90 protein-coding genes and 1 riboswitch (2 of these 91 cut by a window edge) are annotated in these 114,887 nt (G+C 73.4%); of the genes, 41 read left to right on the forward strand and 49 right to left on the reverse strand.

The annotated features are described in order from the left end of the window. The 6 genes from ACIHAA_RS08655 to ACIHAA_RS08680 form a co-directional block, all read right to left on the reverse strand. Positions 1-14,531, reverse strand: partial view of a non-ribosomal peptide synthase/polyketide synthase gene (locus tag ACIHAA_RS08655; RefSeq protein ID WP_399814606.1) — the 5' portion only. Its footprint begins 4,123 nt before the window's first position; 14,531 of the gene's 18,654 nt are visible here — the first part of the coding sequence; it begins with the start codon at positions 14,529-14,531; its stop codon lies beyond the left edge, outside the window. 147 nt (positions 14,532-14,678) lie between these two features. After that, on the reverse strand, positions 14,679-16,028 hold the full coding sequence (locus ACIHAA_RS08660) for a serine hydrolase domain-containing protein (protein WP_399814607.1): 1,350 nt from the start codon (positions 16,026-16,028) through the stop codon (positions 14,679-14,681). Positions 16,029-16,127: 99 nt separating this feature from the next. After that, complete coding sequence (locus ACIHAA_RS08665) at positions 16,128-17,336, reverse strand: cytochrome P450 (protein WP_399814608.1); 1,209 nt, start codon at positions 17,334-17,336, stop codon at positions 16,128-16,130. Between the two features lie 749 nt (positions 17,337-18,085). Continuing rightward, positions 18,086-18,850: a thioesterase II family protein gene (locus ACIHAA_RS08670; RefSeq protein WP_399814610.1), complete on the reverse strand. Its 765-nt coding sequence runs from the start codon at positions 18,848-18,850 to the stop codon at positions 18,086-18,088. Between the two features lie 198 nt (positions 18,851-19,048). Next, on the reverse strand, positions 19,049-19,903 hold the full coding sequence (locus ACIHAA_RS08675; RefSeq protein ID WP_399814612.1) for an alpha/beta fold hydrolase: 855 nt from the start codon (positions 19,901-19,903) through the stop codon (positions 19,049-19,051). A gap of 122 nt (positions 19,904-20,025) precedes the next feature. Then, positions 20,026-21,150, reverse strand: a complete 1,125-nt coding sequence (locus ACIHAA_RS08680; protein WP_399815419.1) for an MFS transporter — start codon at positions 21,148-21,150, stop codon at positions 20,026-20,028. 364 nt (positions 21,151-21,514) lie between these two features. On the opposite strand from ACIHAA_RS08680, the gene ACIHAA_RS08685 reads away from it, so the two are divergent. Next, complete coding sequence (locus ACIHAA_RS08685) at positions 21,515-22,324, forward strand: SGNH/GDSL hydrolase family protein (protein WP_399814613.1); 810 nt, start codon at positions 21,515-21,517, stop codon at positions 22,322-22,324. Between the two features lie 117 nt (positions 22,325-22,441). Next, positions 22,442-22,939 carry a lamin tail domain-containing protein gene (locus tag ACIHAA_RS08690; protein ID WP_399814615.1) on the forward strand — a complete coding sequence of 166 codons (498 nt, stop codon included), beginning with the start codon at positions 22,442-22,444 and terminating at the stop codon, positions 22,937-22,939. 70 nt (positions 22,940-23,009) lie between these two features. Here the strand turns inward: ACIHAA_RS08690 and ACIHAA_RS08695 are convergent, their stop codons facing one another. Next, the gene (locus tag ACIHAA_RS08695; protein WP_399814617.1) at positions 23,010-24,071 is read right to left on the reverse strand and encodes an NAD(+)/NADH kinase; all 1,062 of its coding nucleotides are present in this window, start codon (positions 24,069-24,071) and stop codon (positions 23,010-23,012) included. A 240-nt stretch (positions 24,072-24,311) separates the two neighbouring features. On the opposite strand from ACIHAA_RS08695, the gene ACIHAA_RS08700 reads away from it, so the two are divergent. The 3 genes from ACIHAA_RS08700 to ACIHAA_RS08710 all read left to right on the forward strand — a co-directional run bounded on the left by ACIHAA_RS08700 (position 24,312) and on the right by ACIHAA_RS08710 (position 25,526). Beyond that, positions 24,312-24,764, forward strand: coding sequence for a hypothetical protein (locus ACIHAA_RS08700; protein WP_399814619.1), 453 nt, complete (start codon positions 24,312-24,314; stop codon positions 24,762-24,764). Positions 24,765-24,926: 162 nt separating this feature from the next. Next, a complete protein-coding gene (locus ACIHAA_RS08705) occupies positions 24,927-25,283 on the forward strand; it encodes a PRC-barrel domain-containing protein (protein ID WP_399814620.1) in 357 nt (118 codons plus the stop codon). Between the two features lie 72 nt (positions 25,284-25,355). Then, positions 25,356-25,526, forward strand: coding sequence for a hypothetical protein (locus ACIHAA_RS08710; protein WP_399814622.1), 171 nt, complete (start codon positions 25,356-25,358; stop codon positions 25,524-25,526). Between the two features lie 127 nt (positions 25,527-25,653). Here ACIHAA_RS08710 and ACIHAA_RS08715 read toward each other — a convergent pair whose 3' ends face one another. The 4 genes from ACIHAA_RS08715 to rpmG all read right to left on the reverse strand — a co-directional run bounded on the left by ACIHAA_RS08715 (position 25,654) and on the right by rpmG (position 28,111). Then, on the reverse strand, positions 25,654-27,126 hold the full coding sequence (locus ACIHAA_RS08715) for a dihydrolipoyl dehydrogenase family protein (protein ID WP_399814624.1): 1,473 nt from the start codon (positions 27,124-27,126) through the stop codon (positions 25,654-25,656). A 324-nt stretch (positions 27,127-27,450) separates the two neighbouring features. Next, entirely contained in the window at positions 27,451-27,573 is a 123-nt protein-coding gene (gene ykgO, locus ACIHAA_RS08720; RefSeq protein WP_399814626.1) for a type B 50S ribosomal protein L36, read from the reverse strand. A gap of 47 nt (positions 27,574-27,620) precedes the next feature. After that, the gene (locus ACIHAA_RS08725; protein WP_399814627.1) at positions 27,621-27,881 is read right to left on the reverse strand and encodes a type B 50S ribosomal protein L31; all 261 of its coding nucleotides are present in this window, start codon (positions 27,879-27,881) and stop codon (positions 27,621-27,623) included. 65 nt (positions 27,882-27,946) lie between these two features. Further along, positions 27,947-28,111: a 50S ribosomal protein L33 gene (rpmG, locus tag ACIHAA_RS08730; RefSeq protein WP_399814628.1), complete on the reverse strand. Its 165-nt coding sequence runs from the start codon at positions 28,109-28,111 to the stop codon at positions 27,947-27,949. A gap of 183 nt (positions 28,112-28,294) precedes the next feature. Between rpmG and ACIHAA_RS08735 the strand changes: the two genes are divergently transcribed. Together ACIHAA_RS08735 and ACIHAA_RS08740 are read left to right on the forward strand one after the other, a co-directional pair. After that, complete coding sequence (locus tag ACIHAA_RS08735) at positions 28,295-29,131, forward strand: DUF1206 domain-containing protein (RefSeq protein WP_399814630.1); 837 nt, start codon at positions 28,295-28,297, stop codon at positions 29,129-29,131. A gap of 76 nt (positions 29,132-29,207) precedes the next feature. Further along, the gene (locus ACIHAA_RS08740; protein WP_399814632.1) at positions 29,208-29,918 is read left to right on the forward strand and encodes a DUF1275 family protein; all 711 of its coding nucleotides are present in this window, start codon (positions 29,208-29,210) and stop codon (positions 29,916-29,918) included. Between the two features lie 7 nt (positions 29,919-29,925). Here ACIHAA_RS08740 and ACIHAA_RS08745 read toward each other — a convergent pair whose 3' ends face one another. The 8 genes from ACIHAA_RS08745 to ACIHAA_RS08780 form a co-directional block, all read right to left on the reverse strand. Next, positions 29,926-30,747 (reverse strand): family 1 encapsulin nanocompartment shell protein, encoded by an 822-nt coding sequence (locus tag ACIHAA_RS08745; protein WP_399814633.1) that lies wholly within the window; start codon positions 30,745-30,747, stop codon positions 29,926-29,928. 20 nt (positions 30,748-30,767) lie between these two features. Further along, the gene (locus ACIHAA_RS08750) at positions 30,768-31,895 is read right to left on the reverse strand and encodes a Dyp-type peroxidase (RefSeq protein ID WP_399814634.1); all 1,128 of its coding nucleotides are present in this window, start codon (positions 31,893-31,895) and stop codon (positions 30,768-30,770) included. Positions 31,896-32,097: 202 nt separating this feature from the next. After that, positions 32,098-35,022, reverse strand: a complete 2,925-nt coding sequence (locus tag ACIHAA_RS08755) for an ATP-binding protein (RefSeq protein WP_399814636.1) — start codon at positions 35,020-35,022, stop codon at positions 32,098-32,100. A 220-nt stretch (positions 35,023-35,242) separates the two neighbouring features. Further along, on the reverse strand, positions 35,243-36,250 hold the full coding sequence (locus ACIHAA_RS08760; RefSeq protein ID WP_399814637.1) for a (-)-alpha-amorphene synthase: 1,008 nt from the start codon (positions 36,248-36,250) through the stop codon (positions 35,243-35,245). 339 nt (positions 36,251-36,589) lie between these two features. Beyond that, positions 36,590-37,924: a cytochrome P450 gene (locus ACIHAA_RS08765; protein WP_399814638.1), complete on the reverse strand. Its 1,335-nt coding sequence runs from the start codon at positions 37,922-37,924 to the stop codon at positions 36,590-36,592. 291 nt (positions 37,925-38,215) lie between these two features. Continuing rightward, the gene (locus ACIHAA_RS08770) at positions 38,216-39,367 is read right to left on the reverse strand and encodes a glutathione-independent formaldehyde dehydrogenase (RefSeq protein ID WP_399815421.1); all 1,152 of its coding nucleotides are present in this window, start codon (positions 39,365-39,367) and stop codon (positions 38,216-38,218) included. A gap of 317 nt (positions 39,368-39,684) precedes the next feature. Further along, positions 39,685-40,614, reverse strand: a complete 930-nt coding sequence (locus ACIHAA_RS08775; RefSeq protein ID WP_399814640.1) for a DMT family transporter — start codon at positions 40,612-40,614, stop codon at positions 39,685-39,687. 7 nt (positions 40,615-40,621) lie between these two features. After that, complete coding sequence (locus ACIHAA_RS08780) at positions 40,622-41,470, reverse strand: SDR family NAD(P)-dependent oxidoreductase (protein ID WP_399814642.1); 849 nt, start codon at positions 41,468-41,470, stop codon at positions 40,622-40,624. A gap of 250 nt (positions 41,471-41,720) precedes the next feature. Here ACIHAA_RS08780 and ACIHAA_RS08785 point away from each other — a divergent pair, with 250 nt between their 5' ends. Continuing rightward, on the forward strand, positions 41,721-42,824 hold the full coding sequence (locus tag ACIHAA_RS08785) for a galactosyldiacylglycerol synthase (protein WP_399814643.1): 1,104 nt from the start codon (positions 41,721-41,723) through the stop codon (positions 42,822-42,824). 261 nt (positions 42,825-43,085) lie between these two features. Here the strand turns inward: ACIHAA_RS08785 and ACIHAA_RS08790 are convergent, their stop codons facing one another. Together ACIHAA_RS08790 and ACIHAA_RS08795 are read right to left on the reverse strand one after the other, a co-directional pair. Further along, positions 43,086-43,538 (reverse strand): SPW repeat protein, encoded by a 453-nt coding sequence (locus ACIHAA_RS08790; protein WP_399814645.1) that lies wholly within the window; start codon positions 43,536-43,538, stop codon positions 43,086-43,088. A gap of 256 nt (positions 43,539-43,794) precedes the next feature. Continuing rightward, positions 43,795-44,352, reverse strand: coding sequence for a hypothetical protein (locus tag ACIHAA_RS08795; RefSeq protein ID WP_399814647.1), 558 nt, complete (start codon positions 44,350-44,352; stop codon positions 43,795-43,797). Positions 44,353-44,839: 487 nt separating this feature from the next. Between ACIHAA_RS08795 and ACIHAA_RS08800 the strand changes: the two genes are divergently transcribed. The 5 genes from ACIHAA_RS08800 to ACIHAA_RS08820 all read left to right on the forward strand — a co-directional run bounded on the left by ACIHAA_RS08800 (position 44,840) and on the right by ACIHAA_RS08820 (position 50,114). Continuing rightward, a complete protein-coding gene (locus ACIHAA_RS08800; RefSeq protein WP_399814648.1) occupies positions 44,840-45,535 on the forward strand; it encodes a hypothetical protein in 696 nt (231 codons plus the stop codon). 264 nt (positions 45,536-45,799) lie between these two features. Further along, a complete protein-coding gene (locus ACIHAA_RS08805; protein WP_399814650.1) occupies positions 45,800-46,045 on the forward strand; it encodes a ferredoxin in 246 nt (81 codons plus the stop codon). Then, positions 46,035-47,429, forward strand: coding sequence for an NAD(P)/FAD-dependent oxidoreductase (locus tag ACIHAA_RS08810; protein ID WP_399814652.1), 1,395 nt, complete (start codon positions 46,035-46,037; stop codon positions 47,427-47,429). Before ACIHAA_RS08805 ends, ACIHAA_RS08810 begins: the two co-directional genes overlap by 11 nt. Positions 47,430-47,537: 108 nt before the next feature. Further along, positions 47,538-48,770 carry a cytochrome P450 gene (locus tag ACIHAA_RS08815; protein ID WP_399814654.1) on the forward strand — a complete coding sequence of 411 codons (1,233 nt, stop codon included), beginning with the start codon at positions 47,538-47,540 and terminating at the stop codon, positions 48,768-48,770. 162 nt (positions 48,771-48,932) lie between these two features. Next, positions 48,933-50,114 (forward strand): PP2C family protein-serine/threonine phosphatase, encoded by a 1,182-nt coding sequence (locus tag ACIHAA_RS08820; protein ID WP_399814656.1) that lies wholly within the window; start codon positions 48,933-48,935, stop codon positions 50,112-50,114. Positions 50,115-50,187: 73 nt separating this feature from the next. Here ACIHAA_RS08820 and ACIHAA_RS08825 read toward each other — a convergent pair whose 3' ends face one another. Both ACIHAA_RS08825 and ACIHAA_RS08830 read right to left on the reverse strand, forming a co-directional pair. Beyond that, entirely contained in the window at positions 50,188-50,391 is a 204-nt protein-coding gene (locus ACIHAA_RS08825) for a hypothetical protein (RefSeq protein ID WP_399814657.1), read from the reverse strand. Between the two features lie 114 nt (positions 50,392-50,505). Then, positions 50,506-51,033: a hypothetical protein gene (locus ACIHAA_RS08830; RefSeq protein ID WP_399814659.1), complete on the reverse strand. Its 528-nt coding sequence runs from the start codon at positions 51,031-51,033 to the stop codon at positions 50,506-50,508. A gap of 285 nt (positions 51,034-51,318) precedes the next feature. Beyond that, positions 51,319-51,475: riboswitch (cyclic di-AMP (ydaO/yuaA leader) on the forward strand. A 7-nt stretch (positions 51,476-51,482) separates the two neighbouring features. On the opposite strand from ACIHAA_RS08830, the gene ACIHAA_RS08835 reads away from it, so the two are divergent. The 7 genes from ACIHAA_RS08835 (at position 51,483) to ACIHAA_RS08865 (ending at position 59,928) form a co-directional block, all read left to right on the forward strand. Beyond that, a complete protein-coding gene (locus tag ACIHAA_RS08835) occupies positions 51,483-53,234 on the forward strand; it encodes an NlpC/P60 family protein (protein ID WP_399814660.1) in 1,752 nt (583 codons plus the stop codon). A 169-nt stretch (positions 53,235-53,403) separates the two neighbouring features. After that, a complete protein-coding gene (locus ACIHAA_RS08840) occupies positions 53,404-54,501 on the forward strand; it encodes a PP2C family protein-serine/threonine phosphatase (protein WP_399814661.1) in 1,098 nt (365 codons plus the stop codon). Between the two features lie 114 nt (positions 54,502-54,615). Then, positions 54,616-55,062, forward strand: a complete 447-nt coding sequence (locus ACIHAA_RS08845; RefSeq protein WP_399814662.1) for a MarR family winged helix-turn-helix transcriptional regulator — start codon at positions 54,616-54,618, stop codon at positions 55,060-55,062. Next, positions 55,055-56,473, forward strand: a complete 1,419-nt coding sequence (locus tag ACIHAA_RS08850) for an MFS transporter (protein WP_399814664.1) — start codon at positions 55,055-55,057, stop codon at positions 56,471-56,473. Before ACIHAA_RS08845 ends, ACIHAA_RS08850 begins: the two co-directional genes overlap by 8 nt. Positions 56,474-56,600: 127 nt before the next feature. Next, a complete protein-coding gene (locus tag ACIHAA_RS08855; protein WP_399814665.1) occupies positions 56,601-57,965 on the forward strand; it encodes an FAD-dependent oxidoreductase in 1,365 nt (454 codons plus the stop codon). Positions 57,966-58,171: 206 nt separating this feature from the next. After that, complete coding sequence (locus ACIHAA_RS08860; RefSeq protein WP_399814666.1) at positions 58,172-59,116, forward strand: ABC transporter ATP-binding protein; 945 nt, start codon at positions 58,172-58,174, stop codon at positions 59,114-59,116. After that, on the forward strand, positions 59,113-59,928 hold the full coding sequence (locus ACIHAA_RS08865; protein WP_399814668.1) for an ABC transporter permease subunit: 816 nt from the start codon (positions 59,113-59,115) through the stop codon (positions 59,926-59,928). Before ACIHAA_RS08860 ends, ACIHAA_RS08865 begins: the two co-directional genes overlap by 4 nt. Positions 59,929-60,001: 73 nt before the next feature. Here ACIHAA_RS08865 and ACIHAA_RS08870 read toward each other — a convergent pair whose 3' ends face one another. Next, positions 60,002-61,516, reverse strand: coding sequence for an aminotransferase class V-fold PLP-dependent enzyme (locus tag ACIHAA_RS08870; RefSeq protein WP_399814670.1), 1,515 nt, complete (start codon positions 61,514-61,516; stop codon positions 60,002-60,004). 134 nt (positions 61,517-61,650) lie between these two features. Between ACIHAA_RS08870 and ACIHAA_RS08875 the strand changes: the two genes are divergently transcribed. The 5 genes from ACIHAA_RS08875 (at position 61,651) to ACIHAA_RS08895 (ending at position 69,359) form a co-directional block, all read left to right on the forward strand. Then, positions 61,651-62,682 (forward strand): LLM class flavin-dependent oxidoreductase, encoded by a 1,032-nt coding sequence (locus ACIHAA_RS08875; protein ID WP_399814671.1) that lies wholly within the window; start codon positions 61,651-61,653, stop codon positions 62,680-62,682. Between the two features lie 70 nt (positions 62,683-62,752). Further along, positions 62,753-63,709, forward strand: a complete 957-nt coding sequence (locus ACIHAA_RS08880) for a TauD/TfdA dioxygenase family protein (protein WP_399814673.1) — start codon at positions 62,753-62,755, stop codon at positions 63,707-63,709. 160 nt (positions 63,710-63,869) lie between these two features. Next, complete coding sequence (locus ACIHAA_RS08885) at positions 63,870-65,813, forward strand: AMP-dependent synthetase/ligase (RefSeq protein ID WP_399814674.1); 1,944 nt, start codon at positions 63,870-63,872, stop codon at positions 65,811-65,813. A 137-nt stretch (positions 65,814-65,950) separates the two neighbouring features. After that, positions 65,951-68,506, forward strand: a complete 2,556-nt coding sequence (locus ACIHAA_RS08890) for a SpoIIE family protein phosphatase (protein ID WP_399814676.1) — start codon at positions 65,951-65,953, stop codon at positions 68,504-68,506. 97 nt (positions 68,507-68,603) lie between these two features. Further along, positions 68,604-69,359, forward strand: coding sequence for a dienelactone hydrolase family protein (locus ACIHAA_RS08895; protein WP_399814678.1), 756 nt, complete (start codon positions 68,604-68,606; stop codon positions 69,357-69,359). Between the two features lie 48 nt (positions 69,360-69,407). On the opposite strand, the gene ACIHAA_RS08900 is transcribed toward ACIHAA_RS08895, so the two are convergent. Further along, on the reverse strand, positions 69,408-70,277 hold the full coding sequence (locus tag ACIHAA_RS08900) for a universal stress protein (protein ID WP_399814680.1): 870 nt from the start codon (positions 70,275-70,277) through the stop codon (positions 69,408-69,410). Positions 70,278-70,409: 132 nt separating this feature from the next. Here ACIHAA_RS08900 and ACIHAA_RS08905 point away from each other — a divergent pair, with 132 nt between their 5' ends. The 6 genes from ACIHAA_RS08905 to ACIHAA_RS08930 all read left to right on the forward strand — a co-directional run bounded on the left by ACIHAA_RS08905 (position 70,410) and on the right by ACIHAA_RS08930 (position 77,979). Next, positions 70,410-72,089, forward strand: coding sequence for an FAD-dependent oxidoreductase (locus ACIHAA_RS08905; protein WP_399814681.1), 1,680 nt, complete (start codon positions 70,410-70,412; stop codon positions 72,087-72,089). A 22-nt stretch (positions 72,090-72,111) separates the two neighbouring features. Further along, positions 72,112-73,611, forward strand: a complete 1,500-nt coding sequence (locus tag ACIHAA_RS08910; RefSeq protein ID WP_399814682.1) for an ATP-binding protein — start codon at positions 72,112-72,114, stop codon at positions 73,609-73,611. Beyond that, positions 73,608-73,958, forward strand: coding sequence for a UBP-type zinc finger domain-containing protein (locus ACIHAA_RS08915; protein ID WP_399814684.1), 351 nt, complete (start codon positions 73,608-73,610; stop codon positions 73,956-73,958). The genes ACIHAA_RS08910 and ACIHAA_RS08915 overlap by 4 nt, the downstream gene beginning before the upstream one ends. A gap of 62 nt (positions 73,959-74,020) precedes the next feature. Next, positions 74,021-74,827: a PP2C family protein-serine/threonine phosphatase gene (locus tag ACIHAA_RS08920; protein WP_399814686.1), complete on the forward strand. Its 807-nt coding sequence runs from the start codon at positions 74,021-74,023 to the stop codon at positions 74,825-74,827. Positions 74,828-74,918: 91 nt separating this feature from the next. Next, a complete protein-coding gene (locus ACIHAA_RS08925) occupies positions 74,919-76,148 on the forward strand; it encodes a 4-hydroxybenzoate 3-monooxygenase (RefSeq protein WP_399814688.1) in 1,230 nt (409 codons plus the stop codon). Positions 76,149-76,326: 178 nt separating this feature from the next. Further along, a complete protein-coding gene (locus ACIHAA_RS08930) occupies positions 76,327-77,979 on the forward strand; it encodes a serine/threonine protein kinase (protein WP_399814689.1) in 1,653 nt (550 codons plus the stop codon). Between the two features lie 80 nt (positions 77,980-78,059). On the opposite strand, the gene tgmB is transcribed toward ACIHAA_RS08930, so the two are convergent. Continuing rightward, positions 78,060-79,016 (reverse strand): ATP-grasp ribosomal peptide maturase, encoded by a 957-nt coding sequence (tgmB, locus tag ACIHAA_RS08935; protein ID WP_399814690.1) that lies wholly within the window; start codon positions 79,014-79,016, stop codon positions 78,060-78,062. Between the two features lie 14 nt (positions 79,017-79,030). Beyond that, a complete protein-coding gene (tgmA, locus tag ACIHAA_RS08940) occupies positions 79,031-79,222 on the reverse strand; it encodes a putative ATP-grasp-modified RiPP (protein ID WP_399814692.1) in 192 nt (63 codons plus the stop codon). Between the two features lie 249 nt (positions 79,223-79,471). On the opposite strand from tgmA, the gene ACIHAA_RS08945 reads away from it, so the two are divergent. Next, positions 79,472-79,810, forward strand: a complete 339-nt coding sequence (locus ACIHAA_RS08945) for a hypothetical protein (RefSeq protein WP_399814694.1) — start codon at positions 79,472-79,474, stop codon at positions 79,808-79,810. Between the two features lie 56 nt (positions 79,811-79,866). Here ACIHAA_RS08945 and ACIHAA_RS08950 read toward each other — a convergent pair whose 3' ends face one another. Together ACIHAA_RS08950 and ACIHAA_RS08955 are read right to left on the reverse strand one after the other, a co-directional pair. Continuing rightward, the gene (locus ACIHAA_RS08950) at positions 79,867-80,850 is read right to left on the reverse strand and encodes an aldo/keto reductase (RefSeq protein WP_399814695.1); all 984 of its coding nucleotides are present in this window, start codon (positions 80,848-80,850) and stop codon (positions 79,867-79,869) included. Between the two features lie 155 nt (positions 80,851-81,005). Then, positions 81,006-81,392 carry a hypothetical protein gene (locus ACIHAA_RS08955; RefSeq protein ID WP_399814697.1) on the reverse strand — a complete coding sequence of 129 codons (387 nt, stop codon included), beginning with the start codon at positions 81,390-81,392 and terminating at the stop codon, positions 81,006-81,008. Between the two features lie 200 nt (positions 81,393-81,592). Between ACIHAA_RS08955 and ACIHAA_RS08960 the strand changes: the two genes are divergently transcribed. From ACIHAA_RS08960 to ACIHAA_RS08970, 3 genes are all read left to right on the forward strand, one after another. After that, entirely contained in the window at positions 81,593-82,513 is a 921-nt protein-coding gene (locus ACIHAA_RS08960; protein ID WP_399814699.1) for a MurR/RpiR family transcriptional regulator, read from the forward strand. 303 nt (positions 82,514-82,816) lie between these two features. After that, positions 82,817-83,200, forward strand: coding sequence for a hypothetical protein (locus ACIHAA_RS08965; RefSeq protein WP_399814701.1), 384 nt, complete (start codon positions 82,817-82,819; stop codon positions 83,198-83,200). A 108-nt stretch (positions 83,201-83,308) separates the two neighbouring features. Further along, positions 83,309-83,614 (forward strand): DUF1232 domain-containing protein, encoded by a 306-nt coding sequence (locus ACIHAA_RS08970; RefSeq protein WP_399814702.1) that lies wholly within the window; start codon positions 83,309-83,311, stop codon positions 83,612-83,614. A 41-nt stretch (positions 83,615-83,655) separates the two neighbouring features. Here ACIHAA_RS08970 and ACIHAA_RS08975 read toward each other — a convergent pair whose 3' ends face one another. Together ACIHAA_RS08975 and ACIHAA_RS08980 are read right to left on the reverse strand one after the other, a co-directional pair. Next, positions 83,656-86,013: a glycoside hydrolase family 65 protein gene (locus tag ACIHAA_RS08975; RefSeq protein ID WP_399814704.1), complete on the reverse strand. Its 2,358-nt coding sequence runs from the start codon at positions 86,011-86,013 to the stop codon at positions 83,656-83,658. Further along, positions 86,010-86,750, reverse strand: coding sequence for a beta-phosphoglucomutase family hydrolase (locus ACIHAA_RS08980; protein ID WP_399814706.1), 741 nt, complete (start codon positions 86,748-86,750; stop codon positions 86,010-86,012). The genes ACIHAA_RS08975 and ACIHAA_RS08980 overlap by 4 nt, the downstream gene beginning before the upstream one ends. Positions 86,751-86,938: 188 nt before the next feature. On the opposite strand from ACIHAA_RS08980, the gene ACIHAA_RS08985 reads away from it, so the two are divergent. Continuing rightward, positions 86,939-87,613, forward strand: a complete 675-nt coding sequence (locus tag ACIHAA_RS08985; RefSeq protein WP_399815423.1) for a nucleoside/nucleotide kinase family protein — start codon at positions 86,939-86,941, stop codon at positions 87,611-87,613. Positions 87,614-87,657: 44 nt separating this feature from the next. Continuing rightward, on the forward strand, positions 87,658-88,839 hold the full coding sequence (locus ACIHAA_RS08990) for a permease (RefSeq protein ID WP_399814708.1): 1,182 nt from the start codon (positions 87,658-87,660) through the stop codon (positions 88,837-88,839). Between the two features lie 3 nt (positions 88,840-88,842). Here ACIHAA_RS08990 and ACIHAA_RS08995 read toward each other — a convergent pair whose 3' ends face one another. Both ACIHAA_RS08995 and ACIHAA_RS09000 read right to left on the reverse strand, forming a co-directional pair. Next, positions 88,843-89,247 (reverse strand): PPOX class F420-dependent oxidoreductase, encoded by a 405-nt coding sequence (locus ACIHAA_RS08995; RefSeq protein WP_399814710.1) that lies wholly within the window; start codon positions 89,245-89,247, stop codon positions 88,843-88,845. Between the two features lie 78 nt (positions 89,248-89,325). After that, positions 89,326-89,967 carry an HAD family acid phosphatase gene (locus ACIHAA_RS09000; RefSeq protein ID WP_399814712.1) on the reverse strand — a complete coding sequence of 214 codons (642 nt, stop codon included), beginning with the start codon at positions 89,965-89,967 and terminating at the stop codon, positions 89,326-89,328. A 286-nt stretch (positions 89,968-90,253) separates the two neighbouring features. On the opposite strand from ACIHAA_RS09000, the gene ACIHAA_RS09005 reads away from it, so the two are divergent. Next, positions 90,254-91,651, forward strand: coding sequence for a S1 family peptidase (locus tag ACIHAA_RS09005; RefSeq protein WP_399814714.1), 1,398 nt, complete (start codon positions 90,254-90,256; stop codon positions 91,649-91,651). Between the two features lie 173 nt (positions 91,652-91,824). On the opposite strand, the gene ACIHAA_RS09010 is transcribed toward ACIHAA_RS09005, so the two are convergent. The 10 genes from ACIHAA_RS09010 to ACIHAA_RS09055 form a co-directional block, all read right to left on the reverse strand. Then, positions 91,825-91,983 carry a hypothetical protein gene (locus ACIHAA_RS09010; RefSeq protein ID WP_399815469.1) on the reverse strand — a complete coding sequence of 53 codons (159 nt, stop codon included), beginning with the start codon at positions 91,981-91,983 and terminating at the stop codon, positions 91,825-91,827. A 183-nt stretch (positions 91,984-92,166) separates the two neighbouring features. Beyond that, the gene (locus tag ACIHAA_RS09015) at positions 92,167-92,862 is read right to left on the reverse strand and encodes a L,D-transpeptidase family protein (RefSeq protein ID WP_399814716.1); all 696 of its coding nucleotides are present in this window, start codon (positions 92,860-92,862) and stop codon (positions 92,167-92,169) included. A 222-nt stretch (positions 92,863-93,084) separates the two neighbouring features. Next, positions 93,085-94,461 carry an ATP-binding protein gene (locus tag ACIHAA_RS09020; protein ID WP_399814718.1) on the reverse strand — a complete coding sequence of 459 codons (1,377 nt, stop codon included), beginning with the start codon at positions 94,459-94,461 and terminating at the stop codon, positions 93,085-93,087. 4 nt (positions 94,462-94,465) lie between these two features. Beyond that, positions 94,466-95,143, reverse strand: a complete 678-nt coding sequence (locus tag ACIHAA_RS09025) for a response regulator transcription factor (protein ID WP_399815425.1) — start codon at positions 95,141-95,143, stop codon at positions 94,466-94,468. 109 nt (positions 95,144-95,252) lie between these two features. Then, a complete protein-coding gene (locus tag ACIHAA_RS09030; RefSeq protein ID WP_399814720.1) occupies positions 95,253-96,617 on the reverse strand; it encodes a GH1 family beta-glucosidase in 1,365 nt (454 codons plus the stop codon). Positions 96,618-96,646: 29 nt separating this feature from the next. Next, positions 96,647-97,486: a carbohydrate ABC transporter permease gene (locus ACIHAA_RS09035; protein WP_399815426.1), complete on the reverse strand. Its 840-nt coding sequence runs from the start codon at positions 97,484-97,486 to the stop codon at positions 96,647-96,649. 7 nt (positions 97,487-97,493) lie between these two features. Next, the gene (locus ACIHAA_RS09040) at positions 97,494-98,489 is read right to left on the reverse strand and encodes a carbohydrate ABC transporter permease (protein WP_399815427.1); all 996 of its coding nucleotides are present in this window, start codon (positions 98,487-98,489) and stop codon (positions 97,494-97,496) included. A 14-nt stretch (positions 98,490-98,503) separates the two neighbouring features. Next, a complete protein-coding gene (locus ACIHAA_RS09045) occupies positions 98,504-99,820 on the reverse strand; it encodes an ABC transporter substrate-binding protein (RefSeq protein ID WP_399814722.1) in 1,317 nt (438 codons plus the stop codon). Positions 99,821-100,051: 231 nt separating this feature from the next. Next, complete coding sequence (locus tag ACIHAA_RS09050) at positions 100,052-101,185, reverse strand: glycosyltransferase (protein ID WP_399814724.1); 1,134 nt, start codon at positions 101,183-101,185, stop codon at positions 100,052-100,054. Continuing rightward, a complete protein-coding gene (locus tag ACIHAA_RS09055; RefSeq protein WP_399814726.1) occupies positions 101,182-104,079 on the reverse strand; it encodes a CDP-glycerol glycerophosphotransferase family protein in 2,898 nt (965 codons plus the stop codon). Before ACIHAA_RS09055 ends, ACIHAA_RS09050 begins: the two co-directional genes overlap by 4 nt. Positions 104,080-104,570: 491 nt before the next feature. On the opposite strand from ACIHAA_RS09055, the gene ACIHAA_RS09060 reads away from it, so the two are divergent. Next, positions 104,571-106,712, forward strand: a complete 2,142-nt coding sequence (locus ACIHAA_RS09060) for a glycosyltransferase family 39 protein (protein WP_399814727.1) — start codon at positions 104,571-104,573, stop codon at positions 106,710-106,712. Between the two features lie 143 nt (positions 106,713-106,855). Here the strand turns inward: ACIHAA_RS09060 and ACIHAA_RS09065 are convergent, their stop codons facing one another. The 3 genes from ACIHAA_RS09065 to ACIHAA_RS09075 form a co-directional block, all read right to left on the reverse strand. Continuing rightward, complete coding sequence (locus ACIHAA_RS09065; protein ID WP_399814729.1) at positions 106,856-107,662, reverse strand: SDR family NAD(P)-dependent oxidoreductase; 807 nt, start codon at positions 107,660-107,662, stop codon at positions 106,856-106,858. Positions 107,663-107,975: 313 nt separating this feature from the next. Next, positions 107,976-108,725, reverse strand: a complete 750-nt coding sequence (locus ACIHAA_RS09070) for a DUF4232 domain-containing protein (protein WP_399814730.1) — start codon at positions 108,723-108,725, stop codon at positions 107,976-107,978. Between the two features lie 356 nt (positions 108,726-109,081). Then, positions 109,082-110,488 (reverse strand): serine/threonine-protein kinase, encoded by a 1,407-nt coding sequence (locus ACIHAA_RS09075; RefSeq protein WP_399814732.1) that lies wholly within the window; start codon positions 110,486-110,488, stop codon positions 109,082-109,084. Between the two features lie 45 nt (positions 110,489-110,533). Between ACIHAA_RS09075 and ACIHAA_RS09080 the strand changes: the two genes are divergently transcribed. After that, positions 110,534-111,085, forward strand: a complete 552-nt coding sequence (locus ACIHAA_RS09080) for an RNA polymerase sigma factor (RefSeq protein ID WP_399814734.1) — start codon at positions 110,534-110,536, stop codon at positions 111,083-111,085. Positions 111,086-111,190: 105 nt separating this feature from the next. Here ACIHAA_RS09080 and ACIHAA_RS09085 read toward each other — a convergent pair whose 3' ends face one another. From ACIHAA_RS09085 to ACIHAA_RS09095, 3 genes are all read right to left on the reverse strand, one after another. After that, positions 111,191-112,159 carry an aldo/keto reductase gene (locus ACIHAA_RS09085; RefSeq protein WP_399814735.1) on the reverse strand — a complete coding sequence of 323 codons (969 nt, stop codon included), beginning with the start codon at positions 112,157-112,159 and terminating at the stop codon, positions 111,191-111,193. Positions 112,160-112,375: 216 nt separating this feature from the next. Then, positions 112,376-113,005 carry an MBL fold metallo-hydrolase gene (locus tag ACIHAA_RS09090; protein ID WP_399814736.1) on the reverse strand — a complete coding sequence of 210 codons (630 nt, stop codon included), beginning with the start codon at positions 113,003-113,005 and terminating at the stop codon, positions 112,376-112,378. Next, on the reverse strand, positions 113,005-114,093 hold the full coding sequence (locus ACIHAA_RS09095) for an S-(hydroxymethyl)mycothiol dehydrogenase (protein WP_399814737.1): 1,089 nt from the start codon (positions 114,091-114,093) through the stop codon (positions 113,005-113,007). Before ACIHAA_RS09095 ends, ACIHAA_RS09090 begins: the two co-directional genes overlap by 1 nt. Positions 114,094-114,351: 258 nt before the next feature. On the opposite strand from ACIHAA_RS09095, the gene ACIHAA_RS09100 reads away from it, so the two are divergent. Next, positions 114,352-114,887: the beginning of an ABC transporter ATP-binding protein gene (locus ACIHAA_RS09100; RefSeq protein ID WP_399815430.1), read on the forward strand. It continues 1,252 nt past the right edge of the window; only the first 536 of its 1,788 coding nucleotides appear in the window; its start codon is at positions 114,352-114,354; its stop codon lies off the right edge, out of view.

Genomic DNA, 114,887 nt, shown 5'->3' on the forward strand with positions numbered 1-114,887 from the left:
ACCAGGTGGTGGGCGGCCAGCAGCAGCACCGGGCGCCGTCCGCCGCCCGGGCGGCCGAGGGCGGCCCGCAGCAGCGGCCCGGCGGCGAGGTCGAAGCCCGCGGAGAGCCGCTCCGCGAGCCGGTTCAGCTCCCGGTCGAGGTCCTCGGCGGTGTCGCCGGGCAGTTCGTGCACCTCCAGGTGCGGTGCCTCGCCGGGGGCGGCGCCGTGCTGGCTCCACCGGCCGCCTCCGGAGGGGGCGAAGCGCATCCGCAGGGCGTCGTGGTGGGCGAGGACCGCGGCCAGCGCGGACCGCAGCAGCGGCTCGTCGGTGTCGGCCGCCACATGGAAGGACACGGACTGGGTGAAGTCCGCCGGGTCACCGGTTACGGTGTCGAACAGCCAGTGCTGTACGGGGGTGAGCGGCGCCTCCCCCACGACCGGGCCCTGTTCGGCGCTGGTGACGGGGACCGGCAGGTCCCCGGCGGCCGCGGCCAGTTCGGCGACGGTCTGGTGCTCGAAGAGGTGCCGGGGGGTCAGGGAGAGACCGGCCCGGCGGGCCGCGGAGACGATCTGGATCCCGAGGATCGAGTCGCCGCCCAGCGCGAAGTAGTTGTCGTCGGCGCCCACTTCGGGCACGCCGAGCACCTCGGCCCAGATGGCCGCGAGGGTGCGCTCGGTGTCGGTGCGCGGTGCCCGGTTCCCGCGGGCGGTGGGGGCCGCCCACACCGGTTCGGGCAGGGCGCGCCGGTCCAGCTTGCCGGTGGCGCCGAGCGGCAGCCGCCCCAGCGGCATCACCAGGGAGGGCACCAGCGGGGCGGGGACGGTGCGCTCCAGGAAGGCGCGCAGTTCGGCGGGGTCCGGGGCGTCGGGCCCGGCGGGCACCGCGTAGGCGACGAGCCGCCGGTGCCCGTCGTGGTCCACCACGCGGGCGGCTGCCGCCGCCACCTTCGGGTGCCGGGCGAGGGCGGCCTCCACCTCGCCCAGTTCGATCCGGAAGCCGCGCACCTTGACCTGGTCGTCGATGCGGCCGAGGTGCACGAGGTCGCCCTCGGCCGTCAGCCGCACCAGGTCCCCGGTGCGGTACATGCGGGTGCCGGGCGGGCCGTAGGGGTCGGCGAGGAACCGGGCGGCGGTCAGACCGGGCCTGCCCAGATAGCCGCGGGCCACTCCGGTGCCCGCGAGGAACAGCTCGCCCGGGGCGCCCGGGGGCACCGGGCGCAGCCGGTGGTCCAGGACGTAGGCGCGGGCGCCGCCGAGGGGACGGCCGATGGGCGGGAGGCGGTCGGGGTCGGCCGGATCGCAGGTGAAGGCGGTGGCGTAGACGGTGGCCTCGGTGGGGCCGTAGATGTTCATCACCGTGCAGCCGGGGACGGCGGCGCGCACCTGGCGGACGGTCCGGGCCGGGAGGCCCTCGCCCGCCAGGACCACGGTGTCGGCGGTGACGCTGACGGTGTCCTCGGCGAGCAGCCTGCCGAGGGCGGACGGTACGGCGCTGAGGAGTCCGGCGCGCCACGGCTCGGGCCGCTCGGCGAGCGCCAGCAGGTCGCGGACCAGTTCCACGCGGCCGCCGCTGAGCAGCGGGGCGAAGATCTCGAACACCGAGACGTCGAAGTTGAGGGAGGTGGAGGCCACCACATGGGCGAGCCCCCGGTCCGCGAACGCAGCGGCGGCCCAGTCGGTCAGTGCCACCACCGACTGATGGGCGACCACCACGCCCTTGGGGCGGCCGGTCGAGCCGGAGGTGTGGATGACATAGGCGGGGTGGCCGGGCAGCAGCGTCCCGTGCCGTTCCTCCTCGCGGATGGCTTCGGCGGACTCGGCGGCCAGGCGTCCGGCGCACTCCGGGTCGTCCAGCAGGATCCGCCGGAAGGGTCCCTCGGGCAGCCGGGCGGCGCTCTGCGCGCAGGTCACCACCGCGTCGGGCCGTACGTCCTCGAAGAGGAAGGCGATGCGTTCGGCCGGGTGGCCGGGGTCGACGGGCAGATAGGCGGCACCGCTCTTGAGGACCGCAAGGAGCGCCACGATCAGGTCGGCGGTGCGGGGCAGCGCCAGGGCGACGAACCGCTCGGGTCCGGCGCCCGCCGCGATCAGCGTGCGGGCCAGCCGGTTGGCCCGCTCATCGAGTTGACGGTACGTCAGCTGCTCGGTCCCGGCGAGCACGGCGACGGCGTCGGGGGTGCGGGCCGCCTGGTCCGCGAAGGCCTCGGGCAGGGTCCGCCGCGGTGCGGTCACGACCGGTCCGCCGAAGCGTTCGAGGACACCGCGGCCGGTGGCCTCGTCGGTCAACGGCAGTTCGTCGAGCTGCCGTTCCGGGTCGGCGGCGATCTCCGTCAGCAGGGTCCGCAGGCTCGCGCCCAGCCCCTCGACCGTGCGGGCGTCGAAGGCCGCCGGGTCGTAGTCCAGGGCGACCGCCAGGGTGTCGCCGGGTGCGACCACCACGCTGAGCGGGTAATTGGTCGGCTCCAGGTCGCGTTCCGTCTCCATCGACAGTCCGTGCCGGGCCAGCGCGTCGCCGTCGAAGGGGTAGTTCTCGAAGACCACGATGCTGTCGAAGAGGTTGGTGCCGCCCGGGACCTCGCTCCAGGTCTGGAGCTGGGCCAGGGAGACGAAGTCGTGGCGCCGGGACTCGGACTGCGCGGCCTGGAGGTCGCGCAGCCAGTCCAGGACCGGGCGCCGCCCGTCGATCCGCGCCCGGGTCGGCAGGGTGTTGATGAACACGCCGACCATGGAGGTCACCCCGGGCAGTTCGGCCGGGCGCCCGGAGACGGTGGTGCCGAACACGACGTCCTCGCCGCCGCCGTAGCGGGACAGCAGCAGCGCCCAGGCGCCCTGGAGCACGGTGTTGACGGTCAGGCCCGCCCGCTGGGCGGTGTCCCGCAGCCGCGCCGAGACATCGGCGTCGAGCGTCATCCGGACGGTGCCCGAGGAGGAGGTGCGGTGCGCCTCGGCCTGCCGCCGGTCGCGGGGCAGTTCGGTGGGGACCCGGAAACCGGCCAGCGCCCCGCGCCAGTGGCGCTCGGCGCCCGCGGTGTCCTGCCGGGCCAGCCACCCGAGGTAGTCGGCGAACGGCGCGCGGTCGGGCACGTCCGGGCGGCGCCCGGCGGTCAGGGCCGCGTACCGCTCGCACACCTCGTCGAACACCTGGGCGGCGCTCCAGCCGTCGAGGAGGACGTGGTGGAACGTCCACACCATCCGCACCCGGTCCGGCGACAGCCGGATCAGGGTGAGCCGCATCAGCGGGGCCGCCGCCAGGTCGACACCGGCCCCCCGGTCCTCGGCGAGCAGCGCGGCGAGGTCGCGCTCGCACTGCTCGGCGGGGCGCCCGGACCAGTCCAGCCGGCGTACGGGCACGGTGGCCCGGTGCTGGACGAGCTGGAGGGGTTCGGCGGTCTCCTGCCACACCAGCCGGGTGCGCAGCATCGGGTTGGCGTCCGCGGTGCGCTGCCAGGCCTCGGCCAGGGCGTGCGGATCACGCACCCCGGTCAGCACCAGCTGCACCTGGTTGACATAGGTGCGGCCGTCGGGGTCCATCAGGCTGTGGAAGAGCATGCCCGCCTGCATCGGGGTGACCGGGTACAGGTCGGCGACCGACCGCCCGTCCCCCACCACCCGGTCGACGGCCGCCTGGTCCACGCGGGCCAGCGGGAAGTCGGACGGTGTACGGCCGCCCGCCCCGGGCCGGGAGCAGTGGGCGACGATGTCCTCCAGCGCCCGTAGCATGGTCCCGGCGAGCCCGGTGACCGTCTCCTCGTGGTGCATCCCGGCGCTGTAGTGCCAGGTGATCTCCAGCTGCCCGTCCTCGACCCGGGCGATCACGTCCAGCAGATGCGGGCGCGCCGACTCGGGGGCCTCGTCGCCGCCCAGTCCGCCGGGCACCCTGGACACCAGGGTGCCGCCGTCGGCGGACCAGTCGAAGCGGCCCAGGTAGTTGAAGCTGATGCCGGGCATCGGGGTGCCCGTCAGCCGTTCGTCCCCGGCGAGGTGGCGCAGGGCGCCGTAGCCGAGTCCGCGGTCGGGGACGGCCCGCAGCTGCTCCTTGACGGACTTCAGGGCGGCGCCCCAGTCCCCGTCGGGGAGGTCGAGGGCGACCGGGTACAGGCTGGTGAACCAGCCGACCGTGCGGGACAGGTCGATGTCGTCGAAGAGCTGGTCCTCCCGGCCGTGCCCCTCCAGGGCGACGGCGACGGTGCCGCGGCCGGTCCAGGCGGTGAGCACCCGGCCGAGCGCGGTCAGCAGGACGTCGTCGATGCGGGTGCGGTAGACGCCGGGCACGGTGCGCAGCAGGGCGTCGGTGCGCGGGCGGTCCAGCCGGACGGTCACGGATGTGAGGTCGGCGGCGGTGTTGGTGCCGTCGCGGTCGACGGGCAGCGGTACCGCGCAGTGCCGGGACACCGTCTCCCAGTGGTCGCGTTGGGCGGCGAAGCCGCCGTCGCGGGTGTGGGCGTCCAGCCGCCGCGCCCACTCCTGGAAGGAGGTGGTGCGGTCCGGCAGCCGTACCGGTTCCCCGGCGGCCGCCTGCCGGTAGGCGGTCTCCAGGTCCTCCAGCAGGATGCGCCAGGAGACTCCGTCGACCACCAGATGGTGCACGGCCAGCAGCAGCCGGGCGCAGGCGGCGCCGTCGGCCGTGAACAGCTGTGCGGTGAGCAGGGGTCCGGTGTCCAGGCGGAAGCCCTCGTGGGCCTCCCGGGTGGCCCGGGCCTCGGTCTCCTCGGCCGCCGCCGGGTCCAGTCCGGTCAGGTCGTGGACGGTCAGCAGCCGTGGCGGCGCCGAGTCCGCGGCAGCGCAGTCCTGGCGCCAGGTCCCGTCGTCCCGTCGTACGAAGCGGCTGCGCAGGGCGTCGTGGTGGGCCCACAGGGCGGTCAGGGCGCGGCGCAGGGCGTCCGGGTCGGGGGCCCCGGCCGTCTCCACGACGACTGCCTGGTCGAAGAACTCGGGGCGCCGGGGCCCCGGGTCGAGGAACCAGTGCTGGACGGGGGTGAGCACGACCTCGCCGGAGACCGGAGCGGTCCCGGCGACGGGTGCGGCGGTGCCGGTGGCGGCGGCCAGGGCGGCCACCGTGGGATGCCGGAAGAGGTCACGGGGGGTCAGCGCGAGCCCGGCGGTACGGGCGCGGGAGACGACCTGGATGCTGAGGATGGAGTCGCCGCCCAGCATGAAGAAGTTGTCGTCGGCGCCGACCCGTTCGACGCCGAGCAGTTCGGCCCAGATGGCGGCGAGGACGCGCTCGGCCTCGGTGCGCGGCTCCCGGTAGGCGGTGTCGCCGCCCGCCGCCGACCAGTCGGGGACGGGCAGCCGCCGCCGGTCCACCTTGCCGTTGCCGGTCAGCGGCAGCTCGGCGACCGTGAGGAACGCGGCAGGGAGCATGTAGTCGGGCAGGTCGGCCGAGAGATGGATGCGCAGTTCGGCCGCGGTGGGCACGGCGGCGTCGGGGGCCGGGACGAGGTGGGCGGCCAGGCGTTTGCGGCCGGAGTGCTCGTAGACCGAGACGACGGCCTCGGCGACGGCCGGGTGGGCCCTGAGCCGGGCCTCGATCTCGGCCGGTTCGATCCGGAAGCCGCGGATCTTGACCTGGTCGTCGGCGCGGCCCACGAAGTGCAGTTCGCCGTCGCCGCTCCAGCGGACGATGTCACCGGTGCGGTACATGCGGGTGCCGGGCGGCCCGTACGGGTCGGCGAGATAGCGGGCGGCGGTCGCTCCGGGCCGCCCGGCGTAACCGCGGGCCAGCCCGGCCCCGGCGATGTACAACTCGCCGGGGATGCCCGGGGGTTGGGGCTGGAGTGCGCCGTCGAGCACATAGACGCGGGTGTTGTCGAGGGGGCGCCCGATGGGCAGGACCGCGGGCAGCGGGTCTCCGGCGCGGAAGACGCGCCGGGTGGCGAAGGTGGTGGTCTCGGTGGGGCCGTAGCCGTCGACCACGCTCAGCCCGGGGCAGGCCTCCAGGACGCGGCGCACCACCGCTCCGGGCACGGCCTCGCCGCCGGTCCACACCTCCCGGGCGCCCTCCAGGCAGGTCGGGTCCTCCTGGGCCAGCAGCCGGAAGAGGCCCGCGGTCAGCCACAGGCAGCGCACGCCCTGCTCGGTGATCGCGTGCCGCACCGCGGCGGCGTCGAGGTCGGAGGGGGGCGCGAGGACGGCCGTGCCGCCGCGCAGCAGCGGCACCCACAGTTCGTAGGTGGCGGCGTCGAAGGCGTGCGGTGAGTGCACCAGGACCCGGTCGTGCCCGGCGAAGGCCCGGTCGAGGGCGAGCGCGGCGACGTCCCGCTGCCGCACCGCGACCCCCTTGGGGATGCCGGTGGAGCCGGAGGTGAACATCAGGTACTGGACGTTGTCGGGGTGCACGGGCGCCGTGTCCGGGGCCGCCCCGGCGGGCGCGGGGGCCTCCTCGTCGGCCCGCAGGACCCCTCCGTCGGGGAGCAGGTCCCGTGCGGTGTCCTCCCATACGGCGTCGGTGAGCAGCAGATCGGTGCCCGCCGCCGCGAGCATCCGCCGCAGCCGCTCCCCCGGCGCCCTGCCGTCCAGGGGGACGTACACACCGCCGGTGCGGACCAGGGCGAGCTGGGCGACGACGAGGGCGGCCGAGCGGTCCATCAGCACACCCACGGGGCGTTCCGCCGACACCCCGAGGGCGGTCAGGCGGGACGCCAGCTCCTGTGCCCGGTCGTCCAGTTCGCGGTAGGTGAGCCGCTCGTTCCCGGCCTCCAGGGCGGGGGCCCCGGGGGTGCGCCGCACCTGGGCGGCGAAGAGGTCCGCCACCGTGGCCTGCGGTGTGCCGGTGGCCGTGTCGTTCCACTCGTGCAGGACCTGGTCCCGGCGGGCGGCCGTCAGCAGCGGGATGCGGGCGGGCGGCCGTCCGGTGTCGGCGGCCATGCCGTCCAGGAGCGCGATGAGGTACTCGGCGGCACGGTCGACAGTGGCGGCGTCGAACAGCTCCGGGTCGTAGCCGAGGCGCAGGGTCAGCTCGGTGCCGGGGTAGGCGACCAGGCTCAGCGGGTAGTTGGTGGTCTCGATGCCGTCCAGGCCGCTCAGGGTGAGTCCGTGCGCGGCGGCGAGGGTGTCGTCGACCGGGTAGTTCTCGAAGACCACGATGCTGTCGAACAGCGCGGCCCGCTCGGGCAGACCGGTGTACGTCTTCAGGCGGGTGAGCGGCAGCTGGTCGTGGCGCCGGTCCTCGCTCTGGTCCTGCTGCACCCGGTCCAGCCAGGAGGTCAGGGTCCCGGTGGACGGCACGGTGACCCGGGTGGGCAGGGTCGTGATGAACAGGCCGGTCATGGCCTCGGCACCGGGCAGCTCGGGCGGCCGCCCGGACACGGTGGTGCCGAAGACCACGTCGTCGCGGCCCGTCTGACGGCTCAGCAGCAGCGCCCAGGCGCCCTGGACGACCGTGTTGAGGGTGAGTCCGGCGGCCCTGGCCATCTCTTCGAGGGCGCGGGTGGTGCCGGCGGAGACCGCGACCCGGACCGCGCCGGTGGACTCCGCGCGGTGGGTCTCGCGCGGTTCACGGTCGTAGGGCAGTGCGGTGGGCTCGGCGAGACCGGCGAGCCGCTCCCGCCAGTGCCGCTCGGCCTCCGCCGGGTCGCGGTCGCGCAGCCAGGCGACGTAGTCGCGGAAGGGCCGCCGGTCGGGCAGGGCGTCCCGGGCCGCTGAGCCCTCCCCCGCCGGGCCGCCGGAGAGTGCCGCATGGCAGGCGAAGACGTCGGACAGCACCTGGAACAGGCTCCAGCCGTCCAGGATCAGATGGTGGAAGGACCACACCACCCGCACCCCGCCCCCGGGCAGCCGGGCGAGCGCCAGCCGCTGGAGCGGTGCCTCGGCGAGGTCCATGCCGCGCTCCCGGTCGCGGTCGAGCAGCTCCCGCAGCTCGTCCTCCCGGGCGGTCTCGGACAGTTCCCGCCAGTCCAGGTGGGTGACCGGGACGGGCGCGTGACGCCGTACGACGAAGAGGGGTTCGGGCACGTCCTGCCATACGGCGTGCCCGCGCAGCACCGGGGTGCGGTCGGCGACCCGCTGCCAGGCCGCGGCCAGAGTGCCGGGGTCGGCCACACCGTCCAGGACGAAGGTCAGCTGCTGGAAGTAGACACCGCGGTCGTCCTGGGACAGGCCGTGGAAGAGCATGCCCGCCTGGGTGGAGGTGAGCGGGTGGATGTCCTCCACCGCGCCCGGGTCCGCCCCGGTGATCCGGTCCACCTCGGCCTGGCCGAGCCCGGCCAGCGGGAAGTCGGACGGGGTGCGTCCGGCGGCGCCCGGCCGTGCCGCGTGGCGGGCGAGGTCGGCCAGGGCGTCGAGGAACCGGTGGGCGACGGCGGCGACGGTGCTCTCCTCGAACACCTCGGCCGAGTGGAACCAGGTGAACTCCAGTGCGTCGCCGTCGAGCCGGCCCACCACTTCCAGGGCGTGCGGGCGTATGGCACCGGGGTCGGCGTCGAGTTCCAGCGGGCGGAACGGGCCGTGGCAGAGGCCGTCGCCCGGGCCGTCGGACAGCCCGAACCGCCCGAGGTAGTTGAAGCTGACCGACGCGCCCGGCGCGGGCAACGGCGCCCCGGCCGTGGTCAGATGGCGCAGTACGTCATGGCCCAGGCCGTGCCGGGGCACCTGGCGCAACTGCTCCTTGACCCCCTTGAGCACGGTGTCCCAGTCCGCGTCCGGCGGCACGGCGAGCGCCACCGGGTGGCGGGTGGTGAACCAGCCGACGGTCCGGCTGGTGTCGACGTCGGCGAACAGCTCCTCGCGGCCGTGCCCCTCGACGTCCACCACCACCCGCTCGTGCCCGCTCCAGGCGCACAGCGCCCGCCCGAGGGCGCTGAGCAGGACGTCGTTGGCCCGGGTGCGGTAGGTCTCGGGCAGGGTGCGCAGCAGGGCGGCGGTGTGCTCGGGGCTCAGCCGCACGGTCACCGAGCGGGCCGAGGCGTAGGTGTCGGTTCCACCGGCGTCGGCGGGCAGGGCCGCCGGGGCGCCCTCGGCCGCCCGGCGCCAGTACTCCCGCTCGCCGTCGAACCCGCCCTCGGCGGCATACGCGTTCAGCCGCTGCGCCCAGTGGCGCAGTGCCGAGGACTTGGGGGGCAGCGCGGCGGCTCCGTCGCGGCCCGCGCGGCGGGCGCGGTAGGCCCGGTCCAGGTCCTCCAGCAGGATCCGCCAGGAGACTCCGTCCACGACCAGGTGGTGGACGGCCAGATGCAGCACGGTGCGGCGGCCGGGGCCGCGGTCGTGCAGGACCGCGCGGAGCAGCGGACCGTGGCGCAGGTCGAAGGGGCCCCAGTGCGGGGTGTCGTCGTCCGGGCCGGTGTGACGGGCCAGTGGGAGGCGGGGCGCGTGGTCGTCGATGTGCCAGCGCACGCCCGGGCCGCCGTCCTCGGTGCGGAAGCGGGAGCGGAGCGCGTCGTGGTGGGCGACCAGGTCGTTGAGGGCGTCCTCCAGGGCGGCCGGGTCGACGTCCTCGGTCAGCTCCATCGAGAGGGTCTGGGCGAAGTGGCCCGCCCGGTCACCGGCGCTCTCGAACAGCCAGTGCTGGATGGGCGTCAGCTGCGCCGGGCCGGTGGCGGGGGTCGCGGGTGCGGCGGCCGCGGGACGGCTGCCCGCGGCGTCCGCGCACCGGGCCAGGGCGGCGACCGTCTGGTGCCGGTAGACATCACGGGAGGTCAGCGCGAGTCCCGCCTGCCGGGCCTGGGCCACCACCTGGATGCTGAGGATCGAGTCGCCGCCGAGCGCGAAGAAGTTGTCGTCCGCGCCGACCCGCTCCACCCGCAGGATGTCCGCCCAGATCGCGGCGAGGGTCCGCTCGGTGGCGGTGCGGGGGGCGACATGGCGGGCGCTGTGCGCGGCGGGCCCGGGGTCGGGGAGGCGGTCGCGGTCCAGCTTGCCGTTGGGGTTCAGCGGCAGCGCGGCGAGGACGACGACGGTCGAGGGCACCATGTAGTCGGGCAGGGTGCGGCCGAGCGTCCGGCGGATCGTCTCCGGTTCCAGCCGGGTGTCCGGGGCGGCCACCACATAGCCGACGAGACGGCGGTGGCCGTCGCTCTCGCGGGCGGTCGCGGCGGCCTCCGTGACGCCGTCGCAGCGCCGCAGCGCCTCCTCCACCTCGCCCAGTTCGATCCGGAAGCCGCGCACCTTGACCTGCTGGTCGGTGCGGCCCAGGTACTCCAGTTCACCGTCGGCGCTCCAGCGCACCAGGTCACCGGTGCGGTACATGCGGTCGCCCGGGGCGCCGTAGGGGTCGGCGACGAACCGGGTGGCGGTCAGGCCAGGGCGCCGCAGATAGCCGCGGGCCAGGCCGCCGCCCCCGAGGTAGAGCTCTCCCGTCACGCCCGGGGGCTGCGGGCGCAGCAGCCGGTCCAGGACATAGGCCCGGGTGCGGGCCAGCGGCCTGCCGATGGGCGGCGCCTGGTCGGGCAGGGCCGTGTCGTCGGCGAACCAGGCGGTGGCGTAGACGGTGGCCTCGGTCGGGCCGTAGATGTTGGCCATCGCGCAGGAGGGCAGCGCGTCCCGCAGATCGCGCACGGTCTGCGCGGGCAGTGCCTCACCGGCCAGGACGACGGTGTCGGGGGCGAGTTCGGTGCCCCCGGCGATGGTCCGGGAGACCACCGAGGGCACTCCGCTGACCAGACCGGCCCGCCGCGGTCCCGGCGCGTCGGCCAGGGACGGGAGGTCGGCGACCACCTCGACGGTGCCTCCGGCCAGCAGCGGGCAGAGCATCTCGAACACCGAGACGTCGAAGTTGAGGGAGGTGGAGGCCACCACATGGGCGAGTCCGCCGGTGCCGAAGTGCTCGGCCGCCCAGTCCGCCAGCGCCACCACACTGCGGTGGGTGACCACGACTCCCTTGGGCCGCCCGGTGGATCCCGAGGTGTAGATGACGTACGCGGGGTGGTCGGGGTGCAGGGGGCGGGGCCGGTCGGCGTCGGTGGGGTCGGTGTCGGCGCGCGCGTCGTCAGCGCGGTCCGTGTCCGGCGTGTCGCGGGGGTCCGCGGGCTCCCCCATGGGGAGGACGAGCGGGTCGCAGCCCTCGGGCAGGGCGTCCGCGGTCTCGCGGGTGGCGAGGACCAGGGCGGGAGCGGCGTCGTCGAGCATGAAGCGGATGCGGTCGGGCGGATAGCCGGGGTCGACCGGGAGGTAGCCCGCGCCCGTCTTGAGCACCGCCCACAGGGCGGGCAGCAGATCGGCCGAGCGGGGCAGGCAGAGCGCCACCAGTGTCTCGGGGCCCGCGCCGCGGGAGATCAGCCGCCGGGCCAGCCGGTTGGCGCGCCGGTTCACCTCGGCGTAGTCCAGCCGGACCGGGCCGCAGACCACGGCGGTCCGGGCGGGGGTGCGGGCCGCCTGCGCCTCGAACAGGGCGGGCAGTGTGGCGGCGGACTGGTCCGGTTCGCCGCCCGCGGGCGGGTTCCAGGAGTCCAGCAGGATGCGCAGCTCGTCCTTGGACAGCAGTTCGAGCTCGCCCAGGGTGCGGTGCGGTCCGTCGGCCATGCCCTCCAGCAGCCGGTGCAGATGCAGACCCATCCGGCGCACGGTGCGTTCCTGGAACAGCTCGGTGCTGTACTCGACCGTCAGCTCGTAGCCGCCGTCCCCGGCGGGGGTGAACTCCAGGACCAGGTCGAAGCGGGCGGCCGGGCGGGGCAGCGGATGGGTGTCGAGCCGCAGGCCACCGGCGGCCGGGGGATGGGCCGGGGCGGTCTGCTGGACCACGAGGACCTGGACCAGCGGGGTGCGGCTGGGGTCCCGGGGCGGGGCCAGTTCCTCGACCACGCGGTCGAAGGGCACCGTGTCATGGGCGAAGGCGTCCAGCACGGTGGCCCGCATGGAGTCCACGAACCGGTCGACGGTGACGGTGTCGTCCACCTCGCCGCGCAGCACCACGGTGTTGGCGAAGAAGCCGGTCACCTCCTCCAGGTCGCGGCGGCCGCGCCCGTTGGTGATGGTCCCGAGGGCCACGTCCCGCTGCCCGGAGTACCGGGAGAGCAGCAGGGCCGCCGCTCCCGCGAAGAGGGTGAAGACGGTGGTGCCGCGGCCGCCCGCCAGATGCCGCAGCCGGGCGACCAGGTCGGCCGGGAGGCGGCGGCGGTGCGCCGCGCCCGCGGTCGAGCGGACCGCGGGCCGGGGCCGGTCGGTCGGCAGGTCCAGCTGCTGCATCCCGGTCAGATGCCGCTTCCAGTAGGCGAGGTCCTCGGTGTACGCGCCGGTGGTGCGCCGCTCGTGCTCCCAGACGGCGAAGTCGGGGTACTGGAGGCCCGGCGGGGGCAGGTGCCGCGGCTCGCCGGACACCTCGGCCTCGTAGAGCGCGGCCAGTTCGCGGGTGAGGAGGCCGACCGACCAGCCGTCGGTGACGATGTGGTGCTGGGCGAGCAGCAGCAGATGGTCCTCGGGGGCGCTGCGCACCAGCAGGGCGCGGGTCAGCGGACCGGCCGCCAGGTCGAAGGGGCGCTGAAGTTCCTCGGTGAGCAGCCGCTCGGCGGCCTCGGCGCGCCGCTCTTCGGGCAGCTCCGCCAGGTCCTCGGTGTGCAGCGGGAGTTCGGCGTCGGCGCCGATGCGTTGCACGCCCTGGCCGTCGACGGTGGCGAAGGTGGTGCGCAGGGAGTCGTGGCGGGCGGCGAGCCGCCGCAGGGAACGCTCCAGGGCCGCGGGGTCCAGGGGCCCGCGGAGCCGCAGCGCCACACCGGTGTTGTACTCGGTGCCGCCCGCGGTGAGGTCGTCCAGGAACCACAGGCGCCGCTGTGCGCTGGAGAGCGGGAGCGGCAGATCGCGCGGGGCGGCCGGGATCGGCTCGGACGGGGCGGCGGCGGACGGTTCGTCGAGGAGCGGGGCGAGGGCGGCGACGGTCCGGGCGGTGAACACGTCCCGGACCGAGAGCCGGACGCCGTGCTCCTCCCGTATCCGGGACAGCACCTGGGCGGCCAGGATCGAGTCGCCGCCCAGGTCGAAGAAGTCGTCCTCGGCGCCGATGCCCTCGACGGCCAGCACCTGTGACCAGATGGCGGCCAGTGCCCGTTCGCCCGGGGTGCGGGGCGGGGTGTGGCCCGCGGCGGCCGCGGGTCCGGGGGCGGGCAGCGCCCTGCGGTCGATCTTGTGCTGTGCGGTGAGCGGCAGTTCGTCCAGGACGACCACGGCGGCGGGCACCAGGTGCGCGGGCAGCACGGCGGCGACCTCGGCGCGCACCTGGGCGGGCAGGAGCGGCCCGGTCCGGTCCGCGGGGGTGACATAGCCGACCAGCCGTCGCCGCCCGGGCTCGTCCTCGCGCACCACCACCACGGCCTCGCGCACCCCGGGGAGGCGGAGCAGGGCCGCCTCGATCTCGCCGGGTTCGATGCGGAAGCCGCGCACCTTCACCTGGCGGTCCAGCCTGCCGAGGTACTCCAGTTCCCCGTCGTCCCTGCGGCGGACCAGGTCGCCGGTGCGGTAGAGACGGCTCCCGGGCGGTCCAAAGGGGCTGGCGACGAAGCGGGCGGCGGTCAGCCCGGGACGGCTCAGATAGCCCCGGGCCACGCCGTCGCCACCCACGTACAACTCGCCGTCGGCGCCGGGCTCAACCGGCCGCATCGCCTGGTCGAGGACGTGCGCCGCGGTGCCGGGCAGGGCGGTGCCGATGGCGGGGGTTCCGGCGCCCGCGGTGAGCGGTCCGGTCCAGGTGGCGACGATGGTGGCCTCGGTCGGGCCATAGGAGTTGATCATGCGGCGGCCGGGTGCCCAGCGGTCGGCCAGCGCGGCCGGGCAGGCCTCGGCGCCCACGATCAGGGTGCGCAGATGGCGGCCGCAGCCGTCCGGGGCCGGGTCCGGCAGGGTGGCGAGGGCGGCGGGCGCGATGAGGGCGTGGGTGATGCGGTGCTCGTCCAGGACGGCGGCGAGTTCGTCGCCCAGCCAGGGGCCGTCCGGCGGCACGACCAGGGTGGCGCCGCACAGGACGGAGATGAGGAGTTCCAGGACGGAGGCGTCGAAGCTGGGGGACGCGAACTGGAGTACGCGGTCGCCGGGGCCGACGGCATAGCGTTCCGCGGCGGCCTCGGCGAAGCCGCCGACGCCCCGGTGGGTGACGGTGACGCCCTTGGGGGTGCCAGTGGAGCCTGAGGTGTAGATGACATAGGCCGCGTGGTCGGCGTCCACCGCCGGGCGCGGGTCCTCGGGCCGGGGGGCGGCGGTGTCGTCCAGCACGGCCCGGACGCGGGCCGGGTCGTCCAGGACCACGGCGGGCCGGGCGTCGGCGAGCATCAGGCCGCGGCGTTCGGCAGGGTAGTCGGGGTCGACGGGCAGGAAGGCGGCGCCCGCGAGGGCCACGGCCAGCTCCGCCGCGATCAGTTCCATGGACCGGGGCAGCACGAGCGCGACCGTGCTGTCCGGTCCTGCTCCGCGCCGCAGCAGATGAGCGGCCAGGCGCTCCGCCCGCACCAGCAGTTCCTGGTAGGACCAGGTGCGCCGACCGTCGGTCACCGCGGGGGCGTCCGGCGTCCGGGCGGCCGCCGCGGTGAACAGCTCGCCGAGCGGCCGGTGCGGCGCCGGGCGTTCCGGGGTCGCGGCGGTGTGTCCGGCGCGTGAAGGGGAGGACGTCGCCGGCGTGTCGTGCAGGTCCGTCATGGGAGGAGTCCTTCGGAGCGGGAACGGTGCGGGGCGCGCGGGCGCGGGCGCGTCCGGGCAGGGGGCGGGGGCCGGTCCTGCCCGGCGGAGCGGTGCCGTGGACGTCCGTGCGGTACGGAGCGGGATGGGGTGGCGGGCGGTCCGGGGTCAGTCGGCCGCGGTGCGGCGGGCCGTGCGTCCGGAGATCTGCACCCGGTCGATGACACCGCTGTCCGGGTCGCGGTGGAAGCGGCCGCCGGGTTCGCGCCGCCCGGTGTCCGGGTCGACCAGTTCGTAGGTCAGATCCGGGTGGGGGACCAGGGGCAGCGGGCGGTCGCCGTCCACGGAGAGCGCGGGCGAGCCGTCCGCGTCGAGGGTGATCCGGTACTCGGTACGGCCGTTGCGGTAGGTACCGGCGCATGCGGGGAGCGCGGTGGAGCGGCCGTGGTGGGCGGGGGCCGGAGCGGTCGGCACCCGTATCCCGGTGAGCCGGGTGAGGTCGTCGGCGAGGTCGTGCCACAGGGCGGTGGCGCCGCCGGAGTTCCCGGTGAAGGCGACCACCACACCGCTGTCCGGCTCGGCCCGCAAATGGCACGAGGTGCCCTGGGCGTTGCCGTCGTGGCCGCACCACCACCGGCCGTCCTGTTCGAACAGGGCCAGGCCGAGCCCCCAGGCGTCGGCGAGCGCGCCGGGATCGGCGCCCGGTTCGGGGCGGCGCATCGTCGCGGCGACCTCGGCGGGCAGCACCGCGGACCGGCCGACCAGGGTCCTGCCCAGTGCGGCGAGGTCCAGGGCGCTGGCCAGCAGGGCGCCCGCCGGCGCCTCCACCGGTGCCAGGTTCTGCACGGTCGGGCGCACCCGGCCGGAGGCGGTGTTGTAGGTGTGGCCCGCGGCGACGGGGCGGTCGGGTGCGGGGCCGCCGAGGAAGGCGGGCACGGTGCCCAGGGGTTCCAGGAGCAGCGCCCGCACGGCCTCCTCCCAGGTCATGCCGGTAACCTCGGCCACCAGCCGCCCGGCGGCGACATAGCCGGTGTTGGAGTACGAGAAGTCCGCCCCCGGCGGGAACAGCGCGTCGGACGCGGTGCAGAACTGTGCCAGATAGCGGGCCGGGGTGGTGCCCGCGGCGGTGTCGGAGTCCGGTCCGGCGGGCATCCCCGCGGTGTGGGACAGCAGATGACGGACCGTCACCTTCGGCCAGTCGCGCAGTTCCGGGAGGAAGTCGGCGGCGGGATCGTCGGGGGTGAGGTCTCCGTCGTCGGCCAGGAGCAGGAGGGCGGCGGCGGTGTAGGTCTTGGTGACCGAGCCGAGCGGCACGGCGGTGTCCAGGGTGAACGCGGCGCCGGTGGCGGCGTCGGCGGTGCCGGTGCACACGCTGAGTATCTGTGTCCCGGTGTCCACGGTGAGCTGAGCACCGGGGACCCGGTGGGCGTGGGCCAGGGCGTCCAGGCGCTCCTGTAACGCCGTGTGCGGTACGGACGGTCGGCGGTCGACGACCGGAGCGGTGGTGATGTACGACATGAGCAGGGGACTCCAGGTTTGCTGGGACTCATGGCAGGCGGCCTGCGGACCCGCTGGGAGCGGTTCGGGACCGGGCCGTGCGAGAGATCGGTGCGCGGGCTACGGCCGCTCGACCTCGACGGGCAGATGGCGTACGCCGACGATGACGGCCGGATTCTGGAAGACGACGTCGTCGTAGGACGGGACGACGATGCTGCTGAAACGTTCCAGCAGGAGGTTCAGCGCGATACGTGCTTCCAGCCGGGCCAAGGGTGCACCGAAGCAGAAGTGGATGCCGTGACCGAAGGTCACATGGGGATTGGGACTGCGGGTCACATCGAGGACATCGGGCTCGGTGAAACGGTCCGGATCCCGGTTGGCGACGCCCAGATGGGCCATCAGCAGGCTGTCGGCCGGGATCTCATGGCCGCCCAGCACCACGGGCCGGGTGGTGCGGCGCCCCAGCTCGGGGAAGGGCGGCAGCCAGCGCAGCACCTCCTCGACGGCCACCGGCAGCAGGCCGGGATCCCCGCGCAGCGCGGTGAGGGTGCCGGGGTGGCGGTCGAAGGTGACCAGGGCGTTGCCGAGCAGGGCGGTGGTGGTGATGTGCCCGGCGACCAGCAGCAGGGCCACGAACCCGACGATCTCCTGGTCCTCCAGGCGGGTTCCGTCCACCTCGGCGGCGAGGAGTCTGCTGGTGAGGTCCTCTCCGGGGTTCGCGCGGCGGCGGCGGATGTGGTCGAGGACGTAGTCGTTCATCTCGCGCACGGTGGGCGCGATGGCCTCCAGGGCCCGTTCCAGGTCGGCCATGTCGAGCGTGTCGCCGAGCTGGTCGCCGCCGAAGAGGGTGCTCGCCCAGTCCTGGAACACCTTGTGGTCGTCGGCGGGGATGCCGAGGAGTTCGGCGATCACGATGATGGGCAGCGGATACGCGAGGGTGTCGACCAGATCGAACCGGTCGCGGTCGGCGACATCGGCCAGCAGCCGCTCGCAGACGGCCTCGATGCGCGGCTGGAGCCCCATCACGACCCGGGGGGTGAACGCCTGGCTCACCAGGGTGCGGAGCTTGCGGTGCTCGGGCGGGTCCATCCCGACGAAGTTGCCGCGGGTGAAGGTCTCGAAGTCCGCCTGGGTGGGGGCGATGGGCGAGAGATCCGAGGAGTAGGTCGCCGGGTCGGCGAGTACGGCGCCGACACCCTGGTGGTCCAGGACCTGCCAGACGCCTTGCGCTTCGTCGTGGCGGACGGGGCCCTCCTCGCGCAGGGAGAGCCACCGCTCGGTTATCGCGTCCAGAACCGGTAACGGTCCGGATTCTTGATTGCTTGTCACGATTCTCCCTTGGTGGGGGGACGTCCTGAAACAGCGGAGCCATGGGTGGGCCGATCGCTGGGGAGGGGTGGAGCACGGACGACGCGCCGCCCGGCGGGCAGCGGCGACACGCAACGCCGCCCGGGGTTTCGTCTCTCGGGGTCCCGGTCCGGCGGGGAGGTGCATCCGGCGCGTCGGCCGGTTTCAGCCGAGGGGCTGGTCCGGGCGCGTCAGCCCCGGAGCCGTCCGGTGCGCCGGAGCGTACTCCGGTCCGTCGTCCGTCCGGGAGGAACGGGACACCTGCCGCAGGAGGCAGGCCGGCACCGCTGGATGCGGACCGAAGCGATCCGCTCGCCCGGGGGCGAGGTGGGAGGGTACGGACATCGGAGGGGCCTGTCCGCTACATAACACAAGGCGCACTCCCGACGCATTCATCCCGGTTCGAGTCGGCCACAGTCTTCACGGTGTGTTGCCCAATGGCAACCCCCCGGAGTTGAACAGGAGGTGCGGAAGTGGCGCATGAGCTGTGACCGCCGCGCTGCTCCGGGGGGATTGCTTGCCCGTCCGGCGAACCTGGCTGGATCGCCGCATGCGCGTCTGCCCGACGGATCGACCCACAAACCCATGCCCGTGAAAAATCCGGGCGCCACCGGTGAGCACCCGTCCCACCTGGGAGAACGCAACAGGAGCCCGCACTGGAGTACGTACCGGCGTCCGCCATTGGTCGGACATCTGGCGGAGATTGACGGCGCGTCACGCGCCGCCGGCCGTCAGTCTTCAGGCCGTGGCGCGAGTCCGACGCAGTCCGCAACGAGGCGCGCCACGTCCTCCCGGTGGTCGTTGAGGAAGAAGTGGCCCCCGTCGAAAGATTTCAGCCGGAATTCCCGCGCGGTGTGCGCCTTCCAGGCCGCCGCCTGCTCCTGGCTGACGCGCGCGTCCTGCTCGCCGGTGAGGCACAGCAGGGGCGTGTCGACCACGGTGTGCGCGGTCGGCCAGTAGAGGTCCACCGCGTGGTAGTCGTTCCGGATGACCGGCAGCAGCAGCTCCATCAGCTCCGGGTTTCGGACAATCTCGGCCTCGGTGCCGCCGACGTCGGCGAGATGTCGAAGAATGTCCTGGTCCGTGCGGGGAAACGCGTCGTCCCTCCGCTGGGCCGAGGGGGCGGCGCGCCCGGAGACGACGAGATGGCAGCGGGTCGCCGCGCCCGCGGCGGTGAGCCGCGCCAGGGTCTCGAAGGCCACGCTCGCCCCCATGCTGTGCCCGAACAGCACCAACGGCACGGGACCGTCGGCATACGGCCGCAGGGACACCGCCAGCCGGTCGGCGAGGCCCTCGACGGTGGTGACGAACGGCTCCCCCATCCGCTCCTGCCGCCCCGGGTACTGAACGGCCGACAGGTCGACGTCAGCGGGGAAATGCGGGGCGAAGGGCGTGAAGTAGGTCGCGGCACCGCCGGCGTGCGGGAAGAACACCACATGCCCCGCGGGCCGTTCGGTCCTGCGCACATCCCTGACCCATGGATCCCTGCCGACCATCGACGCTCCCTCAGCCCTTCTCCCGGCTCGGTCCGCGCCCGGAACCAACGGCCCGGCGCGGCCGCCCCCGTGGTCGGTCCCACGCGTGGCGGAGGACGGCGCTCCGGCCGGACCGTCGTCCCGCGGACGACCGTACCCCGCCCGCCCCGTGCCGGGTGGGGCCTCGCACCGGTCCGCGCCACGGCGAGCCCGCTCCGGCTACCGGCCCGTGGTCCCCACCGACCGGGCGGCCTGGAGGACCAGGTCGGTGACGGCTTCGGGGTGGGCGATCATCGCGACATGGGAGGAGTCGATCTCCACCGTGTGCGAGCCCGCGCGCTCCGCCTCGAAGCGCTCCTGGGCGGGGTTGATGGTCCGGTCCTGCCGGGCGATCAGGAACCAGGACGGAATGGTGCGCCAGGCGGCCTCCTTGGCCTTCTCGGAGAAGGCGTCCGTGCTCACGGGCCGCTGGGTCGCCGCCAGCAGCGCCGCCGTACTCTCCGGGAGATCGGCGGCGAAGACGCGGTGCAGCTTGTCCGGCTGGACGTAGAGGTCGGTCCCCTTCGTCTTGCCGTCGGACCCGGCCCGGTACGGGACGGACCGGAGGGCACCGGCGAGTTCGCTGGGGAATCTGCCGGACAGCGCCATCCCGCTCTCGCCCCGGTCGGGCACCAGCGCCGACACGAACACCAGCGACCGCACCTGACGGTTCCCGGCCGCGGCGGAGCTGATGACCGCGCCGCCGTAGGAGTGGCCGACCAGGACGATCGGGCCCTTGATGCTCCGCAGCACCGAGGCGATGTAGGCGGAGTCGTTGTACAGGCCGCGCAGCGGGTTGGCCGGGGCGACGACGGTGTAGCCCTGGCGTTGCAGCCGTTCGACGACTCCGTTCCAGCTGGAGGCGTCCGCGAACGCCCCGTGCACCAGGACGATGGTGGGTCGGGGGACGGAGGGGGCGGCGGCCGCGCCGACGGGGGCGGGGTGGACGGCGCACAGGGCCAGGGCGCACGCGGCCGCCGTGAGGTGGGCGCCGCGTATCCGGCGTCGTATGCCGTGGATCGCTGATGCTGTCATGGCGTACTCGCTTTGCTCGGGGTCTTCCGTGACCGAGTGTTCGCCCCTGCGCGCCGGGCGGCCCGGCCGCGTGGTCCGAACGGGTCATGGGGCCGTACGGCGGCGCGTGTCCCCGGAGCGGTTCAGGAGGAGGCGGGCGGCCGCCGCCACAGGGCGGCGCCCACGGCGGCGACGAACAGGGCCGCGCAGCCCGCGAAGATCATGCCCGCGGCGCGCACCCCGAGGGCCGCGGCCAGGGCGCCGACCCCGACGACGGGCACGGAGATGCCCACGTAGGCGACGACGAAGAACGCCGAGATGGTGGCGCCCCGGTGGGTGTCGGGCGCTGTGGAGCCGACCGCCGTCAGACCGGCCCGGAACGCCAGGCCCTGCCCGAGGCCGCCCGTCACGGCGCCGAGGAGCAGCACCGGCAGCGACTCAAGCAACAGGGCGGCGCCGACCAGGAGGAGGCCCGCCACCAGCACCAGGGCGCCCAGCGGCAGCGCGCGGCGCGTCCCCACCCGTCCGAGGAGCAGTTGCCCGCAGGTCGAGGCGCAGAAGACGGAGAAGACGACGGCGCCCACCGCCGCCAGATTGCGCTCGCCCAGCGTCTCGCCGAGGAAGGCCGGGGCGACCGCGGTGAACAGGCCGAGCAGCGCGAACCCGGCGAAGGCCGCGAGGGCGCAGGGCGCGAACACACCGCGCACCTCGGGCGGGACCGTCATGCCCTGGGGGCGCAGCGGCGGCCGGGGGACGGCGCGCCGCACGGTCTCGGGCAGCCGTCCGACGACCGCGGCGGCGGCCGCCAGCAGCACCAGATGGACGAGGAAGGGCAGTCGGAGCGGCCAGGGCGCGTACGCGGCGAGGGCACCGGAGAGCAGCGGGCCGAGTCCGAGGCCGCCCATGTTGGCCGCGGTCGCCGCGAGACCGGCGCGGGCGTGGCGTCCGGGCGGGGCCAGTTCCAGGACGGCCGCGGTGCCGGTGCCGCTGAGCAGGCCCGCGGAGAACCCGGACAGGACCCGGCCCGTGTACAGCAGCGGCAGTCCGCCTTCGCAGAGGAAGCACACCGCGCTGAGCGCGGCCAGGGCGAGGGCGCACAGCAGCACCGGGCGTCGGCCCAGGACGTCGGAGAAGTCACCGGCGGCCAGCAGCGCGGTGATGACGCCCACCGCGTAGACGGCGAAGACCACGGTGACGATCAGTTCGGAGAACCCGATGCGCTCGCGGTACAGGCCGTACAGCGGCGTCGGCAGCGTGGTGCCGAGCATGCCGACGGCGAACACGCCCGCCGCAGCCACATACCCGGGACGGCCGACCGGCCGACGGTGTTCCGTGTCACGACTGGTCACATCCCACCATAGGCACCGGCGGCACGGCGGTCGCCCGCCACGGCAGGGCAGCCCGGACGGGGCGGGGAGCGCGGGGCCGGGACTCCGGGTGCCGCGCGGGGCCGGTCGGGTGACGGCCGTACGGGTGACGGCCACCCCCGGCCCGGGACGCGGATGCCGCCCCCGCACCGGCCCAAGTTCCGTGCACGACAGACCACTTGGGGACAGAGGCAGACCCGGCCGCTCCGGGGCGGTGCGGTGTCGGGCACCTCCGGTCCGGGCCGGGACGTGCTAAGCGAGGGCTATGAGACAGTCCCGAATCGCGGCATGTGTGTCCTCCCTCCTCCTCTCCGCCGTCTGCGCCCTGACGGGCACCCCGGCGGCTCAGGCCGCCCCGCAGGCGGCGGCCACGGGCTATGCGGCCCTCGGGGACTCCTACTCCTCCGGGGTCGGAGCGGGCAGCTATATCGCCTCCAGCGGCGACTGCCTGCGCAGCAGCCGGGCGTATCCCGCCCTGTGGGCCGCATCCCATCCGCGTTCCGCGTTCAGCTTCGCCGCCTGCAACGGCGCCCGCACCAGCGATGTCATGGCCCATCAGCTCGGTGCGCTCAACGCCCGTACCGGCCTGGTCAGCATCTCGGTCGGCGGCAGCGACTCGGGCTTCTCCCATGTCATGACGACCTGTGTGCTGCGGGGCAGCACGGCCTGCCAGTCCGCGGTGTCCGAGGCCCGCACCTATATGGACGGAACCCTTCCGTACGATCTGGACCGGCTCTACACCGCCATCCGGAGGAAGGCTCCCGCCGCCCGGGTGGTGGTCCTCGGCTATCCGCACCTCTACAAGGTCCACGGCGCCTGCACGGCCGGGCTCACCGACGCCTCGCGGTCCGCCGTGAACAGCGCCGTCGACCACCTCAACACGGTGACCGCCAAGCGCGTCGCCGACCACGGCTTCACCTTCGCCGACGTCCGGACCGCGTTCAAGGACCACGAGATCTGCTCCGGCACCCCCTGGATGCGCAGCGTCGCCCTGCTGTCCCCCGTCGAGTCGTACCACCCCACCTCGGTCGGCCAGGCCCGCGGCTACTTCCCCGTGTTCACCCACCACGCCTGACGGACACCCCGCCACCTCCACCATCCCCCCACATTTTCACCACGACTTGCTTACCGGGCCCTTACCGGTCGGATAAGCTCCTCGCGCTTCATCCGCACCACTGAGGGGGGATTCCTCATGCGTATACGCTCCGTGCTGGCCGGTACCGCCGCCACCACCGCCACGCTGATCGCCGTGGCCGCCGTCCCGGCGCACGCCACCGAGTACACCTCGGACCTGAAGCTGAAGGGCGTTCAGTACGACGCGCCCGGTCGGGACTCCAACAGCTGCACCACCGGCAACACGAAGAACGAGTATCTGACGATCAAGAACTACTCGCGCCGTACGACGGTGAACCTCAAGGGCTACACGGTCAAGGACGCCGCGGGCAACGGCTTCACCTTCCGCTCCAACCACTATCTGGAGCCGGGCGACCATGTGAACCTGCGCGGGGGCAAGGGCACGGACTCCGACGCCCAGAACGTCGTCTACCGCCAGAACTGCAACTTCATCTGGAACAACGACAAGGACACCATCTACCTGTACAAGCCTTCCGGCAGCCGGGCCGACGTCCACTCGTACACCAAGTCGGGTTCGGACCGCGACGGCAACGGCTACATCACCTTCCACGGCTGAGTCCTCCGGGGCACGAGCTGTGGCCCGGGGCCGGATGCCGGGCGGGCATCCGGCCCCGGGCCGGGGACGGTCAGGGCGCGGGCGGCAGGCGCAGACCGTGCAGCTCCTCCGGCAGCGGGCCCGAGGGCCGGAACACGGGCGCCACCTCGCCGTCGACGGCCGTGGCGGGCGCGTCGGTGAGGCGCATGCGCTCCCTGAGCCGCCCGTAGAAATCGGCCGGGGTCAGCCTGACCAGGCGCAGGGGCCGCGGCGCCGCGGCCACCCCGAGCCAGTCGCCGGGTTCGAGGATGCCGCGCGACTGTCCGTCCACGCTGACCGCGGCCCGCCCGGAGTGGGGCAGCACCCGCACCGCGATCGGCTCGTCCAGGTTGGCGATCACCGTCCGGTTGAAGGCCATGTGCGGGGCCACGGGGGTGAAGACCAGGGCCCGCATCCGCGGCGAGAGCACCGGTCCCCCGGCGGCGAAGCTGTAGGCGGTCGAGCCGGTGGGGGTGGCCAGAATGACCCCGTCGGCCGAGTACGAGGCCAGCAGCCGCCCCGCGATGTACACCCCGACACCGACCTGCCGGTCCCGCGCCAGCTTCTCCACCACCACGTCGTTGAGGGCGTTGACGTCCAGCCGGATCCCCCACGAGTCCTCCTCCGAGGTGTCGCCCTCCGGTCGCGGCTGGGGCGGCGGGAGCGCCGGGCCCCTCCCGTAGCACAGGGTCTCCTCCATGCCGAGGGGGATTTCGAGGAGCCGGGAGGAACGCATCATCAGCATCATGCGCTCCTCGCACTCGGACCTCCCGGAGTGAATCGCCTCCAGTGCCCGTGCCACCTCAGTGACCGGGGTCTCGGTCAGAAAGCCCACCCTGCCCACGTCCACGCCCAGCACCAGGGCGTCGTTCTGGGCGGCGATGCGCGCGCCCCGCAGAAAGGTGCCGTCGCCGCCGAGCGTGACGATGAGGTCCGGCCCCCCGGCCGCCCGCATCTCCTCGCGGGCGTGGCGGCGGCTCGCCCCGTCCTGCCAGACGTCGATGTCGACGCAGCCGATCCCGTGCCGCGCACACCAGTCCCGTACCGTGTGCGCCCCGGCGACCGCCTGCGGCCGCCCCCCGTGCACCACGAGTCCCACCCGGCTGATCGGCATGACACCACCTCCCGGACTCCTGGGCCCCGCGGGGGCCGGATGCGGCGGGCCCCGCTTCCGGGGGAGCCTGCCGCGGAGCGCGGTCCGTCCCCTCCATCGTCGCGCACCCGCCGCCCCGTCTCTCGCGCTGCGCCGCACCCCGCTCTCCCCCTTTCGTTTGCCGGGCCCCGGGAACGGAACCCGGAAGGTCAGTCGGGCAGAACCGCACCACGAGCAAGCACGAGCAAGGGAGTGCCGCCCATGCGTCCCATGAGCAAGGGTCTGCTGGCGGGGGCGGTCGGCACCGTCGCCCTGGATCTGGCCGGATACGGCGACATGCTGCTGCGCGGCCGGTCACCGAGCGATCTGCCGGCCCAGGTGGCCGGTGGTCTGGCCGACCGTGCCGGGGTCGGGCTGGGCGAGGGGGAGAAGAGATCCGGCCGTGCGGGGGCGATCGGCGCGATGCTCGGGTACCTCAACGGGCTGGGGCTCGGCTGCGCCTACGGCCTGTGGCGGCACCGGGGAGGCTCGCCGCCGCTGTGGACGGCCGGTTCGCTGCTGGCCCTGGCGGCCATGGCGGGCAGCGACCTCCCGGCCACCGCGCTGCGGCTGACCGCCCCGGCCTCCTGGCCGCCGATGGCCTGGGTGTCGGATCTGGTGCCCCATCTGGCGTACGGGGTCACCACGGCGGCCGTGTTCGAGGCGCTGGGCTGACGGACCGGGGCCCGCCCGGAGCCGTCGGCCGGTTGGACGCCCGTAGCCGCTGGTCGAGGCCCGGGAGACGTACAGTGAAGAAAGTACCGGCTCCCGCCCGGCCACCGGCCGCCTCGGGCGGCCGGGGTGCCGGTGGGAACCGCGGGCCGCAAGGAGCAAGGCATGATCCATTCAGCCGATATCCGCGAGTGGCGCAATCGCGATGTGGTGGACCCCAAGGGGCACCGGATCGGGTCTCTGGAAGCGGTCTACGTGGACACCACCACCGACTCCCCGTCCATGGCCACCGTCCGCACCGGGATGCCCACCCGGCAGCGGCTGGTCTTCGTCCCCCTCGACGAGGCGACGGTGGGACCGGGCTATGTGATGGTGGCCCATTCGAAGGGGCTGGTGAAGAAGGCGCCGTCGATGGGCCTGGACGACGTCCTGCCGGTCGAGCGGGAGCCGGAGATCTTCCAGCACTACGACCAGCCCTACGCGCCCGGCGCCGACCAGGGACGCCGTCTCGCCCGCCGCTGAACCGCGCCCGGCCGATCGGCCGACCGCCCGGGCATCCGTCATTCGCAGCACTGGCCGGAGGATGTGTTCACTATGGCGTTCTTCCTGTTCCTGATCCTCGTGGCAATCGTCCTCGGGCTCATCGGCGCGGTGGTCAAGGGGCTCTTCTACCTCCTGATCATCGGATGCGTGATCTTTGTGCTGAGCCTGGTGGTGTGGGGGGCGCGGCTGTCCCGCCGCTCACGTCGGCACACCGTCCGGTGAGGCCGCGGCACGGGCCCGTGACTGCGGGCGGGCCCGTGCCGCGGGTGCCGTGCCCGCGGCCGCGGCGCGCCGCGGCCTTCCGCCGTCCCGTGCGGCGGGTGTGTCCCGGCACGGTCGCCGGGGCGCCTCACCCGTGTTCGCGCCGGTAGGCCGCGAGCAGGAAGAGCCAGATCTCGCTGACGGTCGGGAAGCAGGCGACCGCGTGCCGCAGCCGCTTCAACGGGACTTCGCCCGCGACGGCGACGGTCGCCGAGTGCAGCAGTTCGCCGACCCCGGGCCCGACGAAGGTGGCGCCCAACAGGACTTCCCGGTCCTCGTCGACGACCAGCCGGGCGTGGCCCCGGTAGCCGTCGGCGTAGAGGTTGGCGCCCTGGGCGGCGTTGAAGGGCACGTCCACGGTCCTGACGCGGTGCCCGGCCCGGGAGGCCTGCTCGGCGGTCAGTCCCACCGCGGCCGCCTCGGGTTCGGTGAAGAAGACCTGGGGCACGGCGTGCTGGTCGGCGGTGGTGGCGTGGTCGCCCCAGTCGGCGTCGTCCAGCGGGTGGCCCGCGGCACGGGCGGCGATGGCGTCACCCGCGGTGCGGCCCTGGTACTTGCCCTGGTGGGTGAGCAGAGCACGGTGGTTGACGTCCCCGCAGGCGTACAGCCAGTCGCCGTCGATCCCGCGGACCAGGCAGGTGGTGTCCACGGACAGCCAGGATCCGGGGGTCAGGCCGATGGTTTCGAGACCGATGTCGTCGGTGGCGGGTGTCCGGCCGGTGGCGAACATGACCTCGTCCGCCTCCAGTTCGCTTCCGTCGTCGAGGGTGAGCGTGACGGGTCCGTGCGGGTGGGCGCGGCGCAGCGCGGTCACCTCCCGGCCGATCCGTACCTCCACCCCCGCCTCGGCCAGTCCGCGGTGCAGCAGCTCCCCCGCGACGGGCTCCATCCGGGGCAGCAGGGAGCGGCGGGAGAGCAGGGTGACCCGGGAGCCGAGACCCTGCCAGAGGGTGGCCATCTCCACGCCGACTCCGCCGCCGCCGACGATCGCGAGGAGGGCGGGCACGGTGGAGGAGTCGGTGCCGTGCCGGTTGGTCCAGGGCCGGGTCTCCTGGATGCCGGGCAGGTCCGGCAGGGCGGGGAGGCTGCCGGTGGCGACGACCACGGCGTGCCGGGCTGTCAGGGTGCGGCGCCCGCCGTCGTCCCGGGTGACCGTGACCCGGCGCGGGCCGTCGATCCTGCCCTGGCCGCGGAACAGGTCGGCGCCCATGGAGGTGACCGCTTCGGCCTGCCCGCTGTCGTCCCAGTCGTTGACGTAGTGATTGCGGCGGGCGAAGACCCGTTCGGTGTCGATCCGGCCGGTGGCGGCCTGCCGGGCGCCGTCCACCCGGCGGGCGTCGGCCAGGGCGATGACCGGCCGCAGCAGCGCCTTGCTGGGGACGCACGCCCAGTAGGAGCACTCGCCGCCGACGAGTTCGCGCTCGACCACGGCCACGTCGAGGCCGCCCGCGCGGGCGCGGTCGGTGACGTTCTGGCCGACCGGTCCGGCGCCCAGCACGATGACGTCGTAGGTGGCGTCGCCGGTCTCCCCGGTCCCGCCCGTTGCGTCTGTTCCGCTCATTGGTCCCTCGCATCCTGGTCGGGGCCGCCCGTCGGGGCCGCGCGGCCCGGATACGGCTGCGGGGGTATGAGCCGCCGGACGGAAGGCGCCTGCGCGCGCACCCCGGGTCATGTAACCGCGCGGCGTCCGCCGACCGCGGCACCCGGGCCCCATGCCTCATCAAGAGCGCGCGGATGTGCCACATTCGGCGGCACCGGGGCTGCCCGGCCCGCGAGCGGACCCCGGCGTCCGCGGAGGGGCGCCGGGGTGCGGACAACGGGCCCGGCCCCCTTCCGTACGTACGGATGCGTACGGAAGGGGGCCGGGCAACGGATCGGTGCGGGGTCAGCCCTGGCGGGCCTTGAAGCGCGGGTTCTTCTTGTTGACGACGAACACCACGCCCCGGCGGCGCACCACCTGGGCTCCCGGTACGGCCTTCAGGGACCGCAGGGACTTGCGTACTTTCACGGCTTTCTCCTCAGCTCTCGCTCTCGCACACCGCGCGGCGGCGGGCGTCAGTGCCGGGCCGGGGCGGTGCGGCCGTAGCGGCGTTCGAAGCGCTCGACCCGTCCGGCGGTGTCCACGACGCGGGAGGTGCCGGTGTGGAACGGGTGGCTCGCGGAGGAGATCTCCACGTCGACCACGGGGTAGGTGGCGCCGTCCTCCCATTCGACGGTCCGGGTCGGGTGGGCCGTCGAGCGGGTCAGGAACGCGACGCCGGCGGCGCGGTCGCGGAAGACCACCGGGCGGAGTTCGGGGTGGATGCCGGTCTTCATGGGAGTGTCCTTTCTTATGGTCGTGGGTGCCTGTCCCCCGCCCGCGACGGGCCGGGGGACCCGGTTCAGCGCTCCTCGCGGAAGAGCACGTGCCGGTTGGCCACCGGGTCGTACTTGCGCAGGCCCAGCCGTTCGGGGTGGTGCCGGCGGTTCTTGCGCGTCACATAGGTGACGCCGGTACCGGCCGTCGACTTCAGCCTGACGACCGGGCGCGCGTCGCTGCGTGCCATGAGGTCCTCCCTTCGCCCACATCCGCGATCTTGACTCGCGCATGTCAGCCACGTGGTCTGTAACAGCGGCCTCCGCCCCGGCATTCCCGGAATCCGCCGGTCCGCGATGGGCGCTACGGCGGCGGAGTGACCCGGCGGTATGCGCGGACCCCGCCGGGGCATCCGGTCTTCCGGGAGGTCGAGATGAACACGAGCGTTCTGCCCGAGCGCGGCCGGATGAAGGCCCGGCGCGCGGCCAAGGGATCCATGACGCGGGGCGCCGCCAGGGCGGGCCTGACCGCACGTGGAGTGATCTATCTGCTGATCGGCGTGCTGGCCCTGCGGATCGCCTTCGGCGACGGGCGGCAGGAGGCCGACCGCAGCGGCGCCCTCCAGGAGATCGCCCACGAGCCGTTCGGTGCCGTACTCCTGTGGGCCCTGGGCATCGGGCTGGCCGGGATGGCCCTGTGGCGGCTGTCCGAGGCGGTGTTCGGCGCGGCCGGACCGGACGGCACCAAGGCGACCAAGCGGCTCTCGGCCGCGGCCCGCTGCGTGTTCTACGGGAGTGTCGCCTACTCGGTGCTGGCCCTCGCCGCGGGCTCCGGCGGCGGGAGCCGGTCCAGTGACCAGCAGTCCCGCGACATGACGGCCAGGGCGCTGGGGGCGCCCGGCGGCCAGTGGATCGTCGGCGCGGCCGCCCTCGGCGTCATCGCGGCGGGCGTGTGGATCGGCGTCCGGGCCGTACGGCGCGACTTCCACGACAAGCTGAAGCTCGGCGAGATGTCGCCGCAGGCCCGGCGGCTGGTGGATGTCACCGGGGTCGGCGGCGGCGCGGCGCGCGGGGTGCTCTTCGCTGCGGCGGGGGGCTTCGCCCTGCGCGCGGCCGTCGACTACCGGCCCGACCGGGCCAAGGGCATGGACGACACCCTGCGCTCCTTCGCCGACACTCCCTTCGGGCCCTGGCTGCTGGCACTGGTCGCCGCCGGGCTCGCCCTGTTCGGGCTGTTCTCCTTCGCCCTGGCCCGCTGGCGCCGGGTCTGACCCGGACGGCCGCCGCGGCCCGCCACCGGGGGTGACCGACCGTTACCCTCGGTGATGACCGTCGAGAGGAGCGGCCATGGCGGACCGCGCAGGGCCCGAGGACGGCCCGGGGCGGACGATGCGGATCGCGGTGGTCGTGCTGGTCGCCGCGTCCGGTGCGGTGGAAACCATCTCCTTCACCGCGCTGGACCATGTCTTCGCCGGTGTCATGACCAGCAATCTCGCCCTGCTGGGGATGGCGATCGGCCGTGCCCGGGGCGCCGGGGCCGCCGCCGCCCTGCTGGCGCTGGCGGGGTTCGGCGCGGGCGCCGGGCTGGTCGCCTGGGTGACCCACGGCCGTACCGGGGTGGCGACGCACTGGCCCGGACGGGTGATGGCCTGCCTGCTCGGGGAAGCCGTGCTGCTCGCCGTGGGCGCGGGTGTCTGGGCGGCGGCGGGCGGCGCGCCCGCCGGGGTGACCCGGGACGTGCTGCAAGGCGGTGCCGCCCTGGCCATGGGCGGGCAGGCCGCGGCGATGGTGGCGGCGGGCCGGGCCGCCTCCCCCACCACCTATCTGACCGGGACACTGGCCGCCTACATCGTGCACGGCGTCGGACGGGCGCGGCCCGACGGCTGGGTGCCCGCGCGGCTCGGGGCGCTCATCGTGGGCGCGGCGGCCACCATGGGGCTGCGCCGGGCGGCACCCCCCTGGGCCGGGGTGCTCCCCTTCGCCCTGGTCACGGCGGCGGCGCTCATCGCGGCCGGGCCCCTGCTGCGGCACCGGGCGGCGGGCGGCCACCGGGCGTAGGCGCGGCTCAGAGTGCGGTGGGGTGCGCCGCCGGGGCGGCCAGGGCGACCACGGCCTCACTCGTGTGGACCAGGAAGGTCAGCGTCTCCTGGAAGTACAGCCGCACGGTGCTGTCGTCGTGCGAGAGGTAGCCGATCGACAGGTCCTGTCCGAGGCGCAGTTCGAAGTCGCCGCCCCGCGTGGACAGCAGAAAGGCGCCGTCGATGGCGGGCGCCCACACGATGTCGCCGTCCAGCAGCCGGGCCATGTGGTTGAGGACCGGATAGCCGTAGTCGGAGGTCTCGCTGACGGCGGTGTAGGCCTCCGCGCTCAGCGCCAGGGTGTAGGCGCCGCCCACCCCGGCGAGCCGCAGCGCGGTCACGGCCTGGCTGACGGCGTCGGGATAGTCCGGCACCGCCTCGGGCAGCATCAGCGGCGGGTTCGAGGAGCCGGCGCGCAGACCGGTGATGCCCGCGGCCGCGTAGCCCTCGAACACGGCCCGGTCCTCCGCGTACGCCATCTTCCGGGCGGCGTCCTTGACCGGCTGCCAGTCCGCGTCCTTGGCGCCGCGGGCCACGTCGTCGACCTGCTCCCGGTCCACGGTGAAGGGGACCCGCAGTTCGACGAGGGACTGGAAGAGGCGGGTGCGGGCGGTGACCCCCTGGGCGGGGCCGTCCACGGAATGCAGATGACCGGTGCCCACCCCGGCCAGTGCGGTCCCGCCGGGCTCGGGCACATCGACGATCCGGCGGCCCGCCACATGGCGCCGGAAGGTGCGGCGCGCCTCGTCCTCCAGGTCGGCCCAGGCCTCGGCGGAGACGGGGGCCAGTTCACGGTGAAGGTTGTCCATCGGCCCGTTGCCCTTCGTGACTACGCTGGATGAGAGCCCTTCAGGCCGCCGATCCCCAGAGTGCCGTCGGGGAGCCGGGCGGGTACGGAGGGCACGGTGCCGTTCTTGTCTCCGCCCCCGTCCGGGGGTGTCCCGTGCCCGTCGGGACACGGTCCGCCCGCCTCGCCGGACACCTCGGCCCCAGCCCTCGCGACCGCGCCGGGCGGATCGGGGAGGTCGTCGAGGAAGCCACTGGTGGGGACGTAGAACAGCCCGCCGGTGACCGGGGTGGAGAAGTCGAGGATCCGGTCGTGGGCGGCCGGGGGCGCGCCCAGGAACATCCGCTCCAGCATGCGCTCCGTCACCGCGGGGGTGCGGGCGTACCCGATGAAGTACGTGCCGAACTCGCCCGTGCCGACGGTGCCGAAGGGCATGTTGTCGCGGAGGATCTCGTGCTTGGTGCCGTCGGGGTCGACGAGGGTGGTCAGCGCGACATGGGAGTCGGCCGGTTTGTCCTCGTCGGGGATTTCGACGTCGGACAGCTTGTGGCGGCCGATGGCCGACTCCTGCTCCTCCACCGGGAGGGCGTTCCAGGCGTCCAGGTCGTGCAGATACTTCTGGACGACCACATAACTGCCGCCGGTGAAGCCCGGGTCCTCGTCCCCGATGAGCACGGCCGCGTCCGCCGCCGGGCCGGTGGGGTTCTCCGTCCCGTCGACGAAACCGAGCAGATCGCGTACGTCGAAGTACTTGAAGCCATGCACCTCGTCGCGGACCGTCACGGCGTGCCGAAGCCGTTCCATGATCTCGGCGGCCAGCGCGAAGCACAGGTCGAGCCGCGCGGCGCGCAGATGGAAGAGCAGATCGCCGGGTGTGGACACGGCGCGGTGGACCGGTCCGGACAGCTCCCGGAAAGGATGGAGTTCCGCGGGGCGGTCCCCGGCGAACAGCCGGTCCCAGGCCGCGGAGCCGATGCCCGCGACACAGCTCAGCCGTCCGTCCGGGGTGGCACGGAAGCCGACGGCCCGCTGGAGTCCGTTCAGGTCGGAGAGCAGGTCCCGCACAGTCGGCTCGCCTCCCGGGTCGACCGTCGCCACCAGGAAGACGGCCGCGGCCGTCAGAGGGGACAGCACCGGCTGGGGAACGGGGTCGCGGGGGCGTCCGGCCATGAGCCGCACCTCTTCCCGGCGGCCGCGAGCGGGACACTCGGGGCACGGCCGACGATCGGCGCCGGGCCCGTGGCGGGCACCGCACCGCAGCCGGGTGCGGGAGCCGTCCGGCCGACCGGCGCGGGAGACCTGGCGGAAGGCGTCCTCTCACTGTAGGGCGGCCCCCGCGCCCTCTGCCACCGCGGCGCCCGGGCCCTGCCCGCTACTCGCGGGCTCCGGAGAGCCGGGGGCGCGGGAAGGACTCCAGGGCTCCCGCCAGGCCCGTGGCATCGGTGCCGATCTTGCGGTAGGCGGAGGACAGCAGCTGCCTCACCCCCTGTTCGGTGAGGCGCAGTTCCTCCGCGACCACCGCCATCGGCTGGCTCTGGGCCGTCATTTCAGCGGCCCTGCGCTCCTGGGCGGTGAGGGTGTCCGTGTGCGCGTACCGCAGGGGCAGCGGTCTCAGCCCGGCGGTGGCGAGTTCCTTTCTCGCCCGGGCCACCAGTCCGTCGGCCCCGCAGTGGACGGCGCCCTCCAGCCCCCGGTAGAGCCGGTCGGCCGCCTCATGGGGCTGTCCGTTCCGGAACAGTGCCGCACCCTGGCCGATCAGTGCCCTGGCCAGCTCGTACGACGCCGGTGAGCGTTCCAGCTGGGCGACGGCCTCCGCGTACGCCTCCAGCGCGGCCGCTCCGGCGGAGGTCTCGGCCTGGGTGCGCAGCGCCTGGCCGACGGCGGACGGCGCGCCGAAGTCCCGGGCCCGTTCGACGGCTTCCCGGGCCAGCCGGGCGGCCCGCTCGGGCGCGGTCGGGGCGAGCGCCTGGGCCAGGTCCAGCCGCCAGGGGCACCACGCCGGGTTGTGCCAGGCCCGTGATTCCAGCCACTCCCCCACGGCGAGCAGCAGGTGCGCCGCCTCGCCGTGCCGCCCCTCGGCGAGGAGCAGTTCGGCGTAGACCGTGCGGGGGTCGGGGTAGATGACGGCGTTCGGGACGGCCGTGCCGTAGCCGTGTGCGTCGGCGAGCCTGCGCGCCTCGGCGGTCCGCCCGCGCGCCAGCAGGATCTGGATGAGGATGCCGACCGCGAACCACTGGGCGGGTACGGCCTCGTCGACGCGGTCGGCGATGCGCAGTCCCTCGCGGACCAGTTCCTCCGCCTCGGCGAGACCGCCGCGGTGGTAGCGGATGTAGCCGAAGAGGGTCTGGCCGAGGGCGAGGTGGGAGCCCCGCCAGCCCTTCGCCTCGCACTCCGCGATGCCCCGGGTGAAGAGTTCCTCGGCCCGGCGGGGCTGGTCGCAGTACATGAAGGTCAGGGCGACCGAGACGGGGACCTCGAAGCCCCGGTTCTCGTCGGTCCAGCTCAGTCCGCCGCGCAGGGCCTCCTCGGCGTGGGTGAGCACGGTCTGCCTCGGCTCGCCGCGCAGCAGGGCGTCCCAGGCCCGCAGGCCCAGGATGTAGCGCTCCTCGGGTCCACGGCCGGTCAGGCCCCCGGCCAGGCGGGCCAGTCGGCGGGAGCGGCCCGAGGGGTCGGGCTCGTCGGTGCGGCACGAACTCCACTGGAAGTGGTCGGCCAGCATGCGCAGCCGAGTACGCGGATGGGAGGCCAGCCGGGCCTCCTGCTCGGCCACGGACGCCGCCTCCGCCACCCGGTCGGTGTGCGCCAGCGCCTGGGTGAGCCGGTAGACGAGGGAGGCGCGCAGATCGTCGGGGACCACGGGTTCGGCGAGGGCTGCGCGCAGATAGCCGACCGTGGCGGCGGGTTCGATCAGGAAGGTGGAACCGGCGAGTTCGTAGAGCAGGGCGGCGCGGTCCTGCGGGGCGGGCGGTTCGCGCAGGGCCCGGGTGAGGACGCGGCGGGCGGCCTCGGGGGCACCCGCCCTCAGATAGGCCCGGGCGGCCTCGCGCAGGCAGGCCACCGTCTCGGCGCTGCCCTCGCACGGCACCTCCAGCAGATGGCGGGCCGCCGTCACGGCACCGAGGCCCGCGGTGCGGATCGCCTCGGCGGCCGCGCTGTGCAGTCCGGCCCGGGGGCCCGGCGGGATGGCCCGGTAGACGGCCGTGGCGATGAGGGGGTGGGCGAACTCGAGGCGGGCGCCGCGCCCCTGGGCCTCCGCCAGGATCCGGGCGTCGCGCAGCTTCTCGGTCGCCTCCTTGGCCTGCTCGCTGCCGATCCCCGCGACGGCGGCGGCGAGTTCCTGCGGGATGGATGTCCCGAGGACGGCGGCGGCCCAGGCGAAGCGGATGGTGGGGGCGCCCAGGCGGCTCAGGCGTTCGGCCAGTCCGGGTCCCTTGACGGCCGGGGCGAGTTCACTCAGAAGGGTGACATCGCTTCCGGTGCCCTTCACCCCCCGCTCGCCGAGCCGGACGGCCAGTTCCACCGTCTCGAAGGGGCTGCCGCCGGTGACGGCCCAGCACTCGTCGCAGAAGGCATCCTCGGTCTGCTCGCCCAGTTGGTCGCGGAGGATCCGGGCCACGGCGTCGGCGGTCAGCGGGGCCAGGGAGTACGGGCGGTGCCCGTGCCGTTCGGCGAGCGAGCGGAAGGCCGCAGCGGTGGGCGGCAGTTCGCCGGGCCGGTAGGCGACGACGATCAGCAGGGGCAGGTCGTCCGCGCGGGGCGCGAAGGAGGCGAGCCAGCTCAGGGACTCCTCGTCGGCCCAGTGCAGATCGTCCAGGAGCAGCACCAGGGGTGCGCGGCGCACCGCGAGGCGGGTCAGGACCCAGTCCAGGCCGTCGCGCACCCCGGTGGGATCGGGGACATGGGCGGCGTCCTCCGCCTCGATGCCGAGGGCGGCGGCGACGATGTCGTACCAGCTCCCCAGCAGTTCCCGGCGTTCCTGCTCGTCCATGGCCGCGAGGACGGGTTGCAGAAGGCGGCGGACCACGCGGAAGGCCACACCCCGCTCGTTCTCACCGCCCTGGGCCGAGAGCACGGTGCACCCCCCTGCCACGGCCCGCAGGCGCGCCTCCGCGAGGAGGGTCGTCTTGCCCAGTCCGGCGGGACCGGTGAAGGCGAGCAGTCCGCCCTGCCGTCCCCCGGCGATTCCGCCGGTGGCGTCACCGAGGTCCGAGAGCGCCGAGTCGAGGCCCTCGAGTTCGCGATGGCGCTCGAGCAGGGTCCGGTGCCCGATGCCCGGATACGAGGTTGCGTCCACCATGTGCTTTGCCGCTTCCTGCCGTCCGCTTCGGAAGACAGCGATGAGCGTACGCCAGACGGACGCGTGGGAGAGGCTTTGGGGAATGCTCTCCTATGGAAAGAGTGAATCAATCGCTCCGGGGTTTTGCGTGTCCGCACCTCGGGTAACGCGGGTAAGTCCACGGAGCCGCGGTGAGTTTGTCGTTTTGTCACCCGGGATTCCCGGCGAACCGGCTTCCCTTTCATGTCTCCGCGGCCACGGCGGCCGTGTCCGCATAGCGCGGCACATTGCGGGACCAGTAGTAGCAACCTCGAATCCAGCCCGCCATGCCTTCCACATAGCCGATGGCGAAGGGGCTCAACTCCGGTTCGGTTTCCCGGAAGAGCCGCTCGAACTCCGCCGTGGTGCGGTTGATCCGCCGTACGGCGAGGGAGACGCCCTCCTGGAGGGAGCAGCCGTGCTCCCGGCGGTAGGCGAGGGCCAGGTTGATCACTCCGCCGGTGCGCTCCTCCTTCACCGCGGAGAACAGATCGGGGATCCACACCGCCGCGTCGGCCGAGAGCCTGCGCAGCCGCCGCAGGGCGGGGTGACCGAGTTCCCCGGGCGTCAGCTCGCCCGGCTGCGCGGCCTCGCACAGCGGGTAGAACGGCTCCACGCCCGCGATCAGCGAACGTATCGAGGTGCACAGGCCGATGGAAGGGCTCACCGGGTCGGCCTGGGCGACCGCCTCGTACAGCAGTCCGTGCACATACTCGCGGCCGGCCCAGGCCCAGCGGTCGGCCTGGGCGGGGGTGCAGCGCTGTTCCACCTGGCACCTCAGGTCGGCCAGCGCCGCCCCGAGGGGGGTGCTCGGGGGCCTGCCGTCGCGCAGGATGCCGACGCTCTCGCAGAGCATCGGCATCAGCCGGGCGGGCCGCCGCCGCCCGATCTCCTCCGCCCGGTCGTCGTAGACGAACTGATAGGCGATCTGATTGGCCGTGATCTGAAGGAGTTCGGGGTCCGTCGTGGGGCTGTTGTAGGAGGCGAGTTCGGCGGGGCGGGTGCGGGCGACCATCGCCGCCACGGCCGGGTCCTCGGTCAGCCCGTAGGCGCGCAGCCAGTTGTCCACTCCGGCCGCGGCCGCGCTCTCGTGCGGATTGCTGCGAAAGGGAAAGGGCATGTACAGCTCGGCCTCGATCAGGGCCTGGAGGCTTGCGGCCGGTGCCCTGGTGTGCGGCACGGCCGCGGCACCCTCGTGCGTCGTGGTCACCGTTTCACCTTCTTTCTTTTGTCTGGGGGGTGTTGGGTCTGGGGGGTGTTGGGTCTGGGGGGTGTTGGGTCTGGGGGGCGTCGGGTCCGGGGGGCGCGGGGGGAGGGTCTGGGGTTGTCGGGTCCGGGGGGCGGGGCGGCTGTCCGGGGTTGTCGGGTCCGGGGGCGCCATGGCGGCCCGGTGGGCGTCGGGTCCGTCCGGTGGTCGTCGGCGAGCGCGGTGGGGGCGTCACGGGTGTCCCGGGGCTCCGGGCTCCGGGCTCCGGGCTCCGGGCTCCGGGCTCCGGGCTCCGGGCTCCGGAGGGGGCGTCGCGGGTGTCCGGGGGACCCCGGCGGGCCGTCACGAGGTCCGGGAGGCCTGCTCCGTAGCGGCCGGGGCGTGGGGGTGGGGCTCGCAGCGCATCCTCAGGGACCGGGGGCCGAGGGTGGCCGCGGGGCGCGGCGGTCCGGACGGTCCCGGCAGCGGCCGCAGCCGCCAGCGGGCGGCGATCGCCGCGACCGCCAGCGCCGCCTCCGCCAGGGCGAAGGTGTCGCCGATGCATTTGCGGCTGCCCGCGGCGAAGGGGAGCATCGCGCCGTGCGGGGCCGCCGCGTCCGAGCCCGGCAGCCAGCGTTCCGGGAGGAACCGGTCGGGCTCGGGGAAGGACGCGGGATCGTGGTGCAGGAGGTAGGGGCTGTAGAGGACGGTGGTCCCCTCGGTCATGCGGACCCCGCCGAGTTCGGTGTCCCGGGTGGTGGTCCGGGTGAACAGCCAGCCCGGCGGACGGATGCGCAGGGTCTCGGCGACCACCGAGCGGGTGTGGACGAGCCTCGGCAGGTCATCGGCCCCGGGCCGCCGTCCTCCCCCGAGTACGGTGTCGGCCTCCGCGTGCAGCCGCAGCTCGACCTCGGGATGGTCGGGCAGCAGCGCGAAGAGGGAGCCCAGGCACATCGCGGTGCTCTCGACCCCGGTGAGCAGCAGGGTGACCAGCTGGTCGTGGATCTCCTGCGCGGTGACCGCCGTCGGCTCCCCGCCCGCCTCCGCGCCGAGCAGGGTTCCCAGCAGGTCGTCACGCGCGGGGCCGCGGCGGCGCTCCTCGATGACCGTGTCGATGATCGCGTGCAGGCGGTCGAAGGCGCGCCGGTAGCGGCGGTTCGCCGGGACGGGTATGCGGAACAGCGGGGAGACGGGCACGACGGTACGTATGAAGAGGCCTCTGACCAGGTCGGCGAGACAGTCCCGGACCTCCCCCACAGTCGCGGCGTCGAGTGAGTCGGAGAAGAGGACACGGCTGGTCACCCGGGTGGTCAGGGCCAGCATCGCCGCGCTGACCTCGATCTCCTGCCCCGGCCGCCAGGCGGCGGAGAGCGCCTCCGCCTCCTCCCCCATGATCCGGGTGTAGTCGGCTATCCGGGCCGGGTGGAAGGCGGGCTGGAGGAGTCGGCGCTGCCGTCGGTGCTCCTCGTGGGCCGAGGTGACCAGGCCGTTGCCCATCAGCGGCCGGAGCCGTTCGTACTGGGGGCCGCCCTTGTCGAAGGTGCGCGCGTCCATCAGCACGCGGTGCACCAGCTCCGGGTGGCAGACGAGCCAGGCGCGCTGGGGGCCGAGGTGTATCCCGACCAGATCCCCGTGCGCGGGAAGGGAATTCAGAAAGTCCAGCGGGCGACGGAACAGTGGGATACCGTGGCCTATCAAGGGGAATATGCCTGGCGCAATTCCGCTCCGCCAGACTCGCTCCGGGGTGGACGTGGAACCGTTCATGGAATACCACCTGGCTCGGTCAGTGCGTGGAAGCAAGAGAAACGTTCACCCGATGGGGGGACTCGAGTCGTTTCCTGCCCAGTGCACCTCTTGCCTGTGCCCGGATTCTGTTTTCCCAGGGGGCGCACGGGAGCACGGAGGAGCATTCCGCGGGTCGGCGCAGGGCAGGGTCCGGGCAACGGACGCCCGGACCCTGGAAGATGTAACCGCTTGTCTGTGGATTGCCTATGCCGCCAGGGCGTGGCCCGGGTGCAGGACCACCTTGGTGTAGCCCTCGACCCGCCGGTCGAACTTCTCGTAGGCCTGGGGTGCCTGGTCGAGCGGCAGTTCATGGGAGACCACGAAGCTGGGCTTGGCGCGGCCGGAGATGATCATGTCGCGCAGCTGGCGGTTGTACTGCTTGACGTTGCACTGGCCGGTGCCCATCTGCTGGCCCTTCTCGAACATCTTGCCGATGGAGACCAGCAGCTGGCCGTGCCGGGCGTGATCGTCGGGGCCGCCCGGATCGGAGGGGACGTAGAGGCCGGGCACACCGAGCAGGCCGGTGGGCCGTACGGTCTCGACGAGGGCGTTGAGGACGACGGCGGGCTCCTCGTGGCTGGCGTCATGGGCCTGCGCCTGGTAACCGACGGCGTCCACGCCCTTGTCGGTCCCCTCGCCGTTGGTCTGCGCCTTGATCTGCTCGGCGGGGTCGCCCTGGGTGAAGTCGATGGGGATGGCCCCGATCTCCTCCGCCTTGGCGAGCCGCTCCGGCACCCGGTCGACGCTGAACACCTTGGACGCGCCGCGCAGCAGGGCGGAGTAGGCGGCCATCAGACCCACCGGACCGGCGCCGAAGACAGCCACGCTGTCGCCGATGGACACCTTGGCCAGTTCGCAGCCGTGGTAGCCGGTCGGGAAGATGTCGGCGAGCAGCACGAAGTCGGTCTCGAACTCGCGCCCGGACGGCAGTTTCAGACAGTTGAAGTCGGCGAAGGGGACCCGCAGCCGCTCCGCCTGGCCGCCCATGTAGGGGCCCATCGCCACATACCCGTAGGCCCCGCCCGCGAAGCCGGGGTTCACCGTCAGACAGAAGCCGGTCTTGCCGGCCAGGCAGTTCTTGCAGAATCCGCAGGCGACGTTGAAGGGCATCACCACACGGTCGCCCTGGGACAGGGAGACCACGCCGCTGCCGAACTCCTCGATGATGCCGAGGTTCTCGTGGCCGAAGACGATGCCCGCCTCGGCGGCCGTGCGGCCCTCGTACATATGCAGGTCGGAGCCGCAGATCGCGGTCGACGTGACGCGCACGACCACATCGTTGGGATGCTTGATCTGCGGATCGTCGACCTCCCTCACCGTCACGTTGAAGGGCTTCTCGTAGACGACGGCTTTCACCTCGGTCACCTCCGCGTCGGAGCGCTGGACGGCGGTGGCGGGCGGGCTGCTGCCGGGGCACACATCGAAGCGCGGGCCGCCGGTCCCTGCCGTGGCCCCTGGGCGCTCTCTTCCTCACCGCCGGGCTACCTCCAGGTAACGCCCGAGCCGTGCGGGCCGCAACCCGCACCGGAACCGGGCCGCGCCACGGCTCCCGCGCCCGTCCCGACCGCCCGCGGCACGGGTCCGCTGTCACCACCGCCCGGGCGCAGGCTCCCCTTCACGACCCCCCGCCGCGCAGGCTCCCCTTCACGACCCCCCGCCGCGCGGGCCCGCCGTCACGGCCGCCCCGGCGCGGGCTCACCCGTGTCCGAGCCCGGCCCGTCGTGCCGCACCGGTGCCGCGTCCCAGGCCCCGCCCGTCGCAAGCGTGCTCGCCAGCCCGATGCTGCCGAGCCCGATGAGCGCCACGCCCACCGCCTCGGGCAGCACCCGGATCCCCAGCGCGATGCGCTCCTCGAACAGCACCCAGCCCAGGGCCACGCTGGTCACCGCGTCGCCGAGGGTGAGGGCGGGCTGGGAGGCCGTCAGGGAGCCCGCCCGGAAGGCGCTCTGCAACAGCAGGAAGCCGACCGTTCCGGCGACGATGCCCGCGTAGAACGGCCAGTGCGTCAGGACGACGTCCACCCCCTGCCCGAGTTCTCCGACGACCTCCTTCATCAGCGCGGCCGTGACGGCGAACGACACGGCCGAGGCCAGACCGAGCAGCAGGGCCCGCGGCGCCCCCCTCACCAGCAGGGCCGCCGCCCCGAAGAGCAGCACGGCGCAGAGGGCCGCGCCCCCCGCCACCGCCCAGCGCCCGGGGACGGCCGTGGAGCGCCCTGCGGAGGGCGCGGCCGCCCCCAGAAACAGCGCGAGACCCCCGGCGAGCGCCGCGAAGGCTCCCCAGGTGCGGCGGTCGGGGCGCCGGTGGAACACCATGCTGCCGACCATCAGGGTGAACAGCAGTTCGCTGGCCAGCAGGGGCTGGACGACGGAGAGGCTCCCGACGGCCAGCGCGGAGGCCTGCAACACGGTCGACAGGGCGAGCAGCCCGGCGCCCGCGAGCCAGTGCGGCCGCCGCAGCACCAGGGCGAGCCAGCGCACGGCCTGCCGGATCCCCCGGCCGCCGCCGTCGGTCTGGTCCGCCGCCGCCTTCCGCTGGAGCACGGAGGCCGAGGCGTTGGAGAGTGCGGTGAACAGGGCGAGTACGACGGTGAGGACGCTCACCCGGCACTCATCCGTATCTCGCGGCCAGCCGCCGGTACAGGCCCGGCGCCGCGCCGCGCACCCGGGCGGGCAGCCACAGCCAGCCGGGGACATAGATCTCGTCCCGGCCGCGGACCGCGGCGCGCCAGACGGCGTCCGCGACCCGTTCGGCCGGGACCGGCCGCGGCCTGGACCGCCGGTAGGGCACGCCCCGCCGGTCGAAGAACGGGGTGTCCACCACCCCGGGCACGACCAGGCTGATGCCCACGCCGGTGCCCCGTACCTCGTAGCGGACGGCGTCGGCGAAGGTGGCGAGCGCTCCCTTGGCCGCGGAGTAGACGGCCTCGCCGCGGACGCCGACGGTGCCCGCGAAGGAGCCGATGACGACCACCCGTCCGGAGCCCGCCTCCACCATGTGCGGCAGCAACTGCCGTACCAGGCGCATGGTGGCGAGGGCGTCGACCTCCATCACCTCGGCGATGGCGGACGGGGGCATGGCGGTGAAATCACCCGCCCAGCCGATCCCGGCCCCGGCCACCAGCAGGTCCACCCGGCCGAGGCGCCGCAGCGCGAACTCGGCCAGCCGCCGGTCCGCCCCCGGCCGGGTGAGATCGGCGGGAAAGAGGGCCGCGGGGGTCCCGTCGGCCACTCGTGTGAGCCGTGCCGTGTCACGGCCGTTCAGCACCAGGTTCCAGCCGCCCTCCGCGGTCAGCCGACCGGCCACGGCGGCTCCGATGCCGGAGGAGGCGCCGGTCACGAGCGCCGTGCCCCGGTCGGCCGGGCGTCCGGCCTCCCGGCGGCCCGGGCGGGCGGTCCGGCCCGGCGCGGCCACCGGCAGGCCGGGGGCGGAGCGGGCGCGGGAGGGAGCAGGGGACATGGCGGCTGACCTCGGCTGCGACGGCGGACACCGGACGGAGGGACGCGACACTGGTGCGGCCCGGGTTCCGGCCGGGGAGGGGGGCGGGCATCCGCCCGTTCCCGCCCCGGGCCCGGAAGACGTGGACATGTGGGGAAGACCATGAAAAGCAACAATCGGTACCGATGGCAGTATTTTTCCCTGCCCGGCGACGGCGGGCGACGCGAACGGTCGCCGCCGCCCCTCCGCTGGCCGGTGGGCGGCGCGCTCCATGAGCACGCCCAGACGGCTCCTGGTCGTCAGCGCGAGCATGGGATCCGGGCACGACACGGTGGCCGCGGAGCTGGCCCGCCGCGCCGCGGAGTACGGCCACCACGCCGAGGTCGTGGATGTGCTGCGCCTGCTGCCGTACGGCCTGGGCACCGGGCTGCGGGGCTGCTACCGCTCGTCGGTACGGCACTGCCCCTGGGTCTATGGGGCCCTGTACCGCGCCTTGCTGCGCCGCGGGGCGGGCCGGCGTCCCAGCGGTGTACCCCTGGCGCGGCTGGCCGGGCACCGGCTGCGGGAGCTGGCGGAGCAGTCCGGGACGGACGTGGTCGTGCCCGTCTTCCATCTCGCCGCGCAGCTCACCGGCCATCTCAGGTCACGGGGGATGCTCACGGTGCCGAGCGCCGTCCTGGTGACCGACTTCGCCGTGCACCGGCAATGGCTCCATCCGGGGAACGACGCGTACTTCTGCCTGACCGAGGACACCGCGCGGGAGGTACGGCAGGACATCGCCGTGGCCGCCGAGGCGCCCGGCGCGGTCGTGGCGCCCGTCTTCCTCTCCCCCGCTCCCGGGGCGGCCCACTGGTCCGAACGGTTCATCCGGCAGGCGCCGGGGCGGCCGCCCGTACTGCTGTCCGCGGGTGCCTGGGGGGTCGGCTCGCAGCTGGCCGCGACCGCGCGGCTGCTCGTCGGAGGGGGCTTTCTACCTGTGGTGCTGTGCGGCCGGAACGAAGGGCTCCGGCAGGAACTGGCCGGGGTGCCGGGCGCCCTGGCGCTCGGCTGGGTCTCCGACATGCCGGGCCTGCTGCGCGCGGCCCGGGCCCTGGTGGACAACGCCGCCGGGCAGACGGCCGTCCAGGCACTCGCCGCGGAACTGCCGGTGGTGAGCTACCGCCCGCTGCCGGGACACGGCGCGGACGGCGCACGGCGGATGGCCGCGCTCGGCCTCTCGGACCTCGCGGCCGACGGGGCCGGACTGCTCGACTCGCTCCGGCGGCTGGCCTCGGCCGGGGCCGAGCGGGAGCGCCGTACCGCCCGGGGGCGCACGCTGTTCCGCGAGGACGTCCTCGACCGGGTGCTCGCGCTGTGCGGTGCCGCCGCCGCATGAGTACGGCGGCCGCCGCCCCAACCGGATCAGCCACCCGACTACCGGATCAGCCCGCCCACCGGACCGGCCGCCCGCCCACCCACCGGACCGGCCGCCCGCCCACCCACCGGACCGGCCGCCCGCCCGCCTACCGGACCGGCGGCGACGCGCCGCCGTCGGCTGAGGGCGGCGCGCACGGCTCGCGAGCGTGGCGCGGCGGAACTCGACCGGTGCTCCGGTGGAGTTCCGCGCGCCGCCGTCGATCCTCCTTGCGGCTCGGGCTCACCGGTGGGTGCGGTTGCGGTTGGCGAGACCGACGGTCAGGCCCATCGCGGCCAGCCCCAGCAGGAGCGTCACCGCGCCGATCGCACATTGGTTCCAGATCACGCCGGCCCGTGCGCCATGGCCGGGGGTGACCACCCAGGGAGAGATCAGCAGCCAGATCCCGAGCGGAACGGCGAGCCACGCCATGCGCAGCATCCGTTCCGGGATCATGGCCAGGCCGACTCCGATGAGGCCGATGGTGAGGCCGACAATCAGATTGTTGACAGTGAGGTTGGGCTCGGCTTTCGAAAAGTGCACGACCCAGGGCGAAATGGCGGCGTAGACGCCCGCCAGCAGGATCAGCCCCTCGATGATGATCGCCTTGCCGGAAGCCGCTCTCTCGAACCGCTCCCGCATCTCGGCAAACTCGGGGTGTGTGCCCATCTCACTGGAGTGCTGCGGATACGACATCGCTGCCGTCCCCTCTCCACGAGTGCTGTGGTGCTCTCTGCCCTGTACAAGATTCCCCTATTTGGGGGGTTTACGCGACTTTCGCACTCTTTGCCGAGACAAGACCCATACCTCCGTGCGGGGGTCTTCCGAGCCTCTAAGGTGTAGGCAGCCGTTCGGCGGCTGCACAGACCGGAACCCCGGCCCGATTCCGGCGGGCCGGGGTTCTCGTTCTGTGCCAGGACGCCAGCTTCTGCGCTAGGACATCGGCGATGTGTCACTTGCCGCCGTTGTCGCCGCCCCAGTCGTTGTCGTTGTCGTTGTCGTCGTGGTCGCCGTGGCCACCCTCGTCGTAGCGGTGCACGATCCGGATGCTGCCCACCACACCGTGCTTGACCTTCACACCGCCGCGGACGTGGCGGGGGAAGAGGCCGTTGCTGGTGCTGTGCGGGCCGACCGTGGCGATCGGGGCGCCGTTGTCGCAGGTGGCGCCGTTGAAGACCTCGACATACTTCTTGCTGTCGTTGCGGACGTTGAGGCTGTTCGCCCCGAGGCCGCTGACGACCGTGATGCAGCTGCTCTCGTGGGCCGAGTACTCGCGCTCGTTGACGTAGACGCGACCCTCGTAGTGGTGGTGGTGCTCCTCGCCGCCGCCACCACCCTCGTGACCCTTGGAGTCATTGCCGTTGTTGCTGCTGCCACCCTGGAGGGCGGCGGGGGCGACGGCGGCGGCCTGGGCCGGCTCGGAGGCGGCGGAGGCGTACGTGATGCCGGTGGCCACCAGGGCCGCGCCGGCCGCGACGGCCGCGGTAACAGCGATGGAACGCGTTGCCATGTCACTTCTCCTGTTCTCAGACACGTCGGCTGTGAACCGATGCGTGAATGAAAGTACATAGCGGGCCGATCAATGTCATACGAGACATACCGACAATATGAGGATGAATCCGATTGGAGCAGTCGCGCCGCTGACGCCCTGTCATTTAGAGCCTTCCCGACGACACCGCCCGCGCGTCGGGCCCCGGCCCTCCCGGCGCGCCGCCCCGCACCCGCAGGGAACCTCACACCCCCTCAATTCACTTGCCCACAGGTTGAGTTGACGGCCGACACATCGTCAGGCAGGTTCTCCGCCGCGGAGATTCCCGTGGCGTGCCTCCCGGACATCTCCCGACCGGTGTGCACGACACCCGGACCCGCGCCCGGAGACCGCGTGTCGTGCGGAGCGTGTCGCGGTCTGCCGTTCGGCCGCCCTCCGGTGGCGTACACCCCTTCCCGGCGGCTTGCTGGTGCCAAGGTCCGGTCCGCCGCCAGGGAAGCGAGCACGTATGAAGACACAGGAGCCGGGCCCGGTGGCCCTCCAGACACCGCGGGCCGCCGGGCTGGCAGGAGTCGTGTTCGCGATCCTGCTCGCCGCGGTCATCGTGCTGATCCGGCTGGGCATCCCCCAGGGCGCCAACGCACCCGCCCCCGACACCTCGTCCGACCCGGTGCGGCTCGGTGCGGTCCGGGCGGCGCTCGCCCTCGTGCCGTTCGCCGGGATCTTCTTCCTGTGGTTCGTCGGCGTGGTGCGCACCCACATCGGGGCGGCCGAGGACAAGTTCCTGGCCACGGTGTTCCTCGGCAGCGGGCTGGTCTTCGTGGCCACCCTGTTCGAGGCAGCCGCGGCGGCCACCTCCGTGCTCGACACCACCGCCCCCTCCTACGGCGCCCCCGGCGGCTCCACCTGGGCCTACGGCCGCGACTTCGCGTACACCCTGATGATCGACTACGGGATGCGGATGGCGGCGGTCTTCACCAGCTCGCTGTCCGCGATCGCGTACCGCGTCGGGGTGCTGCCGCGCTGGCTCGCGCTGCTGGGCTTTCTGACGGTGCTGATCCTGCTCTTCGTGTCGACGTCGGTCCCCTGGTCCGAGCTGGTGTTCCCGGGGTGGGCGCTGCTGGTGAGCCTGCACATCCTCAGCGGGCGCGGCCGCTTCCTGCCCAGCACCCCGGCGGCCGCCCGACCGACCCGACCGACCTGACCGACCTGACCGGGAGATCGTCCGGTCGGCCCGACAGACCCGGCGCCCGTCCGCGCCACCCGCGCGCCCGCCGCGCAGCACTCGCGCGGCACTCGCTCCGGGGTGTGCCGCCGGGGGCCGCCCGGTCACTCCTTCGGGCCCGCCCCGCGCGCGCGGGCCCCTTGGGGGCTCCCATGCTGGCGTGGGGAGATGACCGCCGTCCGGGGGTGCCCGCACATCGTGCGGCGCCCAGCGGACCTGGCCGCTGGAAGGGGCGGTGTGGTGATGAGGCTTGTCGTCGATCTCAACAGGTGCCAGGGCTACGCGCAGTGCGCGTTCCTGGCACCGGACGTCTTCACGATGCACGGCGAGGAGTCACTCGTCTACGACCCCAGGGGCGAGGAGGAGCACCGGGAGAATGTGGCCCGCGCGGTGGCCGCCTGTCCCGTGCAGGCGATCCTGGCCGAGGGCCTGGACGAGGCGGCCGATCCGCCGTCCTGGGCGGGTCAGGAGGCGTCCGATGACTGCTGACGACCATCTGGCGTGGCTGCGGCGCGAGGGCCGGATCGTGATCGTGGGCGCCTCGCTGGCGGGCCTGCGGGGGGCCGAGACGCTGCGCGCCGAGGGCTTCACCGGCTCACTGACGATGATCGGCGACGAGCCCTACGAGCCCTACGACCGGCCGCCGCTGTCCAAGGCGGTCCTGCTGGGCAGGGCGTCCCCGCAGCACACCGAGCTTCCCCGGCGCCGTGACATCGACGCCACCTGGCGCCTCGGGGTCGCCGCGACCGGCCTCGACCTGTCGGCCAAGCGGGTGCGGCTCGCGGACGGCGACGAGGTGGAGTACGACCGGCTGCTCATCACCACCGGGGTGCGCGCCCGGCCCTGGATCAAGGAGGCGGAGGCCCAGCTCGACGGCGTGTTCGTGTTGCGGACCCGGGACGACGCGGTGGGTCTTGAGCGGCGGCTGCGGGCCTCGCCGCACCGGGTGCTGGTGATCGGCGCGGGCTTCACCGGGTCCGAAATCACCTCGGCCTGCCGGGAGCAGGGCATCCCGGTCACCCTGGCGGAGCGCGCGGACGCCCCGCTGGTGGGCGCGCTCGGCGGGGTGATCGGCGCGGTGGCGGCGGAGCTGCACCGCGAGAACGACGTGGATCTGCGGACGGGCATCACGGTGACCGCGCTGGAGGGCGACCCGGCGGGGCGGGTGCGGGCCGCGCATCTCTCCGACGGCAAGGTGATCGAGACGGACGTGGTGGTGGTGTGCCTCGGTGCGACCCGCAACACCGAGTGGCTGACCGGATCGGGGCTCGGCGCGGGCCCCCGGGGCATCGCCTGCGACGCGGGCTGCCGGGCCTTCGACGTCCGGGGCATCGTCACCGACGACATCTATGTCGCCGGAGATGTCGCCCGCTCGCCGCACCCGCTGTTCAACTACCAGTTCCTGTCGCTGGAGCACTGGGGCAACGCCGTCGTCCAGGCCGAGACCGCCGCGCACAACATGATCAGTGCCAGTGCCGACCGGCGCCCGCACATGTGGGTCCCCGCCTTCTGGTCGTCGCAGTTCGGCATCAACATCAAGTCCGTCGGCGTCCCCTCGATGGGCGACGAGATCATGATCACTCAGGGGTCGCTGGCCGAGCGCCGCTTTGTGGCGGCGTACGGCTACCAGGGGCGGGTCATCGCCGCCGTGAGCTTCGACAACACCCGGTGGCTGGACTTCTACCAGCGGCAGATCGAGACGGCGGCGCCCTTCCCGATGGAGTTCCCGACGGTGGACCGCCGCCCCGAGGGCCAGCGGCCGGTCTCGTCCGACTTCCCCGATCCGTCCCTGCCGACCCACGGCCCGACGGTGACCCTGAGCGGCTACTCGCCGTCCGACCGGCGGCTGGTCTTCACCCCGGCCCGTCACTGACCCCCGGTCCCGGCGGGCCCCGGGCCCGCGCCCGCCGCGCCCGGCCCCGCCCGGACCTCACGCCCCTGGACCTCACGCCCCTGGACTCCACGCCCCCGAGGACGCCCCATGACGCACCACTCACTCCTGAGCCAGATCACCGACTACGCCCATCGCGCCGACCCGTATCCGCTGTACAAGGAGCTGCGCAAGAGCCCGGTGCTGCACGAGGAGGACGGCGGCCCGTACCTCGTCAGCTCCTACTGGGACATCCTCGGCCTGCTGCACGACCCGAGGATCAGCTCCGACGCCGCCAACCTGGCCGCCGCGGGCGCCGACGAGATCGGCGGGGCGGCGACGGGCCTGCCGCCCAGCTTCATCCGGCAGGACCCGCCCGAGCACGACCGGCTGCGGCGGATCGCCAACCGCCCCTTCGGCCCCCCGCACAGCCCCCACAGGATCGAGTCGATGCGCGGCGAACTCGCCGAGATCGTCTCCGAACTGATCGACGGCATCGGGGACGCGCGCGAGATCGATGTGGTCGACCAGTTCGCGTACCCCTTCCCGGTCACCGTGATCTGCCGGCTGCTCGGCGTGCCGCGCGAGGACGAGCCGCGCTTCCATGTCTGGGTCGATCCGATCGTCGCCAGCCTGGACCCGGACACCGGCGAGGACGACGAGGAGCGCAAGCGTGCCGCGCAGGAGGCCCGGATGCAGCTGGGCATGTACCTCGCCGAGCTGGTCGAGCAGCGCAGCAAGCAGCCCACCGGTGACATGCTGTCCGAGCTGGTCACGAGCCACGGCCCGGACGGCCCCATGACGGTCATGGAGGTGATCAGCACCACGGTGCTGCTGCTGATCGCCGGTCATGAGACGACCGTCAACCTGATCACCAACGGGATGCTCACGCTGCTGCGCCACCCCGAGTATCTCGAACGGCTGCGCAACGACCCCGGGCTGTCCGTCAAGATCGTGGAGGAACTGCTGCGCTACGAGCCGCCGGTGCAGCTGGTGCCGCAGCGGACCTGTATCGCGGACATCGAGGTGCGCGGGATCACCATTCCCAAGGGTTCCCGGATCTGGCTGGTGCTGGCCGCGGGCAACCGGGACCCCGAGCGCTTCAAGGACCCCGACCGCTTCGACCCGGACCGCGAGGACATCGAGCACCTGGGCTTCGGCAGCGGTATCCACAGCTGCTTCGGCGCACCGCTCGCCCGGCTGGAGGCGCAGATCGCCCTGGCCGAGCTGGCCCGTCGGCTGGAGGCCCCCCGGCTGGTGGAGGACCCGCCTCCCTACCGCCGGAACGCGGTGCTGCGCGGCCCGCGCCATCTCCGGGTCGCCTTCGACGGCCTGCGCCCCTGAGGGGGCCACCGACGGCACGCCCCACTGAGCGGACCGCGGACGGGTCCACGTCGCTGAGCGGACCGCCGATGGACTACGCCGCTGAACGGGCCGCCGTCGGGTGCCGTCGGTTGGGACGGTCACCCGGTGGCCGCGCGACCGGCCGCGAGAGAGGGTGGTGGCATGGGTTTCCGGCAGTGGGCCGTCGCCGGGCTACGGCAGTCGTGGCAGTCCAGCCACGCCCTCCTGCTGTTCCCCGTCGCGCTGATCGTCGTGATCACCGCGGTGGACATCCACTCCCCGGAGAGCATCCACCTGGGGCCCGCGCTGGTGATCGCGCCCGCGCTCACCCCCTCCTTCGCGGGGCCCCGGCTGACCGGTCTGGTGGGCGCGCTGGCGGTGGCGGCGCAGGTCCTGATCGCCGTACTGCACGGCGGACTGAGCACCACCAACCATGTGGTGCAGATCCTGACCCTGCTGGTGCTCTCGGTGCTGGTCGTGGTCTACTGCGCCATCCGCGACCGGCGCCGTGAGCAACTGGCGCAGGTCCGCTCGGTGGCCGAGGCCGCGCAGCACGTGCTGCTGTGGCCGCTGCCGGAACACATCGGTCCGCTGCGCGTGGCCTGTCTGTATCTGGCGGCCGAGGACGAGGCGCAGATCGGCGGGGACCTCTATGCCGCGACCCGCGCCGACAGCAGGGTCCGTGTGCTCATCGGGGACGTCCGGGGCAAGGGTCTGTCCGCCATCGGGGAGGCGGCCCTGCTCCTGGGCGCCTTCCGCGAGGCGGGCCACCGTCAGACCTCGCTGCCCGCGCTGGCCGCCACCCTGGAACAGAGCGTGACGCGCTATCTGGCCGACTTCGAGCCGCCGGAGGAGCTGGGCGAACGCTTCGCCACCGCGCTGCTGATGGAGATCCCCGACGGGGACCCCATCACCCGCATGACCAGCTGCGGACACCCTCCCCCGCTGCTGCTCAGCCCCGGTCATGTGGTCAACGTCCCGAGTGTGCACCCCGCGCCCCCGATGGGCATCGGCTCGGCGCACGCTCCGGACTACCACCTGGACGTCTTCTCCTTCGAACCCGGCGACACCCTGCTGCTCTACACCGACGGCGTCATTGAGGCGCGGGACTCCGCCGGACGCTTCTATCCGCTCGTGGAGCGGGTGGCCCAGTGGACCGAGGAGAACCCCGAGACGCTGCTGCACCGCATCCGGCGCGACCTGCTCGCCCACACCGGGGGGCACCTCGACGACGACGCCGCGCTGATCGCCCTGCATCGCACCCCCACCGTGCACCACGGCCGCCCGCACCCGCGGATCATCCACGCCGACGGCTTCCGCCACCGGCCGCAGAACCAGGCGTAGGACACCCGGTCCGCGTCCGGCACCACCCGCGACGGGTGAGGCCCGCCGGTGGCGGTCCCGCTCGTGCTCGCGGTCACGGCCGGTCGGGAAGGCGACGCAGTTCCACGACGTGCAGTCCGAGCGACTGGAAGCGGACCAGCAGGTCGTAGACATGGTCCTCGTCGAGGACGGGGCCGAACAGGACGGTCTGGCCGGACATCGTCACATGGTCCAGCTCGGGAAAGGCCTGGGCCAGCGTCTGCGACAGCTGCCCGTCGACCCGGATCTCGTAGCGCATGGGCTGTCTCCCGCGGAGGGCGCGGCACCGGGCGCGGCGCGCCTGTTCTGGTGATGGTCCGTCCCGGGAGGTCCCCGCGCCTCACCTGGGGCAGGTGAGGCCGCGCCGGGTGCCTCAGTCCTTGAGCGCGATCTTGAAGGCGATGATGAGCAGGCCGAGGAGCAGATTGACCACGGCGGAGACCACCACCAGCTGCCAGGACGCACCGGCGCGGCGGGCGGCGGCCACCGACCAGCCCATCTGCCCGGCCACGGCGACCGCGACCGCCAGCCAGATCGAGCCCCGCAGATCCAGGTGCAGCAGCGGGCTGACGGCGACCGCGGCGGCGGGCGGGACGGCGGCCTTGACGATCGGCCACTCGTCTCGGCAGACCCGCAGGACGGTCCCGCGGTCCAGGCGCGGCTGCGCCAGCAGCGCGCCGAACAACTGGGCATGCACATGCGCGATCCAGAACACCACCCCGGTGCTCAGCACCAGCACGATCAGTTCCGTCCGCGGCAGGGGGCCGTGGGTACCGGCGCCGACCACCACCGAGGCGGCGAGCAGGGAGCCGTAGACACCGCCGGTGTAGTCGGCGCGCGCCCGGCGGTCGGCGATGCGCGCCCGGGCCTCGGGGTCGTCCGCCTTGGACCAGCGTCGCATGGGCCGACCCTCCTGATCGCTCCGACGTGTTGTGCCGCGGCACCGGACCCATCATGCGGAAGCGGTCGAATGACGGAATATCAGACACGCGCGTCCGGCGGGCGGATTCCCCGACGGCGACCCGGGCGGAGACGGCGCCACCGGAACGCCCGGACGAAAATCACACAGAGGTATCGGACATAACGCACCTCAATCTTCACGCCAGACACACAAGTTGGCTAGGTTGACGGCTGGGCCACGCGACTCCCTCCGGCGAACCCCGCCGGGTCGCAGAGCCCTGGCCGAATCCGGTGCACCCCGAATGCCACCGGAACCGGGGACCCAACCACCACGGGGTGAATCGGCCCAACTGCCCGACGGGGCAAGGGCCGTAGGGCACACCTTCCGGATCCGTCCGCCCGAACCCGACAGCTAACCCGGTAGGCGGAGCACGGAAGGAGCACAACCCCATGGCGCCGGAGCGAACCCCGGGCACCGGAGGTCTCGACCTCCCCGGCACGCACAGGTTCTCCGAGGACGACGGGCCGAGCCGCGACGAGGTCCGGCAGCGGATCCGCGATCTGTACGACCGGGCGGAGACCGACAGCGGGACCTTCAACGCGACCCGCGCGGTGGCGACGGGAGCGCAGCGGCGCGGCGAGCCCGGGCCCGACAGGGCGGGCCGCCGGACCGATCCCGCTCTCGACACGGTGGCCCGGCAGTGGTTCGACGCGGCGCGTCTGCGGCTGGGGCCCACCGTTCCGGCCGCGCTGCCCCGCACCCGTACCCCGGAGCTCCCGCCCCGGCCGTCGTCGGTGCCGGGCCGTCCGGGAACCGATCTGGTCCTGAGCGGTACACCGGAGCCGGACTTCCCCGTCCGCGAACTGACCGCCCCGCGCCCGCCCGCCGAACTGCCCGCCGGACCGGTGGCCGAGTTGCCCGCCCGATCCGTGCCCGAGTTGCCCGCGGCACCGGTGGCCGCCCTCCCGGCGGTTCCGGAGGCACGGCTCGACACGCCCCGGGGCCTGCCCACGCCCAAGGCCGGACCCGTACCGTCCGCCTCCTCCACCCCCGCCTCCGACCCGGGCTCCGCCAAGGCACGCAGTCGTCGGAAACTGGCGGCGGCCCGTGATCTGCTGGCCCGGCACTCGGCGCGGCCCGCGGTGGCACCCCTGGCGATCGGGTCCGGGGCCGCCGAGCCCGGATGGCAGCCGCAGCAGCCGCCCGCCCTCACCGCGGAGGTCCCGGCACTGTCCCTCGGCACGGACCTGACCGCCGTCCTGCCGTCGGCCCTCCTCACCGCAGATCCGCTGACGGCTCCTCAGCCACTGTCCGCCGTCGAAGCGTTCGCACCGGCCATGGAGGCGTTCGCACCGCCCGTCGGAGCCCCCTCCTTCCCGGTGGAAGCATTCGCACCGCCCGTCGGAGCCTTCCCCCTGCCGGTCGAAGCGTTCACACCGCCCGTAGACGCCTTCCCGCTGCCCGCGGAAGCTCTCTCCCCGCCCGTCGGCGCCTTCCCGCTGCCCGCGGAAGCCTTCCCTCTCCCTGCGGAAGCGTTCGCACCACCCGTCGGAGCCTTCCCCCTGCCCGCGGAAGCGTTCGTACCGCCCGTAGGGGCCTTCCCCCTGCCCGCGGAAGCCGCCCCTCTGCCCATGGAAACCGCCTCACCCATGGGCGCGTTCTCCCCGCTCATCGACGCTCCGCCGTCCCTGGTCATGGAGGCACCGCCGGTCGTCACGCAGCCGCTTCCCGCCGTCGATGCACCACTGGCCGTCGATGCGCCACTCACCGCCCCGCTGCCCGTCCCCGGCGCCGGGCTCGGCACCGGGCTCGGCGTCGACGGGACGCGGGAGCCCGGGTACGGGACGAAGTCCGCGGAGGCCGTCGCCTTCGCCCGGGCGCAGATCGGGCGGCCGTGTCTGTGGGGCACGAGCGGACCCGACGCCTACGACGCCGCCGGGCTCGCCCAGGCCGCCTGGCGGGCCGCCGGGGTGACCCTTCCGCGGACGGCCGCCGAGCAGTCGGGGGTGGGTACGCCGGTCGCCCTGACCGACATCCGGCCCGGGGACCTGGTGTTCTTCGCCCCGGACGCGGGCCATGTCGGGATCTGCACCGGCAACGGCATGATGATCCACGCACCGGGTCCGGGCGCCTTCATCCGCGAGGACCCCTTGGTGTCGGCGGGCGGGGCGGCGGTCCGGGGTGTGATGCGCCCCGCGTGACCTGCGCGCCGGAGGGCGGACGCACCCGGTCCGTCCGCCCTCCCGGACCAACGCCCCCAGGGCCCCCGCCCGGCCCGTCGTCCGGGCCTCCCCACCAGCGCATTCGGACGGAATCCCGCGGCCGCCCCCGGCATTGCGGCGGGCGGCCCGGCGTAGGAGCGTAGGGGATGTGAGAAGCCTGGGTGCCATACGGGCCCGCCGGAAGGACGACCGAGGCTGGCTGAGCGGTGCGCCACCCCCTCGGTGGGTGAAGGTGCTGCCGGTGTTCCTGCTGGCCGTCGTGGCGGCCGTCAGCCTGATCGCACCCTCACCGCTGGACATCGGCTTCCTGCTCGGCGCGATCCCGCCGCTGGCCGTGCTGTCCTACGGCCCTGCCGCCACCGCCGTACTCGGCATCCTGGTGATCGCCCTCCAGCACACCCGCGCCTTCCATCTGGACCGGCCGGGCAGCACGGACCTGCTCACCATCGCCTTCGTGGCACTGCTGAGCGTCTTCGTCTCCTATGTGCGCAGTCATCGCGACGCCCAGCTGAACGTCGAACGCACGGTCGCCGAAGCGGCCCAGAAGGCGCTGGTGCCGCCGCTGCCCGAACGGGTGGGCCCGGTGCGCTGCACCGGCCTGTACCGGGCGGCCCAGCGCGGGACGCTGGTGGGCGGCGACTTCTTCGACGTGCGCAGAGGGCCCACCGGGGTGCGGGCGGTGATGGGCGATGTGCAGGGGCACGGCCTGTCCGCGATCGCCACCGTCGCCTCGCTGCTCGGGGCCTTCCGGGAGGCGGTGCTCGACCAGCCCGACCTTCCGGCGGTTGCCTCCCGCCTGGACCGCCGGCTGCTCGTGGACTCCGGGAACGCCCGGCTCGCGGAGCTGTTCGCCACGGCCGTACTGCTGGAGTTCACCCCCGACGGCCGGACCGTGCGCATCATCGCCTGCGGCAGCCCCGCCCCCGTACTGCTCCACGACGGCAAGGCCACCGAGCTGGAGGTGCCCTCCGGCACACCGCTCGGCCTGGGGCTGGCCGAGGGAGGCACCTACGACCAGGTCACCTGGCAGCTGGAGCGCGGCGACCGGCTGTTTCTGGCGTCGGACGGGATCTGGGAGGCCCGGGACGACTCGGGGACCTTCTATCCCCTGGTCGACCGGCTCCCCCGGTTCACCGATGACAACGACAGCAGGACGGCCGAGCGGGTCTGGGAGGACCTGATCCGCTTCTGCGGCACCGTGTGCGACGACGCCACGATGCTGATGCTCGCCCCGGAAGCCCGGTAGCGCCCAGTAGCACCCGTTGGCGCCCGGCGCCATCCCTGCGCCAAGGGGTACACGCGCGTCCTGATGTACAGGGTTGGCTGTACAGCCAAGGCTGTACTCATTACGGTGGCGGGCATGAACGGAAACCCGAACCTGTCGCCTTCGGCGGTCCGGGCCTCACGCGAGGTCCGCACGGTCGTCGGCCGGCTGCGGCGCCGCATCCTGAAGGCCTCCGAGACCGAGGACATCACCCTGAGCCAGGAATCCCTGCTGGCCCGGCTGTCCGGCAGGGCGGGCGTCACGGCGAGCGAGCTGGCCGCCGAGGAAGGGGTGCGGCACCAGTCGATGACCGCGACGGTCGCCTCGCTCGCCGCGCGGGGGCTGGTGCTGCGGAGCCCCGACCCGGACGACGGGCGGCGGCTGCTCATCACACTGACCGCCGACGGCCACCGCCGGGTGGAGGAGGGGCGGCAGGCCCGGAAGGAATGGCTCGCCGGGCAGTTGCAGGACAGGTGCACGGAGGAGGAACGCCGTACCGTGATCGCCGCCATGGCCGTCCTGGAGCGCCTCACCCATGACTGACGCGGCCACGGACGCCCCGCGCACCACGGACAGGACCGGCTTCGACCGGCGGCTGCTGCCGCCGATGCTGCTGGGCTCGGTCCTGAACCCGGTCAACTCCTCGATCATCTCCGTCGCGCTCGTCCCCATCGGCAGGGCCCTGGGCGCGCCGTCCTCGCAGACGGTGTGGCTGGTCTCCGCCCTCTATCTGGCCACCTCGCTCGGGCAGCCGGTCGTGGGGCGGCTCATCGATCTCTCCGGACCGCGCAGGCTGTTCCTCCTCAGCACCGGCCTGGTCGGTGTCGCCGGGGTCGTCGGCACCCTGGCACCGAACCTGGGGGTGCTGATCGCCGCGCGCGTGCTGCTCGGCTTCGGCACCTGCGCCGGGTACCCCGCCTCGATGGCCCTGCTGCGCGGCGAGGCGAAGCGCACCGGGCGGGACAGCCCCGGCGGGGTGCTGACCGCCCTGTCCGTCGCCAACCAGACCATCGCCGTCATCGGCCCGCTGCTGGGCGGTCTGCTGATCGCGGTGGGCGGCTGGCGCGCCACCTTCGCGCTGAATGTGCCGCTGGCCGCGGTGGCCGTGCTGCTCGGGCTGCTGCGGCTGCCCAAGCAGGCCGCGACGGGCGGCTCTTCGGAGTCCGGGAGCGTGTCCTCCCGGCTCGACCTGCCCGGCATGGGGCTGTTCGCCGCGATGCTGGTGTCGCTGCTGCTCTTCCTGATGAACCTGCATCCGCGGGACTGGTATCTGGCGCTGCTGGCGGCCGTCGCCGGGGCCGCGTTCGCGGTGCGGGAGCTGCGGGCCGCCACTCCCTTCATCGACCTCAGGGTGCTCGGCGGCAACACACCGCTCCTGGTCACGTACGGGCGTGCGCTGGTCGCCTATGTCGTGGCCTACGCCTTCCTCTACGGCTTCAGCCAGTGGACCGAGGAGGGCCACGGTCTGACGCCCTTCCACGCCGGGCTGGTGCAGATGCCCATGTTCCTGACGGCGATCGGCGTCTCGATCGTCTCCGGGCGCCGCCGGGGCGTCCGCGGGAAGCTGCTGACCGGCGCGGCCGGGCAGATCGCCGCCTGTCTGGTGATGCTGACGCTCACCGGGACGAGCCCGCTGTGGCTGCTGGTGCTGGTCGCCCTGGTCTTCGGCGTCCCGCAGGGCCTGAACAACCTGGCCCTCCAGAACTCCGTCTACTTCCAGGCCGATCCCGAGCGCATCGCCTCCTCGGCCGGGCTGCTGCGCACCTTCGCCTACCTCGGCTCGATGGTCGCCTCCTCGGCGACCGCCGCGTCCTTCGGGCAGCGCGCCGACACCGGCGGTATGCACCGGCTCGCCTGGATCATGCTCGGCGCCGGGGTGCTCTCCCTGCTGCTGACCGTCTTCGACCGCGCACTGGGCCGCACGGACGCGCCGGAGGGGCCGGCGGCGGCGTAGATCCGGGGCCCCATAACCCCCAAGGCGGCTTTATGACCTCATAGAGGGGACCCGCGTACCAGGTAAGGTTCGCCTTAGTTTAGGGTTTCGGCGAGCCGTTGTGTCATCGCTCGAAGGGAACCTGAACATGCCGCGCCCCCTGCGGGTAGCCATCGTCGGAGCCGGCCCCGCCGGGATCTACGCCGCCGACGCCCTGCTGAAGTCCGATGTGGCCGCCGAGCCCGGTGTCTCCATCGACATCTTCGAGCGAATGCCGGCCCCGTTCGGCCTCATACGCTACGGCGTCGCGCCGGACCACCCGCGGATCAAGGGCATCATCACGGCGCTGCACCAGGTGCTCGACAAGCCGCAGATCCGTCTCTTCGGCAATGTCGACTACCCGTCCGACATCAGCCTGGACGATCTGCGCTCGTTCTACGACGCCGTGATCTTCTCGACGGGCGCGACGGCCGACCGGGCCCTGGACATCCCCGGCATCGAGCTGGACGGCTCCTACGGCGCCGCCGACTTCGTCTCCTGGTACGACGGACACCCGGACGTGCCGCGCACCTGGCCCCTCACGGCCGAGAAGGTCGCCGTACTCGGCGTGGGCAATGTCGCGCTCGACGTGGCCCGTGTCCTGGCCAAGACCGCGGACGAGCTGCTGCCCACCGAGATCCCGCCGAACGTCTACGACGGTCTCCAGGCGAACAAGGCCCTGGAGATCCATGTCTTCGGCCGCCGCGGCCCGGCGCAGGCGAAGTTCAGCCCCATGGAGCTGCGGGAGCTGGACCACTCCCCCAGCATCGAGGTCATCGTCGACCCGGAGGACATCGACTACGACGAGGGCTCGATCGCCACGCGGCGCGGCAACAAGCAGGCCGACATGGTCGCCAAGACGCTGGAGAACTGGGCCATCCGGGATGTCGGCGACCGCCCGCACAAGCTGTTCCTGCACTTCTTCGAGTCGCCCACCGAGATCCTCGGCGAGGACGGCAGGGTCGTCGGCCTGCGCACCGAGCGCACGGCCCTGGACGGCACCGGCAACGTCAAGGGCACGGGCACCTTCCGGGACTGGGACGTGAGCGCGGTCTACCGTGCCGTCGGATACCTGTCCGACTCGCTGCCCAAGCTGCCCTGGGACCTCGCCACGGGAACCGTGCCGGACGAGGGCGGCCGGGTCATCGAGGAGAGCGGCGGGCATCTGCGCTCCACGTATGTCACCGGCTGGATCCGGCGCGGTCCGGTGGGCCTGATCGGGCACACCAAGGGCGACGCCAACGAGACGGTGGCCAATCTGCTGGACGACCACGCCAACGGGCGGCTGCACACGCCCACCGCCCCGGCCCCGGAGGCGGTGGACGCGTTCCTGTCCGAGCGGAACGTCCGCTTCACCACCTGGGAGGGCTGGTACCGCCTCGACGCCGCGGAGAAGGCCCTCGGCGCACCGCAGGGCCGTGAGCGGGTGAAGCTGGTCGAGCGGGAGGACATGCTCCGCGAGAGCGGCGTCTGAGCCCATGCCCCTCGCCCCGCCACGGTGTCCACCACCGTGGCGGGGCGACGTGCTTCCCGGGCGGGACGCGGCGCCGAGGCCGGGCCAGGTGAACGGCGGCCGTACGGACCGGCCCCGGGGACTCCGGGCGGAGCAGTCCCGCGCGACAGGCGGCCGGGAGCGTACGAGGGTGGGGAGCACGACCCGGACAGGACCGAGGACACGCCATGATCGAGGCCCACTCCCTCACCAAGCGGTACGGCGAGAAGACCGCCGTCGACGGCCTGAGCTTCACGGTGCGGCCCGGCGTCGTGACCGGCTTCCTCGGTCCGAACGGGGCCGGCAAGTCCACCACCATGCGGATGCTGCTCGGCCTGGACGCGCCCACCTCGGGCCGGGCCCTGGTCAACGGCAGGCGCTACGCCGAACACCGCGCCCCCCTGCACGAGGTGGGGGCGATGCTGGAGGCGCGCTCGGTACACACCGGGCGCAGCGCCTACCACCATCTGCTGGCGCTCGCCGCGACGACCGGGATCTCCCGGCGCCGGGTGGACGAGGTGATCGACCTGGTCGGGCTGCGCGCGGTGGCCCGCAAGCGGGTCGGCGGCTTCTCGATGGGCATGGGGCAGCGGCTGGGCATCGCGGGCGCGCTGCTGGGCGATCCGGCGACGGTGCTGCTCGACGAGCCGGTCAACGGCCTCGACCCCGAGGGCATCGTCTGGATCCGCAACCTCCTGAAGGGGCTGGCCGCCGAGGGGCGTACGGTCCTGGTGTCCTCGCATCTGATGTCGGAGATGGCGCTGACGGCGGAGCATCTGATCGTGATCGGACGGGGGCGGCTGATCGCGGACACCTCGGTCGCCGAGTTCGTCGCGCGGGCGGCCGGGGACGTGGTGCGGGTGCGCACCGACCGGGCGGAGCGGCTGCGCACCCTGCTGGAGGGCCCGCAGGTGTCGGTGACCGCGCAGGAGCCGGGGGTGCTGCTGGTGACGGGCCTCAGCGGCGAGCGGATCGGGCGGATCGCGGCCGACAACGGCCTGGCCCTGGCCGAACTGACGCCGCAGCACGCCTCGTTGGAGGAGGCGTTCATGGAACTGACCCGGGACGCCGTGGAGTACCAGGCACCGGCGCCCCAACTCGTCGGCGCGACCGAGGAAGGCGGTGCGGCATGACGACGGCCTCGGCGATTCCCGGACCGGAGCGGGGCAGGGTCACCCAGGCGCGGGTCGTCCGCTCCGAGTGGATCAAGCTGCGGTCGCTGCGCTCCACGCTCTTCACCCTGCTCGCGGCGGTCGTCGCGATGACCGGACTGGGCTTTCTGTTCAGCTACTTCACCGCCGTGCGCTGGGACGATCTGCCGCCCCAGGAGAGACTGGCCTTCGACCCGACACTGGTCAGTCTGCGCGGCTTCTATCTGGCGCAGCTGGCCGTGGGCGTGCTGGGGGTGCTGGTGGTCAGCGGCGAGTACGCCACCGGGATGATCCGGTCCTCGCTGTGCGCGGTGCCCCGGCGGCTTCCCGTGCTGTGGGCCAAGGCCCTGGTCTACGCGGCTCTCGCCTGGGCGGCGATGACGACGGCGGCGCTGGCGGCCTTTCTGCTGGGGCAGTTCGCCCTGTCCCGCTCGCACCTGGACACCTCGCTGGGCGCCCCGGGCGTGCTGCGCGCGGTGCTCGGCACGGGTCTGTATCTGACGGTCGTGGGCCTCATCGGGGTGGCCCTCGGCGCGCTGGTCCGCAACACCGCGGGCGCCATCGCCGCCCTGTTCGGCGTGCTCCTGGTGCTTCCGGCTCTCGCCCAGGCGCTCCCCTCGTCGTGGCTCGACGCGGTCAACCCGTATCTGCCGAACACGGCGGGGCAGAGCCTCGCCCATGTGCAGCAGCAACCGCACACCCTGGCGCCCTGGACGGGCTTCGCGCTGTTCTGCCTGTACGCGCTGGCCGCGCTGGCCGGGGCGGCGGTGGCCCTGCGCAGACGGGACGCGTGAGCCGTTCCGGCGGGCCTCTGCGAGCCCCCGGGTCCCCGGGCAGCCGGGATGACGTGGAGCCGCGCCCACGCCCTCAGCAGCCCGTACGCGGCGGTAAGCCCTCGGGGCCCGGAGTCCGGTCGCGATAGGTCTCGCCGACGAAGCGCAGAAACGCCTCCACGTCGCCCGGCTGCGACGACACCCCCAGCGAGACCCGGACCGCGCCCGCCGACGGCAGGCCCAGCTCCGTCAGATAGTCGTCCAGGGAAGCGTTCCGGCGGCGGGCGGCCGCGCGCAGCCGGGGCGGGCGCACGGCGAAGGCCGCCTCACCGGCACCCGGGTTGCAGAAACAGCCGGTGCGCAGGGAGATGCCCCGGGCGGCGCTGTCCCGGACCACGATCCGCTCGTCGACGACCCGGCCGTCCGCGCCCAGGATGTTCAGCGCGACCGTGCCGCCGCGGTCCGGCTCCCCCGCCCCCGGCCCGTAGACCCGGACCAGCGGGGAACCGTCGCCGTGGCGCAACTCGGCCAGTCCGCCGAGCAGTCGCGCGGTCAGCCCGGCCACATGGTCCCGGATCCGGTCCACTCCGATCCCGTCGATCCAGGCCAGTCCGGCGGTGACATCGGGGATGGCGAGGAAGTTGACGGTGCCGTCCTCGAAGGCCGCCTCGTCGGCGGCGAGGACGTGCCACTGCGCCTGGGCGCCCGCCGCGTGGACGGTGCCGCCCGAGAACCAGGGGCGGCGCAGCCGGGCGAGCGCCTCCCGGCGGGCGATCAGACTGCCGACGCCGGTGGGGTGGCCGAAGACCTTGTACCAGCTGACCACCGTGAAGTCGGGGTGGAACCGGCCGAGGTCGAGGGGATGGGCGGGGACGAAGGCGGCGGCGTCGAGCAGCACGTCGTGGCCGAGTTCCCGGGCCCGGGCGATCCAGGCCAGTGAGTGGCGCACCCCGGTGAAGTTGCTCTGCGCCGGATAGGCCAGCAGACCGCGGCCGCCGCCCCGGGCGGTGAGCGCGGCCTCCAGCCGACCGGTGTCCAGCCGGAGGCCGGGACCGCCCACCGGCACATAGGTGACGGTGGCGCCCCGGGCGCGGGCGTACTCCCGCAGTCCGTTCACGGAGTTGTGGTTGTCCAGCGACATCACCAGCCCGTTGCGGCGGCTGAAGGGGTAGGCCTCCCCCACCAGCCGCAGGGCCCCGGTCGCGTTGGGGGTGAAGATCACGGCGTACTCGCCGGGGTCCGCGTGGAAGTGGCGGAGCACCGCCTGCCGCGCCTCGGCGAGCAGTCGGCCGGAGGCGAGGGAGGCCGGGCTCCCGGAGTGCGGATTGCCGTACAGGCCGCCGGTGATCCGGCGGGCACTGCCCAGGACGAGGGAGCGCGGGGGCAGTGCCGCTCCGGTGTGGTCGAGGTAGGTGTGTCCCCCGGCGTCGACGTGGCCGAACTCCTCGGCACGCAGCCGGGCGAAGTCGTCGGCCGTTCCCTCCGGCGTGCCGCTCCCGGCGGTGTGCCCGGCGTCGGCGGTGTCTGTGTGCTCCACGGGTCCTCCCTCGGTTCCGGCCCGCGGCCCCGCCCCGGTCCCTTCCCCGGCGGTCCGACGGGCTGCCCCCATCCTGCGTCCCTCCACCGGGAGTTGAGCGGCCCGCGCCACACCGGATCTTCGTCACACCGGCGCAATGATCACCTGCCAGAATCCAACAAGGCGCCGGGGTGACACCGAGGACGCCACCGACCCGGAGGAGTCCCGTGCCGCCGAACCCGACACCGCTGCGCAAGCTGGGCTTCCTGACCATCGGCCTGTTCGACGGGACCGATCCGCGCCGCGGGCACGAATCGACCCTGGAGATCATCGAGTTGGGCGAGCGGCTCGGCTTCGACAGCGCCTGGGTGCGCCACCGTCATCTCCAGTACGGCATCTCCTCGCCCATCGCCGTGCTCGCGGCCGCCTCCCAGCGCACCGCCCGGATCGAGCTGGGCACGGCGGTCATCCCGCTGGGCTGGGAGAACCCGCTGCGGCTGGCCGAGGACCTGGCGACGGTCGACATCCTCTCCGGCGGCCGCCTCAACCCCGGGGTCAGTGTGGGCCCGCCGATGCACTACGACCGGGTGCGGGAGGCGCTCTACCCGGACACCGCCGAGGCCGAGGACTTCGGCCACGAACGGGTGCGGCGGCTGCTGGACTTCGTCCGCGGAGAGCCCGCCACCGACTTCGGCGGCACGGAGGGCTTCGAAGTGTTCTCCGACCGGGTGCAGCCGGTGTCCCCCGGTCTCGGCGGTCGCATGTGGTACGGCGGCGGGAGCCTGCGCTCCGCCCGGTGGGCGGGCGAGCACGGGATGAACCTGCTGACCAGCAGCGTCGTCAAGGCGGAGGAGTCGGAGGACTTCGCCGAGGTGCAGCTCTCGCACATCCGGGCCTTCCGCTCCCGTCACCCCGAGGGCGGGCGCGCCCGGGTCTCGCAGGGTCTGGTCGTCATTCCCACCGACAGCGCCACGCCCGGGCAGCGCGCCCGGTACGCGGCGTACGCGGCGGGACGGTTGCCGCGCACGGCGTCCCCCCAGGGCCCGGCACGGATGCTGTTCGCGCCGGACCTCGTCGGGCCGTCCGAACAGATCGCCGAACAGCTCTCTGCGCACGCCGCGTTCCGGGAGGTGACGGAGGTGGCGTTCGCGCTGCCGTTCACCTTCGGGCACGAGGACTACGTACAGATCCTCACCGACATCGCGACCCGGCTGGGCCCGGCGCTCGGCTGGGAACCCGGCGCCCCGCGGTCCGGGTGATCTTCCGCGAAGGCCCCGGGACGGGCGATGCTGGGCCCGTGACGCCCGCCCCACGACTGACGGAGGCCCTATGACGACGGACAGCGACACCGCGACCGGGATCTCGGTGAAACCCGTGGCGGGCCGAATCGGCGCCGAGATCACCGGGGTCGATCTGGCCGACGGCCCGGACGACGCGGCGGTGGCCGCGATCCGGTCGGCCGTACTGCGCTGGAAGGTGGTGTTCTTCCGGGACCAGAAGCTGGACCACGCCGCGCATGTCGCGCTCGCCCGGCGGTTCGGCGAACCCGTCGTCCTGGGCCGCCGGGGCAGCGCCTCCCCGGACGGCTTCCCGGAGGTCGAGACCACGGCCGACCGGCTGGAACTGGGCGGCCGCTACGGCATGGAGCACGAGGAGTGGCTGCGCCGCAGGCGCCACTCGCTGCTGCGGGGCTGGCACTGCGACCACGGCGCCCGGGTGGACCCGCCCGCGGCGACGATCCTGCGGGCCGAGACCGTGCCGCCCTACGGCGGGGACACCCAGTGGTCGAATCTGGCGGCCGCCTACGCGGGCCTCTCAGAGCCCCTGCGGCACTTCGTGGACGGGCTGCGGGCCGAGCACCGGCTCGGCGTCGGCTACCAGTCCCGCCCCGGCGACGACGCGTATCTGCGGCATCTGCTGGACCACCAGGTGGCCAGCGAGCACCCGGTGGTCCGGGTGCATCCCGAGACAGGTGAGCGGGTGCTGTTCGTGAACGGCTACTACCTGGAGCAGATCAGCGGACTCTCCCGCGCCGAGAGCGGACATGTGCTCCGGATGCTGCTGGAGGAGGCCACCCGCCCCGAGTACACGGTCCGCTTCCGCTGGGAGCCCGGCAGCGTCGCCTTCTGGGACAACCGGGCCACCATCCATCTCGCCCCCGGTGACCTCGTCACCCCCGAACACCCCCGGATCATGCACCGGGTGATGCTCGCCGGGGACGTTCCGGCGGGACCGGACGGCCGTCCCTCACGGCCCATCACCGGCACCGAGCCCGGCCGCTGGTGACCGGCGCCCGGACGGGGGCGCGCCGGGCGTACGCCCCCGTCCGGATTCCCGCGGGCTCCTTGCCCGTTCCCCCCACCCCGGGCGCCCGGAACGGCTAGATTCGAGCCCCGTCGACCCCGCACCCGTCGGCGGCCTCGCACGAAGGGCTGGGGAACGGCGCATGCGCGACTTCGGGAACGCCCGGGCGGCCGCCCCGGCGACCGCGTCAGAACCGGTCATGACGGGGGGACTTGCCGACAGCGTCTTCGACACGGCGAGCCGCGACCCCCTGCTGCCGGTGATCGCCCTGCGCGAGGCACCCCCCGGCACGGGCTGGACCCGGGTGACGGCGGCCGAACTGCGCGACGCCGTGGTCGCCCTCGCCCAGGGGCTGGTCGCCTCCGGCATCCGCCCCGGCGACCGGGTGGCCGTGATGGCCCGTACCCGCTACGAGTGGACCCTGTTCAGCTGTGCGCTGTGGGCGGTCGGGGCCGAGGTCGTGCCGATCTACCCCACCTCCTCCCGGGAACAGGTCGAGTGGATCCTCGGGGACTCGGACTGTGTCGCGGTGGTCGTGGAGGACGAGCAGGGCGTGATGACCGTCGGCTCGGTCTGCGCCTCCCTGCCCCGGCTGCGGCACGTCTGGCAGCTGGACTCCGGGGCGCTCGACGACCTGGTGCTGCGGGGCCGCCCGGTGCCGCCGACCGCCGTGGACTCGCTGCGCCGGATCGTGCTGCCGGACTCCACCGCGGTCGTCGCCTACACCTCCGGCACCACCGGCCACCCCCGCGGCTGCGCCCTCAGCCACCGCAATCTGGCCAGCCCCTGCGACACGATACTGGCGGGGTGGGGGCACACCGCGGCACCGCCCGGCGAACAGGCCGCCGTCCTCGCCTTCCTGCCGTTCTCCCATGTGTACGGGCTGATGATCCAGGGGCTGTGTCTGCGCGGCGGACTGCTCATGGCCCATGAACCCGACCTCGACACGGACGTCCTGGCGGCGTCCTTCCGGAGCTTCCGCCCCACCTGCCTGTACGCGGTCCCCTTCGTCTTCGAGAAGCTCTACAAGCAGTTCCTGCACACGGCCCGGCAGGAGGGGCGCGGCGCCCTCGTCGAACGGGCGGTGCGCACGGCCCAGGACTACGCCCTGGCCCTGGAGCGGCAGCGGCTGGGCACCGGTCCGGGCCCCGGCTTCGACCTGAAGCTCCAGCACACCCTGTACGAGCGGGCGGTGTACCGGAAGCTGCGTGCGGCCCTGGGCGGCCGGGTCTGCGCCGCCGCCTCCGGCGGATCGCAGCTGAGCCGCGAACTCGCCCTGTTCTTCACCGGGATCGGGATCTCCGTCCACGACGGCTACGGGCTCACCGAGACCGGCGGGGGCATCACCGCGCAGCCCGTCGGCCGGGCGAAGTCGGGCACGGTGGGGCTGCCGCTGCCGGGGGTGGAGGTACGGGTGGCCGAGGACGGGGAGATCCTGGTGCGCGGGCCGTCGGTGTTCCAGCGGTACGTCAACGACGACGACGCCACCCGGGCGGCCCTGCGCGACGGCTGGCTGGCCACCGGCGACCTCGGGCAGCTGGACGCCGAGGGGTATCTGTCCATCACGGGCCGCAAGAAGGAGATCATCGTCACCAGCGGCGGCAGAAGCGTGGCTCCCGCGGCCCTGGAGGAGCGGCTGCGGGCCCATCCGCTGATCCACCAGGCGGTGGTGGTGGGCGACGACCGGCCCTGTGTGGGCGCCCTGATCACCCTGGACCCCGAGTTCGTGGCGCACTGGCGCGGCGGTCTGTTCGCGCAGGTCGACGCGCCGGGGCGGGAGGCGCGGGAGGAGAACGCGCTGCGGCAGGAGATCGCGCGGGCGGTGGCCGCGGCCAACAGCACGGTGTCCCGGACCGAGTCGATCCGGGTCTTCCGGGTGCTGCCCGGCCCCTTCGACATCGCGAGCGGGCTGCTGACCCCCTCGATGAAGCTCCGCCGGGACGCGGTCGCCCAGCGGTACGCGGTCGAGATCGACGCCATGTATCAGAGTTCGTCGCGCCTTCCTCCGGAGCGCAGAACGGAGCGCAGAGCGGAGGAGCCCTCCGGCTGGGAGGAGTCCGACGACGTGTTCCGCCGGGTCAGGTAGGGGCGCGGCACTCCGGCCCCGGGCCCCCGCCCGCTCCGGGGGCCGCATGTCGCGGGCCGTCCGGATGCGCGTGCGGGGCGGTACGGCGCATTCTTGCTGTGTTACCGACCCGACGGCCCGGGACGAGGACGGATCCGATGCAAGGGAGCGCCGAGAGCGCGGACAGCGCACCCGGGACGCCCACCGCCGTGCTGACCGGCGCCGTGGCGGAGGCCATCCGCGCCGCCGACGGCCTGGTGGGCGGCGTGTACCTGCGCTCCAGCGATCCGCAGGTCCTGCGCCTTGCCGTGCTCGCCGGAGTGCCCGCGCCCCTCTTCCGGCCCTGGTCCCGGCTGCACATGGACCGGCCGTTCCCGGTCGCGGACGCCTACCGGCTCGGCGTCCCGGTGGTCCTCGGCGACGCCACGGAGACCATGCGGCGCTACCCCCAGCTGGCGGCGGGGCTGCCGTTCCGCTTCGGCTCGGTGTATGTGCCCGTGGTGGGCGCCGCCACGACGTACGGCGTCCTGACGGTGCTGCGCCCGACCGAGCAGGACGCGGTCGAGTCGCTGCCCGACCTGGACCGGCTGGCGGCGACCGCGGAGCGCCTCGCCGAAGCCCTGGGCGCGCTGGAGCGGGCCGGGGACCCCGTGGTCTGGGACGGGCCGCCACTGTGTGTGCGTCCCCCGGCCGCCGCGCGGCCGCGCGGCCGTATCGGGCACTTCGCCTGGGACCCGGCCGCGGCGACGGTGACCGGGGACGAGACCTTCCGTGAGCTGTCGGGAGGCAGTGTGGAGGACCTCGCCGGGTCGCCGGAGGCGCTCGCCGAGGCCGTGTCGCCGGACGACGCCCGGCTGGTGCTGTCGGCACTGCGGGAGACCTCGGGAGGCGCGCCGCCGCGCCGCCCGCTGCGGGTGCGCGCCAAGGACGGCGGCCAGCGGCTGCTGGAGTTCTGGGCGGAGGGACCGGAGACGGCGCCGCACCGGGTCGGCGGTCTGGTGGTCGATCCCGGCCTCGGCCCGGCGGCCCAGGGAGCCACGGATCTGCTGCCGGACGGCGTGTTCGCCTTCGACCGGATGGGCCTGATCACCTACGCCAACCCGCGCGCCGCCCAGCTGCTCGGCGTGCCGCAGCCCGAGCTGGTCGGCCGCCATCTGTGGCACGCCCTGCCGTGGCTGGACCGGCCCGCCTACGAGGACCATCTGCGGGCCGCGCTGCTGGCCCCGGAGCCGGTGCACTTCCAGGTCCGCCGTCCCACCGAGGGCTCGGGCGGGGAGGAGGAGGGCGACTGGCTGACCGTGTCGGTCTATCCCGGCGCCGATGTCCTGACCTGCCGGGTGATGCCCTTCGGCCACACCGCGGAGGCGCCCTCGCTCGCGGAGGCCTCGGCCAGGACGGCGGGCGAGCTGAGCACCTGGGACGCGCCCGCCCCGGTGTACCGGCCCATCATCCTCGCGATCGCGCTGTCCGAGGCCGTGACCGCGCGGCAGGTGTCCGAGGTGGTGATGCGGGAGCTGCTGCCCGCCTTCGGAGGGCGCCGGCTGGCCATCTACCTCTTGCAGGAACGCCATCTCTACCTGGCCTGGGAGACGGGCTTCCCGCCCCGGTTCCTGGCCCAGTTCGAGGGGGTGGGTCTGGACGCCAAACTGCCGGGGGTGGAGACGCTCACCACGGGCCGCCCGCTGTTCTTCGAGTCGATGCCGCAGATGGAGGCCGCCTATCCGGGCCTCCCGCTGGACAGCGCCGAGGGGGCCCGGGCCTTCCTCCCGCTGATCGCCTCCGGGCGCCCGGTCGGCTCCTGCATCCTCGGCTTCGAACATCCCCGCGCCTTCGGCGACGAGGAGCGCACGGTGCTCACCGCGCTCGCCGGACTGATCGCGCAGGCCCTGGAGCGGGCCCAGCGCTACGACTCCGAGGCCGCCCTCGCGCGCGGCCTCCAGGAGGCCCTGCTGCCGCACCGGCTGTCCACCCATCCGCAGGTGGAGACGGCGGGCCGCTATCTGCCCGGCACCCAGGGCATGGAGGTGGGCGGCGACTGGTACGACGTCGTCGAGGCGGGCGACGGACTGGCCCTGGTCATCGGCGACGTCCAGGGGCACGGGGTGCAGGCCGCGGCCACCATGGGTCAACTCCGCAGCGCCGTGCGGGCGTTCGCGTTCAGCGACCATGCGCCGCACCAGGTGATGAGCGGCACCAACCGGCTGCTGATCGACCTGGATCCGGGCCAGTTCGCCAGCTGCTGCTATGTGCGCCTCGACCCGGTCACGGGCCACGCCCGGGCCGCGCGGGCCGGGCATCCGCAGCCGCTGCTGCGCCATCCGGACGGCCGTACCGATGTGCTGGACCTGCCCGGCGGGCTGGTGCTCGGGGTGGACCCGCAGGCCCGCTACCCGGTGACCCATCTGCGGCTGGAGCCCGGTGCCGTGCTCGCGCTGTACACCGACGGCCTGGTGGAACGGCCGGGGGCGGACATCGACGAGGGGGTGGAGACGCTGCGTTCCGAGCTGTCCCGCACGAAGTACGAGAGCGGCCTCTCCCTCAAGGGGATCGCGGACCGGCTGACCGAGCGCGCCCGGAAGGCCGCGGACCGGCCGGACGACATCGCGGTGCTGCTCGCGACCCGACTGCACGGCACGGAGGGCATCGACGACGGCCCCGAGCCCGGGGACGCCGACGGGCCCGGTCGTCCGCAGGGCGGATTCCGCCAGAGGTGATCCCCGGCGCCGCGGGAGCGGGACGGCGTTGCGATGATGTTGTCCGCAGGCCCGGCCGGACCGCCGCGGTCTGACGTCGAGAGGCAGGAGACCCCCTATGACCGCCGTTCGTGGCACGTCCGTGGACATCCCCACCCAGGACGGTACGGCCGACGCCTATCTGGTCCACCCGGACGACCGGAACCCCCACCCCGCGGTCCTGCTCTACATGGACGCCTTCGGACTGCGCCCCAGCCTGAAGGCGATGGCCGACCGCCTGGCCGGTCACGGGTACACCGTGCTCGTTCCCAACGTCTTCTACCGGGGCGGGCGCGCGCCCGTCGTGGAACTGCCCGACTTCATCGACACGTCCACGCGGCCTGACCTCTTCCAGAAGATCATGCCGCTGATGGCGGAGCTGACGCCGGAGGCCGTCGAGCGCGACGCCATCGCCTGTCTGGGCTGGCTCGCCGACTGCCCGCAGGCCGCCGACGGCCCGATCGGCACCGCCGGTTACTGCATGGGCGCCCGGCTGGCCCTGCTCACCGCGGCCGCCGTCCCGGAGCGGGTCGCGGCCGTGGCCGGGTTCCACGGCGGACGTCTGGCCACCGACGCGCCCGACAGCCCGCACCTGGTGGCCGACCGGGTCACCGCGGAGGTCTACTTCGGCCATGCGGACCAGGACGCCTCGCTGCCGCCGGAGCAGATCGAGCGGCTGGAGAAGGCGCTTACGGACGCCGGAGTGCGCCACCGGTGCGAGGTCTACACCGGCGCCCCGCACGGCTACACCCAGGCCGACACCTCCCACTACCACGCCGAGGCGGCGGAGCGGCACTGGACCGAACTGCTGGCCCTGCTGGACCGCGCGCTGTAGAGGACGCCGTACGGGGCCGGGGGCGGGCGCCCCCGGCCCCGTAGACGATCAGGCGGGCGGTACGACCGCCACCGGGCAGGGCGCGTGGTGCAGCAGCGCGTGCGCCACCGAGCCGATGCGCGGTCCCACCGGGCGGCTCGCGTGCCGTCCCACCACCACGAGCTGGGCGTCGGCGGCCGCGGACAGCAGGACCTGGCCCGCGCTGCCCATCTCCACCTGCTCGGTCACGGGCACCTGCGGGTATCTCTCCCGCCAGGGCCGCAGCGCCTCGTCGAGTGCCCTCCGCTCGTAGGGCTCCAGTCCTCCGGCCTCGTCGAGCAGCTTCAGGGAGCCGGGGCTGTAGGCGAACACCGGGGGCAGGCTCCAGGCCCGTACGACCCGCACGCCCGCTCGACGGGCGGCGGCGGTCGCGAAGGCGAAGCCGAGTGCCCCGTCGCTGTCCTCCGGAGTCCCGTGCTGGCCGACGACCACGTCCCGGCCCGCCGCCTCGTCCGAGGGGCGGTCCTCGGAGCGCACCAGCACCACGGGCCGGGCGGACTCCGCGATCACCTGCCGCCCCACCGACCCCAGCAGGAAGCCGACCAGGGCGCCGTGTCCGCGCGAGCCCAGCACCAGCAGCTCCGCCGCTGCCGCCGCCGCGGCCAGCGCCTCCACCGGGCCGCCCTCCAGGGCCTCGGCCGTCACGGTCAGCCCCGGATGCCCCGCGACCACGGCGTCCCGGGCCTCCTGGACCAGCCGCTTCGCCCAGTCGGCCTGGGCGTCGTGGTCCGCGGCCGGGGCGAGGTCGTAGGACTGCCACTGCCAGGCGTGCACGATCCGCAGCGGCAGATCGCGGCGTACGGCCTCCCGGGCCGCCCAGGCCGCCGCGGCGGTGCTCTCCGGTGATCCGTCGACTCCCACGGTGACGGGGCGGGTCATACGGCTGCCTCCTGTGTCGCGCGCTCGGATGATCACACGCTACCGGCTCCGGCGCGCGCCGGACGCCGAGGCGAAACAGGGCGATCGAACATACGATGGCAGGACGCGATGGGTACGGGGCGGGAGACCTCTATGGCACAGGCTGCCGGCGCAGCGGCACGGACCGTCATCCTGACCGTGGACGACGACCCCGGGGTGTCGCGTGCCGTGGCCCGCGATCTGCGGCGCCGGTACGGCGAGTCGTACCGCATCGTGCGGGCCGAGTCCGGTGAGAGTGCGCTGGAGGCGCTGCGGGAGCTGAAGCTCCGCGGCGATCTGGTGGCCGTGATCATGGCCGACTACCGCATGCCGGAGATGAACGGCATCGAGTTCCTGGAACTGGCCCTGGACGTCTACCCGGGCGCCCGGCGGGTGCTGCTGACCGCGTACGCGGACACCGGCGCCGCCATCGACGCGATCAATGTCATCGACCTCGACCACTACCTCCTCAAGCCGTGGGATCCGCCGGAGGAGAAGCTCTATCCGGTCCTGGACGATCTGCTGGAGGTGTGGCGGACCTCGGACTACCGGCCGGTCCCGGCCACCAAGGTGGTGGGGCACCGCTGGTCGGCGCGGTCCTCGCGGGTCCGGGAGTTCCTGGCCCGCAACCAGGTGCCCTACCGCTGGTACTCGGTCGACACGCCGGAGGGCGGACGGCTGCTGGCGGCGGCCGGGCAGGACGGGGAGCGGTTGCCGCTCGTGGTCACCCCGGACGGCTCCGTCCTCGTCGAACCGGGGGACCCGGAACTCGCCGCCCATGTGGGGCTGGCGACCAACCCGACCTCCGAGTTCTACGACCTGGTGGTGATCGGCGGCGGCCCCGCCGGGCTGGGGGCGGCGGTCTACGGAGCCTCGGAGGGGCTGCGGACGCTGCTGGTGGAGCGGTCGGCGACGGGTGGCCAGGCCGGGCAGAGTTCCCGCATCGAGAACTACCTCGGCTTCCCCGACGGCGTGTCGGGGGCGCAGCTCACCGACCGGGCGCGCCGCCAGGCCAAGAAGTTCGGTGCGGAGATCCTCACCGCGCGGGAGGTGTCCGCGCTGGAGGCCAACGGAGCGGCGCGGATCGTGCGGTTCTCGGACGGGACCGCGATCGCCGCGCACAGCGTGATCCTGGCGACCGGTGTGACCTACCGTCAGCTCGCGGCCCCGGGGCTGCGGGACCTGACGGGGTGCGGGGTCTACTACGGGTCGGCGCTGACGGAGGCGCCCGCCTGCTCGGGGCAGAACGTGTTCATCGTGGGCGGCGCCAACTCGGCGGGCCAGGCGGCGATGTATCTGTCCCGGAACGCCAAGTCGGTGACCCTGATCGTGCGTGGCGCGTCGCTGGCGGCGTCGATGTCGCACTATCTGGTCCAGCAGATCTCCGAGGCGCCGAACATCGTCGTGCGCAGCGGCACCGTGGTGGAGTCGGCGCACGGGACCGAGCACCTGGAGCAGCTGACACTGCGTGACCTCGCGACGGGAGAGACCGAACTCGTCGACGTGCCCTGGCTGTTCGTGTTCATCGGGGCGGCCCCGCTCACGGACTGGCTGGAGGGGACCGTGCTGCGCGACGAGCACGGCTTCATCCCGACCGGGCCCGACATGACCTGCGACGGGCAGCCGCCGCCCGGCTGGGAGCTGGACCGGCCCCCGTACCACCTGGAGACCAATGTGCCCGGGGTGTTCGTGGCGGGTGACGCGCGCGCCGAGTCCGCCAAGCGGGTCGCCTCCGCGGTCGGCGAGGGGGCGATGGCGGTGATGCTCGTCCACCGGTATCTGGAGCAGTCATGAACCCACAGCCCGGGGAGCGCGGATGAGCAGCCGGCCGATGGAGTGCGACAAGGCGGAGCTGAGGACGCTCTTCCTGTTCGAGAAGCTGAGCGACGACCAGCTGGCGCGGCTGTGCCGGGACGGCCGGGTGGAGCTGTTCGAGCCGGGCCCGGTGTACACCGAGGGCGACCCCGCCACCTGCTTCTTCGTGCTGCTGGAGGGCACCGTGGTGCTCTCGCGCCGGGTGGGCGGCGACGATGTGGAGGTCAACCGGACCTCCCAGCGCGGGGTGTACGCGGGCGCCTTCCAGGCGTATCTGGGCGACCGGGCGCGGGCCGCGGTCTACAACGGGTCGATGCGGGTCACCGAGCCCTCCCGGTTCTTCGTGCTGCCCGCCGAGACCTTCGCCTCGGTGATGCGGGACTGGTTCCCGATGGCCGTGCATCTGCTGGAGGGTCTGTTCTTCGGCAGTCAGAACACCCAGCAGGTCATCAACCAGCGGGAACGGCTGCTGGCCCTGGGCTCCCTGTCCGCGGGCCTCACCCATGAGCTGAACAATCCGGCGGCCGCGGCGGTGCGCGCCACCTCGGCGCTGCGGGAGCGGGTGGCCGGGATGCGGCACAAGCTGGGGGTGATCGCGGCCGGGCGGTACGAGCGGGACGCGCTGCTGACCCTGGTGGACATCCAGGAGCGGACGGCCGAGCAGGTCGCCAAGGCCACCCCGCTGAGCCCCCTGGAGGCCTCCGACCGGGAGGACGCGCTCGGCGACTGGCTGGACGACCACGGCATCGAGGGCGCCTGGCAGCTCGCCCCGGCGTTTGTGCAGGCCGGGCTGGACACCGACTGGCTGGACCGGGTCGCGGCGGCCGTCGACGAGGAGAGCCTCGAAGGCGCGGTCCGCTGGCTCAACTACACGGTGGAGACCGAGCTGTTGATGAACGAGATCGAGGACTCCACAACCCGGGTGTCCACCCTGGTGAACGCGGCGCGGCAGTACTCGCAGCTCGACCGGGCCCCCTACCAGGTCGTCGATGTGCACGAACTCCTCGACAGCACGCTGCTGATGCTCTCCGCCAAGATCGGCAGGCGGATCACCGTGGTCAAGGAGTACGACCGCACCCTGCCGAAGGTCCCCGCCTATCCGGGGGAGCTGAACCAGGTGTGGACCAACCTCATCGACAACGCGGTGTCGGCGATGAACGAGACGGGTGGGGACGGCACGCTGACGGTACGGACGGCGCTCGAACGGGACCGGCTGCTGGTCGAGTTCCGCGACACGGGTCCCGGGATTCCGCCGGAGATCCGCAACCGCATCTTCGACCCCTTCTTCACCACCAAGCCGGTCGGCCAGGGCACCGGGCTCGGCCTGGACATCTCCTGGCGCATCGTCGTCAACAAACACCACGGCGGCCTCGATGTGACGTCCGAGCCGGGGGACACCCGGTTCCAGGTGTGGCTGCCGCTCACGGCCGGGGAGTCCGACGTCCCGGAGGGGGACTCGGCCGCGGGGCCCGGTTCCGAGACACCAGTGGAGGCATCATGACCACAGCGAACGGAATCGACCCCGGGGTCCCGCCCACCGGCGCGGGCTGCGCGGAGTGCGAGGAGGCGGGCGGCTGGTGGTTCCATCTGCGCCGCTGCGCGCAGTGCGGGCACATCGGCTGCTGCGACGACTCCCCCGCCAAGCACGCGACGGCCCACTTCCAGGCGACCGGGCACCCGGTGATCCGGAGTTTCGAGCCGGGCGAGGACTGGTTCTGGGACTTCGCCACCTCCGAGCTGTACGAGTCGGGTCCCGAACTGGCGCCGCCCGTCTGCCATCCCCTCGACCAGCCGGTACCGGGTCCGGCGGGCCGGGTCCCGGCGGACTGGGCTCAGACGCTCGGTTAGGCGCGGGCCCGGCCGAGCGCCGCGGCAAGGCCGCGGCGGGCCGGGCAGGGCGGAGGTCGGCCATGGCGAGGATCATGGAATGCATCCGGTGCGGGGGCACGGTGGCACCCGACGGTGCCTGCCGGCGCTGCGGCGTGGCGCAGCACACCTTCCGTGCGCATGTGGAGATCACGGTGGGAGCCGACGCGGCCGGGGTCAGCGACCGGGGGCCCCGGCTGGAGGTCAACGCCAACTCGCTGGCGCTGGCCGCCACCGGGCTCTGGACGGTCGCGGTGGTCTGCGGCGGGGTGTCCCGCTCCCCGCAGCCGGAACGTGCGGCCCGGGTCGCCGCCAAGGCCGGGGCGGCGGTGCTGACCGCCCGGCTGCGGGAGGGGGAGGCGCCCGAGGTGGCGCTCGCCCGGGCCGCGGAGCGGGCGGGCCGGGCGGTGAGTGCCCTGTCCGCCGCGGAGGAGGGCTCGCCCGCGTGCACGTTCGTCGCGGGCGTCGCCGGTCCGGAGGGGATCTGGAGCGCGTGGGTCGGGGACAGCAGGGCCTACTGGCTGCCCGGCGAGGGCCCGGGGGTGCTCCTGTCCGAGGACGACACGGGCGAGCACGACGCCCTCACCGCATGGCTGGGCGCGGACGCCGGGCCGGTGCGGGCCCATGTGCGCGGCCGTCGTCCCCGGGTGCCCGGTCGGCTGCTGCTGTGCACCAACGGGCTGTGGCGTCATCTGCCGGACGCAGCCGGGCTGTTGACGGCGCTCGGACGGCGGGGGCGCAATGTGCTGGCGGACGCGCAGACGCTGGTGGGCCGCGCCCTGGACGCCGGGGGCGAGGACAACGTCACCGCGGCGGTGATCCGGGTGGTGCCCGCCGCTCCCGGGATCTGAGCGGGGCGACGAGGCGGCCACGGCGGGTGCGGGCCTCCGCAACCCGGGTGTGCCGGGGCCGCGTTGACCCCTGCGCGACCATAATGAGCGGATGATCGACTCCTCCCCCACACTCCCCCTGCCCGACCACCATGTGCCGGTCGTCGTCATCGGCGCGGGACCGGCCGGACTGACCCTGGCGAACATCCTGCGCGCGGCCCGGGTCGACTGTGTCGTCCTGGAAGCCGAGAGCCGGGAGTTCATCGAGCAGCGGCCGCGGGCGGGCTTCCTGGAGGAGTGGGCGATGCGGGCCCTGAAGGGGCACGGGCTGGCCCGGGACCTGCTGGAGCGGGCGCCGACGCAGAGCGTCTGCGAGTTCCGCGTCGACGGCGAACGGCACCGGTTCCCCTACACCGAGATCTCCGGCCACCGTCATGTCGTCTGCCCCCAGCCGCTGTTGGTGACGGAGCTGGTGCGGGAGTACGCCGACGTCAGGGGCGGGGACATCCGGTTCCGGGTGCGCGATGTGGAGCTGCACGGCATCGACACCGAGCAGCCGTCGGTGTCGTACACCGATCCAGAGACCGGGACGCGGCACCGGATATGCTGCGATGCCGTCGCCGGGTGCGACGGCGCCCGCGGGGTGACCCGGGCCGCCCTGCCGGCGGACCGCGCACAGGTCGCGCGGCTCGACTACGGGGTCGGCTGGCTGGCGCTGCTCGCCGAGGCGCCGCCGTCCTCGGACTCCGTGGTCTTCGGGGTCCATCCGCGCGGGTTCGCCGCCCATATGGCCCGCGGTCCGCAGGTCACCCGCTACTACCTCCAGTGCCCGCCCGGCGACGACCCGGCGAACTGGCCCGACGAGCGGGTCTGGGCCGAGCTGCGCACCCGGCTGTCCGCGGCGGGTGCGGCGCCGCTGACCGAGGGGCCGCTGATCGAGAAGCGGGTGCTCGACCTGCACAACTATGTGGTGCAGCCGATGACGTACGGGCGGCTGTTCCTGGCGGGCGACGCCGCCCATCTGGTCGCCCCGATCGCGGCGAAGGGCATGAACCTCGCCCTGCACGACGCGCTGCTGCTCGCGGACGCGCTGATCGAGTACCACCGCACGGGCGGCTGGGACGGCCTGGACAGCTATTCGGCGGCGGCTCTGCGCCGGGTGTGGGAGTACCAGGAGTTCTCGGAGTGGTTCGCCGAGTTGCTGCACGGCCCCTCGTCCGGTGACGCCTTCCGTGCGGGCAACGCGACGGCCCGGCTGCGGCGGCTGTTCCGTTCGCCCGCCGCGGCGGCCGCGTTCGCGGAGTCGTACATCGGCTCGGCCGCCGCAGGTAACCAACAGTAACCTACTGGCCAGTAGTCGGCGGGCGGCTGTTTCCGCACGTGGGAGGGGATGGCGCGAGCCGCACCCGCCGGGCGCGCCAACTCCCGTGCGGAGAAATCCCCTTCCGTTGAACACCCACCGTCACACCCGCCGTACATCCGGGAAACCGGAGAGTCCGGTTGTGCAGCGAGGGGTGACGATGGAGCACGGTCGGGCCTGGGCCAGGGAGTTGATCGCCGGACGGTACCGGACGCTCGAGACCGTCCATCGGGAGGAGGGGCGAACCGTCGTCCTCGGCGAGGACATCGAGTACGGGCGTCCGGTCACCCTGATCGGGTCGCGGCAGGCCCCTTCGGCGCCTGGGGACGGCATCCGCCGCATCACCGCCCGCGTCCTGCGGGACTCCGAGGCGGTGCGGCTGCTGTGCCCGGCGGGGGTCGCCCCCGTGCTGGACGTGGCCGAGGACAACGGTGTCCTGTGGACCGTGACGGAGCGGATCGAGGGCACACCGCTCGGGGTGGTCCTGGATCCCGGTCCCCTCGGCCACCTCCGGGCGGCCCGGATCGGCATCGGCGTCCTCGATGTGCTGGAGAGCGCCCACCGCGGGGGTGTGACCCATGGTGATCTGAGCCCCGGTCAGGTGTTCGTCGGCGAGGACGACGGTGTGGTGGTGACGGGATTCGGCCTGGTGGGCACGTGTGTCACCCAGCGGGTCACGGCTCCCTCGTACGCCTCCCCCGAGCAGGCGCGCGGGTCGAGCGCCGGTCCGGCGGCCGACCAGTGGGCGCTGGGCGCGCTGCTGTACACCATGACGGAGGGCCGTCCGCCCTACCGGGACCGGGGCCCGGTCGAGTCCACCCTGCGCGCGGTGGACCGGCTGCCGCTGCGTGCTCCGGTGCGGGCCGGTCCCCTCGCCCCGGCCGTCACGGGACTGCTCCGCCGGGACGCCCTGGAGCGGGTGCCGGGGCCGGTGGTGCGCTCCTCCCTGGCGCGCGTCCTGGACGGGGACGCGGAGGACACCGTCCTGGCCGGGCCTGCGGTGCCACCGGGCGGCGTGCGGCTGGTCGCGCAGCGGGCGGTGCGGGCCTGGAGCAGCCCGGCCGTGCGCCGGTCGGCGCTGGCGGGTGCCGGTCTGGTTGTCGCGGCCTCGGCGGTCGCCGTCCTGACGACGAGCGGCGGCCACGGCGGCTCCCCCACCGCGGGTGCGGAGCGCTCCCCGTCCGGTGCCCCCGCCGCCCCGCCCACCGGCCGGGCGCCCTCCACGGGGGCGGGCCCGACGCCGGACGGCTCCCCCTCCGCGGGCAGGCACCGGGCGGCGTCTCCCTCCCCCTCGACTCCCTCCCCCTCCCCCTCCGCCCCCTCGCCGTCGGAGACCGCCGGGGAACCGACCGCGGACTTCGTCCCCTTCGCCGCTTCCGAGGGCTTCTCCGTCGACCTGCCGCGGGGATGGAAGCGGCTGGGCACGCTGCGGGCCGCCGAGAACACCTACCGGGTCACGCTCGGGGCGAACGGGGATCCGCGCACGCTGACCGTCACCGCCGGCGTGAACCTGGGCCCGGACCCGGTCGCGGTGTGGCGGAATCTGGAGCCGTCCCTGCGCAGCACCGAGCAGGACTTCACCCGGGTGGGCCCGATCCGCGCGGTGACCTACCAGGGGTACCCGGGCGCCGACATGGTGTGGCTGTCCACGGTGGACGGCGTCCGGACGCGCACCGTCGGCCGCGGCTTCCTCACCGGCGGCGGCCGCGGCTTCTCGCTGCGCTGGACCGGCCCCGCGGCCGACGCGGACGGTGCCGCCGACCGGCAGGCGCTGGACGTGGTGCTGCGCACCTTCCGCCCGCCGACGACATGACGCCGGGGCCGGTCACCGGCCACCTCACCCCGGGCTCGCCCGCCGACGACATGACACCGGGACCGCTCGCCGGGACTCCCTCATCTGCGGCCCTCGGGGGCCCTGCGGTCCGCCGCCCGCCGGGCGAGCCACAGCGCGACCGCCTCGGCGATCGGCTGTCCCGTCTCCAGCTCGACGAAGCCGAACTGGCCGCCCTGGTTGCATTCGAGGAACCACCACAGCCCGTCCTCGTCCTCCGCGAAGTCGAAGGCCGCGTAGGCGAGTCCGGACAGGGCCAGATACTCGTGCACCGACTTCGCGATGCGCTCGGGCACGGGTGTGTTCTCCCAGGAGTACCCGGTGTCGCCGTACCGGCCGTCGACCTGGCCCGGCGCGGCCCGTTTGCGCGCGCCGAACAGACGGGTGCCGACGCAGGTCAGCCGGATGTCGGCGCGCTTGGGGACATAGCGCTGGAGCAGCACGGGGCCCGCCGCCACGGCGGAGAAGTCGGTGTCGGGCCCGATGAGCGTGGTGGGCAGCGCCAGCTCCGGTGAGTCCGGCGGCGGTCCCGAGGCGGACTTCACGACCACCGACCGGTGCTCCTCGGCGAACTGCTGGGCGACGCGCGGGGCGGTGGTGACGACGGTGGGCGGCACGGCGAAGCCGCTGAGGTGGGCGACCCGCAGTTGCCAGGGCTTGTAGCGGGCCTGGTCGGCGTTGCGGGGGTGGTTCATCCAGCGGGTCGAGGCCGAGTAGAGCATGCCGTACAGGGCCTGGCGCGACTCCGCGGTCAGCCATGCGGAGGAGTGTGCCGCGTGCGCGGCGGGCTCGCCCGGCCTGCGCACCCACACCGAGCGCAGCCCGCCCATGCTCAGCACATGGCCGTTGACCGAGAGATGGCCGTCGAAGTCGCCGTGGGCGTAGTCGGCCGCCAGCACCGCCTTGCCGGGGAGGTCGGCGGGGTCCAGGCGCATCACCGGGACGCCCCGTTCCAGCAGTTCGGCCACCACCATGTCGGCGGTGACGTCCTGCTCCGAGGTGAGGACGAGGACCGTCATCCGGGCCGCTGCCGTCAGTCGTCGAAGTGCGTCTGGGAACCGGCGGTGGACGTGGTCGTACCGGCCGCGTGCAGCAGCGCCCGGTCACTCACCGCGGGCCGCCCGTCGGGCAGTACGTTCAACTGCCGGGAGGCGTCGAAGCGGTACGGCGTCACCACGGCCGGAACCCCGCGGGGAACGGCGTAGTTGAGGGTGAACGGTCGCACGGAAAACCTCCACGGTCAGAAGTTGACTCTTCACAACCTTCTACGTTCCGTCCCCGTAAGGAATTCATCACTTTCCGCCACATCAGGGTGAAGGTCATCACATTGTCCGTCCCTGGGCGTTGACTCCATCGGCATCCTCGGCACGCCGGGTGCGCGTTGTCGGTGGGCTCGGCAACAATGCGGGGTAAAGATCATCAAGACCCCGGGTGGAACGACCGCCCGCCCGCGCCCCCGAAAGGCTGACCCATCATGACGCGCCCTCGGCCCAGTGCCCGTGCTGCCGAAGTGCTGCGCCTGCTCACGGACCTGCGCATACCGGTCTTCCTCACCGTGCACGCCAACGGCCGCCGCCGCTACGGCTGCTGGCAGTCCGTCGGCGGCCAGACGGCACTGCCGACGGACGAGTGCGACGCGCTGCTGGTGACCGGGCGCATCGTCCTCGGGGACCCGGTGGTGGACCGGGCCAAGACCACCTACCGGGTACGTGCCGCACCCCGTCGCACGACCCGCAGCACGGCACACACGGCCCGCACCACGGCACACACGGCGCGTATGACCCGCGCGAGCCGTTCGGCCCTGACGGCCTGAGGCCCGACGGGCGGAGCGCCGCAGTGCGCGGCGGCGCCCCCGCCGCCCGGGAACGGCTACCAGCGGTCCTCGACCTGGGCCCTGATCCGCCGGTCGTACAGGTCCCCGATCGCGTCGAGTGTCTCCTGCGGGAGCGGGGGCAGCTTCGCGACCGCCGCGTTGGCATGGGCCTGCTCCGCCGAGCGGGCGCCGGGGATCACCGACGTGACCCCGGGCTGCTGGACGATCCAGGCCAGCGCCAGCTGGGCCGGGGTGAAGCCCTCCGGGGCGAGCGCAGCGAACTCCGCCGCCGCCTCCACCCCCGTCGCGTAGTCCACCCCGGAGAAGGTCTCGCCCTGGTCGAAGGCCTCGCCGTGCCGGTTGAAGGAGCGGTGGTCGTTCACGGCGAAGACCGTGTCCTTGGTGTATTTCCCCGACAGCAGACCCGAGGCGAGCGGCACCCGGGCGATGACGCCCACGCCCGCGGCCCGGGCGGCCGGGAGCACCTCCCGCAGCGGCTTCATCCGGAAGGGGTTGAGGACGATCTGCACACTCGCCACATGCGGCCGGGCGATCGCGGTCAGCGCCTCGGCGCAGGTCTCGACGCTCACCCCGTACGCGGCGACCCGGCCCTCCTCGACCAGGGTGTCGAGGGCGTCGTACACCTCGTCGGAGGAGTAGACGGGGGTCGGCGGGCAGTGGAGCTGCACCAGATCGACCCGGTCCACACCGAGATTGCGCCGGGAACGGTCGTTCCAGGCGCGGAAGTTGTCCAGGACGTAGTTCTGCGGGATCTGGTCGACGCGGCGGCCCATCTTGGTCGCCACCAGCACATGGACATCGGGCCTGCCGAGCAGGAAGGCGGCGATGGTCTGCTCGCTGCGGCCGTCGCCGTACACATCGGCGGTGTCGAAGAACGTCACGCCGGACTCGGCCGCCGCCTCCAGCACCTCGTGGGCGTCCTTGTCGTCGACATCGCCCCAGTCCGCGCCCAGTTGCCAGGTGCCGAGGCCGATGACCGACGCGTGCTGCCCCGACCTGCGGAATTCTCGTTCCTCCATGCGGCCAGTGTGTCATCCGGCCCCGCCCGCGCACGGAACGCCCCGCGCGCGGCGCGGCACGTCCGCGCTCCGGCCGGGGCGCGGACCCCGGCCGGGCGGACCCCGTCCGGGCGGACCCGCGGGGACGGGCACGGCGGGACGGGCACGGCGGGGGCTCAGCCCCCGGGGCGGTTCTCCAGCCGCAGTTCGACGTCGACCTCCTGGTCCCCGGCCACCACACCGAGCTGGTGGACCACGAACATCTCGTCCAGGGCGTGCCGCAGGCGCTCCACCGCCCGGGGCTCACCCTGGAGTTCCGCCTTCACGGAACCCGACAGGGGTGCGGGCTCCGGCCCCGGTGACCCACCGGGGGAGGCCGAGGTGTCGAAGGTGCCGGTCCACATGGTGGGCCGGGATCCGGAGGTCTCGTGCGGTGCGTCCTCGGCGCAGCGGTCGGAGCCGAAATGCCGGCAGAGTTCGGCGAACAGGCTTCCGGCGTCCGTGGCCGAGCAGTCGCTGACCACCACCTCGACCTGTGGTGCGTGCGCTGGGGGCGAGTTCACGGCCGCTCCTTCCCTCGTGGGCCAACGTCCTTCGTGAGCGGACACGGGTACCCCTCCCCCGGGTCCCCATGCACGACGGTACGGCCGCGGCGGCGGGAGCGCCTGCCGGGGGCGAGCTGTGATCTGCGGCGTAAGGTCCCTGGTCAGCGCCGTACGTGAGCTATGTTGAAGTTTCCCAGGCACGTGAAGGAGGCGGTCCGGTGCCATCGCCGCAGCAGACACGCGCGCAGACCTCTGCGATCACTGCGGGCAGGACGGCCCCGGAGGCGGGCGCCAGCCCGACGTCCCAGCTCAGGGAGCTGTTCGACGGTCCGCGGCTGTCCCCCGGGCACCGGCGGATCGCCCAGTACCTGATCGAGAACATCACCGAGGCGGCCTTTCTGTCGATCACGGACCTGGCCGAGCGGGTGGGCGTCAGCCAGCCCTCGGTGACCCGGTTCGCCGCCGCCGTCGGCTTCAGCGGCTACCCGGCGCTGCGGGAGCGGCTCCAGGCGATCGCGCTGCGGGCGCTGGGCACACCGAGCCCCCCGGCGGAGCAGCGCAGCAACGAGCTCCAGGCGGCCGTGGACGCGGAGATCGAGAACCTGGAGAACCTGCGCCGGGACTTCGCCGACCCGGACCGGGTGATCGGGGTCGGCCGGGCGCTGTCGCAGTCGACACCGCTGACCGTGATGGGTCTGAGGATCTCCGGTTCGCTCGCCGAGTACTTCGCGTACGGGGCCCGGCGGATCCATCCCGACGTACGGCTGGTGACCCGCGGCGGCACCGTCGCCTATGACGCGCTGCTCCAGTCCCGGGAGGCCGGGGGCACCTGGGTACTGGCGTTCGGAATGCCCCGGCACGCCCAGGAGACCCTGACCGCGGTACGGGTGGCGCGCAGCGCCGGGCTCAAGGTGGCCCTGGTCACCGATCTGGCCCTCGGGCCACTGGCCGACGAGGCGGACCAGGTCTTCGCGACCGGCACCGGCTCGCGGCTGGTCTTCGACTCCTACGCCGCCCCGGGCCTGATGGCCGCCGCCCTGCTCCAGGCCATGACCGACGCCGACCCGGAGCGGACCCAGGCCCGCCTGGACGAGTACGAGCAGATCGCCGAGCAGCACCAGTTCTTCCTGAAGGACTAGCCCCGAGGGCCAAGCGGGGGCCGTCGGCGGCCCGCACACGGGGATCAATCGCACCGAACCGCAGATGAATTTTTTCATGTCCTTGCGTATCTGCCGGTATATATAAATACTGCTTCCGGATCGTGATCCGGGCTCCCCTCCCGGTCATGCCGTCCGGACCACCGGGGCCGTCCGCTCCTACCCACGGGCGCCGGATGTCCGGCCGGGCCCGCCCGCGCGGGTGTCCACGGCGGCGGCTCCGGCCCCTCCCCTGGGCCGGGGCCGCCCCGAGCAGCCGCACCCCCCGAGCCGGAAGCGAAGACCATGGCCCTGATGACTCACTCGCCGATCAGCTCGGACTGGCCGTGCCAGGTCAAGACACCGGGCAGCTACGACTGGGAACGATCGGCCGCCAAGTGGCTGCGCGAACTCGTCCCCGCCCGCTACGCCAGCTACCCGTCCCTGATCCGCCATCCCGTCCTGCTCGCCCGGCACGCCCAGATCCAGGTGCAGCACGAGGTACGGATCGCCCGGACCGCACTCCAGACGGCGCGGGCGGAACTGCCCGCGCTGGGCCTTGCCGAGTCGGCCATCGAGCAGACCATCAGGCTCTACGCCGCGGAACTCATGCAGCTCCAGCACATCGCGCGCAGTGTGCGCGCGGTCTCCCAGGCCCTCGCGGAGAGCGGCACCGGGCGCGGCCACTGACCGCTGCCGTGCCCCCGTGGGGGGCATTCCGACCGGCAGCGGCACTGTCCGCCGCGAAGCCGGGCATCCGTAGGGGAGGACGACTCCTACGGATGCCCGGAGCTGTGCATGGACTCCCTGAGCTGGACCGTGATCGCCGTTGTCGTGGTCCTCGCGGCGGTGCTGCTCGCCGTGGCGCTCGCCCTGCTGCTGCGGCTCGTTCGCACCCGCCGCGACCTGCGCCGTGCCGGACTGCCGACGGGACCCCGCTGGGTGTTCTGGGGTGCGGTGCTGTATCTGGTACTGCCGACCGATCTGCTCCCCGATCCGGTCTATCTGGACGACATCGCCGTGCTGCTGCTGGCCCTGCGCTCGATGCGGGCTGCCGCGCCGGTGCCGGAACTCGGGCCCGGCGACGGCGCGTTGCCCGACTGACGGGCGGTCCCGTGTCCCCGGCCGCCGCCGGGGGCGGGTCCTCACTGTTCGACGTCGGTCCCCGGGCCCGGCCGCCGGTGCGGGGGATGGCCGGGGGCCGGGCGCGGATTGAGGGCGGGGATGTCGCGGGTCTGCGGTTTGTCGGCGTCCAGGGTGAGCGCCTCACCGTGGTGGTGGATCGTCAGCGGCTCACCGGCCAGCAGGGTGTAGGTGGCCGAGGTGCGTCCGATCTCCACCCGCAGTCGGCAGCCGCGCAGTTCGAGGCAGAAGGCGAGGCGGCCGAGCTGCTCCGGCAGGCGCGGCGCGAAGGCGAGCCTGTCACCGTGGTGGCGCATCCCGCCGAAGCCCGCGACGAGCGCCATCCAGGTGCCGGCCAGGGACGCGATGTGCAGTCCGTCGCGGGTGTTGTGCTCCAGGTCCTGGAGGTCCATCAGCGCGGCCTCGCGCAGATAGTCGTAGGCGAGCGGCAGATGGCCCGTCTCGGCCGCGATCACCGCCTGGCAGCAGGCGGACAGGGAGGAGTCCCGGACCGTGAGGGGTTCGTAGTAGGTGAAGCCGCGCGCCTTGTGCTCCGCGTCGAAGTACGGGCTGCACGTGTACATCGCGAGGACCAGGTCCGCCTGCTTGATCACCTGTTTGCGGTACAGGTCGAAGTACGGGAAGTGCAGCAGCAGCGGGTACTGGTCGGCGCGGGTCGCGGCGAAGTCCCAGCGCTGGTAGCGGGTGAACCCGGCGTGCTGCTCGTGCACGCCCAGCTCCTCGTTGTAGGGGACGTACATCGCCTCCGCGGCCTCCCGCCAGGCCGCGCCCTCCTCCTCGTCGACGTCCAGCTCCGCGGCCCGCCGCGGATGGCGCTCGACGGCGTCGGCGGCGGCCAGCAGGTTCGCCCGGGCCATCAGATTGGTGTACGTGTTGTCGTCGGCGATCGCGCTGTACTCGTCCGGGCCGGTCACTCCGTCGAGGTGGAAGGCGCCATGGTGGTCGTGGTGGCCGAGGGAGCGCCACAACCGGGCGGTCTCCACCAGGAGTTCCACCCCGGTGTCCCGTTCGAAGCTCTCGTCGCCGGTCGCGGAGACATACCGTACGACGGCGTCGGCGATGTCGGCGTTCACATGGAACGCGGCGGTGCCCGCGGGCCAGTACGCCGAGCCCTCCGAGCCCTCGATGGTCCGCCAGGGGAACGCCGCGCCGCGCAGGCCCAGTTGCACGGCTCGTTCGCGGGCCGCCGGCAGGGTGTTCTGCCGCCAGCGCAGTGCCTCGGCGACCGCGCCCGGGGAGGTGTAGGTGAGCAGCGGCAGCACGAACATCTCGGTGTCCCAGAAGGCGTGCCCGTCGTAGCCGGAACCGGTCAGTCCCTTGGCGGGGATGGCTCGCTGCTCGGCCCGGGCCCCCGCCTGGAGCACATGGAAGAGGGCAAAGCGCACGGCCTGCTGGATCTGGGCGTCGCCGTCGATCTCCACGTCCGAGCGCGCCCAGAAGTCGTCGAGATGGGCGCGCTGTTCGGCGAGCAGGCCGGTCCAGCCGACGCTGGTCGCGGCGGCGAGTGCCGCGTCCACCTGGTCGCTGACGGCGGGCAGCGAGCGGGTGCCGGACCAGCCGTAGGAGACGAACTTCTCCAGGCGCAGCCGTTCGCCCGGCTCCAGGGCGGTGGCGATGGTGAGCCGGGCGAGGTCGTCGCCGGACTCGCTGTCGGTGGTGGTCGGGTCGGGGCCGCTGACCAGGTGGTCGGCGGCGGCGCCGACCCGCAGGCCGCTTCTGCGGGTGCGGTGCACCAGCCGCAGCCTGCCGCTCTTGGCGAAGTGCTCCTCCGGCTCCAGCGGGGAGTCGAGGACCACCGCGGCCCGGGGATCGCCGTCGTGGCCCGGCAGTTGCTCGTTGGCGACCAGCTCGGACTGCACCACGATCCGCGCCCGGCCGTCGACGGCCTCGACCTCGTAGGCGATCGCGGCGATCGCGCGCTGGGTGAAGGACACCAGCCGGGTGGAGCGCACCCGGACGGTCGTTCCGGCCGGGGAGGTCCATTCGCAGGTCCGGGTGAGGGTGCCCGCGCGCAGGTCGAGGACGCGCTCGTGGGAACGCAGCCTGCCGTAGCGCAGGTCGAAGGGCTCGTCGTCCACCAGCAGGCGGATGATCTTGCCGTTGGTGACGTTGATAACGGTCTGGCCGGATTCCGGATAGCCGTACCCGGCCTCGGCGTACGGCAGCGGATGCAGTTCGTGGACGCCGTTGAGATAGGAGCCGGGCAGTCCGTGCGGCTCCCCCTCGTCGAGGTTGCCGCGCCAGCCGATATGGCCGTTGGACAGAGCGAACACCGATTCGCTCTGCGGCAGGACCTCCGGATGGAGCCCGCGCTCGCGCAGCACCCAGGGCTCGATGGCGTACGAGGACTGTGTGATCACGAGCGCTCCCCCAGGTCCGCGAGGTCCCGTACGACGACATCGGCGCCGTGCGCCTTCAGCGCGTCCGCCTGGCCGACGCGGTCCAGCCCCACCACATAGCCGAAGTGGCCCGAGCGTCCCGCGTCCATCCCGGCGAGCGCGTCCTCGAAGACGGCGGCGGCCTTCGCCGCCACGCCGAGGTCCCGGGCGGCGGCCAGGAAGGTGTCGGGCCGTGGCTTGCCCGGCAGTTGCCGCTCGGCGGCCACGACCCCGTCGATGCGCACGTCGAAGAGGTCCTCGGCGCCGATCGACCGCAGCACGTCCCGGCAGTTGGCGCTGGAGGAGACGACGGCCGTGCGCAGCCCGGCGGCGCGCGCGGCCTCGACGTAGCGGATCGTGCCCTCGTACGCCTCGACCCCGCGGGTGCGGATCAGTTCCAGGAGCAGGTCGTTCTTGCGGTTGCCGAGGCCGTGGACGGTGTCCCGGTCGGGCGGGTCGTCGGGAGTGCCCTCGGGCAGTTCGATGCCGCGGGAGGCGAGGAAAGTGCGGACGCCGTCGGCGCGGGGGCGGCCGTCGACGTACTCGTCGTAGTCGGAGGCCTTGTCGAAGGGGCGGTATGACTCCCCGTCGCGGCGGCGCAGAAAGTCATCGAACGTCTGTTTCCATGCGGCGGCGTGGACGACGGCGGTCTTGGTGATGACTCCGTCGAGGTCGAAGAGGCAGGCCTGGATGCCGTCCGGAAGACCGAGCTCTGTCATAGGAGCCACCTTCCCCCATGAGCGGCACACAGAGGGTGGTGAAGACCACAATCCGCCCGGCGCGCACCGCGGTCGGCGGCATCCGGGGCCCGCGCCCTCGCGCTCCGGTCCACCCCGGTGGTCCAATGGCCCGGTCCGGCCCGCCCTCCGCGCGGGCACCCCACGACCCGGCAGCGAGCACGGACACCATGGCCTTCAACGACCTTCTGGAGCGGGCCGCGTCCCTCGGGCGCCCCGGTCATCGCGCGATCCTCGGCATCGCGGGCAGCCCCGGCGCGGGCAAGACGACCCTCGCCGAGCGTCTGGTCCGGGAGCTGAACGGCGACGGGCCGCCCTGGGCCGCGCATGTCCCGATGGACGGCTTCCATCTGGCGGACGCCGAGTTGGACCGCCTCGGCCGCCGCGACCGCAAGGGCGCGCCGGACACCTTCGACGCCGCCGGGTACGCGGCCCTGCTGCGGCGGCTGCGCGAGGAGGGCGACGGTGAGACCGTGTACGCGCCAGGGTTCGAGCGGGTGCTCGAACAGCCCCTGGCGGGCGCGGTCCCGGTGCCGCCGTCCGCGCGGCTGGTCGTGACCGAGGGCAATTACCTGCTGCTGCGGACGGGCGCGTGGGCGCGGGTCGGACCGCTCCTGGACGAGGTGTGGTTCTGCGAGGTCGCGGAGACCGAACGGGTGCGCCGGCTGGTGGCCCGCCACGAGGAGTTCGGCAAGGACCGTGCGGCAGCCGTGGCCTGGGTGGCGGGCCCGGACCGGCGCAACGCGGAGCTGGTGGCGACGACCCGGGACCGCGCGGACCTGGTGGTACCCGCGGCCGCATGGTCGGCACCCGCCGCGCGCCCTCTCGTCCCTGATACCCCCTAGGGGTATAATTCCTGCTCTCCGGACCGCCAGGGAGAGGGCGCCAGATGTGGGACGCGATCGGCCGCGCGCTGTCCATCACGGGGTCGATGACCTGGGAGATCACCTGGGCGCTGATCCTCGGCTTCACCCTGTCCGCCGTGGTGCAGGCGGTGGTGCGCCGCTCGACGGTGGTACGGCTGCTGGGTGACGACCGGCCCCGGACCCTGACCCTGGCCGCGGGGTTCGGCGCGGCCTCGTCCTCCTGCTCCTACGCGGCGGTCGCCCTGGCCCGGTCCCTGTTCCGCAAGGGCGCCGACTTCACGGCGGCGATGGCCTTCGAGATCGCCTCCACCAATCTGGTGGTCGAACTGGGCGTCATCCTGGCCCTGCTGATGGGCTGGCAGTTCACCGTCGCGGAGTTCGTCGGCGGACCGGTGATGATCGTGGTCCTCGCCGTGCTCTTCCGCCTTCTGCTGCGCGAACGGCTGCTGCGCACGGCGCGCGAGCAGGCCGGACGGGGGCTGTCGGGGTCGATGGAGGGGCATGCGGCGATGGACATGTCGGTGGGCGGCGAGGGCGGCTTCCTGCGGCGGCTGCTCTCCCGCGAGGGCCTCACCTCGGTGTCGCACATCTTCGTCATGGAGTGGGCGGCGATCCTGCGGGACCTGGTGGTCGGTCTGCTGATCGCCGGGGCCGTCGCCGCCTGGGTGCCCGACGCCTTCTGGCGCTCCTTCTTCCTGGCGGACCATCCGGTCACGGCCAGACTGATCGGGCCGCTCGTCGGCCCGCTCGTGGCCATCGCCAGTTTTGTGTGCTCGATCGGCAACGTCCCGCTCGCGGTGGTGCTGTGGAAGGGCGGCATCAGCTTCGGCGGGGTGATCGCCTTCATCTACGCGGACCTGCTGATCCTGCCCATCCTGAACATCTACCGGAAGTACTACGGGGCCCGCATGGCCCTGTTCCTCCTGGTCACCTTCTACGCGGCGATGGCGCTCGCCGGTTACGCGGTCGAGTTCCTCTTCGGGGGACTCGGACTGGTCCCCGACCAGGCCGGTGCCAGGATCCCCGAGGAGGGCATCCGCTGGAACTACACGACCTGGCTCAACGTCCTGTTCCTGCTGCTGGCCGCCGCGTTGCTGGTCCGCTTTCTGCGCACCGGCGGCGGCGCGATGCTGCGGATGATGGGCGGCGCACCCGACCGGGCCGACCACGCCGGGCACACCGGGGCGCCCGAGGGGCCGCGCTGAGGGTCAGGAGGCCGGACCGCCGTCCGCCCGCGGCGTCACCCGGATGCCGACGGTCCCCTCCGTGCCCCGGCGCACCCGGCTGCCGAGGAGGGTGAGGCGGCCGATGACACCGTACTTGCGGGCGATGAGCGCCCGGTACCGGTCGCTGGTGGCCCGGTCGCAGATCTCCGCGGTGGCCGGGACCTGGTCGCCGGTCGGGTTGCCGCGCAGGTCGCAGGGTCCGACCAGCACCTCGGAGCGGGCCCGGATCCGCTTCACCTTCCAGGAGTCCGCGGTCGTCCAGATGCCCAGCGCGTCGCCGTCCGGCACCACCCACACCGGGGTGGCGACCGCGGTGCCGTTCTTGCGGTAGCTGGTGATCAACAGGTACTTGCCCGTGCCGAGCCGCTCCAGCGAGGTTGCGTCCATGGGCGCAGTGTAGGGCGAGACGCACCGGGCGCCGGGCGGGGCGGAACCCCGGCCGGCGCCCGGCTGTGCGCGGGAGCGTCAGGACAACTGACCGTTGTAGTCCGGCAGCTTGAAGGTGCGCTCGGCGTGTCCGCCCACCAGGTCGGAGGTGTTGTTGCCGATGTTCGCGATGATCGTGTAGCCCCGGGACTCGATCTCCGCGCGCTGGGTCGTCTTGTAGGCGCTGACCTCGTCGAAGAGGTCCGGCAGGGACCGCACGTAGAGACCGTCGACCGGGTAGCCCACGGTCTTCAGGTTCCACTTGGTCTCGGCCGCGATGATGCCGGGGCGCGCGGTGACGAAGAAGACGGACACCCCGCGGGACTTGGCGAACCTGGCCAGCTGAAGGGACGGCTGGAGGGCCGGGGTGGGCAGCGCGTACCACGGGTGGAAGTCGGTCTCCAGCGTGGTGTTGTCGATGTCGAAGACCATCGCGAGCTTCTGCCCGGCGGGGTTCGCGGTGCGCTGCGCCACATACGGCGTCGCCTGGTCGATGACCGCCTGCACATCCGCCTGCCAGGTGCTGTAGTCGACACCCGACGCCTGCACGGCGGCCGTGCTCACGGCGGCCTTCGCCGGAGCCGCCGACGCGGTCCCCGCGGCGGTGAGCGTGCCGCCGATCCCCAGCGCCACGACCGCCGAGATCGCGCCGATGCGGCGCCCCACTCCCCGTCCTGTCATGCCCGTCCCTTCCTCTGTGTCCATACACGTCGATGCGGCGACAGATCCTCGACCGTCGCCGCGCTGGCCATGCTCACGCCCAAGGATGGACGACAAACATCCGAAGCGTTACCTGCCGGTAGACACTTACTCGCGAGTAAGTTTCGGTGTCCGCGAGCCGCGGCCCGGGTGACGGCACGCCCGCGGGTGAACGCGGCGCACCGGGCGCGCGTAAGGAGGGAGGGTGCGCGACCACCGCGGCGCCCCGCGGTGGTGACGCCGTGCCGTTCGGGGTTCGGAGCCAGGGATGAGGCATGCACGACGGCGGATCGTCCGGCGGGGCGTACGCGCGGCGGCTCTCGGCGGGCTGCTTCTGGGCGGTGTGATGGTCACCCAGGCGCTGGCGAGCGAGCCGCCCACGGGCGGGGCTCCCCGCGCTCCCCGCGCCCTGTCCGCGCACGGCGCGTCCAACGCGGGCAGCGCGCTGGTCTCCCGGCTCGGTGAGGCACGCACGGCGGGCACCTGGATCGCCGACGACGGCAGCTCCGTGGTGGCCGTGACCGACAGCGCCGCGGCGGCCGAGGTGCGGGCGGCCGGGGCGCGGCCCCGGATGGTGCGCCACAGCATGGACCAGCTGAAGTCGGCGATGCACACACTGGGTTCGGCCCCGAGGGTGACGGGCACCGCCTGGGCCGTGGACTACCGCACCAACGAGGTGGTGGTGGAGGGCGACAGCGGCGTCTCCGCCTCCGACTGGTCGCGGATGACCCGACTCGCCGACGGCATGGGGGACTTCGTGCGGATGCGGCGCACCCCGGGCCGATTCACCACCCGGGTGAACGGCGCCCAGCCCGTCTTCTCCACCAGCGGCCGCTGCTCGGCGGGCTACAACGTGACGGACGGCACAAGCGAGTTCATCCTCACCGCCGGGCACTGCGGGCCCGGCGGCACCGTCTGGTTCGCGGACAACACGGGCGGGGCACCGCTGGGCAGGACGGTGGCGTCGGAGTTCCCCGGCAACGGCGACTTCTCGCTCATCCGGTACGACAACGGGCGCGGGACCCCCGGCGACAACGTCGTGGCGATCGGCAACGGGCGGGCGGTGCGCATCTCGGCGACCGGCGATGCGGCCGTCGGGCAGAAGGTGTTCCGCAGCGGCAGCACCAGCGGTCTGCACGACGGCGAGGTCACCGCGCTGGGCGCGACGGTCAACTACCCGGAGGGCACGGTCACCGGCCTCATCCAGACCACGGTCTGCGCCGAACCGGGCGACAGCGGGGGCCCGTTGTTCACCGAGGGCATCGCGCTCGGGGTGACCTCGGGCGGCAGCGGGGACTGCCGGACCGGCGGGACGACGTTCTTCCAGCCGCTGACGGACGCGATGAGCGCCCTCGGCGTCCGGCTCACCGGGCCGTCGCAGGCGGCCACTTCGGCCGCCCCCGCGCCGTCCGCCCCGGCGTCCCAGGGCGCGGCCCCCGCGCCCGGCACGGCCCTGCCGGGGTCCTCGACGCCCGGCGCGGTACGGCAGGTGGGGACCGCCGACGGTGCCGGGGGGCTGCTCTCCCGGCTGAGCGACACGCGGGACGTCGGGCCCGGTCTGCTGGTCGTCGCGGGCAGTCTGGTCGCCCTGGCGGCCACCCGCTACGTCCGCTCGGAGCAGGAACGCGACGCCTATCGCCGGGCCTACTCCGGGACCTGGGGCTGACCGCGCCGGGCCGGTCGACGCGGGGGGCGGCCCGGACCAAAAGGACGGCCGGGAGGCCGAGAAGTCGATGAGTCGATGAGTCGGGAAGGGAGCGGCGCCCAAGGGGCCGGGAGGTCACCGTCGGAGGGCCGGGGCCCCACGGGCCGGCCGGGCGGGCACGCCGCGTTCACGGGCTACGGGGAGGAAGCCGCCGCCCATTCCATGACGAGCCGCTGGTACACCCGCCGCTCTTCCATCGTCAGCGTCCCGCCGCTCCGGAACCACAGGTCCCGGATCTCCTCGTTGACCTCGTCGGCGGAGCGTTCCGTCGCGGGTTCGGGAGTGGTGGACATGCCGTGAAGCATACGAGGCCGGAGGTGAAGGCGCTGTGAGCAATCAGGCGCTTCCGGCATTCCGGACCGTGAAGCTGATCACGTCCTCCGGTGCGCGTACGGCCCCGTCCTCGACGAAAGGACGGAGCCGTACGCGGTGACCGCGCCCCTGCGGTGCCGACGGCGGCGCCGTCGGCGGGTGGCTCAGGTGCCCGGCTTGCGGCCGTAGACGAAGACGTCGTCGCCGTTCTTCAGCAGCGACCAGTACTTCTTGGCGTCCGTCGGGGTCATGTTCACGCAGCCGTGCGATCCCGGCGGGTTCCACATGCTCAGGCCCACCGAGTGGAAGGCCTGTCCGCCGTCGAAGAACTGGCTGTAGGGCATGGCCACGTGGTAGAGGGTCGACACGTGGTCGATGTCACGCCAGTAGATCTTCTTCAGGCCGGTGCGGGTCTCGAAGCCGTCACGGCCGGTGCGGACCGGGACGGGGCCGTAGACCAGGCGGCTGCCGTCCTGGATCCAGCTCAGCTGGCGGGTGAGGTCGACACAGGCGATGCGGCCCTTGTTGACGGGGCACTTCCCGTCCTTGTTGGGCTTGGTCCCGGCGGCCTTCTGCTTGTTCACGAGGTCCATCACGCCCCAGGTCACCGGGCCCGCGTAGCCGATGGAGGGGGTGATGCCGTGCTTGTTCTGGAAGGCCTGGATCGCCTTGCAGTCGGCGGCGGACTGCCTGCCGTCGACCGGGCGGCCGAGGAACTTCTCGGCCTGCTTCTGATACGGCCCCGTCTGGGTGGTGCAGCTCGCCGCCTGCGCGGGTGCCGCGCCCAGCGCGAGCACGGCCGGCGCCACCAGTCCGGTGACACCGAGCCCCATGGCTCCCCACCTGCGTATCTTCCTCATGAACGGCCTCCCCTTTCGGCGTGTCCTGCGGCCTCGTTCAACTAGACCGACGCACGGGGGCGTCGGTTGTAGGGATGGCCAATCTGTGATGAAACGGTGAACTTGTCCGTTCGGTGCCCGTCGGTCGGGGCGGACACGAATCGTCCATGGTAAAGCACGAGCTCGACTCACCCCGGGGCTCCGGCCGCGGCGAGAGCGCGGGGCCGGAGCGCGGGCGAGGCGCTACGGAGCGGTGGCCGGGACGCGGATCACGATGCGGGCGCCGGGGGCGTTGTCCTCGATGTCGACCCGGCCGTGGTGGGCGGCGACGATGTCGTGCACGATGGCCAGGCCCAGACCGCTCCCGCCGGTGCCCCGGGCGCGGGCCCCGTCCAGCCGTGTGAAGCGGTCGAAGACACGGGCGCGGTCGCCCGGCGGGATGCCCGGTCCGTCGTCCGCCACGACCAGGCAGGCGATGCGGTCGCGGACGCACAGGCTGACGTCGATCCGCTCGGTGGCGTACCGCAGGGAGTTGTCCAGCAGATTGCGTACGACGCGGGCGAGGGCATCCCCGTCGCCGTGGACCCGGGCGGCGCCGACGGCGTGCTGGCCGATGGTGAGCGGGGTGCGCAGCCGGGCGCGGTGCACCTCCCGGAAGACGATCTCGTCCAGGTCCACCGGGCGCTTGCGCAGCCGGGGCCGGGCGTCGAGGCGAGCCAGCCGCAGCAGGTCGTCCACCAGCCGGGACAGCCGCTCGCTCTCCTCGATCAGGGCGGGGCCGCGGGTCTCCCAGGCCGCCGAGCGGGGGTGCCGTACCGCCACCTCCAGCTGGGTGTGCAGGCTGCTCAGGGGGGAGCGCAGCTCGTGTGCGGCGTCCGCGACGAACTGCCGCTGCTGCCGGGTGGCGACATCGAGCCGGGCCAGCAGGTCGTTCAGGGTGCGGGCGAGTCGGCCGAGGGCGTCGTCGGCGGGCGGTACGTCCAGGCGGCGGCCCAGGTCGCAGGCGGTGATCTCGGCGGTCTGGGCGCGCAGGGCGTCCACCGGGCGCAGCGCCCGCCCGGTCAGCAGCCAGACGACACCGGTGAGCAGCGCCACGGCCGGGGGCACCCCGATGGCGAGCCCGGCGGTGAGCATGGCCAGGCTGTGATCCACCGCGGCGGTCGGCAGGGCGACATAGACGGTCAGCGGATCGCTGTCGGTGCCCGCCGGGAGGGCCACCGCCCGCCAGGTCCCGGAGCCGGTGAGCGGCAGGTCGTGCACGGTGTGCACATCGGGGGTGCCGGAGCCGGACGGGGCGAAGTGGAACAGCGGGGGGTCCCCCGCCAGATTCGCCGAGCCGGACCGGACGAAGCCCGTGGCGTCGACGACCTGGATGGCGGTGTCGACATGGCCGGTCAGCGGCAGTGTGCGGGGCAGGCTCCCCTCGTCCAGGTTCGCGACGATCACCTGGGCCTGCTGGAACGCGGTCTGGTCCAGTCCGCCGACCAGGCTGGAGCGCAGCCAGACGACCAGCAGACAGGCCGCGCCGACAAGGGCCGCGGCGATCATCAGGGCCGCCGCCGCGGTCAGCTTCAGCCGCAGGGAGCGGCGGGCCCACCAACGGGGGACGGGGACGCGCACGGGGTCATCTCCCGGTGCCGTGCAGCCGGTACCCGGCCCCGCGGACGGTCTCGATCGTCCGGCGCCCGAAGGGGGCGTCGATCTTGCGGCGCAGATAGCCGACGTAGACCTCGACGATATTGGTGTCGCCGTCGAAGTCCTCCTCCCAGACATGGTCGAGGAGGTCGGTCTTGCTGATCACCTCGTCGGGGTGGCGGAGCAGGTATTCCAGCAGGGTGAACTCACGTGCTGTCAGCGGGATCTCCCGGTCCGCGCGACGGCAGCGCCGCCGCGCGGGGTCCAGGGCGAGGTCACCGGCCGCGAGCACCGCGGGCCGGGCGGGGGCGCCGCGGCGCAGCAGGGCCCGCAGATGGGCGACCAGCACCACATAGGAGAAGGGCTTGCTCAGATAGTCGTCCGCGCCGAGGTCGAGGGCGTCGGCCTCGTCGTACTCGCCGTCCTTGGCGGTGAGGACGAGGACGGGTGTCCACACCCGGGCCGCGCGCAGCCGCCTGAGGACCTCGTAGCCGGACAGTCCGGGCAGCATGAGGTCCAGCACGATGGCGTCGCAGGGCTCGTGCCGGGCCCGCCAGAGCCCCTCCACTCCGTCGTACACGGCGTCGGTGACGAAGCCCTCCTCGGCGAGCCCGTGGGCGATCGCCTCGGCGAGCCCTCGTTCGTCCTCGATCACCAGCACTCGCATCGCCGACCTCGTCTCCACCCTACGGAGGCTCGGCCCCGGCTGCGCGCCGAGCGCCCGGCGGCCGCCGTCCGGGGCGGTCGCCGGACGGATACGGGCCCGCCGGGCTCTCTCAGGCCGCCCGGCGGCCCCGGCCGCGGTGGGCGCGCACGATCTCCGCGTAGCGGTGGCCGCTGCCCTTGATGGTGCGGGCCTGGGTGCGGTAGTCGACATGGACGAGGCCGAAGCGCTTGTCGTAGCCGTAGGCCCACTCGAAGTTGTCGAGCAGCGACCAGGCGAAGTACCCCGCGAGCGGCGCCCCCTTGCGGGCCGCCGAGGCACAGGCGGCGAGGTGCCGCTCCAGATAGTCCCGGCGCCCGGGATCGTCGACCGTGCCGTCGCGGCGTACGACGTCGGGGAAGGCGGAACCGTTCTCCGTCACATACAGCCGGTGGGCGCCGTAGTCGTCGGTGAGGCGCAGCAGCAGGGTCTCGATGCCGTCGGCGTCGACCTCCCAGTCCATTCCGGTGCGGGGAACGCCCGGCCGCCGCACGGAGCGGGCGCGGGGGGCCGGGCCGGTCGGGTCGTCGACGACGGTGGCCGGGAAGTAGTAGTTCAGGCCGAGCCAGTCCAGCGGCGCGGCGATGGTCTGCGCGTCTCCGGGCCGCTCGGGGAGGTCGACACCGTAGACCTCCCGCATGTCGGCCGGGAAGCCGCGACCGTGGACCGGGTCCAGCCACCAGCGGTTGACATGGCCGTCGTGGCGGCGGGCCGCGGCCTCGTCCTCGGGGCGGTCGCTCGCGGCGGAGACCGTGGAGAGGTTGTTGACGACGCCGATCCGGGCGTTGGGTGCCGCGGCGCGGACCGCCCGGACGGCGAGGCCGTGCCCGAGGAGCAGATGGTAGGAGGCGCGGACCGCGGCGGTCAGGTCGGTGGTGCCGGGCGCCATCTTTCCCTCCAGGTGGCCGATCCAGGCCGAGCAGGAGGGTTCGTTGAGGGTGGCCCAGTGGGTGACGCGGTCGCCGAGGCGTTCGGCGACCACCGAGGCGTACGCGGCGAAGTGCTCGGCGGTGTCCCGCTCGGGCCAGCCGCCGCGGTCCTGGAGCACCTGGGGCAGGTCCCAGTGGTAGAGGGTGACCGAGGGGGTGATACCGGCCTCCAGCAGGCCGTCCACCAGGGCGTCGTAGAAGGCGAGCCCCTTGGGGTTGAGTGGTCCGCCGCCGCCCGGGACCACCCGGGGCCAGGCGATGGACAGCCGGTAGGCGTTGGTGCCGAGCCGCTTCATCAGCCCGATGTCCTCGCGCCAGCGGTGGTAGTGGTCGCAGGCGGTGTCGCCGTGGTCGTCGTTGGCGGTCTTGCCGGGGGTGTGGGAGAAGGTGTCCCAGATCGACGGCGAGCGGCCGTCCTCGTCGACGGCTCCCTCGATCTGGTACGCCGAGGTGGCCGTACCCCACAGGAAGTCGTGCGGGAGTGCGGCGAGGTCGATACGTCCGGACACGGAAGGCCTTTCAGGACTGGGTGAGTTGGTCACTTCACGGCTCCGGCGGTGAGCCCGGTGACGAGATAGCGCTGGAGCAGCAGGAAGCCCGCGACGACGGGCACGCTGACGACCAGCGAGGCGGCCATGATCTGGTTCCAGTACACGTCGTTGAGCGTGGAGTAGCCCTGGAGCCCGACGGCGAGGGTGCGGGTGGTCTCGTCGGTCATCACGGAGGCGAAGAGCACCTCGCCCCATGCGGTCATGAAGGCGTAGACGGCCACGGCGACGATGCCGGGGACGGCCGCGGGCACCACGATCCGCAGCAGCGCGCCGAGCGGTCCGCAACCGTCCACGAGCGCCGCCTCGTCGAGATCCCGGGGCACCGCGTCGAAGTACCCGATGAGCATCCAGATCGAGAACGGCAGCGAGAAGGTGAGGTAGGTCAGGATCAGCCCGCCGCGGGAGCCGAACAGGGCGATGCCGGTGGCGTTGCCGATGTTGACGTAGAGGAGGAACAGCGGCAGCAGGAAGAGGATGCCGGGGAACATCTGGGTGGACAGCACCGTGACCGTGAAGACGCGTTTGCCGCGGAAGTCGTAGCGGCTGACCGCGTAGGCCGCGAAGACCGCGACCACCACCGAGCAGGCCGTCGCCGCCCCCGCCACGGTCAGCGAGTTCACGAAGTACCGGGCGAGCGGGACCGTGGACCAGATGTCGATGTACGGGCGGATCGTCAGCCCGCCGGGCAGCCAGCGGAAGCGGCCAGAGACATCGGCGAGCGGCTTCAGCGAGCTGGAGACCATCACATAGACCGGCACCAGGACGAAGCCGGTGAGCAGGGTCAGGAAGACACGGCGGGACCACAGGAAGGAGCGGGGCGGGGCCATCGGGGAACTAGGCATCGGCGGCCCTCCGTCCGCGCGAGGTGACGGCGAGGTAGAGACCCGTCACGGCCAGCAGGAAGAGCAGCAGCAGGACGGACATGGCGGAGCCGGTGCCGAAGTTCCAGGTGACGAAGGACGCCTGGTAGATGTGGACCGAGACGAGGTCCGCGGCCTGCGGTGCCGACCTGCCGAAGAGGACGTAGGGCGTGTTGAAGTCGTTGAACGTCCACAGGAACAGGACCAGGACGAGCACCTGGTTCACGGGCCGCAGCGAGGGCAGGGTGATCCGGCGGAGCTGCTGCCAGATTCCGGCGCCGTCGAGGGCGGCCGCCTCGTACAGCTCGTGCGGGATGGTCTGGAGTCCCGCCATGACGATGAGGAAGGCGAACGGCCAGCCCTTCCACACGGACACGGTGAGCAGGGCGTAGAAGCTGTTGTCGCCGATCAGCCAGAAGGACGGCCTGCCGGTCAGGTGCAGCTGGTCGTGCAGGACATGGTTCACCAGGCCGTTGTCGTGCTGGAACATGAACACCCAGGTGATGACGGCCGCGTAGACGGGCAGTGCGTACGGCACCAGGAACAGGGCGCGCAGCAGGGCCCGGCCGCGGAAGGTGTCCTGCATGAAGACGGCGGCGGCGGTGCCCAGGAGCCAGCACAGCGCGACCGACAGCAGGGTGAAACCGACGGTGACAAGGAAGGAGTGCAGGAGCGCGTCGCCGACGGGGGCATGGACGTCCACCGAGACGCGGTAGTTGTCGATGCCGGCCCAGGGGGCGGTGCCCCAGTCGCGGATGTAGAACTGGGTCAGCTCCTTGAAGCTCATCACGACGCCGATCACCATCGGCACCAGATGGACCAGGAGTTCGAGCAGCAGGGCGGGCAGAAGCAGCAGATACGGCAGTCCGGCGCGTCTGATCCGCCCGGTGCGGCGCGGGCCGCGCGCCGCACCGGGGGAGCTGCCGGGCACGGCCTGTCCTTCGGCCGCCGCGGTGGCCATGGTCGTCATGGCGGTGTCCGTGCTCACGTCGCCGGCATCTGCTGCTGGGCCTTGCCGAGCGCCGCCTTCACCGACGCCGTGGTGACGGCGCGTCCGGCCGCGGCGTCGGCGAACAGCTCCTTGACGGCGGTGCCGACGGTGGTCTCGAACTGGGACTCGTCGGGCACCTGCGGCAGGGCGGCGGCGCTCCGGGCGAGGGTGTCCTTCAGTACCGCGTTGGCCGGGGTGTTGAAGGCGGGGTCGCTCTGGGCGGACGTGACGGGCGGGATGGAGGTGTAGGCCTTGTTGAGGATCTTCTGCTCCTCGTCGCCGGTCATGAACTTCACGAACTTCCGGGCGCCGTCAAGGTTGTGGGAGTTCTTGAAGACGGCCAGATTGATGCCCGCGACCATGGAGTTGACCTGTGTGCCGGGCCCGGGGGTGCCGGACTGCACGGGTACCGGCGCGATGCCGTACTCGTCCTCGGGCATGCCCTGCGAGGCCAGGTTGGCGGACGCGGACTGCCACAGCAGCATCGCGGTGCGGCCCTTGGCGAAGTCGCTCACGGACTGGTTCTGGGCGTACTCGGCGTTGCCCGTGGGGATGGCCTGGTCCTTGGCCATCAGACCGACGTACTGCTGAACGGCGGCCACCACCCCGTCGTTGGTGAAGTCGGGCTTGCCGTCGGCGGTGAAGAAGTCGGCGCCGTGCTGCTTGGCGAAGACGAAGACATGGTGGATGTTCTCGGAGAGGTTGGAACCCTCGGCGCCGAGTGCCTGCTTGCCCCGCTGCCGGATCTTCTGTGCGTCGGCGACCAGTTGGTCCCAGGTCGCGGGCGGCCCGGCGATCCCGGCGTCGGCGAAGATCTTCTTGTTGTAGTAGAGCGCGTAGGCCAGCGAGTAGAGCGGCACGGCCGCGGGGTCCTTGCCCTGGACGCCGGTGGAGCCGAGGGCGGATGCGACGAAGCGGTCCCGGCCGCCGATGGTGGCGAAGTTCTTGGTGTCCCACGGCAGCAGCGCTCCGGTGGCCTGGAGCGAGGCGCTCCAGGTGTTGCCGATGTTGAGCACATCGGGGCCCTGGCCGGAGGTGGTCGCGGTGAGGATCCGGTTGAGCAGGTCGGACCAGGGAACCACCTCCAGCTTCACCGTGATGCCGGTCTGTCTGCGGAACGTGTCGAGTTCCGGCTGGAGGACCTTCTTGTCGACCTCGATGCCGGCGCCCTGGTTGGAGGCCCAGTACGTCAGCGTCTTCGGCGAGTCGTCGGACCCGCCGCCGGTCGGTGACCCGCCGCCGCAGGCCGAGGCGGCAAGGGCGAGTGACAGGGTGACGGCGCCTACGGCCGCGGCTCGGATGCTGCGCATGGCTCCTGGTGTCCCTTTCCGAGAACGCCGGGAGGGCTCCGCCAGCGAGCCCACGTTCGACCCCCGAAGCCCCTCATGGCTTAATTTAGGACGTGAGTTAAACCCCAAGACGGGGGCACGTCAAGGGTTTTCACACCACCACGGAACTCGGGTCGCAACGCCCTCCCCACCTGTGCCCCGGCCGCCCGGGAAGCCGACGGGCGCCCCGGAGATCTCCGGGGCGCCCGTGCTTCACCGCTCCAGGAACGTGAAGAGCTTCTCCCACCGGTGGACGATCGCCTCGGGGGCGAAGCGCCGGACGTTCTCCCGCGCCCGCTCCCCCATCGTGTCGCGCAGATTCTCCTCGGCCATCAACCGGACGAGGCGTTCGGCGAGTTGGGAGGTGTTGCCGTGCCGAGCCAACAGGCCGTCCTCGCCGTCCCGGATGATCTCGCGGACCCCCGGGGAGCAGTCGAACGCGGCACACGGCACGCCGCAGGCCATCGCCTCCAGCAGGACGAGCGGAAAGCCCTCGCCCCGGGAGGACTGGACGAACACCGAGGCCCGCCCGAGCGCCCCCGTCACATCGCCGGTCTGCCCGGCCCACTCCACCGAGTCGTCCAAGCCGAGTTCCGTGCACTGCCGCCGCAGCGCGGACTCGTACTCCCCGGCGCCGTGGATGCGCAGGCTCCACCCCGGCTGCCGGGGCGCCGCCTCGGCCCACACGTCGAGCAGCAGGTCGACGCCCTTCTCATGGCTGAGCCGCCCGATGCTCACCACGGCCTTCTCCGTGCGCGGCGAGGAGGTCCCGGGCGTCAGCGGCAGCGGATTCGGCATGAACCCGACGTTGTTGAGGTCGCCCTCCGCCGCCCAGAGGTCGGCGTCCTCCTGGGTGAGGCACAGCATCCGGTCCACGTCCTTGTAGTAGCGCCGCACGCGCCCGTAGCGCGAGGAGTTGCGGCACGCCTCGAAGGACTCGTGGCTCATCCCGATCACCAGGCACCCCGCGGTGTCCGCGAGCGCCACCCACTCCATCGCCCACACCTGGGTCACGATGATCACGGCGCCGGGGCCCGCGGAGCGGAAGAGGGCCGAGAGGCGGTCCGCGGCGGCCTGCCGGTTCGCCACGTGGGACCGGACGGACGGGGCGAGGCGGCCGAGCGTCCGCCGTCCCGGGCGGCCCGCCGGACGGCGGTCGTAGAGGGTCAGCGTCTCGAACGGCGGGTTCTCCCCGAGGTCCATGGGCGCCCCGGGCGGGGCGATGCCGATGATCCTGACCCGGTGGCCGCGTTCCGCGAACAGCCCGGCCATCTGGGTCTGCCAGCGGCCCACGCCGCCCAGCTCATTGACTTCGTTGGCGACGAAGAAGATCTCACGCTGTGTCATCGGGCCACCCCCGCGGGTCCGAAGAAACGATCCACGATGCGAGCCGCCGCGTCACCGCGGTCGTACTCGCCGTACTTGTCCACGAACTCCTTCAGCCGTGCCTCGTACTGCGCGCCCAGGGCGGGCAGATCGGACAGCGCGGCGAACAGTTCGTCCTCGGTGCGGGTGACCGGGCCCGGTGCCTCCTGGAGTAAATCGACATAGGTGCCGCGGGCGTCCCGGGAGTACTCCTCCCAGTCGTACGCGTAGAACACCAACGGCCTATGCGTCAGGGCGTAGTCAAATGCCATCGAAGAATAGTCGGTAATCAGGACATCAGCCAACAAAAGCAGCGGCGTGATGTCCTCTTCGTCCGTCACATCGACCACTCGGCCCGCCGGCAACGGAGGCAGGGTGAACCGGTTCAGATAGTGAGGACGGACCAGAAGGGTGTACCGGTTGCCGAACCGAGCGGCGAACCGTTCGGCGTCGAAGGGAAGCTCCACCGTCCGGACACCGCCGGGGCGGCCGCGGAACGTGGGGGCGTAGAGGACCACGCGGTGGCCCGGCGGGATGCCGAGGCGCTCGGCGAGGCGGCGGACGGCGGGGTCGGGGGCCCGGGGGTCGCGGGCGGCCCGTACCAGGGCGTCGTTGCGCGGATAGCCGGTGCGCAGCAGCTTCGCCTCCGGGATGCGGTAGGCGCGGGCGAGGGTGCGCACATCGTGCTCGGTGCGGACCACGAAGTGGTCGAACCGGTCCAGCGCGTCCTGGTACGCGCGCTGATCCTGTTCGGACAGCACCCGGTGGGCGGGCTCGTCGAAGCCCATCTTCTTCAGGGCCGAACCGTGCCAGGTCTGGATGTACGTGGTCTCCGGGCGCTTGGCCAGCCGCAGCGGGAACCCCTGGTTGTCGATCCAGAACTCGGCCTGGGCCAGCGCCCTGAGATAGCGCCAGGACCAGCGGCGGACCAGGACGGCGTCCTCGGGGAAGCCCACGGGCCGCTCCCCCGCGTAGGACCAGACGGCGGTGACGGGCAGCCGTCGGCGGCGCATTTCCTCATAGAGCGCGCGGGGGCTGTCGCTGTACTGCTTGCCGAGGTGGCTCTCGAAGACGACCGTGCCCGGGCGGACCGGGAGCAGCCGCAGCATCCGGTGGTAGACCCGCACCTTGCGGGCGCCGGAAGTCAGGTCCCGCCGGACGGCCCGGAGGGTGCGGTAGGCGCCCTTGAGGGTCCGGGCGGCGGAGCCGTGCAGATTGCGGTCCACCAGTGCGCGGCCGCGCCGGGCCGCCGTGCCGTGCTGGACCAGCCGGAACGCCAGATGGCCCTTGGCGGAGACCTGCGGTTCCAGACGGTCCGCCAGCAGCCGGGTGAGCCGGGGGCGTACGGGCACGGGGGCGGTGCTCTCCAGATCGACGCCCCCGGCGGTGATCCGGCTGGTGGTGCGTCTGCCGTCGGCCCGCAGATGCACCCGGACGTCCCACACCTCGTCGACGACGCCCAGCGGCCGGAAGCGGGCGGCCAGCGGCACGGACGCCTGCCAGAGAAGCCGGTCGCCGTCGTGGCGGACGCTGCGCACCGGGAAGCGGAACGTCTGGAGGCTGCGGCGGCGGGCCCGGAACTCCAGCTCGGCGGTGAGCCGGGCGTCCGGCGGAACGGTGCGCAGCGGGTTGACCACGGCGCCTTCGAGGAGGATCAGGTCGTCGCGCACCTCGTACCGGGTCAGCAGATTGCGCAGGAACATCCGTTCCAGCGGTCTGCCGTGGTGGCCGAGTCCGGTGACGTCCATGATCTCGCGTGCCCGGGGGTCGTCGAGGTACCGGTCGCACCAGTAGACGCGGCCGTCCCGCTCTGCGAGCGGAGCCGAGATCTTGTCGCGGTTGATCAGGGTGTCCACGGCGGGCAGCAGATGGTCCCAGTCCTCCCGGGCGAGCAGGAAGGCGCAGATGGCGTGCACCCGGTCCAGCCGGGCGTACGCCTCCTCGGGAAACTCCTCGATGTAGCCGCGGGCCAGCTCCGCGAAGCGGTGCCGGTAGCCGTCGTCGAGGAAGGGCAGGTCGCGCAGGTAGAGGACGAGGTCGTGCTTGAGGAACTTGATGTCCTTGTGCAGTTTCAGTCCGTCGAGCCCGCGTCGGCGCAGGACGGAGTCGATCCGGCGGTGGATCTCCAGCCGGTCGGCGAAGTTGTTGATCTCATGGCGCCGGTTGCTGATCGACTTGGCCTCGGACTTCTGGGCCACGCTCCAGTGGTAGACCGTGTGCGGGATCAGGGTGATCCGCCCGGCCGCGAGATAGGCCTGCGCGCTGAACAGCAGGTCCTCGTAGTGGATGCCGTGCGGGAACAGCAGGCCGTTGTCGACGAGGAAGTCGCGCCGGTAGCACTTGTTGGTCGACAGGGTGTCGAAGACGAAGAGGTCGGGCAGTTCGGCGATGGACTCGACGGTGCGCGTGGAGCGGTAGAGCCAGGGGTACCACGGGACCCGTTTGCCGTGTCTGCTGTCGGTGTACACCCGGACGCAGAGTCCCGAGACCAGGTCGGCGCGGGTGCGTTCGGCCGCCTCCAACAGATTGCGGCAGGCGTTCGGTTCGAGGGTGTCGTCGCTGTCGAGGAACATGACATAGCGGCCGCGGGCCGCGGTCAGACCCTGGTTGCGGGGCTCTCCGCAGCCGCCGCTGTTCTCGGGCAGCCGCAGCGCCCGCACCCGCCCGGGGTGGGCGGCGGCCAGGGAACGCGCCACCTCGTAGGAGCCGTCGGTGGAGCAGTCGTCGGCGATGACGACCTCCACCCGGCGCAGCGTCTGGCCGAGCACGGAGCGCACGGCGGTCGGCAGACGCGGGGCGTCGTTGTAGACGATGACGACGACGGTGATGTCCGGGTCCGTACCGCCCGACTCGGGTGTTTCGATCGACACGGCCACCTCTCGATTGGGGCGGAACGGTTCTCCGGGCGGCCGACCCGTCACCCGCCCGGCCCGGCGGCACCCACGAGTCGTCCCGCGGCAGGGCGGTCACAGGTCCGCGGCGCCGCGCGTAGCGGTGTCGGACGCATGGCTGGGGGCGGCCGGAACCGTGCGCCCGCGCTCGTCCCACGCTACGTGACGGCCACCTGTCAGGCCCGTGACCGCCGTTCGCCGGGCGTGTGGCGGGCGATCGCGGTTCGCCGGGCGAGGGGCGGACGACCACCGTTCGCCGGGCGGGTGGCGGGCGCGGCACGCCCGGGCGGGGCGACCGCCGGACAGGTGTCCGGGTAGGACGCGGGTGAGGGCCTTCTTACCGAGGTCCTGTACGGAGCGGGCAACGGGCGGCGCGCGCGGCTCCCTCTTCGTGGGTGCCGGGCCGCTGCGCTGTCGTACGGGAGCGGACCGGCGCGACGGAGAAGAGTTCCGCGGGAGTCCTGGAAGGACCGTCCATGCTCAGCCCCCGATCCGAGCCGGCCACCGTGCCCGGCGTCGAGCCCGCCGTCCCGGACCAGGCCACGGCGGCCCGGGCCGAGGCCATCGCACCGGACCCGGCCACCACGGCCCGAACCGAGGTCACCGCACAGGATCCAGCTTCCGCGGCCCGAATCGAGGCCACCACACCGGATCCAGCTTCCGCGGCCCGGCCCGACATGACCGCGCCCGATCAGGCCACCACAGCCCGGCTCAAGGGGATCCGGCTGCCCCGGCGGGGGCCTGGCACGCCCCGGCCGCGGTACGAGGTCCCGGTCCTGGTGTCGCTGCTGGCGCTCGCGGCCGTGCTCGACACCTGGGGCCTGGACCGTGCCGTTTACCACGTGTTCTACGCCTGCGCCGTGCGCAGCATGACGGACAGTCCGACCGCCTTCTTCTTCGGCTCGTTCGACCCGGGCAACTCCATCACCCTCGACAAGCTGCCCGGCTTCCTGTGGCCCCAGGCCGCCTCCGCCCTGCTCTTCGGCTTCCACCCGTGGGCGCTGGTGCTGCCCCAGGCGATCGAGGGCGTGGCCTCGGTCCTGCTGCTCCACCTGCTCGTGCGCCGCTGGGCCGGTCCGGCCGCGGGACTGCTGGCCGCGGCGTTTATGACACTCACCCCGGTGACGGTGGGCCTCGGCCGGTCCATCGTGGAGGACGCGCCGTTCGTCCTGTTGCTGCTGCTGGCCGCGGAGGCGACCTGGCGGGCCGTCGAACGGGCGCGGCTGCGCACCCTGCTGCTCGCCGGGGTCTGGGTGGGGGTGGCGTTCCAGTGCAAGATGCTGGAGGCATGGGCGGTGCTGCCCGCGCTGGGCGTGGTCTATCTGGTGTGCGCGCCCACGACCCGGCGGCGCCGGGCGGGCCATGTCGCGCTGGCCGGGCTGGTGACCCTGGCGGTGTCGGCCTCCTGGATGGCCGTCGCCGCGGTGGTGCCCGCCCAGTCCCGCCCGTACATCGACGGGACGACGGACAACTCCGCCTACAGCATGGTCGTGGGCTACAACTTCCTGACCCGTTTCGGTTCGGTCGGTGTCGACGCGGGCGGCACGGGCAGTGTGGACGCCGGTCAGACCGTGCACCGGGCGGCCGGGACGGGCCCCGGAATGGGCGACAGCGTGCTGAAGATGTTCAGCCCGGGTCTGGCCACGCAGACCGGGTGGCTGTATCCGCTCGCCGCGGTCGCGCTCGCCTGGGGGCTCGCGCTCGCCTGGCGCCGCCGTCCCGCGCGCACCGACCGGGAGTTCGCCGGTCTGCTGCTGTGGGGCGTGTGGCTGGCGACCTTCTTCGCCGCGTTCAGCTTCGGCAGCGTCACCGGTCATACGTACTACATGGGTGTGGTGGCCGTGGCCCTGTCGGCGCTCAGCGGGGCGGGCCTGGTCCGCACCTGGCGGGCGTGGCGGAACGGCGGCCGCCGGGCCTGGGTGCTGCCCGCGGTGACCGCCGCGAACGTGGTGTGGTGCGCGGTGCTGACGCTGTGCTACCCGCACTTCCTCGGCTGGCAGGGGCCCGCCGCCCTGGTGCTGTGCGGGGTGGCGCTCGGGCTGCTGGGCCTCGCCGGGGCGCGTGCCGGGCGGGGTTCGCGGATCGCCGTGGCCGGACTTGCCACCGGGCTCGCGGCGGTCCTGCTGGTCCCCGCGGTGTGGTCGGCCTCGGCGCTGGCCCCGCGCTACAACCAGGTGGGCAGCATGGCGCGGGTCGGTCCCGAGAGCCGTCCCGGGGGCGGCGGCCCGGCCTGGCTGACACCGCCCCGGAAGCGGTTCCTGGCCTATCTGGAGGCGCACCGGAACGGGACGAAGTACCTTGCCGCGGTGCCCGGCTGGACCGACGCCTCGGCGTACGTCCTCGCGGCGAACGCGTCCATGCTGCCGATGGGCGGCTTCACCGGGCATGTCCCCTACCCCACCGTGCCGGGGCTGCGGCGGCTGATCGACTCCGGCGAACTGCGCTATGTCGCCCTGCGCCACTCACAGGTGCCCGGCCGCCACCACGGCTCCCCCGCGCCCGAGGCCGCCGCCATCGCCCACTGGGTCACCGGACACTGCACCGAGGTGCCGCCGTCGGCGTACGGCGGGGGCACGGGGCTGCCGCTGCTCTATCGGTGCGGGGTACGGGGGGCTTAGCGCCGGAGGCGCGAGCGGGCGCCGAAGTCGCGGGGGCCGCGCGTCTCTTCGCGCCCCAGGCGCTGGGCGCGCGCCTCTTCGCGCCGGGGTACGGCGCCCGGGGTGTGGCGCGCCCCGCGGTACCCCGGTTCGCAGCTCACGGTCTACGGGCGGGAGCGCGGCCGTACCGCCTGGCGGAATCCCGTGTTGACGGCGAGCAGCCCGCCGTCGACGCACAGGGTGGTGCCCGTGATCCACGCGGCGTCGCGGGAGGCCAGAAAGGCGACGGCGGCCGCGATGTCCTCCGGTTCACCGACCCGGCCCAGCGGATACAGCTCGGCCGCCGCGGCGAGTTCGGCCTCGCGGCCCTCCCAGGCGGTGGTGCGGACCGTGCCCGGGGCGACCAGATTGACGCGGACCCCGCGCGCGGCCGCGTGCCCGGCGAGGGTCCGGGTGAGGGACATCAGGCCCGCCTTCGCCGCGCTGTAGGCGTGGTTGCCGAAGTCCTGGATGCCGTTGACGGAGCCGATGTTGACGATGGCGCCGCGGCCGGAGGCCACGAGGTGCGGGAGCGCCGCGCGGCTGGTGCGGTAGGCGCCGGTCAGGGTGAGGTCGAGGTCGCGCGACCACACCTCGTCCGCCTCCTCCTCGAAGAGCGGGGCGTCGGGGGTGCAGCCGTAGGCGTTGTTGACCAGGACATCCAGCGCCCCCAGGGTGTCCCCGGCGTGGGCGACGGCGGCCTCCACCGAGGAGCGGTCACCGACATCGCACCGGAAGGCCTCAGCCCCCGCGCCGTCCTCCCGCAGTGCCGCCGCGGTCCGCCCGGCCGCGTCCTCGTCGGCGTCGGTGACCAGGACGCGGGCGCCCTCCCGGGCGAACCGCCGGGCCGTGGCGGCGCCGATACCGCGCGCCGCCCCCGTGATCAGAACCCCGTACCCCTCGAACCGCCCCGTCCGCTCCGTCTGCTCCATGGCGCCGACGCTACCGCGCAGGCGGCCGGACGGAGGCGGCCGGCAGGGGGCCGGGTGCCCCGGGGCAGCTCGCCGCCGGGGAAGAGCAAGGAGAAGACGAGGACCCGGGGGTGCCGAGGAATTCTGGGTGCCGGTGTCCGCGGTGGAGCCGTCGCCCAGGGGCTTCAGGGGCCGGGCCTGGGGGGGGGACGGCGGAAGGATCGCGGCGTGTGGCGCATGTTGCCGGGCCGTGACGAACGTGACGGTGCATGACGAAACCCCGCCGCCCGGTGCGCGGACGGCGGGGCTCGGGGCCGGGGTCAGGGGTGCCGGGTCAGGCTCCGGTGCCCGCCTCGAAGGTCATCAGGAACACCGAGGAGGAGTTGCCCGAGACCGGCACCGTGCCGCCCGACCAGGTCACCTTCAGCGAGTCCCGCTCGTCCGGCGGGGTGATGAGGATCGCGGCGGGCGTCGCCGACTTGGCGCCGCTCACCTGGGGGTTGGAGAAGGTCAGCCCCGCCCAGGCACTGTGCCCCGGGGCGAGGGTGATCCTGGCGGGGGCGCCGGAGCCGCGGCGCTTGGGGTCGGGGCCCAGCTGCTTTCCGGAGGCGTCGACGAAGGCGGCGCCCGGGTAGCCGTCGATCGTGCAGGTCCGGCCGGAGCGGTTGGTGAGGACGAGCGGGAAGTTCTCCTGCCCGGCTCCCGGGTTGTTGGCGCCCACGGACGCGCGCAGTTCGGAGGTGTGGCAGCGGCTGCTCGTGGTGGTGCCGCCTCCGGTGGAGGCCGCCGTGGTGGTGGAACCGGAGCTGTGCGACCCGGTGGAGGCGGTCTTGGTGCCGGTCCCGCTGCCGGTACCCGTGCCGGTGCCGGTCGGCGAGGCGCCGTCACTGCTGTGGTCGCCGGAGGCGGGCTGGGCCACGCCGGGCAGCTTCTGCGGACTGCCCGAGGTGCCGTGCTCGCCGCCGCAGGCGGTCAGCAGGCTCAGCGCGGCGACCGCGCCCAGCGCCGCCACCGCGCGGCGCGCTGTCGGATGGGGGGCCGTGCGGTGGTCGGGCCCCGTGGTACCGCGCCGGAAGGTCACCATGTCCCATGCTCCTCGAAACTTGCCGCCCGCGAGGGGCGTGTGCGGACGGTGCCGTGTGCCCCGTCATAAGTGTCCGATGCGCGCTCCGGGCAAAAGGTTCGCGGATCGGCCGGGTGCTGTGCCGGATACGGCCGATTGTGTGCCGGGGCGGCGGGCGCCCGCTCTGCCGGGTGCGCCGTTCGGGGTACGGATCTACGAGGGCAGGGGGATGGGCGTGCGGGTTCGGGGGCGGTGGGGGTACGGCGAAGAGGCGGGCCTGGGGCGGCCGTACGACCGTGGGTGACGGGGTGCACGGGCGGCGGCCCCGGGCGGCGTACGACCGTATGGGCCATGTCGGGTGTGGGCGGCGGGGGCGGTCAGCCGGTGACGCGGATCGAGTTCAGGATCGGGTCGGTGCGGTCGTCGCCGCCGTTCTGGCGCAGTTGGACGTACACCTGGGTCCGGTCGCTGCCGCCAGTGGGGGTGAGGGCCGCCTCGGTGAGGGAGCCCTTGTCGCCGCCGCAGTCGTTCCAGGTGCGTATGCGCCCCTGCCAGGTCCCGCCCCGGTAGTCGCGGCCGCCCTGGTAGTGGCAGCCGGTGTGGGTGAGGGCCCCGACCTTGGCGGTCAGGTCCCCGTACTCGCTCACCCCGATGAAGGCGCCGTTCACCCGGGCGCCGAGGTCCGTCCAGTCCGCGAGGTCGTCGGCGACGGCCAGGCCCGGTTCCTGTCCGTCCGGCAGCCCGAGCGCCTTCGGGTCCCATCCGGCGTCGCGCAACTGACGGCCCCAGGCCGCGGGCACGGTGGCCTGGACGCGCCCGGTCGCGTCCTTGACCGTCGTCTCCCCCGGCCCGGATCCGTCGAGCAGCAGGGTGGTGGCGAGCGCGGCGCCCCCCGCGACGGCCACCGCAGCCAGGGCCAGCAGCAGGGTCCCCCGACGGCGGCGGCGTCCGGCGGCCGGGGCCGGGGGTGCGGGCGCGCCGGGGGGCGGCTCCCCGTCGGCGGCGAGTTGTTCGAGGGCGTCGGCGAAGGCGTCCGCGGTCGGCCAGCGCCGTTCCCGGTCGGGTTCCATGGCCCGCAGCAGCGCCTCCCGGGCCTCCGGGGGCAGATCGGGGCGGAGCCGGTCCGGGGGCAGGACCTTGCCGGGCGGTGCGGGCACCGTGCCCGTGACCAGGTGGTAGCCGAGGGCGCCGAGGCTGTAGACGTCGGCGCGGGCGTCGATGCCCGAGCCGGGTTCGGTCTGCTCGGGCGGCGCGTATCCGGCGGAACCCGCGGCCATGGTCAGACCGGAGGCCTGCGCCAGGCTCTTGGCCAGGCCCAGGTCGGCGAGGAGCAGCCGGGCGGAGCCGTCGGGCATGCTCCGCAGCAGGACGTTGGACGGTTTGATGTCCCGGTGCACGATTCCGGCGTCGTGCAGCGCGGCCGCGGCACGGGCGGCGGAGGCGGTCAGGCGCAGGGCGTCGGGGACGGGGAGCGGACCGTCGGCGAGCCGGTCGGCGAGGGTGCCGCCGTCGGCGTACTGCATGACGAAGTAGGGCCTGCCGTCGGGGAGTTCGCCGATGTCGTAGACCTGTACGACGCGACTGGAGGCGGCCCGGCGCAGCAGGCGCGCCTCGGAGAGGAAGCGCTCCCGGACGTCCAGCCGGTGGGCCCAGTTCTCGGCGAGCACCTTGACCGCGACCAGCGCCTCCAGGTCGTCGTCGTGGGCGAGCCAAACGGTGCCGAAGGCGCCACCGCCCAGACGGCGTTCGAGGCGGTAGCGGTCGATCCGCTCCAGGGAGTGCATGCGACTATCATGCCTGGTCGGACATCGACTTCGAGGAGGGCTCCAGTGGGGGATCCCGCGGACTCCGAGGAGCTGGCCCGGCGCGCGGCGGCGGGTGACGGGGCGGCGCTGGACACGCTGCTGCTGCACATCCGGCCGGAGGTGCTGCGGCGCTGCGGGCGGTTCCTGCCGTGCCGGGAGGACGCCGAGGAGGCGGCGCAGGACGCGCTGTTGCAGGTGGCCCGGAAGATCACCACCTTCCAGGGCCGCAGCCGCTTCAGCACCTGGCTCTACACGGTGGTCGCCAACTGCGCCCGGCAGAAGTACCGGGAGCTGAAGCGGCGGGCGGTCGAGCAGCCCGTGGCCGTCGACCCGGCCGAGCAGGTGGATCCGCGGACGACCAGTGTGATCGCCGGGTCCCGGATCGATCTGCTGGAGGCCCTGGAGCGGCTGGAGCGCGAGCATCCGCATCTGGTGGCGCCGCTGGTCTACCGGGACATCTGCCAGTTGGAGTACGCGGAGGTCGCCGAGCGGATCGGAGTTCCGCTGGGCACCCTGAAGTCCCGTCTGCACGAGGCACGCAGACAGGTCAGGCCCTGGCTGGCCGGGGGCATGTAAGGCGCACCCGAGCCCGGAGGGATCCTCCGGGCACCCGGGGCGGCCCGCCCGTACCACCCCCGCCGACCCGGCCTGCCCCGAGCCGACCCGTCCTCCGGTGCGGAGTCAGTGGCCGCTGACGGGGTGCGGCAGATACGGCTCCTGGAGCACCTCGGTCTCCTTGTCGGTGAGGCGGAGGTCGAGTGCGGCCACCGCGTCGTCGACGTGGTGCGTCTTGGTGACGCCGACGATCGGCGCGACGACCGTGTCCCGTTGCAGCAGCCAGGCGAGGGCGACACGGGCGCGCGGAACGCCCCGCTCGGCCGCGACGGCGGCCACCGCGTCGACGACGGCCCGGTCGTCGTCCTGGTACAGCCGCTTGCCGAACTCGTCGCTGCGGCCGCGCTCGCTGCTCTCGTCCCAGTCGCGGGTCAGGCGCCCGCGGGCCAGCGGGCTCCAGGGCAGGACCCCGACGCCCTGGTCCGCGCAGAGCGGCAGCATTTCGCGTTCCTCCTCGCGGTAGAGGAGGTTGTAGTGGTTCTGCATCGACACAAACCGTGTCCAGCCGCCGAGCCGGGCCGTGTACTGGGCCTTGGAGAACTGCCAGGCGTACATCGAACTGGCGCCGATGTAGCGGGCCTTGCCCGCCTTGACCACGTCGTGCAGGGCCTCCATCGTCTCCTCGATGGGAGTGGCGGGGTCCCAGCGGTGGATCTGGTAGAGGTCCACGTAGTCGGTGCCGAGGCGGCGGAGGCTGTGGTCGATCTCGGTCATGATCGCCTTGCGGGAGAGTCCGCCGCCGTTGGGCCCGGACCGCGTCCGGCCGTGCACCTTCGTGGCGAGGACGATCTCGTCGCGGCGGGCGTACTCGGCGAGCGACCGGCCGACGATCTCCTCGCTGGTGCCGTCCGAGTAGACGTTCGCGGTGTCGAAGAAGTTGACGCCCGCGGCGAGCGCCCGGCGGATCAGGGGGCGGGAGGCCTCCTCGTCGAGACTCCATGGGTGGGTGCCGCGGTCGGGCAGGCCGAAACTCATACAGCCCAGGCAGATCCGGGACACGTCGAGACCGGTGGAACCGAGCTTCACGTACTCCATGCCACTCCTGCTTTCCCTCGGGGCGGGGCCGGGCGTCGCGGACCGCCGGGCACGGGCACGGTCGCCCGTGGCCGGTGCGCGGCGCCACGGCCCCGACGACGTGATTCCTGCCCGACCCTAAGGGACGTGACGTGCGGGGGCGGCGGACCCGGTTCCGGTGTCCGGCCGGGTCCGCCCCACGGCGGTCTCCCTCGTCCGCGCCGGGCCGACGCCGGGTCAGTGCCCGCGTGCGATCCACTCGTCGAGATGGGGCGCCTCCGCGCCGATGGTCGTCGTATCGCCGTGTCCGGTGCGGACCACCGTGTCGGGCGGGAGGGTCAGCAGCCGGTCGCGGACGGAGGCGAGGATCGTCGGGAAGTGGGAGAAGGAGCGTCCGGTCGCTCCGGGACCGCCCTGGAAGAGGGTGTCGCCGGTGAAGACCGTGGTGAGCCCCGGGGCGTAGAGGCAGACCGCGCCGGGGGCGTGTCCCGGGGTGTGCAGCACGGTCAGATCGGTACCGGCCGTCTCGATCACCTGGCCGTCCTCCAGCCAGCGGTCCGGCTGCCGGTCCGGGTGGGTCATGGTCCACAGCGGCAGGTCGTCGGGGTGGAGCCAGATCGGTGCTCCGGTCCGGTCGGCCAGGGCGGGGGCCGCGTCCACATGGTCGTTGTGGGCGTGCGTGCACAGGATGGCGCGCAGCCGCCGGTCGCCGACGGCCTCGGCGATCGCGTCGGCGTCGTGGGCGGCGTCGATGACGACCGCCTCGTGGTCGTCGCCCACGATCCAGACGTTGTTGTCGACCTCCCATGTGCCGCCGTCGAGGGAGAAGGTGCCGGAGGTGACCAGCCGGTCGATACGGGTGCTCATCACAGCACCACCACCGAACGCAGCACATCGCCGCTGTGCATCCGCTCGAATGCCTTCTCGATCTCGTCGAGGGCGATGGTCTCGGTCACAAAGGTGTCGAGCGGGAGGCGCCCCTGAAGATGCAGGTCGATCAGCATCGGGAAGTCGCGGGAGGGCAGGCAGTCGCCGTACCAGGACGACTTGAGCGCGCCGCCGCGGCCGAAGACGTCCAGGAGCGGCAGTTCCAGCTTCATCCCGGGGGTGGGAACCCCGACGAGGACGACGGTCCCGGCCAGGTCGCGGGCGTAGAAGGCCTGCTCGTACGTCTCCGGGCGGCCGACCGCGTCGATGACGACATCGGCGCCGAAGCCGCCGGTCAGCTCGCGGATCGCCGCGACGGGGTCGGTCGTACGGGAGTTGACGGTGTGGGTCGCGCCGAGGCCCTCGGCGAGGGTCAGTTTGCGGTCGTCGACGTCCACCGCGATGATCCTGGCCGCGCCCGCGAGAGAGGAACCGGCGACGGCCGCACCGCCGACGCCGCCGCAGCCGATGACCGCGACGGTGTCGCCGCGGCCGACGTTCCCGGTGTTGAGGGCGGCGCCGATGCCGGCCATCACACCGCAGCCCAGCAGGCCCGCCACGGCCGGGGAGACGGACGGGTCGACCTTGGTGCACTGTCCGGAGGCGACGAGTGTCTTCTCCGCGAAGGCGCCGATGCCGAGGGCCGGGGAGAGTTCCTGGCCGGTGGCGGCGAGGATCATCCGCTGCCGGGCGTTGTGCGTGTCGAAGCAGTACCAGGGGCGGCCGCGGCGGCAGGCGCGGCAGGTACCGCACACCGCGCGCCAGTTGAGGACGACGAAGTCGCCGGGGGCGACGTCCGTGACGCCCTCACCGACCGACTCGACCACTCCGGCCGCCTCGTGGCCGAGCAGGAAGGGGAAGTCGTCGGTGATACCGCCCTGTTTGTAGTGCAGATCGGTGTGGCAGACGCCGCACGCCTGGATGCGGACCACGGCCTCACCGGGGCCCGGATCCGGGACGACGATCGTCTCGACCCGTACGGGCTCGTCCTTGCCCGGGGCGATCACGCCGCGTACTTCCTGCGCCATGGTGCTGCTGCCTTCCGTCGATGGTACGGGCGCCATGCGCCCGGAGCGGGCCGCGACGGCCCGCCTCCATGATCCTTGCGCGCCGGGCACCCTGTGCGCACGTGTTCCGCGCGACGGAACGGGTGATCGCTGCGGTGCGGCGGCCGCGCGCCGTCCGCGGGGGCCGGACGGGTGACCGCCGCCCGCCGTCCCGGCCGTAGGCTGAACGCCCGTACGGCGCGCGGAACGCCGTGACACTCCCCGGGGGGCGCTGTGACCATCACCGACAGGGACGACAGACGGGCCGCGGACGGTGCGGCACCGGGACCGGACACCGCGCCGCCCGCCTGGCGGCTGCTCCTCGGTTATGTACGGCCGCACCGGTGGGCCCTCGCCGCGGGTGCGCTGCTGTCGCTGGTCACCGGGGCCACGGGACTGCTGCTGCCGCTCGTGGCCCGGGGGCTGATCGGGGATCTGGCGCACCACCGGCCCGTCACCTGGGCCCTGCTCGGGATGTCGGGGCTGGTGCTCGCCAACGCGGCGCTGGGCGGCCTGGGTTCATATGTGCTGCGGCGGACCGCCGAGTCGGTGGTGCTCGGCGCGCGGCGCGCCCTGTCGTCGTATCTGCTGCGGCTGCGGATCTCGGCCGTCGACCGCACCGAGCCCGGCGATCTGATGGCCCGGGTGACCTCCGACACCACGCTGTTGCGGGAGGTCACCACGGACTCGCTGGTCGGCCTCGGCACCGGGGGGCTGACGCTGGTCGCGACGGTGGTGATGATGGGCCTGGTGGACGTGGTGCTGCTGGGCGTCAC

This window comes from Streptomyces sp. NPDC052040 (genome assembly GCF_044548405.1).
Classification (GTDB): domain Bacteria; phylum Actinomycetota; class Actinomycetes; order Streptomycetales; family Streptomycetaceae; genus Streptomyces.

Excerpts from the sequence above, each read along its gene's own strand:
- ACIHAA_RS08660 (WP_399814607.1), bottom strand. The coding sequence starts at position 16,028 with ATGTCGTACATCACCACCGCTCCGGTCGTCGACCGCCGACCGTCCGTA.
- ACIHAA_RS08670 (WP_399814610.1), bottom strand. The coding sequence starts at position 18,850 with ATGGTCGGCAGGGATCCATGGGTCAGGGATGTGCGCAGGACCGAACGG.
- ACIHAA_RS08675 (WP_399814612.1), bottom strand. The coding sequence starts at position 19,903 with ATGACAGCATCAGCGATCCACGGCATACGACGCCGGATACGCGGCGCC.
- ACIHAA_RS08680 (WP_399815419.1), bottom strand. The coding sequence starts at position 21,150 with ATGCTCGGCACCACGCTGCCGACGCCGCTGTACGGCCTGTACCGCGAG.
- ACIHAA_RS08685 (WP_399814613.1), top strand. The coding sequence starts at position 21,515 with ATGAGACAGTCCCGAATCGCGGCATGTGTGTCCTCCCTCCTCCTCTCC.
- ACIHAA_RS08690 (WP_399814615.1), top strand. The coding sequence starts at position 22,442 with ATGCGTATACGCTCCGTGCTGGCCGGTACCGCCGCCACCACCGCCACG.
- ACIHAA_RS08695 (WP_399814617.1), bottom strand. The coding sequence starts at position 24,071 with ATGCCGATCAGCCGGGTGGGACTCGTGGTGCACGGGGGGCGGCCGCAG.
- ACIHAA_RS08700 (WP_399814619.1), top strand. The coding sequence starts at position 24,312 with ATGCGTCCCATGAGCAAGGGTCTGCTGGCGGGGGCGGTCGGCACCGTC.
- ACIHAA_RS08705 (WP_399814620.1), top strand. The coding sequence starts at position 24,927 with ATGATCCATTCAGCCGATATCCGCGAGTGGCGCAATCGCGATGTGGTG.
- ACIHAA_RS08710 (WP_399814622.1), top strand. The coding sequence starts at position 25,356 with ATGGCGTTCTTCCTGTTCCTGATCCTCGTGGCAATCGTCCTCGGGCTC.
- ACIHAA_RS08715 (WP_399814624.1), bottom strand. The coding sequence starts at position 27,126 with ATGAGCGGAACAGACGCAACGGGCGGGACCGGGGAGACCGGCGACGCC.
- ACIHAA_RS08725 (WP_399814627.1), bottom strand. The coding sequence starts at position 27,881 with ATGAAGACCGGCATCCACCCCGAACTCCGCCCGGTGGTCTTCCGCGAC.
- rpmG (WP_399814628.1), bottom strand. The coding sequence starts at position 28,111 with ATGGCACGCAGCGACGCGCGCCCGGTCGTCAGGCTGAAGTCGACGGCC.
- ACIHAA_RS08735 (WP_399814630.1), top strand. The coding sequence starts at position 28,295 with ATGAACACGAGCGTTCTGCCCGAGCGCGGCCGGATGAAGGCCCGGCGC.
- ACIHAA_RS08740 (WP_399814632.1), top strand. The coding sequence starts at position 29,208 with ATGGCGGACCGCGCAGGGCCCGAGGACGGCCCGGGGCGGACGATGCGG.
- ACIHAA_RS08745 (WP_399814633.1), bottom strand. The coding sequence starts at position 30,747 with ATGGACAACCTTCACCGTGAACTGGCCCCCGTCTCCGCCGAGGCCTGG.
- ACIHAA_RS08750 (WP_399814634.1), bottom strand. The coding sequence starts at position 31,895 with ATGGCCGGACGCCCCCGCGACCCCGTTCCCCAGCCGGTGCTGTCCCCT.
- ACIHAA_RS08755 (WP_399814636.1), bottom strand. The coding sequence starts at position 35,022 with ATGGTGGACGCAACCTCGTATCCGGGCATCGGGCACCGGACCCTGCTC.
- ACIHAA_RS08780 (WP_399814642.1), bottom strand. The coding sequence starts at position 41,470 with ATGTCCCCTGCTCCCTCCCGCGCCCGCTCCGCCCCCGGCCTGCCGGTG.
- ACIHAA_RS08785 (WP_399814643.1), top strand. The coding sequence starts at position 41,721 with ATGAGCACGCCCAGACGGCTCCTGGTCGTCAGCGCGAGCATGGGATCC.
- ACIHAA_RS08790 (WP_399814645.1), bottom strand. The coding sequence starts at position 43,538 with ATGTCGTATCCGCAGCACTCCAGTGAGATGGGCACACACCCCGAGTTT.
- ACIHAA_RS08795 (WP_399814647.1), bottom strand. The coding sequence starts at position 44,352 with ATGGCAACGCGTTCCATCGCTGTTACCGCGGCCGTCGCGGCCGGCGCG.
- ACIHAA_RS08800 (WP_399814648.1), top strand. The coding sequence starts at position 44,840 with ATGAAGACACAGGAGCCGGGCCCGGTGGCCCTCCAGACACCGCGGGCC.
- ACIHAA_RS08805 (WP_399814650.1), top strand. The coding sequence starts at position 45,800 with ATGAGGCTTGTCGTCGATCTCAACAGGTGCCAGGGCTACGCGCAGTGC.
- ACIHAA_RS08810 (WP_399814652.1), top strand. The coding sequence starts at position 46,035 with ATGACTGCTGACGACCATCTGGCGTGGCTGCGGCGCGAGGGCCGGATC.
- ACIHAA_RS08815 (WP_399814654.1), top strand. The coding sequence starts at position 47,538 with ATGACGCACCACTCACTCCTGAGCCAGATCACCGACTACGCCCATCGC.
- ACIHAA_RS08820 (WP_399814656.1), top strand. The coding sequence starts at position 48,933 with ATGGGTTTCCGGCAGTGGGCCGTCGCCGGGCTACGGCAGTCGTGGCAG.
- ACIHAA_RS08825 (WP_399814657.1), bottom strand. The coding sequence starts at position 50,391 with ATGCGCTACGAGATCCGGGTCGACGGGCAGCTGTCGCAGACGCTGGCC.
- ACIHAA_RS08830 (WP_399814659.1), bottom strand. The coding sequence starts at position 51,033 with ATGCGACGCTGGTCCAAGGCGGACGACCCCGAGGCCCGGGCGCGCATC.
- ACIHAA_RS08835 (WP_399814660.1), top strand. The coding sequence starts at position 51,483 with ATGGCGCCGGAGCGAACCCCGGGCACCGGAGGTCTCGACCTCCCCGGC.
- ACIHAA_RS08845 (WP_399814662.1), top strand. The coding sequence starts at position 54,616 with ATGAACGGAAACCCGAACCTGTCGCCTTCGGCGGTCCGGGCCTCACGC.
- ACIHAA_RS08850 (WP_399814664.1), top strand. The coding sequence starts at position 55,055 with ATGACTGACGCGGCCACGGACGCCCCGCGCACCACGGACAGGACCGGC.
- ACIHAA_RS08855 (WP_399814665.1), top strand. The coding sequence starts at position 56,601 with ATGCCGCGCCCCCTGCGGGTAGCCATCGTCGGAGCCGGCCCCGCCGGG.
- ACIHAA_RS08860 (WP_399814666.1), top strand. The coding sequence starts at position 58,172 with ATGATCGAGGCCCACTCCCTCACCAAGCGGTACGGCGAGAAGACCGCC.
- ACIHAA_RS08865 (WP_399814668.1), top strand. The coding sequence starts at position 59,113 with ATGACGACGGCCTCGGCGATTCCCGGACCGGAGCGGGGCAGGGTCACC.
- ACIHAA_RS08870 (WP_399814670.1), bottom strand. The coding sequence starts at position 61,516 with ATGGGGGCAGCCCGTCGGACCGCCGGGGAAGGGACCGGGGCGGGGCCG.
- ACIHAA_RS08880 (WP_399814673.1), top strand. The coding sequence starts at position 62,753 with ATGACGACGGACAGCGACACCGCGACCGGGATCTCGGTGAAACCCGTG.
- ACIHAA_RS08885 (WP_399814674.1), top strand. The coding sequence starts at position 63,870 with ATGCGCGACTTCGGGAACGCCCGGGCGGCCGCCCCGGCGACCGCGTCA.
- ACIHAA_RS08890 (WP_399814676.1), top strand. The coding sequence starts at position 65,951 with ATGCAAGGGAGCGCCGAGAGCGCGGACAGCGCACCCGGGACGCCCACC.
- ACIHAA_RS08895 (WP_399814678.1), top strand. The coding sequence starts at position 68,604 with ATGACCGCCGTTCGTGGCACGTCCGTGGACATCCCCACCCAGGACGGT.
- ACIHAA_RS08900 (WP_399814680.1), bottom strand. The coding sequence starts at position 70,277 with ATGACCCGCCCCGTCACCGTGGGAGTCGACGGATCACCGGAGAGCACC.
- ACIHAA_RS08905 (WP_399814681.1), top strand. The coding sequence starts at position 70,410 with ATGGCACAGGCTGCCGGCGCAGCGGCACGGACCGTCATCCTGACCGTG.
- ACIHAA_RS08910 (WP_399814682.1), top strand. The coding sequence starts at position 72,112 with ATGAGCAGCCGGCCGATGGAGTGCGACAAGGCGGAGCTGAGGACGCTC.
- ACIHAA_RS08915 (WP_399814684.1), top strand. The coding sequence starts at position 73,608 with ATGACCACAGCGAACGGAATCGACCCCGGGGTCCCGCCCACCGGCGCG.
- ACIHAA_RS08920 (WP_399814686.1), top strand. The coding sequence starts at position 74,021 with ATGGCGAGGATCATGGAATGCATCCGGTGCGGGGGCACGGTGGCACCC.
- ACIHAA_RS08925 (WP_399814688.1), top strand. The coding sequence starts at position 74,919 with ATGATCGACTCCTCCCCCACACTCCCCCTGCCCGACCACCATGTGCCG.
- ACIHAA_RS08930 (WP_399814689.1), top strand. The coding sequence starts at position 76,327 with ATGGAGCACGGTCGGGCCTGGGCCAGGGAGTTGATCGCCGGACGGTAC.
- tgmB (WP_399814690.1), bottom strand. The coding sequence starts at position 79,016 with ATGACGGTCCTCGTCCTCACCTCGGAGCAGGACGTCACCGCCGACATG.
- ACIHAA_RS08945 (WP_399814694.1), top strand. The coding sequence starts at position 79,472 with ATGACGCGCCCTCGGCCCAGTGCCCGTGCTGCCGAAGTGCTGCGCCTG.
- ACIHAA_RS08950 (WP_399814695.1), bottom strand. The coding sequence starts at position 80,850 with ATGGAGGAACGAGAATTCCGCAGGTCGGGGCAGCACGCGTCGGTCATC.
- ACIHAA_RS08965 (WP_399814701.1), top strand. The coding sequence starts at position 82,817 with ATGGCCCTGATGACTCACTCGCCGATCAGCTCGGACTGGCCGTGCCAG.
- ACIHAA_RS08970 (WP_399814702.1), top strand. The coding sequence starts at position 83,309 with ATGGACTCCCTGAGCTGGACCGTGATCGCCGTTGTCGTGGTCCTCGCG.
- ACIHAA_RS08980 (WP_399814706.1), bottom strand. The coding sequence starts at position 86,750 with ATGACAGAGCTCGGTCTTCCGGACGGCATCCAGGCCTGCCTCTTCGAC.
- ACIHAA_RS08985 (WP_399815423.1), top strand. The coding sequence starts at position 86,939 with ATGGCCTTCAACGACCTTCTGGAGCGGGCCGCGTCCCTCGGGCGCCCC.
- ACIHAA_RS08990 (WP_399814708.1), top strand. The coding sequence starts at position 87,658 with ATGTGGGACGCGATCGGCCGCGCGCTGTCCATCACGGGGTCGATGACC.
- ACIHAA_RS08995 (WP_399814710.1), bottom strand. The coding sequence starts at position 89,247 with ATGGACGCAACCTCGCTGGAGCGGCTCGGCACGGGCAAGTACCTGTTG.
- ACIHAA_RS09000 (WP_399814712.1), bottom strand. The coding sequence starts at position 89,967 with ATGACAGGACGGGGAGTGGGGCGCCGCATCGGCGCGATCTCGGCGGTC.
- ACIHAA_RS09005 (WP_399814714.1), top strand. The coding sequence starts at position 90,254 with ATGAGGCATGCACGACGGCGGATCGTCCGGCGGGGCGTACGCGCGGCG.
- ACIHAA_RS09010 (WP_399815469.1), bottom strand. The coding sequence starts at position 91,983 with ATGTCCACCACTCCCGAACCCGCGACGGAACGCTCCGCCGACGAGGTC.
- ACIHAA_RS09015 (WP_399814716.1), bottom strand. The coding sequence starts at position 92,862 with ATGAGGAAGATACGCAGGTGGGGAGCCATGGGGCTCGGTGTCACCGGA.
- ACIHAA_RS09025 (WP_399815425.1), bottom strand. The coding sequence starts at position 95,143 with ATGCGAGTGCTGGTGATCGAGGACGAACGAGGGCTCGCCGAGGCGATC.
- ACIHAA_RS09035 (WP_399815426.1), bottom strand. The coding sequence starts at position 97,486 with ATGGCCCCGCCCCGCTCCTTCCTGTGGTCCCGCCGTGTCTTCCTGACC.
- ACIHAA_RS09040 (WP_399815427.1), bottom strand. The coding sequence starts at position 98,489 with ATGACGACCATGGCCACCGCGGCGGCCGAAGGACAGGCCGTGCCCGGC.
- ACIHAA_RS09045 (WP_399814722.1), bottom strand. The coding sequence starts at position 99,820 with ATGCGCAGCATCCGAGCCGCGGCCGTAGGCGCCGTCACCCTGTCACTC.
- ACIHAA_RS09050 (WP_399814724.1), bottom strand. The coding sequence starts at position 101,185 with ATGACACAGCGTGAGATCTTCTTCGTCGCCAACGAAGTCAATGAGCTG.
- ACIHAA_RS09060 (WP_399814727.1), top strand. The coding sequence starts at position 104,571 with ATGCTCAGCCCCCGATCCGAGCCGGCCACCGTGCCCGGCGTCGAGCCC.
- ACIHAA_RS09065 (WP_399814729.1), bottom strand. The coding sequence starts at position 107,662 with ATGGAGCAGACGGAGCGGACGGGGCGGTTCGAGGGGTACGGGGTTCTG.
- ACIHAA_RS09070 (WP_399814730.1), bottom strand. The coding sequence starts at position 108,725 with ATGGTGACCTTCCGGCGCGGTACCACGGGGCCCGACCACCGCACGGCC.
- ACIHAA_RS09075 (WP_399814732.1), bottom strand. The coding sequence starts at position 110,488 with ATGCACTCCCTGGAGCGGATCGACCGCTACCGCCTCGAACGCCGTCTG.
- ACIHAA_RS09085 (WP_399814735.1), bottom strand. The coding sequence starts at position 112,159 with ATGGAGTACGTGAAGCTCGGTTCCACCGGTCTCGACGTGTCCCGGATC.
- ACIHAA_RS09090 (WP_399814736.1), bottom strand. The coding sequence starts at position 113,005 with ATGAGCACCCGTATCGACCGGCTGGTCACCTCCGGCACCTTCTCCCTC.
- ACIHAA_RS09095 (WP_399814737.1), bottom strand. The coding sequence starts at position 114,093 with ATGGCGCAGGAAGTACGCGGCGTGATCGCCCCGGGCAAGGACGAGCCC.